Origin of the sequence: Rhizobium bangladeshense (assembly GCF_001662075.1) — a bacterium.
Lineage (GTDB): Bacteria > Pseudomonadota > Alphaproteobacteria > Rhizobiales > Rhizobiaceae > Rhizobium > Rhizobium bangladeshense_B.
Genome location: NZ_LYPL01000012.1, coordinates 1 through 115,343 on the forward strand (window position 1 = coordinate 1; position 115,343 = coordinate 115,343).

At 60.6% G+C, this 115,343-nt stretch carries 97 protein-coding genes and 5 pseudogenes (1 of these 102 running past the window's edge); 56 read left to right on the forward strand and 46 right to left on the reverse strand.

Annotated elements, in window-relative coordinates:
• The 6 genes from A7X77_RS21925 to A7X77_RS21950 form a co-directional block, all read right to left on the reverse strand.
• The coding region (locus tag A7X77_RS21925; protein WP_280950346.1) for an acetyl-coenzyme A synthetase N-terminal domain-containing protein at positions 1 to 247 on the reverse strand (247 nt) is incomplete at its 3' end.
• A 151-nt stretch (positions 248 to 398) separates the two neighbouring features.
• Positions 399 to 1,733, reverse strand: coding sequence for an NAD(P)/FAD-dependent oxidoreductase (locus A7X77_RS21930; protein ID WP_064684953.1), 1,335 nt, complete (start codon positions 1,731 to 1,733; stop codon positions 399 to 401).
• 188 nt (positions 1,734 to 1,921) lie between these two features.
• Positions 1,922 to 2,800, reverse strand: a complete 879-nt coding sequence (locus A7X77_RS21935; protein ID WP_064685144.1) for an ABC transporter permease — start codon at positions 2,798 to 2,800, stop codon at positions 1,922 to 1,924.
• Positions 2,801 to 2,832: 32 nt separating this feature from the next.
• Complete coding sequence (locus A7X77_RS21940) at positions 2,833 to 3,783, reverse strand: ABC transporter permease (RefSeq protein WP_064684954.1); 951 nt, start codon at positions 3,781 to 3,783, stop codon at positions 2,833 to 2,835.
• Between the two features lie 68 nt (positions 3,784 to 3,851).
• Positions 3,852 to 5,522 carry a peptide ABC transporter substrate-binding protein gene (locus A7X77_RS21945; RefSeq protein WP_064684955.1) on the reverse strand — a complete coding sequence of 557 codons (1,671 nt, stop codon included), beginning with the start codon at positions 5,520 to 5,522 and terminating at the stop codon, positions 3,852 to 3,854.
• A 58-nt stretch (positions 5,523 to 5,580) separates the two neighbouring features.
• Complete coding sequence (locus tag A7X77_RS21950; protein ID WP_064684956.1) at positions 5,581 to 7,224, reverse strand: ABC transporter ATP-binding protein; 1,644 nt, start codon at positions 7,222 to 7,224, stop codon at positions 5,581 to 5,583.
• Between the two features lie 214 nt (positions 7,225 to 7,438).
• On the opposite strand from A7X77_RS21950, the gene A7X77_RS21955 reads away from it, so the two are divergent.
• Complete coding sequence (locus A7X77_RS21955; RefSeq protein ID WP_064684957.1) at positions 7,439 to 8,107, forward strand: FadR/GntR family transcriptional regulator; 669 nt, start codon at positions 7,439 to 7,441, stop codon at positions 8,105 to 8,107.
• A gap of 103 nt (positions 8,108 to 8,210) precedes the next feature.
• Here the strand turns inward: A7X77_RS21955 and A7X77_RS21960 are convergent, their stop codons facing one another.
• Complete coding sequence (locus A7X77_RS21960; protein ID WP_064684958.1) at positions 8,211 to 9,080, reverse strand: LysR substrate-binding domain-containing protein; 870 nt, start codon at positions 9,078 to 9,080, stop codon at positions 8,211 to 8,213.
• A 109-nt stretch (positions 9,081 to 9,189) separates the two neighbouring features.
• Here A7X77_RS21960 and A7X77_RS21965 point away from each other — a divergent pair, with 109 nt between their 5' ends.
• The 7 genes from A7X77_RS21965 to A7X77_RS21995 all read left to right on the forward strand — a co-directional run bounded on the left by A7X77_RS21965 (position 9,190) and on the right by A7X77_RS21995 (position 16,310).
• A complete protein-coding gene (locus tag A7X77_RS21965) occupies positions 9,190 to 10,401 on the forward strand; it encodes a four-carbon acid sugar kinase family protein (protein WP_064684959.1) in 1,212 nt (403 codons plus the stop codon).
• On the forward strand, positions 10,398 to 11,372 hold the full coding sequence (gene pdxA / locus A7X77_RS21970) for a 4-hydroxythreonine-4-phosphate dehydrogenase PdxA (protein ID WP_064684960.1): 975 nt from the start codon (positions 10,398 to 10,400) through the stop codon (positions 11,370 to 11,372). Before A7X77_RS21965 ends, pdxA begins: the two co-directional genes overlap by 4 nt.
• A gap of 11 nt (positions 11,373 to 11,383) precedes the next feature.
• Positions 11,384 to 12,112, forward strand: a complete 729-nt coding sequence (locus tag A7X77_RS21975) for a hypothetical protein (RefSeq protein ID WP_064684961.1) — start codon at positions 11,384 to 11,386, stop codon at positions 12,110 to 12,112.
• Between the two features lie 75 nt (positions 12,113 to 12,187).
• Complete coding sequence (locus A7X77_RS21980; protein WP_064684962.1) at positions 12,188 to 13,366, forward strand: alanine racemase; 1,179 nt, start codon at positions 12,188 to 12,190, stop codon at positions 13,364 to 13,366.
• Positions 13,366 to 13,818: a RidA family protein gene (locus tag A7X77_RS21985; RefSeq protein WP_064684963.1), complete on the forward strand. Its 453-nt coding sequence runs from the start codon at positions 13,366 to 13,368 to the stop codon at positions 13,816 to 13,818. Before A7X77_RS21980 ends, A7X77_RS21985 begins: the two co-directional genes overlap by 1 nt.
• Positions 13,815 to 14,861: a threonine aldolase family protein gene (locus A7X77_RS21990; RefSeq protein ID WP_064684964.1), complete on the forward strand. Its 1,047-nt coding sequence runs from the start codon at positions 13,815 to 13,817 to the stop codon at positions 14,859 to 14,861. Before A7X77_RS21985 ends, A7X77_RS21990 begins: the two co-directional genes overlap by 4 nt.
• A gap of 126 nt (positions 14,862 to 14,987) precedes the next feature.
• Positions 14,988 to 16,310: an NAD(P)/FAD-dependent oxidoreductase gene (locus A7X77_RS21995; RefSeq protein WP_064684965.1), complete on the forward strand. Its 1,323-nt coding sequence runs from the start codon at positions 14,988 to 14,990 to the stop codon at positions 16,308 to 16,310.
• Between the two features lie 83 nt (positions 16,311 to 16,393).
• Here the strand turns inward: A7X77_RS21995 and A7X77_RS22000 are convergent, their stop codons facing one another.
• The 4 genes from A7X77_RS22000 to A7X77_RS22015 all read right to left on the reverse strand — a co-directional run bounded on the left by A7X77_RS22000 (position 16,394) and on the right by A7X77_RS22015 (position 20,434).
• Complete coding sequence (locus A7X77_RS22000; protein WP_064684966.1) at positions 16,394 to 16,876, reverse strand: Lrp/AsnC family transcriptional regulator; 483 nt, start codon at positions 16,874 to 16,876, stop codon at positions 16,394 to 16,396.
• A 65-nt stretch (positions 16,877 to 16,941) separates the two neighbouring features.
• Positions 16,942 to 18,270, reverse strand: coding sequence for an aspartate aminotransferase family protein (locus A7X77_RS22005; protein ID WP_064684967.1), 1,329 nt, complete (start codon positions 18,268 to 18,270; stop codon positions 16,942 to 16,944).
• 102 nt (positions 18,271 to 18,372) lie between these two features.
• Positions 18,373 to 19,470: a phosphotransferase enzyme family protein gene (locus tag A7X77_RS22010; protein ID WP_064685145.1), complete on the reverse strand. Its 1,098-nt coding sequence runs from the start codon at positions 19,468 to 19,470 to the stop codon at positions 18,373 to 18,375.
• A gap of 295 nt (positions 19,471 to 19,765) precedes the next feature.
• Positions 19,766 to 20,434, reverse strand: coding sequence for a haloacid dehalogenase type II (locus tag A7X77_RS22015; RefSeq protein WP_064684968.1), 669 nt, complete (start codon positions 20,432 to 20,434; stop codon positions 19,766 to 19,768).
• Positions 20,435 to 20,849: 415 nt separating this feature from the next.
• Between A7X77_RS22015 and A7X77_RS22020 the strand changes: the two genes are divergently transcribed.
• From A7X77_RS22020 to A7X77_RS22030, 3 genes are all read left to right on the forward strand, one after another.
• On the forward strand, positions 20,850 to 21,839 hold the full coding sequence (locus tag A7X77_RS22020) for an ornithine cyclodeaminase family protein (protein ID WP_064684969.1): 990 nt from the start codon (positions 20,850 to 20,852) through the stop codon (positions 21,837 to 21,839).
• Positions 21,840 to 21,848: 9 nt separating this feature from the next.
• Positions 21,849 to 22,820 carry a threonine/serine dehydratase gene (locus A7X77_RS22025; protein ID WP_064684970.1) on the forward strand — a complete coding sequence of 324 codons (972 nt, stop codon included), beginning with the start codon at positions 21,849 to 21,851 and terminating at the stop codon, positions 22,818 to 22,820.
• A 152-nt stretch (positions 22,821 to 22,972) separates the two neighbouring features.
• Complete coding sequence (locus A7X77_RS22030) at positions 22,973 to 24,415, forward strand: aldehyde dehydrogenase family protein (protein WP_064684971.1); 1,443 nt, start codon at positions 22,973 to 22,975, stop codon at positions 24,413 to 24,415.
• Between the two features lie 517 nt (positions 24,416 to 24,932).
• On the opposite strand, the gene A7X77_RS22035 is transcribed toward A7X77_RS22030, so the two are convergent.
• A complete protein-coding gene (locus A7X77_RS22035; protein WP_064684972.1) occupies positions 24,933 to 25,622 on the reverse strand; it encodes a haloacid dehalogenase type II in 690 nt (229 codons plus the stop codon).
• 463 nt (positions 25,623 to 26,085) lie between these two features.
• Between A7X77_RS22035 and A7X77_RS22040 the strand changes: the two genes are divergently transcribed.
• From A7X77_RS22040 to A7X77_RS22060, 5 genes and pseudogenes are all read left to right on the forward strand, one after another.
• On the forward strand, positions 26,086 to 27,162 hold the full coding sequence (locus tag A7X77_RS22040) for a phosphotransferase (RefSeq protein WP_064684973.1): 1,077 nt from the start codon (positions 26,086 to 26,088) through the stop codon (positions 27,160 to 27,162).
• An 8-nt stretch (positions 27,163 to 27,170) separates the two neighbouring features.
• Positions 27,171 to 28,541, forward strand: coding sequence for an aspartate aminotransferase family protein (locus A7X77_RS22045; protein ID WP_064684974.1), 1,371 nt, complete (start codon positions 27,171 to 27,173; stop codon positions 28,539 to 28,541).
• Positions 28,542 to 28,692: 151 nt separating this feature from the next.
• Positions 28,693 to 29,334 carry a GntR family transcriptional regulator gene (locus A7X77_RS22050; RefSeq protein ID WP_245293782.1) on the forward strand — a complete coding sequence of 214 codons (642 nt, stop codon included), beginning with the start codon at positions 28,693 to 28,695 and terminating at the stop codon, positions 29,332 to 29,334.
• Between the two features lie 148 nt (positions 29,335 to 29,482).
• Positions 29,483 to 30,555: pseudogene (locus tag A7X77_RS22055) on the forward strand (tartrate dehydrogenase).
• Positions 30,556 to 30,640: 85 nt separating this feature from the next.
• Positions 30,641 to 31,153, forward strand: coding sequence for an Lrp/AsnC family transcriptional regulator (locus A7X77_RS22060; RefSeq protein ID WP_064684976.1), 513 nt, complete (start codon positions 30,641 to 30,643; stop codon positions 31,151 to 31,153).
• A 423-nt stretch (positions 31,154 to 31,576) separates the two neighbouring features.
• On the opposite strand, the gene A7X77_RS22070 is transcribed toward A7X77_RS22060, so the two are convergent.
• The 3 genes from A7X77_RS22070 to A7X77_RS22080 all read right to left on the reverse strand — a co-directional run bounded on the left by A7X77_RS22070 (position 31,577) and on the right by A7X77_RS22080 (position 34,627).
• Positions 31,577 to 32,425 carry a GNAT family N-acetyltransferase gene (locus A7X77_RS22070; protein WP_156668142.1) on the reverse strand — a complete coding sequence of 283 codons (849 nt, stop codon included), beginning with the start codon at positions 32,423 to 32,425 and terminating at the stop codon, positions 31,577 to 31,579.
• A gap of 231 nt (positions 32,426 to 32,656) precedes the next feature.
• Positions 32,657 to 33,010, reverse strand: coding sequence for a cupin domain-containing protein (locus A7X77_RS22075; RefSeq protein WP_064684978.1), 354 nt, complete (start codon positions 33,008 to 33,010; stop codon positions 32,657 to 32,659).
• A gap of 108 nt (positions 33,011 to 33,118) precedes the next feature.
• Positions 33,119 to 34,627 carry an NAD-dependent succinate-semialdehyde dehydrogenase gene (locus tag A7X77_RS22080; protein WP_064684979.1) on the reverse strand — a complete coding sequence of 503 codons (1,509 nt, stop codon included), beginning with the start codon at positions 34,625 to 34,627 and terminating at the stop codon, positions 33,119 to 33,121.
• Positions 34,628 to 34,977: 350 nt separating this feature from the next.
• Between A7X77_RS22080 and A7X77_RS22085 the strand changes: the two genes are divergently transcribed.
• The 6 genes from A7X77_RS22085 to A7X77_RS22110 are packed head-to-tail and all read left to right on the forward strand — an operon-like array spanning position 34,978 to position 41,065.
• Positions 34,978 to 36,039: a homoserine dehydrogenase gene (locus tag A7X77_RS22085; protein ID WP_064685147.1), complete on the forward strand. Its 1,062-nt coding sequence runs from the start codon at positions 34,978 to 34,980 to the stop codon at positions 36,037 to 36,039.
• A complete protein-coding gene (locus A7X77_RS22090) occupies positions 36,039 to 37,451 on the forward strand; it encodes an aldehyde dehydrogenase family protein (RefSeq protein WP_082928849.1) in 1,413 nt (470 codons plus the stop codon). The genes A7X77_RS22085 and A7X77_RS22090 overlap by 1 nt, the downstream gene beginning before the upstream one ends.
• A 50-nt stretch (positions 37,452 to 37,501) precedes the next feature.
• Positions 37,502 to 38,380: a 4-hydroxy-tetrahydrodipicolinate synthase gene (gene dapA, locus A7X77_RS22095; protein ID WP_064684981.1), complete on the forward strand. Its 879-nt coding sequence runs from the start codon at positions 37,502 to 37,504 to the stop codon at positions 38,378 to 38,380.
• 9 nt (positions 38,381 to 38,389) lie between these two features.
• Complete coding sequence (locus A7X77_RS22100) at positions 38,390 to 39,787, forward strand: aspartate ammonia-lyase (protein WP_064684982.1); 1,398 nt, start codon at positions 38,390 to 38,392, stop codon at positions 39,785 to 39,787.
• A 30-nt stretch (positions 39,788 to 39,817) separates the two neighbouring features.
• The gene (locus A7X77_RS22105; RefSeq protein ID WP_064684983.1) at positions 39,818 to 40,603 is read left to right on the forward strand and encodes a phosphotransferase; all 786 of its coding nucleotides are present in this window, start codon (positions 39,818 to 39,820) and stop codon (positions 40,601 to 40,603) included.
• A gap of 18 nt (positions 40,604 to 40,621) precedes the next feature.
• Complete coding sequence (locus A7X77_RS22110) at positions 40,622 to 41,065, forward strand: Lrp/AsnC family transcriptional regulator (RefSeq protein WP_064684984.1); 444 nt, start codon at positions 40,622 to 40,624, stop codon at positions 41,063 to 41,065.
• Between the two features lie 392 nt (positions 41,066 to 41,457).
• Here A7X77_RS22110 and A7X77_RS22115 read toward each other — a convergent pair whose 3' ends face one another.
• Complete coding sequence (locus A7X77_RS22115; protein ID WP_064684985.1) at positions 41,458 to 41,811, reverse strand: cupin domain-containing protein; 354 nt, start codon at positions 41,809 to 41,811, stop codon at positions 41,458 to 41,460.
• A 29-nt stretch (positions 41,812 to 41,840) separates the two neighbouring features.
• Positions 41,841 to 42,523, reverse strand: a pseudogene (locus A7X77_RS32550) (2-hydroxyacid dehydrogenase); the annotation flags it as partial.
• Positions 42,524 to 42,702: 179 nt separating this feature from the next.
• On the opposite strand from A7X77_RS32550, the gene A7X77_RS22125 reads away from it, so the two are divergent.
• Complete coding sequence (locus A7X77_RS22125; RefSeq protein ID WP_064684987.1) at positions 42,703 to 43,617, forward strand: LysR family transcriptional regulator; 915 nt, start codon at positions 42,703 to 42,705, stop codon at positions 43,615 to 43,617.
• A gap of 8 nt (positions 43,618 to 43,625) precedes the next feature.
• Here A7X77_RS22125 and A7X77_RS22130 read toward each other — a convergent pair whose 3' ends face one another.
• Positions 43,626 to 45,053 carry an aldehyde dehydrogenase family protein gene (locus tag A7X77_RS22130; RefSeq protein ID WP_064685148.1) on the reverse strand — a complete coding sequence of 476 codons (1,428 nt, stop codon included), beginning with the start codon at positions 45,051 to 45,053 and terminating at the stop codon, positions 43,626 to 43,628.
• Between the two features lie 228 nt (positions 45,054 to 45,281).
• Between A7X77_RS22130 and A7X77_RS22135 the strand changes: the two are divergent.
• From A7X77_RS22135 to A7X77_RS33160, 3 genes and pseudogenes are all read left to right on the forward strand, one after another.
• A pseudogene (locus A7X77_RS22135) lies at positions 45,282 to 46,443 on the forward strand (IS3 family transposase).
• Positions 46,444 to 46,791: 348 nt separating this feature from the next.
• Complete coding sequence (locus A7X77_RS32555) at positions 46,792 to 47,034, forward strand: hypothetical protein (protein ID WP_082928850.1); 243 nt, start codon at positions 46,792 to 46,794, stop codon at positions 47,032 to 47,034.
• Between the two features lie 461 nt (positions 47,035 to 47,495).
• Positions 47,496 to 47,771, forward strand: a complete 276-nt coding sequence (locus A7X77_RS33160) for a hypothetical protein (protein WP_156668145.1) — start codon at positions 47,496 to 47,498, stop codon at positions 47,769 to 47,771.
• 209 nt (positions 47,772 to 47,980) lie between these two features.
• Here the strand turns inward: A7X77_RS33160 and A7X77_RS22145 are convergent, their stop codons facing one another.
• The gene (locus A7X77_RS22145; protein ID WP_064684989.1) at positions 47,981 to 49,207 is read right to left on the reverse strand and encodes an ATP-binding protein; all 1,227 of its coding nucleotides are present in this window, start codon (positions 49,205 to 49,207) and stop codon (positions 47,981 to 47,983) included.
• Positions 49,208 to 49,530: 323 nt separating this feature from the next.
• On the opposite strand from A7X77_RS22145, the gene A7X77_RS22150 reads away from it, so the two are divergent.
• The 3 genes from A7X77_RS22150 to A7X77_RS34075 are packed head-to-tail and all read left to right on the forward strand — an operon-like array spanning position 49,531 to position 50,280.
• On the forward strand, positions 49,531 to 49,731 hold the full coding sequence (locus A7X77_RS22150) for a type II toxin-antitoxin system VapB family antitoxin (RefSeq protein WP_064684990.1): 201 nt from the start codon (positions 49,531 to 49,533) through the stop codon (positions 49,729 to 49,731).
• The gene (locus A7X77_RS22155; protein ID WP_064684991.1) at positions 49,728 to 50,111 is read left to right on the forward strand and encodes a type II toxin-antitoxin system VapC family toxin; all 384 of its coding nucleotides are present in this window, start codon (positions 49,728 to 49,730) and stop codon (positions 50,109 to 50,111) included. Before A7X77_RS22150 ends, A7X77_RS22155 begins: the two co-directional genes overlap by 4 nt.
• The gene (locus A7X77_RS34075) at positions 50,092 to 50,280 is read left to right on the forward strand and encodes a zinc-binding dehydrogenase (RefSeq protein WP_280950349.1); all 189 of its coding nucleotides are present in this window, start codon (positions 50,092 to 50,094) and stop codon (positions 50,278 to 50,280) included. Before A7X77_RS22155 ends, A7X77_RS34075 begins: the two co-directional genes overlap by 20 nt.
• Positions 50,281 to 50,781: 501 nt before the next feature.
• On the opposite strand, the gene lpdA is transcribed toward A7X77_RS34075, so the two are convergent.
• Genes lpdA through A7X77_RS22190 form a run of 7 tightly spaced genes read right to left on the reverse strand, consistent with a single transcriptional unit; the run spans position 50,782 to position 58,893 of the window.
• Positions 50,782 to 52,179 (reverse strand): dihydrolipoyl dehydrogenase, encoded by a 1,398-nt coding sequence (gene lpdA, locus A7X77_RS22160; RefSeq protein WP_064684992.1) that lies wholly within the window; start codon positions 52,177 to 52,179, stop codon positions 50,782 to 50,784.
• Between the two features lie 3 nt (positions 52,180 to 52,182).
• Positions 52,183 to 53,463, reverse strand: a complete 1,281-nt coding sequence (locus A7X77_RS22165) for a dihydrolipoamide acetyltransferase family protein (RefSeq protein WP_064684993.1) — start codon at positions 53,461 to 53,463, stop codon at positions 52,183 to 52,185.
• A gap of 3 nt (positions 53,464 to 53,466) precedes the next feature.
• A complete protein-coding gene (locus A7X77_RS22170; RefSeq protein ID WP_064684994.1) occupies positions 53,467 to 54,480 on the reverse strand; it encodes an alpha-ketoacid dehydrogenase subunit beta in 1,014 nt (337 codons plus the stop codon).
• Position 54,481: 1 nt separating this feature from the next.
• Entirely contained in the window at positions 54,482 to 55,714 is a 1,233-nt protein-coding gene (locus tag A7X77_RS22175; protein WP_064684995.1) for a 3-methyl-2-oxobutanoate dehydrogenase (2-methylpropanoyl-transferring) subunit alpha, read from the reverse strand.
• Between the two features lie 59 nt (positions 55,715 to 55,773).
• Positions 55,774 to 56,901 carry an acyl-CoA dehydrogenase family protein gene (locus A7X77_RS22180; RefSeq protein ID WP_064684996.1) on the reverse strand — a complete coding sequence of 376 codons (1,128 nt, stop codon included), beginning with the start codon at positions 56,899 to 56,901 and terminating at the stop codon, positions 55,774 to 55,776.
• 16 nt (positions 56,902 to 56,917) lie between these two features.
• Entirely contained in the window at positions 56,918 to 58,105 is a 1,188-nt protein-coding gene (locus A7X77_RS22185) for an acetyl-CoA C-acyltransferase (protein ID WP_064684997.1), read from the reverse strand.
• Positions 58,106 to 58,125: 20 nt separating this feature from the next.
• Positions 58,126 to 58,893 carry an SDR family NAD(P)-dependent oxidoreductase gene (locus A7X77_RS22190; RefSeq protein ID WP_064684998.1) on the reverse strand — a complete coding sequence of 256 codons (768 nt, stop codon included), beginning with the start codon at positions 58,891 to 58,893 and terminating at the stop codon, positions 58,126 to 58,128.
• 84 nt (positions 58,894 to 58,977) lie between these two features.
• On the opposite strand from A7X77_RS22190, the gene A7X77_RS22195 reads away from it, so the two are divergent.
• From A7X77_RS22195 to A7X77_RS22220, 6 genes are all read left to right on the forward strand, one after another.
• On the forward strand, positions 58,978 to 60,081 hold the full coding sequence (locus A7X77_RS22195; protein WP_064684999.1) for an AraC family transcriptional regulator: 1,104 nt from the start codon (positions 58,978 to 58,980) through the stop codon (positions 60,079 to 60,081).
• 351 nt (positions 60,082 to 60,432) lie between these two features.
• A complete protein-coding gene (locus A7X77_RS22200) occupies positions 60,433 to 61,578 on the forward strand; it encodes an isovaleryl-CoA dehydrogenase (protein WP_064685000.1) in 1,146 nt (381 codons plus the stop codon).
• Positions 61,575 to 63,185: a carboxyl transferase domain-containing protein gene (locus A7X77_RS22205; RefSeq protein WP_064685001.1), complete on the forward strand. Its 1,611-nt coding sequence runs from the start codon at positions 61,575 to 61,577 to the stop codon at positions 63,183 to 63,185. Before A7X77_RS22200 ends, A7X77_RS22205 begins: the two co-directional genes overlap by 4 nt.
• Positions 63,186 to 63,193: 8 nt before the next feature.
• The gene (locus A7X77_RS22210; protein ID WP_064685002.1) at positions 63,194 to 65,059 is read left to right on the forward strand and encodes an acetyl/propionyl/methylcrotonyl-CoA carboxylase subunit alpha; all 1,866 of its coding nucleotides are present in this window, start codon (positions 63,194 to 63,196) and stop codon (positions 65,057 to 65,059) included.
• On the forward strand, positions 65,059 to 65,511 hold the full coding sequence (locus A7X77_RS22215) for a MaoC family dehydratase (protein ID WP_064685003.1): 453 nt from the start codon (positions 65,059 to 65,061) through the stop codon (positions 65,509 to 65,511). The genes A7X77_RS22210 and A7X77_RS22215 overlap by 1 nt, the downstream gene beginning before the upstream one ends.
• Positions 65,508 to 66,344, forward strand: a complete 837-nt coding sequence (locus tag A7X77_RS22220) for an HpcH/HpaI aldolase/citrate lyase family protein (RefSeq protein ID WP_064685004.1) — start codon at positions 65,508 to 65,510, stop codon at positions 66,342 to 66,344. Before A7X77_RS22215 ends, A7X77_RS22220 begins: the two co-directional genes overlap by 4 nt.
• 8 nt (positions 66,345 to 66,352) lie before the next feature.
• Here the strand turns inward: A7X77_RS22220 and A7X77_RS22225 are convergent, their stop codons facing one another.
• The 3 genes from A7X77_RS22225 to A7X77_RS22235 form a co-directional block, all read right to left on the reverse strand.
• Positions 66,353 to 67,804 carry an efflux transporter outer membrane subunit gene (locus A7X77_RS22225; protein ID WP_064685005.1) on the reverse strand — a complete coding sequence of 484 codons (1,452 nt, stop codon included), beginning with the start codon at positions 67,802 to 67,804 and terminating at the stop codon, positions 66,353 to 66,355.
• A 117-nt stretch (positions 67,805 to 67,921) separates the two neighbouring features.
• Positions 67,922 to 69,211, reverse strand: coding sequence for a HAMP domain-containing sensor histidine kinase (locus A7X77_RS22230; RefSeq protein ID WP_064685006.1), 1,290 nt, complete (start codon positions 69,209 to 69,211; stop codon positions 67,922 to 67,924).
• 2 nt (positions 69,212 to 69,213) lie between these two features.
• On the reverse strand, positions 69,214 to 69,900 hold the full coding sequence (locus A7X77_RS22235; protein ID WP_064685007.1) for a response regulator: 687 nt from the start codon (positions 69,898 to 69,900) through the stop codon (positions 69,214 to 69,216).
• Positions 69,901 to 70,106: 206 nt separating this feature from the next.
• Between A7X77_RS22235 and A7X77_RS22240 the strand changes: the two genes are divergently transcribed.
• A complete protein-coding gene (locus A7X77_RS22240) occupies positions 70,107 to 71,207 on the forward strand; it encodes an efflux RND transporter periplasmic adaptor subunit (protein WP_197486876.1) in 1,101 nt (366 codons plus the stop codon).
• A complete protein-coding gene (locus A7X77_RS22245; RefSeq protein ID WP_064685008.1) occupies positions 71,207 to 74,359 on the forward strand; it encodes an efflux RND transporter permease subunit in 3,153 nt (1,050 codons plus the stop codon). The genes A7X77_RS22240 and A7X77_RS22245 overlap by 1 nt, the downstream gene beginning before the upstream one ends.
• A gap of 265 nt (positions 74,360 to 74,624) precedes the next feature.
• Here A7X77_RS22245 and A7X77_RS22250 read toward each other — a convergent pair whose 3' ends face one another.
• The 10 genes from A7X77_RS22250 to A7X77_RS22295 form a co-directional block, all read right to left on the reverse strand.
• On the reverse strand, positions 74,625 to 76,046 hold the full coding sequence (locus A7X77_RS22250; RefSeq protein WP_064685009.1) for a hypothetical protein: 1,422 nt from the start codon (positions 76,044 to 76,046) through the stop codon (positions 74,625 to 74,627).
• On the reverse strand, positions 76,043 to 77,059 hold the full coding sequence (locus A7X77_RS22255) for a hydroxyacid dehydrogenase (RefSeq protein ID WP_064685010.1): 1,017 nt from the start codon (positions 77,057 to 77,059) through the stop codon (positions 76,043 to 76,045). Before A7X77_RS22255 ends, A7X77_RS22250 begins: the two co-directional genes overlap by 4 nt.
• Positions 77,060 to 77,062: 3 nt before the next feature.
• Positions 77,063 to 77,881, reverse strand: coding sequence for a sugar phosphate isomerase/epimerase family protein (locus tag A7X77_RS22260; protein ID WP_064685011.1), 819 nt, complete (start codon positions 77,879 to 77,881; stop codon positions 77,063 to 77,065).
• Positions 77,882 to 77,892: 11 nt separating this feature from the next.
• Positions 77,893 to 79,758 carry a GH39 family glycosyl hydrolase gene (locus A7X77_RS22265; protein WP_064685012.1) on the reverse strand — a complete coding sequence of 622 codons (1,866 nt, stop codon included), beginning with the start codon at positions 79,756 to 79,758 and terminating at the stop codon, positions 77,893 to 77,895.
• Positions 79,759 to 79,825: 67 nt separating this feature from the next.
• Positions 79,826 to 80,659, reverse strand: coding sequence for a 5-deoxy-glucuronate isomerase (locus tag A7X77_RS22270; RefSeq protein WP_064685013.1), 834 nt, complete (start codon positions 80,657 to 80,659; stop codon positions 79,826 to 79,828).
• Positions 80,659 to 81,717 carry an ABC transporter ATP-binding protein gene (locus tag A7X77_RS22275; protein WP_197486877.1) on the reverse strand — a complete coding sequence of 353 codons (1,059 nt, stop codon included), beginning with the start codon at positions 81,715 to 81,717 and terminating at the stop codon, positions 80,659 to 80,661. Before A7X77_RS22275 ends, A7X77_RS22270 begins: the two co-directional genes overlap by 1 nt.
• Positions 81,717 to 82,781: an ABC transporter ATP-binding protein gene (locus tag A7X77_RS22280; protein WP_197486878.1), complete on the reverse strand. Its 1,065-nt coding sequence runs from the start codon at positions 82,779 to 82,781 to the stop codon at positions 81,717 to 81,719. Before A7X77_RS22280 ends, A7X77_RS22275 begins: the two co-directional genes overlap by 1 nt.
• On the reverse strand, positions 82,756 to 83,889 hold the full coding sequence (locus A7X77_RS22285; protein ID WP_064685016.1) for an ABC transporter permease: 1,134 nt from the start codon (positions 83,887 to 83,889) through the stop codon (positions 82,756 to 82,758). The genes A7X77_RS22280 and A7X77_RS22285 overlap by 26 nt, the downstream gene beginning before the upstream one ends.
• A gap of 12 nt (positions 83,890 to 83,901) precedes the next feature.
• Positions 83,902 to 84,888 carry an ABC transporter permease gene (locus A7X77_RS22290; RefSeq protein ID WP_064685017.1) on the reverse strand — a complete coding sequence of 329 codons (987 nt, stop codon included), beginning with the start codon at positions 84,886 to 84,888 and terminating at the stop codon, positions 83,902 to 83,904.
• 104 nt (positions 84,889 to 84,992) lie between these two features.
• Complete coding sequence (locus A7X77_RS22295) at positions 84,993 to 86,918, reverse strand: ABC transporter substrate-binding protein (protein WP_064685018.1); 1,926 nt, start codon at positions 86,916 to 86,918, stop codon at positions 84,993 to 84,995.
• Positions 86,919 to 87,110: 192 nt separating this feature from the next.
• Here A7X77_RS22295 and A7X77_RS22300 point away from each other — a divergent pair, with 192 nt between their 5' ends.
• Together A7X77_RS22300 and A7X77_RS22305 are read left to right on the forward strand one after the other, a co-directional pair.
• Positions 87,111 to 88,118 carry a LacI family DNA-binding transcriptional regulator gene (locus tag A7X77_RS22300; protein ID WP_082928851.1) on the forward strand — a complete coding sequence of 336 codons (1,008 nt, stop codon included), beginning with the start codon at positions 87,111 to 87,113 and terminating at the stop codon, positions 88,116 to 88,118.
• A gap of 27 nt (positions 88,119 to 88,145) precedes the next feature.
• Positions 88,146 to 89,501: an alpha-L-fucosidase gene (locus tag A7X77_RS22305; protein ID WP_064685019.1), complete on the forward strand. Its 1,356-nt coding sequence runs from the start codon at positions 88,146 to 88,148 to the stop codon at positions 89,499 to 89,501.
• 264 nt (positions 89,502 to 89,765) lie between these two features.
• Here the strand turns inward: A7X77_RS22305 and A7X77_RS22310 are convergent, their stop codons facing one another.
• Positions 89,766 to 90,659: a class I SAM-dependent methyltransferase gene (locus tag A7X77_RS22310; protein WP_064685151.1), complete on the reverse strand. Its 894-nt coding sequence runs from the start codon at positions 90,657 to 90,659 to the stop codon at positions 89,766 to 89,768.
• Between the two features lie 208 nt (positions 90,660 to 90,867).
• A complete protein-coding gene (locus A7X77_RS22315; RefSeq protein ID WP_064685020.1) occupies positions 90,868 to 91,572 on the reverse strand; it encodes a GntR family transcriptional regulator in 705 nt (234 codons plus the stop codon).
• Between the two features lie 127 nt (positions 91,573 to 91,699).
• Here A7X77_RS22315 and A7X77_RS22320 point away from each other — a divergent pair, with 127 nt between their 5' ends.
• A complete protein-coding gene (locus A7X77_RS22320; protein ID WP_064685021.1) occupies positions 91,700 to 92,611 on the forward strand; it encodes a dihydrodipicolinate synthase family protein in 912 nt (303 codons plus the stop codon).
• 40 nt (positions 92,612 to 92,651) lie between these two features.
• On the opposite strand, the gene A7X77_RS22325 is transcribed toward A7X77_RS22320, so the two are convergent.
• Positions 92,652 to 93,710: a LacI family DNA-binding transcriptional regulator gene (locus tag A7X77_RS22325; protein ID WP_064685152.1), complete on the reverse strand. Its 1,059-nt coding sequence runs from the start codon at positions 93,708 to 93,710 to the stop codon at positions 92,652 to 92,654.
• Positions 93,711 to 93,854: 144 nt separating this feature from the next.
• Here A7X77_RS22325 and A7X77_RS22330 point away from each other — a divergent pair, with 144 nt between their 5' ends.
• The 5 genes from A7X77_RS22330 to A7X77_RS22350 all read left to right on the forward strand — a co-directional run bounded on the left by A7X77_RS22330 (position 93,855) and on the right by A7X77_RS22350 (position 100,248).
• On the forward strand, positions 93,855 to 96,176 hold the full coding sequence (locus A7X77_RS22330; protein ID WP_064685022.1) for an alpha-L-rhamnosidase: 2,322 nt from the start codon (positions 93,855 to 93,857) through the stop codon (positions 96,174 to 96,176).
• Positions 96,177 to 96,213: 37 nt separating this feature from the next.
• Complete coding sequence (locus A7X77_RS22335) at positions 96,214 to 97,497, forward strand: ABC transporter substrate-binding protein (RefSeq protein ID WP_064685023.1); 1,284 nt, start codon at positions 96,214 to 96,216, stop codon at positions 97,495 to 97,497.
• A 66-nt stretch (positions 97,498 to 97,563) separates the two neighbouring features.
• Positions 97,564 to 98,436, forward strand: coding sequence for a carbohydrate ABC transporter permease (locus A7X77_RS22340; RefSeq protein ID WP_064685024.1), 873 nt, complete (start codon positions 97,564 to 97,566; stop codon positions 98,434 to 98,436).
• A 2-nt stretch (positions 98,437 to 98,438) separates the two neighbouring features.
• Positions 98,439 to 99,266 (forward strand): carbohydrate ABC transporter permease, encoded by an 828-nt coding sequence (locus A7X77_RS22345; protein ID WP_064685025.1) that lies wholly within the window; start codon positions 98,439 to 98,441, stop codon positions 99,264 to 99,266.
• A gap of 4 nt (positions 99,267 to 99,270) precedes the next feature.
• Positions 99,271 to 100,248, forward strand: a complete 978-nt coding sequence (locus A7X77_RS22350; RefSeq protein ID WP_064685026.1) for an ABC transporter ATP-binding protein — start codon at positions 99,271 to 99,273, stop codon at positions 100,246 to 100,248.
• A gap of 28 nt (positions 100,249 to 100,276) precedes the next feature.
• Here the strand turns inward: A7X77_RS22350 and A7X77_RS34295 are convergent.
• The 4 genes and pseudogenes from A7X77_RS34295 to A7X77_RS22365 form a co-directional block, all read right to left on the reverse strand.
• Positions 100,277 to 100,623, reverse strand: a pseudogene (locus A7X77_RS34295) (type II toxin-antitoxin system RelE/ParE family toxin); the annotation flags it as partial.
• Between the two features lie 2 nt (positions 100,624 to 100,625).
• Positions 100,626 to 100,876 (reverse strand): annotated as a pseudogene (locus tag A7X77_RS22355) (ribbon-helix-helix domain-containing protein).
• Positions 100,877 to 100,973: 97 nt separating this feature from the next.
• A complete protein-coding gene (locus A7X77_RS22360; protein ID WP_064685027.1) occupies positions 100,974 to 102,269 on the reverse strand; it encodes an NAD(P)/FAD-dependent oxidoreductase in 1,296 nt (431 codons plus the stop codon).
• Position 102,270: 1 nt separating this feature from the next.
• Positions 102,271 to 103,668, reverse strand: coding sequence for an aminotransferase class I/II-fold pyridoxal phosphate-dependent enzyme (locus A7X77_RS22365; protein WP_064685028.1), 1,398 nt, complete (start codon positions 103,666 to 103,668; stop codon positions 102,271 to 102,273).
• A 228-nt stretch (positions 103,669 to 103,896) separates the two neighbouring features.
• On the opposite strand from A7X77_RS22365, the gene A7X77_RS22370 reads away from it, so the two are divergent.
• The 11 genes from A7X77_RS22370 to A7X77_RS22420 form a co-directional block, all read left to right on the forward strand.
• Positions 103,897 to 104,979, forward strand: a complete 1,083-nt coding sequence (locus A7X77_RS22370; protein WP_064685029.1) for an ABC transporter ATP-binding protein — start codon at positions 103,897 to 103,899, stop codon at positions 104,977 to 104,979.
• Positions 104,980 to 105,027: 48 nt separating this feature from the next.
• Complete coding sequence (locus tag A7X77_RS22375; protein WP_064685030.1) at positions 105,028 to 106,077, forward strand: ABC transporter substrate-binding protein; 1,050 nt, start codon at positions 105,028 to 105,030, stop codon at positions 106,075 to 106,077.
• A gap of 68 nt (positions 106,078 to 106,145) precedes the next feature.
• The gene (locus tag A7X77_RS22380; protein WP_064685031.1) at positions 106,146 to 107,402 is read left to right on the forward strand and encodes an ABC transporter permease; all 1,257 of its coding nucleotides are present in this window, start codon (positions 106,146 to 106,148) and stop codon (positions 107,400 to 107,402) included.
• Positions 107,402 to 108,223 carry an ABC transporter permease gene (locus A7X77_RS22385; RefSeq protein WP_064685032.1) on the forward strand — a complete coding sequence of 274 codons (822 nt, stop codon included), beginning with the start codon at positions 107,402 to 107,404 and terminating at the stop codon, positions 108,221 to 108,223. Before A7X77_RS22380 ends, A7X77_RS22385 begins: the two co-directional genes overlap by 1 nt.
• A 14-nt stretch (positions 108,224 to 108,237) precedes the next feature.
• Positions 108,238 to 108,594 carry a RidA family protein gene (locus A7X77_RS22390; RefSeq protein WP_064685153.1) on the forward strand — a complete coding sequence of 119 codons (357 nt, stop codon included), beginning with the start codon at positions 108,238 to 108,240 and terminating at the stop codon, positions 108,592 to 108,594.
• A 247-nt stretch (positions 108,595 to 108,841) separates the two neighbouring features.
• Positions 108,842 to 109,468 (forward strand): SIS domain-containing protein, encoded by a 627-nt coding sequence (locus tag A7X77_RS22395; RefSeq protein ID WP_010034483.1) that lies wholly within the window; start codon positions 108,842 to 108,844, stop codon positions 109,466 to 109,468.
• Between the two features lie 16 nt (positions 109,469 to 109,484).
• Positions 109,485 to 110,723, forward strand: a complete 1,239-nt coding sequence (locus A7X77_RS22400) for a glycosyltransferase family 2 protein (protein WP_064685033.1) — start codon at positions 109,485 to 109,487, stop codon at positions 110,721 to 110,723.
• A gap of 20 nt (positions 110,724 to 110,743) precedes the next feature.
• A complete protein-coding gene (locus A7X77_RS22405) occupies positions 110,744 to 112,714 on the forward strand; it encodes a hypothetical protein (protein WP_064685034.1) in 1,971 nt (656 codons plus the stop codon).
• Positions 112,711 to 113,670: a lysylphosphatidylglycerol synthase transmembrane domain-containing protein gene (locus A7X77_RS22410; protein ID WP_064685035.1), complete on the forward strand. Its 960-nt coding sequence runs from the start codon at positions 112,711 to 112,713 to the stop codon at positions 113,668 to 113,670. The genes A7X77_RS22405 and A7X77_RS22410 overlap by 4 nt, the downstream gene beginning before the upstream one ends.
• A 34-nt stretch (positions 113,671 to 113,704) precedes the next feature.
• Positions 113,705 to 114,646 carry an NAD-dependent epimerase/dehydratase family protein gene (locus A7X77_RS22415; RefSeq protein ID WP_064685036.1) on the forward strand — a complete coding sequence of 314 codons (942 nt, stop codon included), beginning with the start codon at positions 113,705 to 113,707 and terminating at the stop codon, positions 114,644 to 114,646.
• Positions 114,636 to 115,343, forward strand: partial view of an HAD-IIIA family hydrolase gene (locus A7X77_RS22420; RefSeq protein WP_064685037.1) — the 5' end (the start) only. 1,242 nt of this gene lie beyond the right edge of the window; only the first 708 of its 1,950 coding nucleotides appear in the window; the start codon lies at positions 114,636 to 114,638; its stop codon lies off the right edge, out of view. Before A7X77_RS22415 ends, A7X77_RS22420 begins: the two co-directional genes overlap by 11 nt.

Below are 115,343 nucleotides of genomic sequence, written 5' to 3' on the forward strand. Positions count from 1 at the left end.
GGCGGTCGATGCAATTGTAGGAGACGTTGGTCTGGCCGTCCTCGAACCACTTGATCGAGACCTTGCCGGTAAAGGAGGTGTTCTTGACCTTGGTATAGGGCTTGAACCAGTCGATCCGCTTGCCGTGTTTGCCCCAGAACTTATCCGGGTTCTCGACGCTCTCCTCGTACCATTTTTCATATCTTTCGCGGTCGATGAAGGCGCCCGCCCGAATGGCGCGAGGAACGGCATAAGCTTCGATAGCCACGGTTTAAGCTCCTTGATATTGGCTCGGGCAAGTTGATTCCGTGCGGTCGACGCGAATCCTCAAGCCCGTTCTGTCTGAATTCCATTGTCCGCTTGGGCCCGTCTGCGGGCACACTGACAGCAGGACCTTGGACTGCAACCAACTTTGACTGCTACATCATTTCCGGTCGCCTGATTGCGGAACCATCAAGGAACCGGCTCAGCCTGTAGGGCGAGATGTCCGTGATCGGGGTCTCGTTCATCACGATTTCGCTGACCAGACGACCTGCCCCGGGCCCGATAGCAAAGCCGTGTCCGCTGAACCCCGCGGCAATCACGTAGCCGGGCAATCGTTCCACTCTTGAAATCACGGGAACGAGATCCGGCGATGTATCGATGAGCCCTCCCCAGGCGCGCTCGACCCCGATTCCCTTGAGCGCTGGGTATTCGCTTTCAAGGTTCCTCAATGCGAGCTTCACGAGCTCCCGGTCGGGCGCAGGATCCAGAATGCGGTTTTTTTCGAATGGCGAGATTTCATCGTTCTCCCAGCTGCTGAGAGCATCAGGCCCATTCCAGAAGCTGCTGTTCAGACGGTACTTCAGCTTTTTGCCGATCTTGCTGCGGTACATCTGATAGAATTTGAACGCGTATCGCATCCCTCGCGGCGTGATGTCGAGCGTACCACGTCCCGGGACGGCAATCGTGTAGGCGCCGTCTGTCCGACGTCGCAACACGAAGTTTGAAGCCGAAAGACATCCTGCTTGAATGATTTCGGGCGCCCGGGTCGTCTTAATTGCGGTCCCGGCGATGTTTGCGACGGGTAGCTCTATGCCATATCGATGAGAAAAGCGGGAAGCCCATGCTCCGCCAGCGCAAACAACAGTACTGGCTTTCACGAGCCCTCGCTCTGTCCACACGCCTGCCACCCGGCCGTTGACAATGTCGAGGCCCCGAACGGCGCAGTTTTGATGGAGCGACACGCCCTTTTCCTTCGCGGCCTCGGCGATGGCAGGGACAGCAAGACTGGGCTCGGCTCGCCCATCCGTCGGAGACCACACGCCTCCAACCCAGGAGGACGTGCCGCCCGAAGCCCGCTCATTTGCTTCGGAAGCACTGAGGATCTGGCTATGAAATCCTTGACCGCGTGCAGCCTGGCCCCACTTTTCCCAACGAGCGACATCGGCTTCGTTTTTGGTGCAGTAAAGTATCCCGGTTCGACGAAAGCCAAGATCACGGCCTATTTCCGCGCCCAATTCCTCCCAGCGCCGCAGACTGTACATGGCTAGCGCAAGTTCATACAGGTCGCGGTTCTGCTGGCGAACCCATCCCCAGTTGCGGCTCGACTGCTCGCCACCGACGATGCCTTTTTCGAGCAGGGCGACTGATACACCTTTCCGGGTGAGCTCATAGGCCGTGCAGGTACCCACGATCCCTGCCCCGATAACGACGACGTCGACCTCGGTTGGAAAAGAGGCACTATCACTTACTTTTTGAACCTGGACCGGCATAGTCACTATTCCTTTGGCATCGTGTTCCAGTCATCGCCGACAGGAACGATAAAGCTCAACAATCAGTCGTCACGAAATACGGAACATTCCAGATGCCTGGGGCGGCGATGGCCCCTCCTCTGATCCGCCGACATCACGTGCGCGTCAGTGGCGGATGTCTCTTTTGGTGGCAGCCGACATGCTGCTTCTCAACTGTGATCACCGCGAACATCAAGCGCATCGCGCAACCCGTCGCCGATGAAGTTGAAGCTTGTTACAGCGATCGTTATGGCCGCGCCGGGAATGATCGCCAGCCATGGCGCCGTCCCAAGATATTGCTGTGCGCCGTTCAGCATATTGCCCCAACTGGGCAGCGGCGGCTGAATTCCATAGCCGAGGAAGCTGATATAGGCTTCCATCAGGATCGCCCGGGCGACAGTCAGGGTGGCCGCCACGATGATCGGACCCATGGCATTGGGAAGGATCTCGCGGAACATGATATGCGTTGCGCTCAGTCCCAGCATGCGGCCGGCAAGCACGAATTCACGCTCGCGTAGCGAGCGGACCTCCGCCTCGACAATGCGGGCAACTTCCATCCAGCTCGTCGCAGCAATGACGACGGTTATCATGATCGGGCTTGGCTTCAGTGCAGCGGCAAGAGCAAGCACTAGGAAGATGGACGGGAAGGAAAGGAAGCCATCCACGGCACGCATCAGCACCGTGCCGACGAGGCCACCCCGATATCCCGCCACCACGCCGACAAGGGTTCCGATCAGTGTCGACAACAGCATCGCCGAGAAACCGACCAGGAGCGAAATACGGCCCGCCATGAACAACCGCGCCGCCAGGTCTCGTCCCAGCGGGTCGGTGCCCAGATAATGTCGGCCGGTCAGCGGCGGCGCGAAGCGGGCGCGCAGATCAATATAGAGTGAATCGTACGGCAACAAATGGGGTCCCAAGACGCAAGCCAGCGTCAGGAGAGCGATCATCACTATGCCGATGAGGGCCAGATGGTGGTTCATGAAACGGTGCGCAGTTCGGCTGTTCCACCAGCGCTCCCGGGTCGAATTTGCAGCAATGGCAGTCATGATGGCTGACTCCTGATGAGCGTTCATGGCGCTTAACTCAGACGGATGCGGGGATCTATGATGGCGACAACGATGTCGGCGGCGAGGTTGCTCACCACGACAAGGATCGCCGAGAACATAAGCAATCCCATCACTACCGGGTAGTCACTGTAGCCGAGGCTGTCGAGAAACAGGCGCCCCATGCCCGGCCAGGTAAATACCGTCTCGGTGACCAAAGCACCCGTTAGGATACTGGGAAGCTGCATCCCAAGGAGCGTGATCATCGGTAGGAGTGCATTGCCGATCACATGTTTCATCAGGATGCGGCGCTCACTTAGTCCTTTGGCGCGGGCTGTCTTGATGAATTCCTGATTGATAACGTCGAGAGTAGCCGTTCGCATGTAGCGGCTCCAGATGGCGACATGCACGAGCGCGAGCACGATGCTGGGCAGAATAAGATGGTGGAGATAGTTCAGAACGGACTCGTCGCCGATCGTGTACATGTTGCCTGCTGGCAGCCAGCCGAGTTTGAGCGAGAATACGTAAATGCCGATGAGGCCGAACCAGAAAGTCGGGATCGAAAGGGCCACCATCGCACCGACCGTCGCCATGTAGTCGAAAATCGAATAACGCTTTGTGGCGCCGCGGACACCGATCCACGTGCCGATAGCGATCGCGATAACCGTGGACGATCCCATCAGCAACAGCGTTGCCATGAGGTGCCGTCCAATCACCTCGAGAACTGGCGCCCCGTCGCGGAAGGAGTGGCCCCAGTCTCCTCTTAGAAGGCGCCAGGCCCAATCCAGATACTGGATCCACAGAGGGCGGTTCAGGCCCAACTGCTCCGTAAGCCGGTTCAAGTCATCCTGCGTCATACTCGCATCGAGCCCAAATTGTGCCAGAGGCCCGCCGGGAATGAGGTTGAGCACCGCGAAGCCAATGACGGAAACGATCAGAAGCAGTACTAGGCTCTGAGCGAAGCGGTTAAGTAGGAAGCTACGCATTCAGCTCTCCCTGTGATAGCGCCAATAGAGGTCGCCGCCGCGGCGCGCGGCGGCGACGTGAGGTTTACTCAGCTCTTCCAGTGCCAGCCGGCGGCATGCCACGATGCCGTGCGCGTGTTTGTATTCGGTTCCCAGCCTTCAAGGCCTTCCTTTGTGCCAACCACATAGGTGGCGGCAAACAGGGGAAGAAAAGGAAGGTCCTGACGCACGATTTCCTGAATACGGAAATAGATTTCGCGACGCGCTTCCCGATCGAACGTTTGAGCACCCTTCTTGAGCAGCGCATCCACCTCTGGATTGGAATACTGGCCGACGTTCGATCCCTTTCCACCCTTCGCGGCAATCGCGCTGCTCGCAAGACGGTTGGTGGCGTCGGGGTCCGCGGCAATCAGATGCGTGACGCCCGAGATTGCCGTGTCGAACTGTGACTTTAGCCAGAATTCGCCAAACATGACGGCAGCCGGCAAATTCGAGATGGTCATCTGGACGCCAATTTCCGCGAATGTCTGCTGCAGGAACTGCTGCACCTGCTCGCGGAGATTGTTGCCTGATGTCGTCGAGTTGTTGAACGCCAGCCTTACCCCATTCTTCTCACGTATTCCGTCCGACCCCGGTACCCAGCCGGCGTCGTCGAGGAGCTTACGTGCGGCGTCGAGATTGAACTCCTGCGCCGGAAGGTTCGGATTGAAGTAGTACGACTTCTTTGGCATGAAGGTTTCGGTCGTTGTGACCACGCCAAAATAGAGCGCGTCGATGATCGCCTTTCTGTCCATTGCGGCATAGAGTGCCTGGCGCACGGCCAGTTCCTTGAACTGCGGCCGCTCGAGATTGAGATAGAACGACTCGACGGAGGAGCCGGGCACCAGGCTCACCACGCGGCCCGGCAGTTTGCTGGCTTCCTCGTAGTGGTCGGCCGTGAGGTAGGCTTGATCTGTGAGGTCGATGTCACCGCTCTTGAACTGGGTGTAGAGCACCGTCTGGTCAGGAATGTACTTGAAGACGACCTGTTCGACATATGGGCCATCTCCAAAATAATCCGGGTTGGCCGCCAGTTCGAGATGGTCGCCGGCGACACGCTGGCTCCACTTGAAGGCGCCGGTGCCAACGGGCGCCTGATTGAAGGCTGCTGCATTTGGATCAGCTTCCTTCTCGAGAAGATGTTTTGGCACGATGAAGGTTTCGGTGAGAAACGACAGGTAAGGAGCGAAAACCTGCTCCATGCGCCAGGTGATTTCCGTTGGGGAGACCACCTTGATATCACGCACAAGCGAATGGCCGCCTGTGCGCCAGGCGCGGAACTTCGGATTTGTGATCAGTTCAAGGGTGAACTTCACATCCTCGGCCGTAAAGGGCTTGCCATCATGCCAGCGAACATCGTCACGCAGACGGACGCGCCAATTCAGGCCATCCTCGGAGATGCCGCCGTTCTTCTGCGTGGGCACTTCTGCCGCAAGATTGGGCTGGACCTCGCCGTCGGGATCCATGCGGAAAAGGGCGTCGAAGAGCGAGAAGTGTACCGCATCGTCCACTTCGATATGTGCCATCAGCGGATTGAAAACGGTGGGTTCCTGCGACAGCCCGACCACGACGCGACCCGCGGGTTTCTTGTCGGCGGCCCGGGCAATGTCTGGCTTGCCGATCAGGTTGGGAGCGGCAAAGCACGCAATGCCGCCTGCCGCCATCAGGCGCAGTGTGTCGCGCCGAGAATAGTTCGTTTTGGTCGTCGGATCTTTTGTCATTTTTATTCCCTCTCTTTTGCTCATTAGGAAGCTACTGCCAGGAGCTAATTGAACTTTCTCAAGCGTCTCTCCGTCGTTCTCCCGGGATTGCAGCCACAAGTTCACGCGTGTAGTCGGATTGCGGTTTCAGGAAGATCTGTGACGGGGGGCCGCGCTCGACGACCCGGCCCTTTTGCATCACTGCAATTTCATCGCAGATCTGGCTGGCGACACGAAGATCATGGGTAATGAAGACCATTGATACGCCCGTCTCGCGCTGGATCTGGTCAAGCAGCTTGAGGATCTGGGCCTGGATCGACACGTCAAGTGCGGAGACAGCTTCGTCGGCAATCAGCAGCTTAGGCTTGAACATCAGCGCCCGGGCGATGCCGATGCGCTGGCGCTGACCACCCGAGAATTCGTGCGGGTAGCGGCCGAAGGCGCCAGCATCGAGACCGACGTGGGAAAGCAAAGCGCGGGCCTCTTCGCGCGCCTGTGCGTAGGGCATACCATGTGCGACAGGCCCGACGGTCAGTATCTGACCGATAGTGGAGCGCGGATTGAGCGAGGCAAAGGGGTCTTGAAAGATCATCTGAATTCGAGGGCGCAGCGGCCGGAACTCGGATTCCGTGAGCTTGACGATGTCCCTGCCCTCAAACAGGATCTGACCGCTGTCGCTGTCCTGAAGCTTGATCAGGAGCCGTCCCAACGACGATTTTCCGGAGCCGCTCTCACCGACAATGCCAAGGGTGCGGCCTGCAGCCAAGGTGAATGAGGCCTCCTGCACCGCAGGCACGATACGCTGGCTGCCGAACAGCGCGCTGCCGCTGCGATAGGTCTTGCACAAACCGTTGACCGCCAGAATCGTCTCGTCGCTGGTGCGCGACTCAAGCTTTCTGTCTTCGCCCGTGAGGTGCGGAACGGCGGCGATCAGCCGCTGGGTGTAGGGGTGGCTGGGGGAATTGAGAACCTGATCGGCGGTGCCCTGTTCGACGATCCGCCCCTTCTCCATAACCACGACGCTGTCGGCAATTTCAGCCACGACGCCGAAGTCGTGGGTGATGAACATGACGCTCATGTCCTTGCGGCGCTGAATGTCACGAATGAGCTTAAGGATCTGCGCCTGCGTGGTTACGTCAAGGGCTGTCGTCGGTTCGTCTGCGATCAGAACGGTCGGCTCAAGGGCGAGCGCCATCGCGATCATGACGCGCTGGCGCTGACCACCGGAAAGCCTGAAAGGATACTGGTGGTACATCAGTTCCGGATCGGGCAGACCGACTTCGGTCAGCAATTCGAGCGCGCGGTCTCGGCGCGAGGCCTTGGTGCCCACTCCATGGGCTGCCATCACTTCAGTAACCTGCTCCCCCACCGTCATCAGCGGGTTGAGCGCCGAAAGCGGATCCTGAAAGATCATGGACACGACGCGGCCGCGCAGCTGGCGCAGTTTTTTTGCCGGCGCGCCGACTATGGCGGCTCCATCGAGATTGATCGCGCCGGAAGAGACTGGAATGATCTTCGGCAAGAGTCCCATGATCGTGTTCGCCGTTACCGACTTGCCCGATCCAGACTCCCCAATGATACAAAGGATCTGACCACGCTTCAGGTCGAACGAGACGTTTTCGACGGCATGAGCCCTTTCCATGCCCTTCGGCAGGTCGACTGTCAGAGCACGAACCGAAAGCGCTGCGTCGTCTGCTGTAACAGCTTCAGTCGTAACGGCCATCGATATATCTCCTTGTTACGCAGCTTCTTGATGAGGTTCTTGTCGCGGCCCACGCGTGCCGCTCATACCTCTCGAGCGGTGCACAACTGGTTCCCTGGGCTTCAGCGTCTTTCGCTACCAATCTACGTTGGTTCTGCGATTAATATAAGATTGGTCTTGCCATTGGTGTCAATATAGATCAAATTGGTTTCGCGAAATATTTATCGGAGGGCACATGAGCGTGGTGCTGAAGGATTTCATTGAAGCGGAAGGTTTGGAGCCAGGGGATCGACTGCCTCCTGAGCGTGACTTGGCGCTGAAACTCGGGCTGCCGCGTACCGCCCTCAGAAGGATGCTCAGTTCGCTAGAGAAGGAAGGCCGCCTCATCAGGCATGTTGGCAGAGGGACCTTTATCGCCGGCAGCGGCGTAAGTTCCAGCGCCCTCCGCCGCCCGGCAATCAGTGAGGGAGACACATTGCGCACCTATCCGGCGGAAGTCTTTGAGGCGAGGCTGATCATCGAGCCGAAAATCGCAGCGTTGGCAGCCTTGCGCGCCACCAGACAGGAAGTCGAAGAAATGCAGAAATCAATCGCCCGAGGCAGCGCGTCGGAATCTCTGGGCGAATTCGAGAAATGGGATGCCGTCTTTCATCGCATCATCGTCCAAGCTGCGCGAAACGGCCTTCTTGCCTCCCTTTATGAAGGCATTCACGCAGTGCGGGCGGGAAACCTCTGGGGAAAAATGAAGGAACAATCGCTGACCTCTGAGCGCATGACGGCCTATATCGTCAGCCATCAGGCGATTCTCGACGCGATCAAGGATCGCGACAGCAGAGAGGCTGAGCGAAACATGTACGACCACATCATTGATGCCAGAACAAACATACTCGGCCCCAGCATCTGAGAACGCGATTTGAGCGATTGGTATCGATTGCTTGCCATCTTGGTCTAACCCCGACACCCTCGACTATCTGACGAAGCGGGGGGTGCCGGTCGAACCGCTCGCTTCAGGAGCCAAACTGCGCGCGAAGCCACTTTAGGAAATCTCGCTTTCTGGCATCGCCATCAAAAGCAAGGCGGCTCAAGAGGATGTAACTATAGCCGTTGCTGGAGAATCCGTGGGGTGCCACGAGTTGCCCGCTTCTAACAGCGTCGGCTACCAAGGGCTCCGGGCCGATCGCTGCGCCAAACCCAGCGATGGCAGCCTCGATGCTCAGATAGAAATGTTCGAACATGTGGCTACCGGGTGGATTTGTATCTCCGATCCGGTTATCCGCCAGGTACCTTGCCCATGCATCTCGACGCGTTGCCGAATGAATTCGAGGCAAGGAGAGAATGTCATCTGCGCCGGCTGCCAGCAGGCGCGGCGCACATACTGGACCGACACGTTCTTCGACAACTGTTTCCACAAAGAGTTCCGGCGACCAGCCAAAGTCGCTCCTGCGTAGCGCCAAATCGATGTGACTTCTGTCGAAGCTCACCGGGCCGCCAGCGGCATATACGTGAACCTCAATGTCCGGATGGAGTGCATTGAATTGCGGGAGGCGCGGGATCAGCCAGCGCTGCGTGAACGTCGGTTCACATGAGATAACCAGCGGTGCCGAACCGCCACGTTTTATTTCGTCGCAGCAATCGCTGATCTGGCGGAACACTTCGCTCATCGTGGCAAGCAGGCGCCGGCCCGCGTCGGTGAGGAAAACAGCCCTGTTTCTTCGTTCAAAAAGGGCCACGCCCAAGTCTTCCTCAAGCAAGCGTATTTGCTTGCTGACGGCGCTATGCGTAACGAACAATTCATCGCCGGCACGCCCGAAATTCAAATGACGTGCGGCGGATTCAAAGGCTCTGAGCGCGGATAAAGAAGGAAATCGTGCGGCCATATCTGTGAGCTAAAGTGACTGAATTCCGTCAGAATTGATCGTTTTTCCGCCAAAAGCAATAGCGCTAATATCCTCGTCATTACATGGAAAGCCGACAGGACCGCGACCTTTGAAGGTAGGAATCCTAGCAGATGATCTGACGAGTGCGACGGATGGTGCTGGACCATTCGTGAGCATGGGGCACAGGTGCCTGGTTTTAACCGACTACCGGCAGCCGTCGGCGGAAAATGTGTCGATCATATCGGTGAACAAGGCAAGCCGCACCGCATCGGTTGAAGACGCTGCCGATCGGGCGAGGAAGGCGGCGAGAAGCCTCGCGTCCGCGGATATCCTTTACAATACCGTCGATTCCACCATTCGCGGCCACGTTGGAGCGGAGATAACAGCCGCGCTCGCAGCTTCCGGTCGGGAAATTGCAATCGTCGCTCCGGCTTTCCCCGCCGGTGGACGAACCACCGAACGCGGGCGGCAGCTTCTTCGCGGAGTGCCGTTGGAGGAAACCGAATTTGCCAAGGACCCGCTACATCCCATAACGGACTCTCATCTTCGCGCTCTGTTTCGGGGCATCCCGGAGGCGGAAGTGCGTTTTCTCACGCTTGCGGAAGTGCGGGCGTTGAAGTGCGGCGAACTTGTCGCTGATGGCAGAAAGTTGCTGATCGCCGATGCGACTGTGCAACAAGACCTGGCCCTGCTGGTGAAGTCGGCGGCCGATCCAAAGTCCATCCTTTGGTGTGGATCTCCGGGCCTGGCGATTGCACTGGCGAATTATGTGGGCCGGGCTGATGAAATCGCGCGGCCCACGGCCACAGGGTCTCTCAATCTCTTTGTCATCGGTAGTGTCAATCCACAGAGCCGCGAGCAATGCTCAAGACTGATGAGGACCGGTAACGTACGACAGATCATTGTCGACGCCGAGATGGCGTCTCGCTCCCCTGTTCTCGCCGCCGAAAGCACCGTTGCGGAGTACCGCCGATTTGGATCCGGCGGCGATATTATTCTCACCACCTCCGAAGGGAGCGTGTGCGCCGATCCTCGGTCCATCGCAATCGCTCTTGGCCGGGTTGTGCGGGCAGTCATGGGGAGTCATCCCGTGACTGGGCTTTTCCTGACGGGCGGAGACACTGCTGAATCCGTGTTGAGCGAACTTGAGATTGGTTCACTCGAACTCCTCAGCGAAGTCGAGCCCGGAATTCCGGTCGGCCGCACCACGGGACCGGATCCCATTCACATTATCACAAAGGCAGGCGGCTTCGGTTCGCCGAATATCCTGCTGAAATCAGCTGAGTTGCTTCGGGGCCTCTGGCTTGGAGATAGGAAATGAAGAAGCCAATTGGAATAACGATGGGCGATCCCTGCGGAATCGGGCCGGAAATTATCGCCCGTGTTTTCGCGGACGGGCTGCCGGAACAAGCGGTGGTGATCGGTGATGCCAAGGTGATGGAGCGTGCCGTCCGTGCTCTTAATCTTCCTCTTCAGGTACAGGCCGTCGCATCAGTCGATGACGCTCTCCCAAACGGCAGACTGATGGCCGTTCTCAACGTCTCGGACCTGCCGGACGATTTGCCGATCGGTCACGTGGACGCTCGTGCCGGGCGCGCCAGCTACGACTATGTCGTACGGGCGATCGACGAAGCTCTGGCAGGAAACATCGGAGCGATCGTCACCGCGCCGATCAACAAGGAAGCGATGAAGAAGGGCGGGCTCAATTACCCCGGCCATACGGAAATCCTTGCTGAGCGGACGGGGACCGACAAGTTCGCGATGATGCTGGCCAACGACGAGCTGCGCGTCATTCTGGTCACGATCCACGTATCATTACGCGATGCCATCGACCTCGTGACAGAGGATTCGGTTTTCCGAACGATCGAATTGGCGCACCGGGCAGGCAAGGCTTATGGGATTCCGTCGCCGCGCGTTGCGGTGGCTGGCCTCAATCCCCATGCCGGTGAAAACGGTATGTTCGGACGCGAAGATCTCGACATCATTGCACCGGCAATCAGCCGGGCTCGGGAAGTCGGAATAAACGCGTCCGGTCCTTGGCCCGGAGACACGATTTTCATGCGGGCCCGCAGGGGCGAGTTCGATATCGTCGTCGCGCAATATCACGATCAGGGCCTCATCCCGGTCAAGTATCTCGGTATCGACAACGGCGTCAACGTCACCATCGGTTTGCCTTTCATCCGCACCAGCGTCGATCACGGTACGGCATTCGACATCGCCGGCCAGGGTACGGCCGATCATTCCTCTCTTCGCTACGCCTTCGATCAGGCGCTGCTTCTCAACGCTATCTAGGAGCGCTTTCGATGCCCCAGACTTCTCCCGACTTCATTTTCATGCTCACCAATCAGGATCGCACCGTTGCCGACGCGGCCGAGCGCCTCAACGATGTGCTTGCTGCCGGCATCACGCATGTGGGCTTCAAGGATATCGGGTTGCCGTTCGACCACCTTTTGGTCCTTGCTTCAGAGATCAAGGCAGCGGGTGCGACGCTCTATCTGGAGGTTGTAAGCCTTGACGAGGAGAGCGAGCAGCGATCCGCGCTGGCCGCGGTAGACCTTGGCGTCGACGTCTTGATGGGCGGAACCAGACCAGATGTCGTTCTGCCGATTATTGCAGGAAGGAACATCCAGTACTATCCGTTCCCCGGCCAGATCGTGGGCCATCCGAGCAAGCTCGAAGGGACGATCGAGACGATTGTGGAAAGCGCCCGTCAGCTGACGGCCATCGATGGTGTCAACGGTCTCGATCTGCTCGCTTATCGCTTCAACGGCGATGTCGAGGCGCTGATGACCCGGGTATGTGAGGCGATCGACAAGCCCGTGGTGGTTGCCGGGTCGATCGACAGCCTTCAAAGGATGGCGGCCGTCGTGCGATCTGGCGCTGCAGGGTTTACCATCGGAACCGCGGCTTTCAACGGCGCATTTTCCGGCAGTTCCAATCTGCGACTGGAGATCGAGACTGAGATCGACGTGCTCAAGCGGATTCAAGCTGACGCTGATGATATCGCACGGTCCGCATTAACATCGAACTAAATCGAACCTTCACCAGCCATTAATTGCCATCTTTACTGTTTGGCGACAAGGTAATTTCGAATTTGGAGACCAGATATGGATCTAGCGAAGTTCGACCCCGCCGCCCGGTTGACGGCCACGACTACTCTCGAGGCGTTGGAAACGCCCTGTCTGGTTCTGGATACGGACCGGATGGACCGAAATATCACGCGGCTTAGAAACCAGCTCGATGGTCTGGGCGTCTCGCTACGGCCCCATCTGAAGACGGCAAAGTCGATTGACGTGGCGCGGCGAGTCATGATCGCCCCTGAGGGCCCTGCGACCGTCTCCACGCTGAAGGAAGCTGAGCAATTCGCGGCCGATGGCCTTCGCGACATGATCTATGCTGTCGGGATCGCCCCGGCAAAGCTCATGCGTATCGTCGAATTGCGCGCCAAGGGCGTCGATCTCGTGGTGGTCCTTGATACCGTCGAGCAGGCGCGGGCGGTTGTCGAGGCGTCCCGAAAGACCGGAACGCGGATCCCAGCCATGATCGAGATCGATTGCGACGGCCACCGCTCGGGTGTCGTTCCCGCCAATCACGTCCAGTTGCTGGAGATCGGGCAGGCGCTGGCGGCAGGTGCCGAGCTGCGCGGCGTTCTGACCCATGCCGGCGACAGCTACAAGGGTGGGGGCCACGACGCACAGCAGCGCTATGCGGAAGCGGAGCGAGCGGCCGTTGTGGGAGCTGCGCAACTTCTGCGCGGTGCCGGCCTGCCCTGCCCCGTCGTCAGCGTCGGTTCGACGCCGACGGCCCATCACGCCAAGGATCTTACTGGAGTGACCGAGGTGCGTGCAGGCGTATTCGTGTTCTTTGACCTGGTGATGGCGGGAATCGGAGTCTGCCAGGTCGACGACATTGCGCTCAGCGTTCTTGCAACGGTGATCGGGCACCAGCGCGAAAAGGGCTGGATCATAACCGATGCGGGATGGATGTCGCTGTCGCGGGACCGTGGCACCAGCAAGCAAGCCGTTGACCAGGGATATGGCCTCGTCTGTGACATACAAGGCGAGACCTATCGTGACATCATCGTTGCCGATGCGAACCAGGAGCATGGAATTATCGCCGTGCGGCCCGGGTCGCACGCTCGCCTGCCCGATCTGAGGGTCGGAGACCGCGTGCGGATCCTGCCGAACCATGCCTGCGCGACGGCGGCGCAGCACGAAGCCTATCATGTTGTCCGAGGTCCATCGCACGCCGTTGAGGCCCGGTGGCCACGCTTCGGAGGTTGGTGATGTCACCCGTCATAACTGTAAATACCGATCGTGCGCCCAGGCCTGCAGGTCATTATGTCCAGGCGAAGCTGACAGGTCAGCAGCTATATATTTCAGGGCAGCTCCCGATCCGACCGGATGGAGCCTCCCTTCCCGACGACAGTTTCGCGACGCAGGCCGGGCAGGCCATCGACAACATGCTGGCCATTCTGCAAGCCGCAGGCGGAACCCCGAGCGATCTCGTCAGGGTGACGGCCTATATCGTCGACGTCACCAATTGGCCCGACTTCAACCAGGTCTTTGCCGCACGGTTGGGAGAGGCGCGCCCCGCGCGCACCGTGGTTCCTGTGCCCGAGCTCCACTACGGCTATCTTGTCGAAGTCGACGCGATCGCCACCATCGAAAAACACCCCAGTGCCGTGCAAGAAGCAAATCCCGTCAACGTGACAGTGAAAGAAAGTGAAAGGCGATGATTTTTTCGTCTGACAACTGGTCCGGCGCGCATGCCGCGATTGGCGCAAGCCTGATGGCGCATGCGGGCGGCTATGCATCGAACTACGGTACCGGCGATCTAGACCGAAAGGTGGAAAAAAAATTCGCGGAGATTTTCGAAAGGGATGTCGCCGTCTTTTTCGTCGGCACCGGAACGGCCGCCAATTCGCTCGCGCTTGCGACAGCCCACCGTGCAGGCGGCGTCGCCTTCTGCCATAGCCAGGCTCACGTCATCGCCGACGAATGCGGTGCGCCGGAGTTCTTTTCACACGGCGCCCGCCTCAAGCCGGTTGACGGAACGAGAGGCAAGATTGGCCCCGATCGCCTCGAAGCCGAGATTCGTCGCTTCCCACTCGACAATGTTCAGGGTGGGCAGCCGACAGCAGTATCGCTGACACAGGCAACGGAAAGGGGCACGGTCTATTCGCTCGCCGAAATAGATGCGCTCGCTGCCGTTTGCCGGCCCCACAAGCTGCCGCTGCATATGGATGGTGCTCGCTTTGCCAACGCGCTTGTCAGCTTGGATGTCACGCCTGCCGAAATGACCTGGAAGCGAGGCGTTGACCTCGTCTCCTTTGGCGGCACCAAGAACGGCTGCTGGTGCGCCGAAGCGCTGCTGCTCTTCGATCTCTCGAAGGCGCAAGAGTTGCACTTCATGCGAAAGCGCTCCGCCCAGCTCTTCTCGAAATCGCGCTTCGTTTCGGCGCAATTCGACGCCTACTTTGCTGGCGATCTCTGGCTGGACCTCGCCCGCCACGCCAATGCCATGGCTGCGCTCCTTGCCGAGGGCATCACCGCCTCCAAGACAAGCCGCTTGGCTTGGCAGGCCGACGCCAACCAAGTCTTCGCTATCCTGAAGAAGGACGTCGCTGCGAAACTCCGCCAACAAGGTGCAATCTTCTATGACTGGCCCGTACCCCAGGACCTCGATGGAAGCCTGGCCCCGGATGAAGGTCTCCATCGGCTGGTGACCAGTTTTGCAACGAGCGCCGACGATGTCGGCCGTTTCGTATCGACCTGCTGATACAACGATTCGGAGGGGCGGGTTCCATACTCCGAGCCAATGATCCGCATTTTCAACCTGTCCTTGCGGCGTCCTCACTTTGAAGAGGCCTCGGCGGGAAGGGCAGTAGTCCAATGAGGTCTGCCAATGTCACCACTCCTCAAACGCATACAGAGCGATCAAGAGCTTCCCGCCAAGACGGACGTCGTCGTCATCGGCGGCGGCATCGTTGGTGCCTCGGCGGCATTTTTCCTTGCTGAGCGGGGGCTCTCCGTTGCTTTGGTGGAAAAGGGATATGTCGGCGGTGAACAGTCCAGCCGAAACTGGGGCTGGTGCCGCCGGCAGAACCGCGATGAGCGCGAATTGCCACTGTCGGGGATTTCCATGCAGGCGTGGGACCAGTTCGCCGCCAAAATCGACGAGGACGTCGGCTTCCGCCGATGCGGTCTGTTCTACGCGACGGACAACCCTCAGCAGCTGGCGGAATGGGAACAATGGCTTGATCTCGCCCGGCAATTTGGCGTCAACACGAAGATGCTGACTGCCCTTGAAGCGCATGACAGAATTCCGGCGCAAGACCGTCGTTGGCTCGGCGGCGTCCATTCAGTCGACGACGGTAAAGGCGAACCGGCCATTGCCGCGCCGACGATCGCGAATGGCGCCCGCAAATTTGGCGCGACCATCCATCAGCAGTGCGCTGCAAGGGGCCTCGATATCGTCAATGGTGCAGTTGCTGGGGTGATCACCGAAAAAGGGATTATCAGAACGCAGGCCGTTCTGAACGCCGGCGGTGCGTGGACGTCCATGTTCTGCCGCCAGTACGGCGTGCAGTTCCCGCAGGCAAGCGTGCGCCAAACGGCAATTCGGACGCGCCCCACAGCCAATCTTGGCGAGGCAATCTATACACCAGAGTGCTCGCTGACCCGCAGGTTGGATGGCAGTTACACGCTTGCTGTCAGCGGTAGGGCGACCTTGGATATCACGCCCCAGGGCATCCGCTATGCGCGCTGGTTCATGCCGATGTTTTTGAAGCGGCTGAAAGCAGTCCAAATCGGCGTCAGCAGATCCATGTTCCGTGGGCCGGAGGCGCTGGCGAGCTGGACCAAGGATACCATTTCGCCTTTCGAGCGGATCCGGGTTCTCGACCCGACGCCGAGTCGCCGGACAATCGCGTCTATTCTGAAAGGTGTCACCGAGCAGTTCCCGGCGCTTAAAGGTATCGAAATCGCCGACAGTTGGGGCGCCTATGTGGATTGCACACCGGACGCGGTGCCGGTTATCTCGGCGTCCGGTCACGTGAAGGGCCTTTATTTGGCGGCCGGCGGCTCCGGCCATGGCTTCGGCATTGGCCCTGGCATTGGTCGCTTGGCCGCTGACCTTGTTGCTAACGATAAACCCTGCGTCGATCCGACGCCTTTCCGCCTGTCGCGCTTCTTTGACGGCTCCAGAGTCGAGGTGGGCGGTCTCTGATTGTGCCGGAAGGCCCGCAGGGTCGGAAGGAACTTCCCAGGACCTGTCCGGTATCTTGTAACCGGAGACCGGCGAGGAGCTCATCAGAGCCTGTGGCTGAATAGCTTCGTCAGCGGCATGTGCGCCTTGCGGATCGGCGATTTCAGCACGACGTAGGTGAAATACTTGTCAATGCCGACGTCCAGCTCGATCAGCTGCTCCATGATCTCCTGATATTCGCCTACCCCGGTGGTCACGAACTTCAAGAGATAATCGTAACCGCCCGAGATCACATAGCACTCGATGAGCTGCTCGATCTTCTCGATAGCGGCGAGGAAGCGAGCAAAGTCGGTCTGCCGGTGATTCTTCAGCGTCACCTCGGTGAAGACCGTTACTGTCTGCCCCAATTTGGCGACATTGATCTGAGCCGTATAGCCCTCGATGTACCCCTCTGACTGCAGCTTCTTCATGCGCATCAGGCACGGGCTTGGCGATAGATTCACGACCTCGGAAAGCTCCACATTTGTCATTCGCCCATTCTGCTGCAACACGTTCAGTATATTGACGTCGATCCGATCGAGTTTCATGGACTTAGCTCCGCTGATGAAAGCGGCGCGAGCCGGTTTCGGCGACCCACGCCCCTATGTTACACCTATGCAACGGTCTTCTTGAGGGCGCATTCCATGCTTTCGAGGAAGCGATCCACATGCTCCGGCTGGCAGATCAATGGGGGTCGCACTTTCAGCGTATCCTCGTTGGCGCCGGTCGTACTGATAAGCACGCCATCGTCCCGCATCAAGTTTACGATCTCCAATGCCATAGCGCGCCGGCTGGCCTCGGCCATTCCATCCAGCCCGATGTCGATGCCGAAGAACAGCCCGGCATTTCGAATGCCGCGGATACCTTCGTGCAGTTTGGCAAGATGCTCCAGCCCCGCTTTGAGGCGATCGCCCATGGCATTCGCATGCTCGACTATTCGATCCCTATGCAGAATGGTCAGGACCGCGTCAGCTGCCGCGATCCCGACGGTGTTGCCGCCGAAGGTGTTTGAGTACCGCGCAGTAGCGCCAAAGCGATCCATTGGCGCCTTGCGGCCAACGACCGCGCCTATGGGAAAGCCATTGCCCATTGGTTTGCCAAGGGTGACGAGATCCGGGACAATCTGGTGCCGTTGGAAACCCCACATGTGGGTGCCTGTCCGTCCGAATCCTGGCTGAACTTCATCGGCAATTATGAGGCCACCCGCCTCGCGCACCGCCTTCACTCCGTCGGCGATAAACCCAGGCGGGTCCACCCAAACGCCGTCGCTCGAGAAAATGCTGTCGAAGAGCAGGGCCGCAATGCCAATGCCTCGCCGGTTCAGATCGGCGATAGCGGAGCGAACCTGTCGTTCAAAGAACGCCGCGGCTTGCTCCTCAGGTATGCCCGCGGGGCCGTGCAGCGACACCATGCGAACAGCGGGACTGAGCTTGACGGCGTCGCCCAGATTGGGTGATACCATCGCCGTCGCTGCGCTCGTGCCATGATAGGCATGGGAAGAGACGATCACGCCTTCCCGACCACTGGTCAGCCGGGCAATCCGTAGCGCCAGATCATTGGATTCACTACCCGTGCAGGTAAAGACAACGCGGTTCAGTTGTTCGGGGAAAGTTGCCACGAGCCGTTCGGCATAGTCGACAAGCCTGGGTTCGAGATAGCGGGTATTTGCGCTGAGTCGGCTGGCTTGTTCCGCCATGGCAGCATTGATCTCTGGATTGCAATGCCCGAGAGAGGGCACATTGTTATAGAAATCCAGATAGCGACGTCCGTCCGGATCGTAGAGCCACATGCCTTCGCCGCGCACGAAATGCACCGGCCGGCGGTATTGGAGCCTGTAGGAAGCTCCCAATACGCTGTCGCGGCGGGCGATCAGTTCAGATTCTCGGGGGGGAACCGTGGCTTCCCCGGGGGTGAAGCGGTTGGGCATGAGATCTGTGGACATGTCTTTGATCCTGCTTGTTTTCCATCCGCGAGAAGATCGCGCGGTACCGTGCTGATTATCAATGTGAGGGCAATACGCGTGAAGGGACACGGGCACGCCGGGTTACGACAACGCGCGCCTCACAGCCCTCTCTGCCTTCCCGGTGCTCAATGCCGACAGGATGGACAGCCCGTGTTCGGCTCGGCCCACGTTTTTCTTGATATATGCTGCTTCGGCCGGAAAGAGCTGGGCCCTCCAGTAGTTGATGAGGATAAGGGCGCTTTGGCGCGCCTTTATCAGTCCGACGAGCAGTTCTGCTTCAAGCGGGGGGAGCTCGATCACCGACGCATAGCCAGCGATCAGATTTTCTGCGCCGCCCAGAGGAAGGGAGGGGTCCGTTACCAGGTGGCTTGCCGCAATCGCCAGATCCTGAATCCGTGGCCCCCAGCAGCCGTCGCCAAAATCAATGAAGGCTATACCACCATCGGTTAGGAGTGTGTTGAACGGGCTGGGGTCATTGTGCGTGACCTGCCAGGTTACTTCGCGCAGTCGCGGCTCGATCAGCTCAACATAATTGTTCATGGCAAGACGCACGGATGCCGCAACGGGCCCTGACGGCAGATGCTCCTCCAGGTCCATCAGCCTTGACCAGCATCCTACATGCCAAAGAACTGGGCGGTGCATGGCGGGTAGCCTTAGAGGCTCGAGAGCCAAACTGAGTCGGCCGAGCGCCCGGCCGACCCGGTAAAGGACGTCCGAAGTCGCGTCCGCCCGATGCAGCGGCCCCCCTGAAAGGCGGGTCTGAAGGTAGCCGCAAATCTCATCCTCTTCGAACATCAGCATCGCATCTCCGGTACGCACAATACGAGGTGCTGCGAAACCGAAAGCGCCTTCCAGCCCGGCGAGGGCCGCAACCTGGAAGCGGAAGCTGTCTCGTCCTTCGGGCCGTGCCGAAGTTTTGAGGATCAACTGATCGCCGTTCAACAGGGTGACCTCCGTGGTACACTCGACCTCAGAGGAAAGAACTTTCATCGCTCCCGTCAGACCGTAATGGCGCAGTAGCAACTCACCGGACAACTGGGCTTCTGCAGGGTTCGGCTTTGTCGCCAGAATAGCGGCAGCGGCCTTGAAATATGCTTTGGTGAACGGCTCGCGGACTGACTGTTTGCCGCCTGAGTGACGGGCGTCGTCGTCTGAAACCGGATCGTTACAATCACTCACGAGTGAGACCCTCGCACTGTTTGGAGTCGGCGGCATGCTCATCCGACAAGCGCCTTTGGGGATTGGCATCGAGGCCGCCCGCGCCCGACCCTGAAAGGCGCCGGGCGTTTATGGCTGAACGCAATACCCGGTTCCCGCCTTCGGACGGTCGCTCGGGCCTGGCTTTGATAGTCTCCTCGCCGGCGCCGCCATCCATGCTTGCGCCGCCGGACACTGCGGTACTGTAACGTTTCCCGGCTCGCGACACTCAGGTAGACCGAAGTGAAGAGAGGTATTCAGACGTATTCAGGTTTCCTCAGAGCCCGACAACGCCCGGCAAACCCGAGATCCCGGAGATTTCTGTATAGCCGTAATAGGGATTGGCCGGCTCGTGACCGCGATTGACCCAAACCTTGTTCTTGATCCCGAGGTCATGTGCGGACATCAGATCGTAACGGAACGAGGAAGAGCAATGCAGTATGTCCTCCGGACCGCAACCAAGCATATCGAGCATATATTCGAAGGCCCGGAAGTGCGGCTTATAGGCGCCGGCATCTTCGGCGGTGTAAACGGCGTGGAAAGGCGCGCCGAGCTTCTCAACGTTGGACATGATCTGCGAGTTCATCGCATTTGACAGGATGACCAGCGGAATTTCCTTGGCGACCTTGGCAAGACCCGCCGGAACGTCGGGGTGCGGCCCCCAGGTGGGAACCCGTTGGTAAACCATCTGCGCGTCTTCGTCCTGGAACTCGATGCCGTTGCGTTTGCAGGTCCTTGCCAATGCGTTATGGACGACCTCTGCATAGGGTTTCCAGTCGGCCATGACTTCATCGAGCCGGTATGCAGAGAAGTCGGCGATAAATTGCAGCATTTTCTGCTCGCTCATGCGCTCGGCGTAGAGATCGCGTGCCGCCTCCGCCATCTGGAAGTTGATGAGCGTGCCGTGGCAGTCGAAGGTGATGTATTTTGGGCGGAAAGTAGACATGCGCTTCGTCCTTACTTGCGGGGAGTTGTTCAAGTTATGACTAACCATAGCCCGGCTGGCGCTTTTGAATTACCCGGACATACTGGATCATCAGCACAAAATGCTGGAGGGAAACGTCATTTGCCCTTGTGATTGCGGATCGAGAGTGATCCGCGGTCGTTTCTTTAGTCATTGGACAGCAGTTATCAGTCAATCAGCCTCTCTGGAAACAAACCGCATTCATGGAGTCGGTTTGTTCCGCAGCGTCTCCCGAGCGCCTGTCGAAACACTCTGCCAAACCCCTCCCGCGAAACAAAACAATCTGCTCAAGGCGCGAGGGAATACGGCTGATAGACCACCCCTCACCTTTTATAATGATCGCAGTTCAGCTCGTGATGCACCGATGGACCCGATCAAATGAAGTGGAGGGATCAGCATGAGAACGCTGCTGCTCAATAAGGACGAAGTCGGACGGCTCATCAGCAAGACGGACGTCATCGGCGCGGTCGAAGAGGCTTACAAGGGATTCAGCGGTGGGCAGGTGGAGCAACCCGGCTATGTCGGAATAGATCTCCCCTCTCACCGTGGCGAAATCGACTTCAAGCTCGGTTACTATAAAGTCAACGAAATCATTTCCATGAAGGCGCACTCTGGCGGGTTCGCCAACAACCCTGCAGAACACGGCGTGCCCAACAGCATGGGTACGATACTGCTGTTTGATGCCAGGAGCTGCGCATTGATTTGCATCATGGATGGTAGTTTGATCACCGGCTTCAGAACAGGGGCGGCGGGAGCCGTCTCCGTCAAGGCACTGGCGAGAAAGAACGCCAGGACAATCACCTCGATCGGCACTGGTAATCAGGCAAGGATGCAAATCCGGGCGATCAACGAGATCATGAAGATCGAAAAGATCCACGCCTGGGACAGCACGCGGGAAACCTGTTCCAAGTACAAGGCGGACATCGAGCGCGAATTGGGTATTCCCGTCGTCGTTGCAAGTTCTAAGAGGGAGGCGGTCGAGCAGGCCGACATCCTGGTCACGACAACCCGAGGAAAAGGGTCGCTTGTGGAAAAGGATTGGGTGAAGCCAGGTACACACATTGTCGCAATAGGCACAGATCAACGCGGCAAACAGGAACTGGATCCGGAGCTATTCAGGAACGCGAAAATTGTCGTCGACTCGCTCTCGCAATGTACGGAGAAGGGCGAGACTTGGCACCCGCTGAACAAAAACATCATCGCAAAAGCCGACATCCATGGCGAAATCGGCGAGGTACTGCTGGGTAGGAAGCCGGGACGACAAAGTGATGATGAAATGACGATCTTCGATTCCACAGGCATGGCCATACAGGACAACACGACCGCCAGCAAAATTTATCAGAACGCAATAGCCAATAACGTCGGCACTTTCTTCCAGTTTTTTTGAGGAATGACCATGCGCAACTATCCCACCATTCAGGACATCCGTGAAGCTCAGCAACGACTAAAGCCGCATGTCAGGCACACGCCGCTATTGCGTGCCGACAAGATCGAGAAGGCGGCTGGTTGTCAGCTCTACCTCAAGCCGGAAACCCTGCAGATCACTGGCGCATTCAAGATCCGCGGCGCCCTGAACAAGGCTCTCTCGCTCCCCCGAGAAGAGATCGCAAACGGGATCATTGCGACCTCGTCGGGCAACCACGCCCAGGCGCTTGCTTACGCAGCCAAGATGCTCGGCGTAAAGGTGATTTTGGTGCTGCCGGTCAGCACACCCAAAATCAAGATCGCCAATACGGAAGTCCTTGGCGCCGAAGTCATTCTTTTTGATGGTGATAATGCCGCTAGATGGAGAAGAGTCTACGAGATAGCCGAAGGAAACAATTATGCGGTCATTCACGGCTTCGAGGACCCCGTCGTAATGGCTGGTCAGGGAACGATCGGGTGTGAGATCCTCGAAGACTTGGAAGATGTGGACACGGTTATCGTACCCCTGGGCGGCGGAGGGCTGATCTCGGGCATCGCCACTGCGATAAAAGAAACCAAGCCATCGGTGCGCGTTATCGGGGCAGAGCCTGCCTTGACGCCGAAGTATTTTCACAGCCGGATAAACAAGGAGCGCACATCGCTTCCGTTAAAGAACACGATTGCGGATGGTTTGCGGTTAAGTGTTCCGGGTCAAAATCCGTACCCGATTATCGAAAAGTATGTCGACGAGATTGTGCTTGTTGAAGACGAGCAAATCATCGCCGGAATGCGTGCACTTGCCAAGGATGCGAAATTGATCGCTGAACCCGCCGCCTCCATAGGAATAGGAGCACTGTTGGCGGGCAGCTTGGACGTAAAGCCTGATGAGAAAGTATGTGCGGTTTTGTCTGGCGGAAATTGGGATCTATCCGACCTTGCCGAGATTTACAATGTAGCGCCGTGATCCGTTTCACCTTCTGTCAGTGCACCAACCCGATCGCCGTTGAACATCTGCGATCCGCATATCCTCTGCTCAAATACACAGTCTGACCCCGGGGCCAAACGCAGGCTTCATTCGGCAGGGACGACAGACCAAGCCAGATATGGGAGCGACCAATGAAACATGCCCACAGCTTTTATATCGACGGCGAGTGGGTCGAGCCGTCGGTATCGAAAACACGTGAGGTCATCGATCCCTCGACGGAGCAGCCGATCGGTACGATCGCACTCGGAAGTGCCGCCGACGCGGAAAAGGCGGTCGCAGCTGCGCGGCGGGCCTTTGCCTCCTTCTCGCAGACGTCCAATGAAGAGCGCATCGAACTGCTGAAGCGCATTGTGACGATCCTGAAGCGCCGCAACGACGAGCTCGGCGACGTTATCTCACGGGAAATGGGCGCGCCGCTCGCCATGGCCCGTGCCGAGCAGGCAGGCATCGGCGCTGTCCATTTCGAGCAGGCGATCAAGGCTTGCGAGGCCTTTGCCTTCGAGTACGTGCAGGGGACCACGCGCATCCTGCACGAGCCGGTGGGTGTGGTTGCGATGATCACGCCGTGGAACTGGCCGATCAATCAGATCGCCTGCAAGGTCGCTCCGGCGCTCGCCACGGGATGCACCATGGTCCTGAAGCCTTCGGAGATCGCTCCCTTTAACGCCATGATCTTCGCCGAGATTATGGATGAGGCCGGCGTGCCGAAGGGGGTCTTCAACCTCGTCCAAGGCGACGGGCCTACCGTAGGTGCGGTACTGGCCGGCCACCCGGATGTGGACATGGTGTCCTTCACCGGGTCGACCCGCGCCGGCATTGCCGTGGCGCAGGCGGCGGCACCAACCGTGAAGCGGGTGCATCAGGAGCTCGGCGGCAAATCACCGAACATCGTCCTGCGCAGCGCCGACTTTTCAGCCGCGGTAGCCGCCGGCGTGCGCCGGTGCTTCGGCAATTCCGGCCAGACCTGTACTGCGCCAACCCGGATGCTGGTGCCGGCGGAGCGAATGGACGAAGCAAGCGCAATCGCTGCGAGGGAAGCGGCTGCGCTCATTGTCGATTCCCCTTCGGATCCGCGCACCGACCTCGGACCAGTCGCAAGCGTCGCCCAGTTCAACAAGATCCAGGCGTTGATCGAACGCGGCATCGCGGAAGGAGCGGAGCTGGTCGCGGGTGGCCCTGGCCGCCCGTCGCATCTCAACGCAGGTTACTACGTGCGCCCGACCGTGTTTGCCCGCGTCACCAATCAGATGACGATCGCGCGGGAGGAGATCTTCGGCCCGGTACTGTCGATCATCGGCTATGACAGCGAAGAGGAAGCGGTCGCGATCGCCAACGACACGCCCTACGGCCTGGCAGCCTACATTCAGGGAGATCCGAAGGAGGCGCGCGCGCTCGCAGACAGGCTGCGCGCCGGAACCGTTCGCCTCAACGGCTCCGCCTGGGACGCAGCTGCACCTTTCGGCGGCTACAAGCAATCAGGCAATGGTCGGGAGTACGGGAAATTTGGACTGCACGAGTTTACCGAAATCAAGGGCATCGTCGGCTTCTTAGACGAGTGCGACACGCAAACATAGCGGAGTCGTCGAAAGCGGGTGTCGAGCATCGCGCTTTCCCAAACGTACGGCACACACTCGATGAAAGGGATAAAGGTCGCCTCACATCTACAAGAAGACGGAAACCTGGCCGCCGCTTTTGATCGGCCACCACAGGCTGGAGAGCACCGGCGCAATACCTCGAGATCGACGTCGACCACACCTTAACGATTCCAGAGCAAGTTGAATTGCGGTGCTTGTGGCTGCGCTTCTAATTGAAGCGCCCTGAGGATTCTTAGCCCAGCTATCCCCCACGCTTTGCTGACGAGCGCTGTGCGCCCCAATCAATCGTCGAGGAACAGCCTGGGTTAATCGAAAGCGGACATCGATAGCGGCAGCACACCAAACGCGCCGCGAGCCCGACGTCCGGATCGCACCATAGCCTAACGCCGGCAAGTCACGCGTACGCAAGGGAGGGCATGCTTGCCCCTCCGAACGATAAAGAGAGGGGGCGAAAGTCCGCCCCGGTCTCATAAGCAAAATGGCCTGAGCCCCGTTTTCAGGCACGCTTGAGAGCCGGCTCCAGGCCAACGGCAGCAGCCAACCCGCCGATATCCTTGATCTCAGTGTATTCGTAATAGGGATTGGCCGGCTCATGGCCGCGGTTGACCCAGACCTTGCTCTTGATGCCCAGGTCATAGGCGGTCATCAGGTCGTAGCGAAAGGATGAGGACACATGAGTAATGTCTTCCGGTCCGCAGCCGAGCTTGTCGAGCATGTATTCGAAGCCCTTCATCAGAGGTTTGTATGCCCCGACTTCTTCTGCCGTGATTACCATATGGATGGGCGCGCCCAGCTTTTCCACATTCGACATGATCAGGCTGTTCATGGAGTTCGACAGGATGACCAGCGGAATTTCCTTGGCCACTTTGGACAGGCCAGCCGGGACGTCCGGGTGCGGTCCCCAGGTTGGCACCTCATCATAGATGCGTTGCGCGTCTTCGGGTTTGAACAGGATACCGATACGCTTGCAACTGCGTTCGATTGAATTGTGCACCACTTCGACGAACGGTTTCCATGGGCCCAGCACCTCGTCAAGGCGATAGCCCCTGAAAGCCTCGACGAAGGCTGCCATCGTTTCAGGGGAGAGGCGCTCACCGTAGACGCGCCGTGCTGCGCCGGCCATGTCGAAATTGGTGAGCGTGCCGTAGCAGTCGAAGGTCACGTACTTCGGTCGAAATTGAGTCATCGCGTGTATTCCTTCCAATTTTCATGGCACGGTGTGCCTATCCAAGGTCATTTGGCGGGCATGCCGCCTGTCTAAAGAGGTCGCGGTCCCAACAGACCCCAGCGGACGCAGCAGGTACCCTTGAGAATCTGCTCATTTCCCCTGCCTTTAAAGCGGATCACTCCGACGTGTTCGCTGCATTCCGACCAGTGGGAGCACACTGGCATAAGTTGGAGGCGATAGCAACCGATTGTCCAACAATTTTTTCGTCTTCCGAACGGTAGCGCACAGTCGACCTGCGTGAGTCGCTTCCGAAAACAAGTTACCACTAACCGAATACATCATTGTGTTTGTGGGCTTTTTTGCCTTCCTAAGCCTGCAATCATCAAAAACAGTTAGTTTGATCAGATCCAGCATCGAAATAAATTGTTGTACAAAATTTGAAGTATGGGATACTGAGGGTCATCAAGCCTGCATGATATGAATGAGTTTGAAGATGGGTCACAAGCATCAGTACGGGCCAGCCCGCGTCCCTGAGCTTTCCGAGGCGTGCCATACCGTGGGCGCTGCGGAAGCCGAACGAATCGCCGAGCGGCTATATGGCAAACGCGGCTCGGCGGCGCGCTTTGAAACAGAAAAGGACGACACCTTCCTCCTCGACTGCGCCGCCCAGGGGAAGTTTGTCTTGAAGATCGCTCATCCTTCTGAGCGGATCGAGGAACTCGACTTCCAGGTGTCGCTGATGCGTCATTTGGAGCAACGAGCCCCTGATCTACCAATCCCGCGCACATTTCGCGATGTCGACGGGACGGATTTGCCCATCGTCACGACGAGTGGCGGCGAGCGGCGAGTCGTACGCCTTATTACATTCCTTTCCGGCACCCCGCTCGACCGGACGTCTTGCACAGCGCCACAGCGTGAAGGGATCGGCGAAATCCTGGCAAAGCTGCGTCATGCCATGGCCGATTTCTCGCACCCCGCAGACGGCCGGACGGTGGCATGGGACGTCACCCATCTGCTAGACCTCACCGATCTGTTGAGCTTCATCCCTGAGGGCGGCAAGCGGGCCTGGACCGTCCGTGCGCTCGAACGGTTTGCCGAAATCAAGCCGAAGCTCGACCTGTGCCGGCGGCAAGTGCTCCACAACGACTTCAATACGTCGAACCTGGTCGCCGATCACACTAGTCCGCAGTTCCTGACCGGCGTCATCGACTTCGGCGATGCGGTCCGCACCGCCATCGCCGTCGATGTCTCCACGGCGTTGATGAACCAGATGCCAAAAACGTTCGACCATGGGACCCGGCGTGACCTGTTCGACGAAGCGCGCGACGTTCTGCGCGGTTATCTCCGCCATGCCGAACTGACGGACGAGGAGCTCCGGCTCATTCCCTTCCTGTCGATGGGCCGGCTTGCGGTTCGTGCGCTGCTGACATGCTGGCGCGCAGAGATCTTCCCCGAGAATAGCCGCTACATCCTGCGCAATACAGAAGCCGGCTGGGCCCACCTCGAGTGGTTTCACTCAATTTCGACCGCACAGATTTCCGATCTTTTGACACGATAGGAACAGCAATGTCCAAGCAAGCGACTACCCTGCCTAAGGGCTTCCGTGGCGACATGCCAAACGGCTTCAACCCTCAGGACACGTCTCATCTCACAAGTGAAGATCTGGCGCATGTCGCCAGGCGGCAAAGGCTGCTCGGACCGGCTTATCGGCTCTTCTACAAGTCCCCGGTTGAGATCTCCCGTGCGAAGGGCGTGTTCCTCTACGACAAGCACGGCAACGAATATCTTGATGCCTATAACAACGTGGTGTCGCTGGGTCACTCTCATCCGCGTGTCGTTGAGGCGATCCAGAAGCAGCTCGAGGTACTCTGTACCCACACGCGCTACATGCAGGAGCCGCTGCTGGACTACGCCGAAGCCCTGATCAATACTTTCGGTGGCGAACTCGGCCGGACCGGATGCGCGATGTTCACATGCACGGGCTCGGAAGCCAACGATCTCGCCTTGCGGATCGCGCGTTACCACACACGCAGGACCGGCGTCATCGTCACGGCGGAAGCCTATCACGGTAACAGCGGCGCGGTGGCGGCAATCTCGCCGTCGCTCGGCAGGAAGTCGGCTTTGGATCCCTATCTTCGCACGGTCGCCGCGCCGGATTCCTATCGCCTGCCCGTCGAGGAAATCGGCCGGCGGATGGCCGAGGATGTCGCGCGACAGATCACCGACATGGAGCGGCATGGCGGGGGCCTAGCGGCCTTCATCGCCGATTCCGTCTTCTCCTCCGATGGTCTCTACGTCGATCCGACGGACGTATTGGCGCCAGTGGCGGAAGTTGTGCGCAAAGCTGGCGGCCTGTTCATTGCCGACGAGGTGCAATCCGGATTCGGGCGGACCGGCACCCATCTTTGGGGCCACAGCCGTCACAAGGTCGATCCGGATATCGTCACAATGGGCAAACCCATGGGCAACGGCTATCCCGTTGCCGGCGTGGTGCTGCGGCCCGAACTCGTTGCCGAATTCGGATCCAGCATGCGCTACTTCAACACGTTTGGCGGCAACTCCGTTGCTATCGCCGCTGCAAGAGCCGTTCTCGACACGATTCTCGAGGAAGGCCTGTTGGACAATGCCGTCAAGGTCGGCGGCGAAATCCTTGACGGCCTCCAGAGCCTGCAGAAAAAATACGAATTTGTCGGCGATGTTCGCGGGGCCGGCCTTTATTTCGCCGTCGAACTCGTTACGGACAGAGACAGGAAAACGCCGGACATGGACCGTGCGCTTGCGGCGGTCAACGCCCTGCGCGACCGGCGCATCCTCATTTCCGCGACGGGAGCGGACGCACATATCCTGAAGATCAGGCCGCCGCTCATCTTCACATCGGCCAACGCGGCGCGTTTGCTCGAGGGCGTCGACGAGGCGCTTCGGTCCGTGCGGATCTAGGACCCGCCAGCATGCGGCGAGGAGGTACCATATCATCTCCCTTGCCCTGCGCCGCAGCATGTGGCGTAGGTATACGACATAAACAACGAGCAAAGCCAAAGCCAAAGCCATGCCGTCGCTGCCCGCCAAGAACCGAGCCGAAGATCCAGAGATGAACGTCGAGCCCTTGCCCGCTAGCGCGGTGGAGATCCTGACTCAGGCCTTGCGACGGCGCATCTTGTCGGGGGATTTCCAGCCGGGCGAGTTCCTACGCGACGTGAAGATGTGCGAAGAGCATTCGACCTCGCGGCACACGTTCCGTACAGCAGCCCAGGTGCTCGTCACGCAAGGTCTGTTGCGTCAGATACCGAACCGGGGCTTCGTAGTGCCGGAATTCGGGCCTGACGATATTGTCGATATCACGCGGGTGCGCGGCGCCATTGAGGGCGAGGCCATACGTCTGATCGTGCTGACCGGCGTTATCCCATCTCAGGCGCTGGAGGCGATCGATGTTATGCACAGGTCGACCCTGTCCTCCGACAGATCCCTGTTGGTTGCTGCGGACCGCGACTTCCACCGCGCGATCATCGCCTCCAGCGGGAGCGCTCGGCTCAAGCGGACCTATTCGGACCTTGAGGGCGAGATCGAGCTTCTTCTCGCACAGCGGCAGGATTTCTACTCGACCGCCGAAGAAATGGCGGAAGAACATGAGCGGCTCATCAACAGCTTGAGGAGCCGTCACTATGATACTGCGCGGGATGCATTCCAGGAGCATTGGGAAGATCTCCAGATCAAATTGCTCGATCAACGCTGACCAACGCTCGCCAAGAATGTGACGTTTCGGAGAAAGACCACCTCTCAGGCGGTGCTGAGGATGCCGGCGCCGCGGGTTCGACGCCAATCGCATGTCCGATAACCGTCCCCGACAGTCAACTTGAGCCATAACGCTGCGGAGAAGTTTTATGCGTGAATACTCCATCGCAACCATACCCGCCGACGGCATCGGACCTGAGGTGATCGCTGCTGGCCAGACTGTTCTTTCAACCCTGGAGACGCGGCTCGGCGACGTAAAATTCACCTTCGAAAATTTCAACTGGGGATCTGACTACTACAAGAAGCATGGCGTGATGATGCCCTCGGACGGGCTGGAGCAGCTCAAGAAATTCGACGCTATCTATTTCGGCGCGGTCGGCGCACCGGATGTTCCCGACCATGTCACGCTGTGGGGGCTCAGATTGCCGATCTGCCAGGGCTTCGACCAGTACGCCAATGTCCGGCCAACCAAGATCCTGCCTGGCATAACTTCGCCGCTGCGCAATTGCGGGATCGGCGATCTCGACTGGGTGATTGTGCGGGAGAACTCCGAAGGTGAATATTCGGGCCATGGCGGCCGCGCTCACCGCGGCCTACCCGAAGAGGTCGGCACCGAGGTCGCCATCTTCACCCGCGTCGGCGTCAAGCGCATCATGCGATACGCTTTCAGGCTGGCCCAGTCCCGACCGCGCAAGTTGCTTACGGTTGTTACGAAGTCCAATGCCCAGCGGCATGGTTGGTCATGTGGGACGAGATCGCCTCCGAGGTGGCGACGGAATTCCCCGGCGTGACGTGGGACAAGATGCTGGTCGATGCCATGACGGTCCGGATGACGCTCAAGCCGCAGAGCCTCGACACGATAGTGGCAACGAACCTGCACGCCGACATTCTTTCCGATCTCGCTGGTGCGCTTGCGGGTAGTCTGGGGGTTGCACCGACGGCGAACATCGATCCGGAGCGTCGCTTTCCCTCGATGTTCGAGCCGATCCACGGCTCCGCCTTCGACATTGCCGGAAAGGGCATCGCTAACCCGGTTGCCGCCTTCTGGACTGCTGCCCAGATGCTTGACCACCTCGGCGAGCGGGAAGGCTCGGCCCGCCTCATGCGCGCTGTCGAGCGGGTGACCGGCGCCGGAATCCTAACCCCCGACGTGGGCGGCTCAGCTACTACCCAGGAGGTTACCGAGGCCGTCTGCGACGCGATCCACTTTTCGAATTTGTAGAGGCACGTGGTCGACGATGACCTGGAGCGATCACAAAGCAAGGAAGCCATTTCGCCGGCACCATCTCATCAGTGGGAATTAGCCAATGAAACTTGATCGGATTGACGTCAAGATACTGAACGCACTGCAGACGAATGGCCGGATGACGAATGTCGAGCTTTCGGAAATGGTCAACCTCTCGCCAAGTCCCTGTTTGTTGCGGGTAAGAAAGCTGGAGGCGAAGGGCTATATTCAGGGCTACTCTGCGCAGATCAATATCGCAAAACTCGGCCAGACGCTGACGGTGTTCACCGAAATCACGCTGAAGAACCACCGTCAACTTGACTTCGCGAGATTTATCAGTGCGATCGAGAAGTTTGATCAAGTTATCGAGTGCCATTTGGTTTCGGGAGGCTACGATTATCTCGTCAAATTTGTCACCACCGGAATCGACGAGTACCAGACGATCATGGAGCAGCTTCTCGATTTGGAGATCGGCATTGACAAGTATTTCACCTTCGTCGTCTTGAAGTCGCCCCTGATCAAAGTGCATTTGCCGCTTGCAAGCCTGTTCCAGCCGGCATCTCGTGCCGCTGGTATGATGAGAGACGACAACTGAAGAACAGGCTATGGGTGCTTACCATTTCAAAGCGGCGGAGCCGTGGATGTTGCAAGAGCGGGAGCGCCATGCTCAAGGGTACTCCGTGGTCGGCAGCAGAGCAGAGGGGAAAGCGCCAACGCGGAATCAGATCGGAGCCGACCCTCCGAGCGCGGGGGCGATGCAGCGGGGCACAGCCAGCACTGGATCTAAGGAGCTACCCGTCAGATGGGCGTCCATTTTGACAGGCAGCATACACGTAAGGGCCGATGAATAAGAGTTTGCGGCCTTGTCTTGGGGGGAACTGGGATAATTGGCCTTGCCGGAATTTCCAGTGAATCCTTCGTGATCGCCACTCGCGGGGGCGCCTTTGGGGCGAGACGCTTTTTCCCAGCGGTAGCCAGATCTGACCAATGTCGCCGGGTCGCACTTCGGATTTTCACGTTAGCCGATAGCTTGGCTCGCAAGGCAGAAAGTTTGAACGGCCGGTGTTTCAGATCGACCCGCCGCGCCGCGAACCATCGCAACGACGCTGCCCTCCTTAGGTAGCCCCCAGTCCGCGAGTGGTGACGAAAGGCCGGTCTGTTCCGGGACATCGACTCTTACAATGCGACCTTCCTTGCCCGAGAGGATGAAGGCAAGCAAGTCCCTCGCCTGTTCCGGGTTTTCCGCAACGACGGGCCCGACGACCTCACCCTTTCCGAACAACCGCGTAGCCGCAAATGCGACGATACGATTACCTTCCCGGATCGCGGCGAAACTCCCCTCATTCGCCAGGGCGTTGTATATCGCGTCACGGTCGGCCCCGAATGCCGTACGATCGAGCGCTTTGATTGCCGGCAGCGCGTCAGGCCCGATCCACTCAACATTCTCAGGAGCACCTGCCTGACCGGCAATGCCTTGATGACGGACGATTTGGTGCGTCGCGACGAATCCGAGTTTTTCATATAGAGGCAAGCCGTCATTCGTCGCCGACAATCGGCATTCACGCTCACCAGCGAGTTCCAACACGGCGGTGGTCAATTTTCTTCCCACCCCCCGTCCACGCTGGCTTTCATCGACAATAATCATGTTAATGGCAGAGCAAGTGTCGCCGAAGGGAGTCATGAGGGCGGTACCCACAACCCGGTCGCCGGCGAGCGCAACGCGCCCTTCGCTCAGAGACCGTATCATTTCCCAGTCTTCCCGCCTGTGCGCCCAACCCGCTGCACGCGACAGCGCGAGGGCTCCGCCCACATGATGAGCCTCGAAAGGCGCAAGAACGATCGATTCTGTTTGCATGAGTTCATCCATTCGTGGGTCTCCTGCTCACCAGTGATAAGAGCGAAGGGTCTATGAAGCCGCGGCGGAGAAGCGAGACTCCTGGCCGTACCGGACACGGATCTACAAGCCGAGTAACGAGCGACGGATAAACCGCCCATCGATTTCAAGTCTCGCCGGCCGAAACGGCTTGCCTGCCGCCTCGCCCCGTCCCGCCTGCAAATGCGAAGATGCACGTTAAAACGGCATCGTTTGCTCGAATGATCAGGTGACGGTGACGAAAATCTTCCGCACCGTCTCGATTGTCTTCCAGACCCCGACGTAGCCCGGCTTCATCACGAAGCTGTCGCCCGCGGAATAAATGACCGGATCTTTGCCCTTTTCCGTCAGCTCGATCACACCATGCACAAGATGACAAAATTCAAATGTTTCGCCCTTGATGGAGTGCGTTTCACCGGGCGTCGCCTCGAAAACACCGGTATTGACCTTGCCGTCCTTGGCGGTGTCCTGCAACCACGTCTTGAAGGCGGGGCTGCCCGCAATCAGGCGCTCCGGCTCGGCAGTTCTATGCTTCGGCTCGAAGGATGGATTCGGGTCGATGGTTTTCAGTAGGGACATTTATCTCTCCTATTCTTGCTGCAGTCACCCGCGGCATCGTTCCGTGTTTGGAGCCTGCCTGACGTCGCACATGATTGCTAACCGGCAAGCGGCCTTGCTCGCGACGACCTACCAGGTGACGGCGATGTACTTCGTTTCGAGGTATTCGAGCATTCCGTGGTGGCTGCCTTCGCGCCCGAGGCCACTCTGTTTCATGCCGCCGAAGGGCGCGGCAGCGTCGGAGACGACGCCGCGGTTAATTCCGACCATGCCGCTTTCCAGCCTGCCCGCGACTGCGAGCGTACGCTTGAGGTCCCGGCTAAAGACATAGGATACCAGCCCGTATTCGGTATCGTTGGCCAACTCGACGACCTCGTCCTCGGTATCGAATATAATAACTGGCGCGACCGGACCGAAAATTTCCTCGCTAAGGATCTCAGCGTCTGGAGAAACACCGGCCAGAACAGTTGGCAGATAATAGAAGCCCTGGCCGTTCAATCTGCTACCACCGGTAACCAGCCGGGCCCCCTTGGCGATCGCGTCGTCTACCAAGCGCTCCACCTTGGTCACCGCGGCATCGGTGATCAGCGGGCCAAGCTGCGTATCCGGCGCTAGTCCTGGTCCGACATTGAGCGCTGCCATCTCTTCCGCGAAGCGCCGTGTGAAATCAGCCGCAATCCCCTTTTGGACGTAGAAGCGGTTTGCGGCCGTGCAGGCCTCGCCGCCGTTGCGCATCTTGGCGACCATTGCGCCGGCGACGGCCGTCTCCAGATCGGCATCGTCGAAGACGATGAAAGGCGCATTGCCGCCCAGCTCCATGGAACAACTGACGACCTGGTCCGCAGCCTCGCGCAGCAGTATTCTGCCAACACCTGTCGAGCCAGTGAACGACAGCTTCCGCACCCGCTTGTCATGCAGCATTGCGCTGACGACTGGGCCGGCTTTCTTCGTGGGAACGATGTTGACCGCTCCGGCGGGAACACCTGCCTGTCGCATCAGTTCTCCGATCGCGAGCGCCGTCAGAGGTGTCTCGGCTGCCGGCTTCAGGATGCAGGTGCAGCCTGCGGCCAATGCCGGAGCAATTTTCCGAGTCGCCATCGCTGCCGGGAAATTCCAGGGTGTCACCAATACCGCGATACCAATCGGCTCATGGCTCACAATGATCTGGTTGGCGCCCGAAGGCGCTGATCCAAATTCACCGGGAGCCCTTACGGCTTCCTCCGCATACCAGCGGAAGAACTCTGCCGCGTAGGCGACTTCCGATCTCGCATCCGGAAGCGCCTTGCCATTTTCCACCGTAATCAGCTGCGCCAGCCACTCTGACTGTTCGAGAAGAAGATGAAAACACCTCATCAGAATATCCGAGCGCTGCCGCGGCGAAGTCGCCTTCCAGGCCGCAGCCGCCCTTTCTGCCGCGTCGACGGCCGCCATTGCATCCTGGATGTCACCGTCGCAAACCGCGGCGACTGCGTTCGCCGTCGAAGGATCGATCACATCAAAGGTGCGGCCACTCTTTGCCGAGACCCATTCGCCGCCTATGAACAGTTGGTTAGGAGCATCGCACGCTACAGCCGCCGCCCGCGAAGGGGCGACATGGCTTGTTTCAAGTGTCGGAGTTGTTTTCACGTTCAGCACCATTTTCGCTACCAATCCGGATTTTCGTGCGATCAATATAGCATTGGTTTCGCGATTGGTGTCAACATAGATCAAATTGGTCTCGCAGATTATTTTCGATCGTGTAGAGCTACGGTGCCTCTGCGATGAGCCGACAGCTCTCGATTGGCATTTCGACGGGCTTGCACCTGTAGCAAATTGGCTTTCCTCAGCCGGTCCGTTTGTCCGGTCGATTGCTTGAGCCGGATGGGCGGGCTCTCGGCAACAGTCAGCATCATGAGCAAAATGCGCAGCAGATTGGTCTGATTGTGCCGTTCCGACTGAGCGATCCGTATCTGATGATGCCGCACAATCGCTTCACCGGAGGAACCCGCATGAAAATCTACAATATCGCGCTGATCGGATTTGGTGGCGTCAACCGTGCTTTGGCCGAGCTCATCGCGACGAAGAACCCGCTGTGGGAACGGGATCTTGGTTTTAGCCTGAACATCGTGGCCGTCAGCGATCTCTATCTCGGTTCGGTCATTTCACCGAACGGCCTGGACGCCAAGACTCTCGTCGAGGCGAACTTCGAAAAAGGCGGGTTCGGCGGGCTCTCGGGCGGCAGCGCGGAAGCCGACAACGAGACAATCATCAAGACGGCGCCTGCCGACATCATCGTAGAAGCGACATATACGAACCCCGCAGACGGCCAACCTGCGGTTTCGCACTGCCGCTGGGCCCTCAATTCCGGTAAGCACGTGGTCACCACAAACAAGGGGCCAGTCGCAATCGCCGCTCAGGAACTGAAGGCCCTTGCCGAAGCGAACGGCGTCCATTTCGAGTACGAGGGCTCGGTCATGAGCGGCACCCCCGTCATACGCATGGCAGAGAAGACCCTTGCCGGCGCAGAGGTGAAAGGGTTCGAAGGGATCCTCAACGGTACGTCGAACTTCGTCCTCGGCCGCATGGAAAACGGTCTCGACTTCGCCAGCGCTGTCGCGGAAGCACAGGCTCTCGGCTATGCCGAAGCCGATCCGACAGCCGACGTCGAAGGTTTGGACGTTCGCCTGAAGGTCGTGATCCTGGCGAACGAGTTGCTGGGAGCAAACCTCAAGCCCGAGGATGTCTCCTGCCACGGCATTTCAAAGCTTTCTCCGTCCGATATTCAAGCAGCGGCCAAGGCCAACGGCCGTTGGAAACTGATCGGATCGGCAGTTCGCAATGCAGACGGGACGATAAGCTGCAGCGTCGCGCCTAAACAGCTTCCGCTTGGGCATCCGCTCGCCGGCGTCAATGGCGCGACCAATGCAGTATCACTGAACACAGAGCTGCTCGGCTCTGTCACAGTCACCGGCCCAGGCGCCGGGCGGATCGAAACCGCCTACGCTCTGCTGTCTGACATCGTGGCTATACACAATGCCCCCTCGCCCAACTTCGCGAAGGAGGCTGCGTGATGCCCAGTCTAGCCTTGAAAACCCGCTGTTCCGACAAGATCATCGTCAATAATCCATTTGATGGCAGCTTTGTCGGAGCGGTCCCCGAGACCAGCGCCGACCATGTCGGCCTGTTGCTGGAACGGGCCAGACGCGGCGCGCAGATCGCCCGGTCGCTCCCTCGCCACCAGCGCTCTGCAATTCTGGAAAAGGCCGCAGCGACCATCGAAGACCGCAAGGAGGAATTCGCGCTCCTGATCGTGCGGGAAGCGGGGAAGACAATCGCCCAAGCCCGCAAGGAGGCGACACGTTGTGTCAATACGCTGAAACTCTCCGCGGAAGAGGCCAAGCGTAATGCCGGCGAGGTCATCCCCTTCGATGCCTATGCCGGATCGGAATCTCGTCAAGGCTGGTATACCCGAGAACCACTCGGCATCATCGCGGCGATCACGCCTTACAATGATCCGCTCAATCTCGTGGCGCACAAGCTGGGCCCCGCCATCGCCGGCGCCAATGCGGTACTCCTGAAGCCGTCGGAACTTACACCTCTCTCCGCCATCAAGCTGGTGGAGGTGTTGATAAAAAGCGGTTTGCCGGACGAGGTCATCACGGTCGCTGTCGGCGGCGCCGAGCTCGGCAAGGCGCTCGTTTCAGCAAAAGACGTTCGTATGATCTCCTTCACGGGCGGTTTTGTCACTGGCGAGGCCATCGCAAAATCCGCCGGCATCAAGAAGCTGGCCATGGATCTCGGTGGCAATGCGCCGGTTATCGTGATGGAAAACAGCGATGTTGACGCCGCCGTGGAGGATTGCGTGTCAGGTGCCTTCTGGGCGGCCGGCCAGAATTGCATCGGAACGCAGCGGATTCTGGTACAGCGCTCGATCTATGAGCGGTTCAAGACCGGGTTCGTGGCTCAGACCGCCAAGATGAAGACCGGCGATCCGATGAACTCTGACACTGATATGGGCCCGATGATCTCCGAAAGGGCCGTGAACCGTGCCACCGCGATGGTGGAGAGAGCAATTGCTGCCGGCGCAACACTGCTTTGCGGTCACCAGCCAGCGGGCACCCTCTATCCGCCGACCGTCCTGGAAAATGTGCCGGCGACTTGCGACGTATTGAACGACGAAGTCTTCGCCCCCGTCGTGATCTTGCAGCCGTTCGATGAGTTTGATGAGGCGATACGGCTAGCGAACGAACCGGAATACAGCCTCCATGCCGGGATATTTACGAATGATCTTGCTAACGCCCTTGAAGCGGCCAAGCGGATCGATGCCGGGGGAATCATGATCAACCAATCGTCCGACTACCGCTTCGACGCAATGCCGTTTGGCGGATTCAAATACGGCAGCATGGGACGCGAAGGCGTTCGGTTTGCTTATGAGGACATGACCCAGCCGAAGGTCGTCTGCATCAGGTCACTGCAACACTGATCGGCGGCGCCGACGCCAGTCTGAACGTATCGTCGCTTTTGGAAGTCAAGATGTTCAAAGGATCCATCACTGCGCTTGTCACCCCATTTGCCCATGGAAAAGTCGATGAGGCTGCACTTGGCGGGCTCATCGAATGGCAGATCGCCGAGGGCACGTCAGGGCTTGTTCCCTGCGGTACAACGGGGGAAAGCCCTACCCTCAGTCATGCCGAACACAAACGAGTCGTGGAAATCGCGATCGAGGTCACGAATGGCCGCGTGCCGGTTATTGCCGGTGCCGGCTCCAACAGCACCGAGGAAGCGATCAGTTTCGTGCGGCACGCCCAGGAGGCCGGCGCGGAGGGTTTGCTGATTGTAGCACCCTACTACAATAAACCCACCCAGGAGGGGATCTATCAGCACTTTAAGGCGATCGATGCTGAAGCGACGGTTCCGATAATCGTGTACAATGTTCCGGGCCGGAGCGTGGTCGATATTCAAGTCGAAACGCTTGCGCGCATTTTCAAAGATTGTCCGAACGTCCAGGGCGTCAAGGACGCGACAGGCAATCTCCTGCGCCCGTCGCTGGAGCGACTGGCCTGCGGCAACGCGTTCAATCTTCTCACCGGCGAAGATGGAACGGCGCTGGGTTACATGGCCCATGGTGGCCACGGTTGCATCTCGGTGACCGCGAATGTTGCCCCCCGGCTGTGTGCAGACTTCCAGCGGGCATGCCTGGTAGGCGACTTCGCGACGGCACTCGCCCTTCAAGATCGCCTGATGCCTCTTCACCACGCGCTGTTTCTCGAGACCAGTCCGGCTGGCGTGAAATTCGCGCTGTCGCAACTTTCCAAGATTCGCGGAGACCTGCGCCTTCCTCTCGTAGAGGTGAGCCCGCCCGTTAAAGAGGCCATCGCTCATGCGATGCGCCACGCAGGAATTCTGGACTAGGAGCGGAGCATGGCGATTGCACGCATAGAGGCCGATTTGATCGGCGCCCTTCCTATCCCTGGTGACGTTCTGTACGGCATCCATACGCGTCGGGCTGAGCTTAATTTCGCAGTTTCGGGCTTTCGCCTGAAAGACTTCCCCGAACTCGTTCAATCTATGGCTATGGTCAAGAAGGCGGCAGCATGCGCAAACGCCGACCTTGGGCTTCTTCCGGCGGAAAAGGCATCTGCGATCTGCGAGGCTTGCGATGATCTCATCGAGTTGAAGTGCGTTGATGAGAACTTCCCTGTCGATATGATGCAGGGCGGCGCGGGCACCTCCACCAACATGAACCTGAATGAGGTTGTCGCCAACCTGGCGCTAGTAAAGCTTGGGGCGAATGTCGGTGACTACGACAAGATTCATCCAAATGACGATGTGAACCTTTCGCAATCAACGAACGATGTCTATCCGACCGCACTGCGCCTCACCATTCTTCGCGCTTGCGAAGGGCTTATTGGGGCCCAGGTGGGCCTACGCGATTCGTTCCGTGCGAAGGCGCGTGAGTATGCGACTGCGCTGAAGGTTGGCCGAACCCAATTGCAGGATGCGGTCCCAATGACAGCAGGACAGGAATTTGATGCTTTCGCCGAACTGATCGACGAAGATATCAACCAGCTGCAGTCCGTTTCCAGGCTCTTGCACGAGGTTAATCTCGGTGGATCTGCGATTGGAACCTCCATCAACGTCCCGCGCGGCTTTCCCGGCGCGGCTTGCACCCATCTCACTCAGATTTCCGGTATTCGGCTGGTCCCCGCGCGAAATTATATCGAAGCGACATCCGACACCGGCGGCTTCGTTTCGTTCTCCAGCGTTCTCAAGCGAATTGCCGTGAAGCTGACAAAAGTCTGCAATGATCTGCGACTCTTGAGCAGTGGACCTAGGGGCGGCCTGGGTGAAATCCGACTTCCGCCCGTGCAGGCCGGGTCTTCAATCATGCCCGGGAAAGTCAATGCCGTCATTCCGGAAATGATGAACCAGATCGGGTTTCAGGTCATCGGGAATGATCTCACTGTTACACTGGCCGCAAGCGCCGGGCAGTTGCAGCTCAATGCGATGGAGCCGGTGATCATCCTCAACATCCTTCAATCCATGCGGATGTTGACGCGGGGAATGGAAATTTTTAAGCAGCGATGCGTCGACGGGATTGAAGTTGATATCGACCGGTGCAAGGACCTCCTCGATCGGTCTCTCGTCCTTGCGACGCCGTTGGCGATGCTTATCGGGTACAGCGAGGCAGCGCATCTTTCCAAGAAGGCCCTGGCCGAGAAGCGAGGGCTGCGGCAGGTCGTGGAAGAGGAAGGCCTCTTGGCGCCCAGCCAAATTGAAGAGCTGTTTGAAGGCAGCGCGCAGTTCGCAAACTTCTGATGAGTTATTGGCCGGATAAGGGGTGGGAAAATGGCTGTCTTTACCGAGCTTTCTGACGAAGACCGCCAACTCATTAGCGCAGCCTACGGCTTTACGTCGCTTCTGTCAGTGATAGGGATTGCGGACGGCGACTCCGAGACGACCTACCTGTTTCGAACCAGGCAAGGCGAATACATCATTACGCTTTTTGAGAACGGGGCCCAGCCTTTAGATCTTGAAAGGGCTTTCGAGACGATGGAGGCGCTTTATCAAAATGGCGTCCCCTGCCCGAAACCGCTGCGCACTGTCGACGGCGACGCCACGTCGCTGGCCGCAGGTCGACTGGTTGCCGCTGTCAGCTTCGTACCAGGCGCCTCCCCCGCGTTTGCAGGCCCGGCAAAATGCCTGAGCCTGGGTCGTGTGATGGCTCGAATCCACGCCATCTTGGAACGAAAGACGAAGTGCACATCAACGGATCTTCGCACTGGGGCAATTCACGGCGCATTGATCCGGGAGAACGTCTTTTTCCTCGGAGATGAAGTCAGCGGCGTCATCAACTTCAGGCTGCGGCACGAGGATGCATTTGTGTCGGAGCTTGCTGATGTGCTTGTCGGTTGGGCGGGGGAAACCAACGGGGAACTGAACGATGAGCGGGCGCGAGCGCTACTGCAGGGTTACCAGCAAGTCCGATGCCTGACGAATGCTGAAAAGCAAGCGCTACCAGGTTTCATAATGGCTTCGACATCGAAGCGATTTGCGAGCCGGAAGGAAAGAGCCTTACTACCGGAGATCGCCGTGTTAGCTTATCGGTCGGTAACGCCCGAGATTCTAGCTTAGCGAGCCGGACCAAGTGCCATGAAATATCTCCTCGATCGGACAGACGAACAGATACTTGCCGAATTGAAGACGAATGCCCGAATGTCGCATGCGGAATTGTCGGCGAAGGTGAACCTTTCTCGCAATGCCGTGCGGGTGCGGATCGAGCGACTCGAGCGAGAAGGTTTTATCAAGGGATATACGATCGTCACCGGCGATGGAGGGAATAGCCAGCACGTCACAACCGCACTGATTTTCGTTTATCGTCACGATCGCATGAGGGGCGGCGACGTCATTCAGGCGCTACGGAAGATTCCGGAAGTCGTGGCTTGCGACGTTATGACCGGTGATTTCGATCTTCTCGTGAGGGTCGAGTCACAGGAGGCCGACCGCATCCGGCAGATTTGGCAGCTGATTGCCGAGATGCCCGGCGTGCGCGATACACTGACGGCATTCGCTCTCTCATCAGTCATCCGGAAGTAAGTCCGGTGTGATCGGTTCGGGCGGTCAAGTCAGCGCAATGATCCCGGCGCGTAAAATTGATTGCTGAGGCAAGCGCCTCCTGCACGAGTGCCCGCGACATCGTCGCCATAGCTTCGCGCTGCCACGATCCCAGGAAGTTGGTCATTCGGGAGGGCAGCTGGCCGAGCTGCGTTCACAAGCTCGTGCAGCAAGTGACGGCGCTCTGAAATCGTTCCCCGTCGGTCGTCAAGCTGACCTGTTCTTGCCGATCCTATGTCCGAGGCCACAAGCTTGGCGCTGGAGTTTGCGTCGTCCCGCTGTCTACGGCGGAGAACAGACGTTTCCCCGCCGCTTTATGGCTCATGTTTGTCCAGGCCGATCCGTTATGCGCACGCAGCCGAAGCGGCGGCTGGTTACGTGACGGTAACGTAGATTTTCCGGACGGTTTCCACGGTCCGCCACGTGCCGATGAATCCGGGTTTCATCACGAAACTATCGCCTGCTTTGTAGCTAACCGGTTCGCCGCCGTCCGGGGTGATTTCCACGACGCCTTCAAGGATGTGGCAGAATTCGAATGTCTCGCCCTTGACGGAGCGGGTCAGGCCAGGCGTCGCTTCCCAGACGCCGGTGTGTATCATCTCGTCTCGCGCCACGTCCTGGGGCCAGGTCTTGAACGAGGGGTCGCCGGAGATCAGGCGTTCCGGGCCGGGCTTGGATTCACGCGGTGTTTCGGTGCTGTGGGGTACGATGGTCTTGAGGAGGGACATGTTTTCTCCTTGCTCTCCTGGTTGCAGCTTCAATAACCGCGGTCGCGATCGACGAGGCCGATCGGCTCGAAACCGTCGCGATGGCGTTTGATGTTGTCGATGACGGCGGGGGGGCCGCTGTCTCTGGTTGCGTGACGCTTGCAATTTGCGGCGTCAAAATGATCTTCGGGTGTCCCCAGAACCCATGCCCGGCGGGCAAGGGCTCAGGTTCGGTGACGTCGATGACCGCGCCCGACAGGTGCCCCTCATCGAGAGCCGCAATGAGCGCGTCGTGATCCAGTTGCGCGCCGCGCCCCACATGGACGAGCGCCGCCCCTGCTGGAAGGCTCGCGAAGAGGCTGGCATCGAGTAGTCCATGCGTCTCTTGCGTAAGCGGCAGGAGACAGATCAAGATGTCGGTGCGCGCCAGAAACGGCGTGAGCCCGTCCGGGCCATGATAGCAGTCAACACCATCCACCTGTCGTTCCGAGCGGCTCCAGGCAGCAAGCGGAAAGCCGAAGGGTTTCAGCCGCTCGATGACGGCCCGGGCGAGCATTCCGAGGCCGAGGATACCGATCCGCTGCTGGGCTGCTTGGCGCACGGGAAGTGGAAGCCAGGCGGCATCGGCCTGTTGGCCAATATAGGTCTTCAACTTCCGGTGCAGGACGACAAGCGTCACATATTCCTGCATCATCCGAACGATGCCTTCCTCGACCATGCGGACGAGCATGACGTCCATCACTGAGGTACGTTCTGCCGGTCTCTGGGCGCCAACCGCGCAGGCGCGCCCCCGGCCCCTCAAGTTCACCAGAACGTCCATCTCCGAATCCATCCCACAGTCGAATTACATTGCCGCCGGGCCATAAAGATGGCAATTAATGCGCAGTGAATATCCGCTTCAGGTGTGGATTAATGCTGACCTCCGATGATCTCGCCTTCTTTTCGGTTCTCACAAGCTCGAACTCTCTCGCGGAAAGCGCGAGAAAGCTGAACGTGACGCCTCCGGCGGTCACCCAGCGCCTGCGCGCGCTTGAAGAGAAAGCCGGCGTAAGATTGATTGACCGGTCCGGACGTCGCTTGCGCCTCACCGAAGAGGGCTCGTTGGTCGCTTCCCATAGCGTTATCGTCAGCGATGCCATAGATTCGCTCGCGGAAGCATTGGCGGATCGAAGGGGCGTGGTTCGCGGGCACCTCAGGGTCGCAGCACCTCATGGATTTGGAAGGATCCACGTAGCGCCGGTCGTGGAGGCGTTTGCTCGGGAGCACGGCAATGCCACCGCTACCCTGCAACTATCCGACCATCCCTCCGCTCTACTCGTTGAAAGCTATGAAGTCGTTGTTCACATCGGGGCATCCGCGCATCTGGACCAGGTCGTGACGACACTTGCGCCGAACAACCGAATTCTGTGCGCGAGTCCAAAATACCTCGCGTCGGCTCCGCCCATTTCTACCCCCGCCGAACTTGCGCGGCATCGGTGTCTTGTCGTTCGCGAGAACGAGGAGGATGTAACGCTCTGGCGCTTCAGTGGATCACGGCAGGAAAGTGCGACAGTGCGCGTTAACCCCATCATGTCGAGCAACGATGGTGCCGTCATTCGTGATTGGGCGTTGGCTGGTCAGGGCATCATGATGCGGTCCGAATGGGCCGTCGCTGAAGACCTCGCCGATGGTCGGCTGAGGCAGGTACTTCCCAACTGGAAGCTGCCGCCGGCCGATATCGTCGCGATCCTCGGATCGCGGCACGGACGAAGCGCGAGGACTGCGGCTTTCCTGACGATGCTTCGTCAGTCGCTGAAACCACTTCCCTGGAGAGCCGACCATCGATAGGCGTGCGGTCAATAACCCAGGATGGACTTCGTTTCGAGATACTCTTCGAGCCCGTATACACCATACTCGCGGCCGTTACCCGAGCGTTTGTAGCCACCGAAGGCGGCCGCTCCGTCCCAAGCCGGATAGTTGATATGAACCTGGCCGGCACGAATGCGGGCGGCGACCCGCCGTGCCCGCTCCGGATCTGAAGACTGAACATGGGCGCCCAATCCATAAACGGTGTCGTTAGCAATCGCGATTGCCTCTTCCTCGTCCTTGTAGGGCATGATCGAAATCACCGGACCAAAGATTTCCTCACGAGCTATGCGCATATCCGACGTCACCTTGGAAAAGATCGTCGGCTGTGTGAAAAAGCCGCTGTCAAGGCCGGCCGGCCGGCCCAAGCCGCCGCACAGCAGCTTGGCGCCGTCATCGATGCCGGCCTGGATCATGACCTGCACCCTCTCGAACTGTGCACGATTGGCGATCGGCCCCATGTCCGTCGACGGATCGAGCGGGGCACCAACTCGGATGGCACGGGCAGTGGCGCTTGCCAGTTCCTCGACCTCGTCGAGCCGATATACAGGCACCAGCATGCGCGTCGGCGCGCTGCACGACTGGCCGACATTGCGCATGCCGGCGAGCACGCCCTTCGCGACTGCGTCGCTGAAATTAGCATCGTCGAGCAAGATGTTCGGCGACTTGCCGCCGAGTTCTTGAACCACGCGCTTCACCGTCGGCGCGGCCGCCTGCGCCACGAGCACCCCTGCGCGGGTGGAACCGGTGATCGAAATCATGTCAACATCCGGATGGCTAGCGAGCGCTGCGCCGACGCTCTCGCCGGTGCCGTTGACCAGATTGAATACGCCCGGCGGAGTGCCGGCATCATGCATCAGCTGGGCAAAGAGCAGAGCGCTACAAGGCGACAACTCACTGGGCTTGAGGATGATGGAGCAACCTGCTGCGATCGCGGGAGCGACCTTAGCCGTGATCTGGTAAAGTGGCCAGTTCCAGGGTGTGATCAGCGCGCAAACCCCGATCGCTTCCTTGGCGGTTGCGGTGCGCCCATCAACCGTCGTGAATTGGTACTTCTCGAGAATTTCCATCTGGACACGGATGTGCTCGGCAGCAAAAGGAACCTGGGAAGCCCGCGCGAAGGTGATCGCAGCCCCCATTTCCATGACGAGCGCTTCCGCAAACGCATCCGCTCTTTCTTTCAGGAGAGAATGCATCCTGCCGAGCAGATCAAGCCTCTCCGAAACAGATGCTTGAGAAAAAGTCGGGAATGCGTTGCGCGCAGCTGCAGCCGCGAGATCGACATGTTTAGCACCGCCCGCAGCAATATGCCCAACAATCTGCTCGGAGGCCGGATTGACGATAGGCAAGCGGGTTACATCCACAGCTTCGTGCCACTTTCCACCAATATAGAACTGGCTCTCGCGTCCGGTCAGCATCATTTCACCTCGCTTCACGACATTGCGGCCATTGGACCTGCCCTGCATAAGGATGCCCGGAAAGACTGGAAGATGACATTTAGGACGTCTGAATGTTTCCTTAATACGGGTGTTAACCACGAAGTCACTCACACCGGCTGAACAGAACGGGTAGCAGGCTCGAATGACCTTGCCACGTTGAACTAATCCATTTTGAAGTACGCTCTGGCCCATCGAGAGGACCAGGGAATGAAGCGCAACCGTTTTATGGACGAACAGATTATCGGCATTCTGAAGACCACGAGGCGCGCACGCCGGTCTCGGAGCTTTGCCGCAAGCACGGCGTCAGCGATGCGAGCATCTACAAGTGGAAGGTCAAGTTCGGCGGCATGGACGTGTCCGAAGCCAAGCGGCTGAAGACGCTGGAAGACGAGAATACGAACTGAAACGGCTCCTGGCAGACGCCAATGCTCGACAATGCCGCTTTGAAAGACCTTTTGGGAAAGAAGTGGTGACGCCCGCAGCAAAGCGGAACGCTGTCAAGCATCTGATGGACCACCATCAGATGAGCGAACGGACCTTGTGAACCACAAGCGGCTCTTCCGGCTTTATCGGGAGGAGAAGCTGACAGTGCGCAAGCGCGGCGGCCGCAAGCGAGCGATCGGCACACGAGCGCCGATGCTGGTCCCGATGAAAGCCAATGATCGTTGGTCACTGGACTTCGTGACGGTTCAACTCACCGATGGACGCAGGTCGCGAATTCTGACGGTCGTCGATGATTGCACGAGGGAATGCCTGGCACTCGTCGCCGATACATCGCTTTCCGGTCTGCGCGTTGCCCGCGAGCTTGACCGGATCATCGAGGGACGAGGCAAGCCGAAGATGATCGTCAGCGACAATGGCAGCGAGTTCACCAGCAACGCGATCCTGCAATGGACGGACAAGACTAAGGTGGATTGGCACTACATTGCGCCTCGCAAACCCATTCAGAACGCTTTCATCGAAAGCTTCAATGGACGGCTGCGAGACGAATTCTTGAATGAAACTCTCTTCTCGTCACTCACCCACGCTCGCTCAGAGCTTTCAAACTGGCGGCGATTACAACGATCACCGACCGCACTCCGGCCTCGGCTGCTGACGCCTGCCGAGTTCGCTCAGATCATCAATCCGTGACGATGCGGTGCTGCGCAGCCGGAACGGCTCCGCACCGCAACCCGCCGCTACCGCCCCGAATACAGCAACTCAAAACCGCTGGAGTGAACTCAAGGTCAGGCCCCACCAACGTGGTGGGATTTTCTACCAAAAGCGCCACCAGGCCCGCTTTGAAGGTGTCGACGTTGATATCGTTTCCGAAATGGTGCTGCCATCCCGGCCGTACAAGTCACGTCGATTATTAACCAGAATTGACTAACGGAATCCCCTAATACAGTAATTGATTGGATATAGCGCTTACTATATTGTGCCCCATCTTGTCGAAAACCAAGCGTTCTAACCGACTGTGCACTGCAGTCGGAATGGCTGATCTTTACCATTGGAGGAAATTCTCCAACGGGAGATAGCTGACAATATCGGGTGTTGAGGCCGATAGCCGACCTCCGTGAGAGAGATTCCAAACACCGGTTTAGCCTCCCCCCGCGAGGCGGGGCCGAGGATTGTCGTCCGCTTGGCGACCAACGCCAGAGGGAAGCCAGCATATCGTCCAAAAGTGCACTCTGGCGCATCCTGAAGTGAGTGAAACACCAATCAAGGAGCATGTACCATGTCGAAACTTGCACTTCCGGTTCTTGCCGCCCTGGCACTCTTACTCAACGGGCTTCAGCCGACGTTTGCTGCCAGCAGCAATTCACGAGACGAAACCACAACGATGGGTGAAAGCGGTAAGACGCCCCCCAACGACAACGCGGGAACCAGCAACGGCACCAAGGAGACTTCAACAAACAAGGGTAATCCGGACAATACCAACTGCAACGACTGCGGTTCGAGTGGGCCGGGCAACAATTGAGGGAAATCTGGAACAGGCGTGCGGCTCGCGCTTGCAATAGCATTGTCTGATTGACGAGCCGCCGCCACTCGCAACGGTCGCTCCTGTTCCGCCAAGATGGCGTTCTTCCGTCAAGCTATGCTTCTGCGAATCCAGCCGGAGTCGATTTTCGCTGTCGATCCTTCGCCATTATCCCAACTCATGAGAAAGCCCACTCCATAAAGGCATTCTGAGCGTGCAGACGAGGTGCAGGGAGAAGTATTTTTGCGTTTGGGGGCTTGAGCATGGTAATTCATCGCCAAATGCTTGATGGAATACCAACGGCATGCGGCAGGCGCGTTGCATTTTGTTTATTATTGGCCGTTGTAAATATTATTCTGCCTCTCACTACGGAGTCGCGAGCTGGTCCTTCTGTCCTAACCGCTAGGTTGCAGATGGTGTGTGGTCGGTCCGATGTGGTCTGGGGCTATATCGTGAGGGTAATGGGTGAAAAGAACGCAATAGTGAACGTTGGCAGCCCAGGCAAGCAGGGGGAAACGATTCGCCACTTTTTGCTATATGGCGACAAAAGCTGGGTCCTGATTTACGACTTTTTTCATCGGGGGCGTCCCCGTGAGGAAGATCAAGCCTGTATCGTCGCCAGTGGCACCGAAAAAACCGCCTACGAAGCGACCGACCTCTTGATCGACAACCTTCCTCAAGGCTGGATCGGAGACAGGCTAAACGACGTACCTCAGCTTGAGCGAATACCGCGCTAGGAAATCATATAGGCCGTGTTTCATTGCAAGTTTGCTCATACACGGAAAGGCGATCACAGATTGGCGCGGCGCGGCCAACGTGGGAGCGGAACACCGGTTACGACTCTACGCTATCCCCTGCCTTGACCGGGATCGAACCTGAGGCCCATTCGTCGCCGTTGAATTTCCAAGAATGCTCGGCTCTGGGGCCTGCAGCGAATTCCCAGGCGCTAACGCCACAACGCCGAGATTGGCACGGCGGATAGGCGTTCTCCGAACGGGATCACCTTGTCATGGTCGTACAAGACCATGCCCGAAACAAACCGTTCTTTGGATGCTTCGGCCAAGATTCGCAATCCAGAAAAATCGGAATTCGTGACGGATGCTGCCGCTTTGATCTCGATACCGACAATCCGCCCTCGCCTGTCTTCAATGACGATATCGACTTCATTCTGCTGCTTGTCACGAAAATGCGAAAACTCAAATCTGGTATGTGCGGCGCTGGCGAGTTTAAGGATTTCCCCAAAAACAAAAGTCTCCAGCAACGCCCCAAACTGCCCCCTATCATCCCGGAGTCGGTCGAGAGAAAGGTCACGAAGAGATGCGAGAAGACCAGAATCGAGAAAGTGTATTTTCGGGGTCTTGGTCAGGCGTTTCAGTTTGTTGGAAAACCAGGGTTGAACGGTTCGGGCGAGGAACAGGCTCTCGAAAATGCCAACGTATTTCTGCGTTGTGATGTGGTTCATCCCGATGGCGGCGCCAATTCCGGAGTAGTTCACGAGTTGTCCCGAATGCTCCGCCAGGATGCGCAGCAAGCGCGGCATTTGCGCAATCTGCTCGATTTGCGCGACATCGCGAACGTCGCGTTGAACGATCGCCTGGATATAATCCGCATACCAGTCCTGTCTGCGGCTCAAGGTTTTGCGGCTCAATGCTTCGGGATATCCACCGGCCAGGACCGCAGCCATCAGGTCGTCGCCGACGATGGGTTCGCCGCCCTTAGCTTCATTTTGAAAGGCGTCGCGCAGGAAGCTGCTGCTGCCGGCGGTTCTGATCTCGCTTTGCGCAAGCGGCAGCAATCGAACGACCTCCATGCGCCCTGCGAGCGAGTCCGCCACGCGTGGCAGGGTCATGAGATTGGCTGAACCGGTCAGGAGGAAACGTCCTGGACGTTGGTCGGTATCCACGCTTTCCTTGATGGCCAGCAACAGCTCGGGCGCGCGCTGAATTTCATCGATAATGGCGCGATCCATACGTCTTACAAAGCCAACCGGATCCTGTCGCGCTGCGCCCAAGGTGGTAGCATTGTCCAGTGTGTAATACTCCATCTCCTCGTTGGCCATCTTCTTCGCCAGCGTCGTTTTTCCTGATTGTCGGGGGCCCGCGACCAGCACAACTCGCGTGTCTGACATTGCGTCGGCCACGCGTTGCTCGACGAGCCTTGGATAAAGCGCCACAGTCACATCCTTTGATGACCATTTGAAATTACGGCAATGACTAATTGAAAGTCAAGATGTGACCATTTGAAATCTAAATGGCGGCTGATTGAAATGAGAGACCAGAAGTAGGTGGCATGCAAGCTGGGCTGGAGGGAACTTGACATCGAACTCTGCTATTGGGATGACTCGTTTTCATGGACGCATCGTACCGGAGTTTTCAATACTGGTCGCATTCCAACTGCTGCCCGATCTACGACGGCGGACGTATTGGAGTGGAGATCAGGCTTAGATTTCATCACCAAATGGTGCTATCCATAACGCCATAAATCAGGAAACCAACGATGCGATCGACTATCAATCTCGACGACACCCTCATGGAAAGGGCTAGGTCCCTAACCGGCACGAAAGAAACCGCCACCCTGGTCCGCCAAGCGTTGGAGACGCTTGTCCGTGTGGAGTCGGGAAAACGCCTCATCGCGCTCGGCGGAACTATGCCGGATGCGGAGGCAGCCCCACGCCGCCGGAGCCCAGCTGCCAAGTGATACTTGCCGACACTTCCATCTGGATCGATCATTTCCGGCATGCCGATTCAGAGCTGCGTAGGATTATCGAGGACGATCGTCTCTTATGCCATCCAGTTGTAATCGGAGAGCTCGCACTTGGCAGTCTTCGGGATCGCAGTAGCGTGATAGCTTTCCTGGCGGCCCAGCGCCAAGCGTTCGTCGCGACGCACGACGAAGTCATGATGATGATCGATCGCCACGCTATTTTCAGTATGGGCATTGGCTACACAGATGCCCATTTGATGGCCTCAGTTCTCCTCGATCAGCGAGCGGCCTTATGGACCAGAGACAAGCGTCTGCGGGCAGCGGCCGAAAAGGCGGGGGCTTCGCTGCACACCCCTGCCAAAGCGCGAAACTAAAGCGCGTGCGCTCGGCGCAGACGAGACGATCAACTACAGCATTCCGGATTGGGAGAAGGCTGTTCTCGATCTGACTGACGGCGTTGGGGCCGACGTCGTGCTCGACATGGTCGGCGCCTCGAGCTTTGCTCGATCTCTCGCCGCGGCGCGCCAGGGCGGAGTGGTCTAGCCGTAGATAGTCTTGGCCGACGACCTCCGCCTGCGCGAGACGGAGGCGGCTTCCGAACTGCGAGCGTAGGAGTTACGGAAGTAACGGATTGCGACGTCGTTCCAAGACATTTACTCCCTGCCAAACAGCGCCATAACCGGCGCCTTCCAGCGCCTGATTGGGAAGTTCTCTTTGCTATGCATTCAACTCCTGAAGGCAGACAACATCCGGCGCAGCCCTTCAGGCGCCACCAGAGCTCAACAGACTCGGAAAAGGCGGTCACTTTGCCGCCTGGGAGCAGTCAGACGTCTTCCCGCAGGAACTCAGAGCCGCATTCAAGTCGCTGCGTTAGTCAGTTCGAGAGTTCGAGAGAAGCAAGCCGCGGGCTCAGCGCGCGCCGCCCTTTCCCAACCCAAGGGGGAAAACATGGCAACTGAAACCAGCATCGAGAGAGCGCCAACGGCGTCGAGGAAGAGCCACGCTCCGTTGAGCGCCGCCCCGCGTGGTCTTGGCCAGATCCGCTCAGATATGCAAAGCGCTCCCCAAAGCCCTCAGTGCCGCCTCCATCACCGCTTCGCTGCGGGTCGGATGGGCGTGGATGGTCCCGGCGACATCTTCCAGGCGCGCGCCCATCTCGATCGCCAGGGCAAACGACGCCGACAGTTCGGAAACGCCTGCTCCGACCGCCTGCAAGCCGAGAACGAGGTTGGTGTCGGCACGGGCGACGACGCGCACGAAACCCTCCTCCGAGACCATCGTCATCGCCCGCCCATTGGCGCTGAATGGAAACTGCCCAGTGCGGATTTTGTAGCCTTGCGCCTGCGCCTCCGCCGGCGAGAGGCCGGCGCTGACGATCTCGGGATCGGTGAAGCAGATGGCGGGAATACAGCGCTTGTCCCAGGCGCGCTTCTTGCCGGCGATGATCTCAGCCACCATCTCGCCTTGGGCCATGGCCCGATGCGCCAGCATCGGCTCGCCGGTGACATCACCGATGGCATAGATGCCGCGCATTGAGGTGCGGCAGCGATCATCGATCCTGAGATAGGGACCGGCGCGATCGAGATCGAGCTCCTCGAGACCGGAGCCCGCCGTTCGCGGCCGGCGGCCGACGGTGACGAGGATGCGGTCGGCCGGCAGGCTCTCTCGCCGGCCATCAGAGGTTTCGACCATCAATGCCTCACCATTGTCGGCAAGACCCGTCGCCTTCGCGCCTGTGAGCACACGGATGCCGCTTTCGGTGAGCTTGCGCATGACGGGACGCACGAGTTCGGCATCGTAGAGCGGCAGCACCTGCGGCGTCGCCTCGACCACCGTCACATCAGATCCCATCTTGGAGAAAGCCATTCCGAGCTCCAGCCCAATATAACCGCCGCCGACCACGACCAGCTTTTTGGGCAGCTCGGTCAGCGACAGCGCCTCGGTCGACGAAATGACGTGGCCGCCGAATGGCAGGTTGGAAAGCTCAACCGGATCGGAGCCGGTGGCAATCACCACGGTTTCGGCGCGGATGATCTGCTGGCCGGTTTCGGTCTCCACCTCCACCGTCTTGCCGTCACGGAAGTGAGCCCGGCCGTGGACGATCTTCACCCGCGCCTTCTGCAACAGCCCCGAGACGCCACCTGTCAGCCGGCCGACGATGCCGTCCTTCCAGGCGATCGTCCTGCCAAGATCGATCGAGGCGCCTTCGACACGAATGCCCATCGAATTTTTGCCGGCGAGCATCTTCTGCGTGGCGTCGAACTCCTCGGCCGCATGGATCAAAGCCTTGGAAGGAATGCAGCCGACCGTCAGGCAGGTGCCGCCCGGCTTGCCGGCTTCGACGATGACCGTATCGACACCGAGCTGTCCGGCGCGGATGGCGCAGACATAACCGCCCGGACCGGCGCCGATGACGAGGAGCTTGCAGACAATCTCTTTCATGGATCAACCTTCGATGAAAATGAGCGCCGGCGTTTCGAGGAGCGTACGGACGCGCTGCACGAAGATCGCCGCATCCCAGCCGTCGATAATGCGATGATCGAAGCTGGAGGAGAGGTTCATCATCTTGCGCGGCACGAACTGGGTGCCATCCCAGACTGGCCGTGTGGCGATCTTGTTGACGCCGATGATCGCCACTTCGGGATGGTTGATAACGGGCGTCGAGACGATGCCGCCGAGAGCGCCCAGCGAGCTGATGGTGATGGTGGAGCCGGAAAGTTCGTCGCGCGTCGCGGTCCCCGACCGCGCAGCCTCTGCCAGGCGGTTCATTTCGGCGGCGCAATCCCAGATGCCGCGCGCTTCCGCATGCCGCACCACCGGCACGGTCAGCCCGGCCGGTGTCTGCGTGGCAATGCCGATATGCACGGCGCCATGGCGGGTGATGATGCCGGTATCGTCGTCAAAGGTGGCGTTGACCTCGGGCTGCTCGGAAATCGCCTTGACCAGCGCCCGCATCAGGAAGGGCAGCACCGTCAGCTTCGGATGATCCGGCCTGCGGTCGCCATTCATCGTGGCGCGCAGTTCCTCTAGCGCCGTCATATCGACTTCCTCCACATAGGTGATGTGGGGAATGCGCGAGGTGGAGAGCACCATCTTCTCGGCGATACGGCGGCGCAGGCCCGTCAGCTTGATTTCTTCGGTCGCCGTCTTCCTGACATGACCGCCCTTCATGGGCGCGGGCGTCGTTCCCTGCGACAGGAACTGCTCGACATCTTCACGCAGGATGCGACCGGCCGGTCCGCTTCCCTGTACCTGCCTGAGATCGACGCCGCTTTCCCTGGCGAACAGCCGAACGGAGGGCGCAGCAAGCGGCTTTTCCGCCGGCGCCGCCGCCGGCACTGGCACTGGAGCAGGAGCAGGAGCAGGAGCAGGAGCAGGAGCAGGCGCTGCCGGGACGGGCTTGGCAATCTCGGCCTTGGGCGTTTCGGCGACCGGCGCCTGCGAGATCCGTATGGGCTGAGCCTCGTCAGATTCGCCGACATCTCCGGCCGTCTCGATCCGCACCAGCGGCGCCTTGACGGCGATACGGTCTCCAATCTCGCCGGCGAGCCAGATGACGGTGCCGTTGACGGGAGAGGGAATTTCGACTGTTGCCTTGTCGGTCATGACGGCGGCGATCACCATGTCCTCGCGAACCGGATCTCCTGCCTTCACGTGCCATTCCACGAGCTCGGCCTCGGCGACCCCTTCCCCGACATCCGGCATCTTGATGATGAATTCGCCCATGGCTCAGGCCTCCATGACTTCGGCAAGCGCCCGCCCGACACGGCCGGGACCGGGAAAATAATCCCACTCCTGCGCGTGCGGATAGGGCGTGTCCCAACCGGCGACGCGCACCACCGGCGCTTCGAGATGATAGAAGCAATGTTCCTGCACCAGCGACACGACCTCGGCGCCGAAGCCCGAGGTCAGGGTCGCCTCATGCACGACGACGCAGCGCCCTGTTTTGGCGACCGATTTGACGATCGTATCAAGATCGAGCGGCAACAGGCTTCTCAGGTCGATCACTTCGGCGTCGATGCCGGCATCTTCGGCCGCGGCAAGCGCCACATGCACCATTGTGCCATAGGCAATCACAGTTACCGCCGACCCGGCGCGCCGCACTTCGGCCTTGCCGATCGGGATGGTGTAATGGCCGTCGGGAACCTCGCCGAGGTCGTGTTTCGACCAGGGTGTGACCGGCCGCTCGTGATGACCATCAAAGGGGCCGTTGTAGAGCCGCTTCGGCTCCAGGAACATGACCGGATCAGGATCCTCGATCGCCGCGATCAGCAGGCCCTTGGCGTCGTAGGGATTGGAGGGAACGATCACCTTCAGCCCACAGACGTGGGTGAAGAGAGCTTCCGGGCTCTGGCTGTGCGTCTGGCCGCCGAAGATGCCGCCGCCGGTCGGCATGCGCACGACGATCGGGCAGGTGAAATCGCCGTTGGAACGGTAGCGGATACGCGCCGCCTCCTGCGTCAGCTGGTCATAGGCGGGATACATATAGTCGGCGAACTGGATCTCGACGCAGGGCTTCAGCCCGTAGGCGGCCATGCCGATCGCCGTGCCGACAATGCCGGATTCGCTGATCGGCGTATCGAAGCAGCGCGTCCTGCCATATTTTGCCTGCAGACCCTGCGTGCAGCGGAAGACGCCGCCGAAATATCCGACGTCCTCGCCGAAGACCACGACATTGTCGTCCTTGGCCATCGACACGTCCATGGCGCTGCGCACCGCCTCGATCATCGTCATCCGGGCCATGTCAGTATCCTGCCTTCTGCCGCTGGCGGCGGATATGCGCCGGCATCTCGGCATAGACACCCTCGAAAATGTCGCGCACCGAAGGTCTGCCGCCGGCATGCAGCGTGCCATGTGCCTCGGCTTGACGCTGCGCCTCGATCACCTCGTCCATGATTTCGGCTTCCGCCTGCACGTGGCGCTCCTCCGACCATGCGCCCTTGACGATCAGGTGCTTCTTCAGCCGCAGCACGGGATCGCCGAGCGGCCAGGCCTCCGATTCCGTCTTCGGCCGATAGGCGCTCGGATCGTCGGAGGTCGAATGCGCGCCGACGCGATAGGTCACATATTCGATCAGCGTCGGGCCGAGATTGCGCCGCGCCCGCTCGGCCGCCCAGCGGGCGACGGCGTGGACGGCGAGATAGTCGTTTCCGTCGACCCGCAGCGCCGGAATGCCGAAGCCGAGGCCACGGGCGGCGAAGGTGCCGGAGCCGCCGCGGGCAATGCCCTGGAAGGTCGAAATCGCCCACTGATTGTTGACGATGTTGAGGATCACGGGCGCCTTGTAGGTCGAGGCGAAAACGAGCGCCGAGTGGAAATCCGATTCCGCCGTCGATCCGTCGCCGATCCAGGCCGCGGCAATCCGGCTGTCGTTCTTGATTGCCGAGGCCATCGCCCACCCGACGGCCTGTACATATTGGGTCGCGAGATTGCCGGAGATGGTGAAGAAACCGTGCTCTTTGGAAGAATACATGATCGGCAGCTGCCGGCCGCGCAGCGGATCGCTCTCGTTCGAGTAGATCTGGTTCATCATCTCGACCATCGGATAGTCGTCGGCAATCAATAGGCCGGCCTGGCGATAGGTCGGGAAATTCATGTCGCCCTTCGCAAGCGCCTTGCGGAAGGCGCAACTGACGGCTTCCTCGCCGAGATGCTGCATGTAGAAGGAAGTCTTGCCCTGGCGCTGCGCCATCAGCATGCGGGCGTCGAAGGCGCGCAGCTTCATCATATTGCGCAGCCCGGTCAGCAGTTCCTCATCGGAAAGCGACCCGGCCCAAGGGCCGACCGCCTCGCCGTCGCGGTTCAGCACGCGGATGATCGAATAGGCAAGCTCGCGAATTTCTTCCGAGGCGACATCCACCTCCGGCCGCGGCACCGAACCGGCCTTGGCGATCTTGACGTTGGAAAAGTCGGGCTGGCCGCCGGGGCGGACGGCGGGTTCGGGGACGTGCAGGCTCAAACGAGCGGAATCCACCATGTCTTTTCCTCCCTTTGCCGGCCAAGCTCCCCTCGCCGGGAGCGGGCCGGATATGGTTCTTATAGATTGCGGGCGATCACCATGCGCTGCACGTCACTCGTTCCCTCATAGATCTGGCAGATGCGCACATCGCGATAGATGCGCTCGACCGGATAATCGGCCATATAGCCGTAGCCGCCATGAATCTGGATTGCGTCGGAGCAGACGCGCTCGGCCATCTCCGAGGCAAAGAGCTTCGCCATCGAGGCTTCAGAAAGGCAGGGCAGCTCCGCCTCCCTCAAAGCGGCGGCATGGAAGACGAGCTGGCGCGCCGCTTCGATCCGCACCGCCATATCTGCCAGGCGGAAGGCGACGGCCTGATGCTCGAAAATCGGCTTGCCGAAGGCCGTGCGCTCCTTGGCGTAATCGCGCGCCGCTTCGAAAGCCGCCCGCGCCATGCCGACCGCCTGCGCGGCAATACCGATCCGCCCGCCCTCGAGATTGGCAAGCGCGATGCGATAGCCTTCGCCTTCTGCACCGAGCCTCAAATCGACAGGAATGCGCATGGCGTTGAAGGCGATCTGACAGGTATCGGTGGAATGCAATCCGAGCTTTTCCTCGACGCGGATCACCTCGTAGCCCGGCGTCTCCGTCGGCACGATAAAGGCGGTGATGCCCTTCTTGCCGGCGTCCGGATCGGTGACGGCAAAGACGATGATGACATTGCCGTTCTTTCCCGACGTGATGAACTGCTTGGCGCCATCGATCACGTAGTGGTCGCCGTCACGCCGCGCCCGGGTCTTCAGATTCGAGGCGTCGGAACCTGCCTGCGGCTCGGTCAGCGCAAAACCGCCGATCCATTCGCCGCTTGCCAGTTTCGGCAGGAAGCGCTGGCGCTGCTCCTCGGTGCCGAATTTCAGGATGGGCACGCAGCCGACGGAGGAGTGCACGCTCATGATCGTCGAGCAAGGTCCGTCGCCTGCGGCGATCTCCTCGAGTGCCGCGGCATAGGCGACCACGCCGGTATCCGAGCCGCCATAGGCCTCCGGCACCAGCATGCCGAGCAGTCCGAGTTCGCCCATCTCCTTCAATTCGTCGCGCGGGAAAAGATGCTCCTGGTCACGCTTGGCCGCTCCCGGCGCCAGCCGGTCGCGGGCAAAGTCGCGGGCGAGATCTGATATCTGCTGCTGAAGGTCAGAAAGGATCATGTGACTGCCCTTCCCGCTAGTGCCGCTCGATGGCGACGGCGGTCGCCTCTCCGCCGCCGATGCAGAGCGCGGCCATGCCACGCTTCAGATCGTAGCGCTCCAGCGCCGAAAGCAGAGTCACCAGAATCCGGGCACCTGACGCGCCGATCGGATGGCCGAGCGCACAGGCGCCGCCATGCACGTTCACCCTCTCATGCGGCAGATCGAGATCGCGCATCGCCGCCATCGCGACGACGGCGAAAGCCTCGTTGATCTCGAAGAGATCGACGTCGGAAAGCGCCAGGCCGGTCCGGTCGGAAAGTTTATGCAACGCGCCGATCGGGGCGGTGGCGAAAAGATTGGGCGCTTGTGAATGCGTGGCGTGGCCGAGGATTGTGGCGAGCGGCGTCAGGCCGCGCCGCTCGGCCTCGGAGCGGCGCATCAGCACCAGGGCTGCCGCGCCGTCGGAGATCGAGCTGGAATTGGCGGCCGTCACCGTGCCGCCCTCGCGGAAGGCGGGCTTCAGCGTCGGGATCTTGTCCAGCTTGGCCTTGCCCGGCTGTTCGTCGCGGCTCGCCACCTGCTCGGCTTTGCCCGATTTCACCGTGACCGGCACGATCTCGCTTTCGAAACAACCTTCGGCAATCGCCTTCTGTGCCCGCGCCAGGGAGGCGATGGCGTAGTTATCCTGCGCCTCACGCGTGAACTGATAGGCCTCGGCGCAATCCTCCGCGAAGCTGCCCATCAAGCGCCCCTTGTCATAAGCATCCTCCAGCCCGTCGAGGAACATATGATCCACGACACGCCCATGGCCGAGTCTGTAGCCGCCACGGGCCCTGTCAAGGAGATAGGGCGCGTTGGTCATGCTTTCCATGCCGCCGGCGACGGCCACCGAGGCACTGCCGGCGGCGATCAGGTCATGCGCCATCATCACCGCCTTCATGCCGGAGCCGCACATCTTGTTGACGGTGCTGGCGCCGGTCGAATAGGGCAGGCCGGCATGGATGGCCGCCTGACGCGCCGGCGCCTGCCCCTGCCCCGCCGGCAGCACGCAGCCGAAGACGACCTCCTCGATCGCCTCGGCCTCGACGCCGCTGCGCTCAAGTGCCGCGCGGATCGCCGTTGCGCCAAGCTCGGGCGCTGCCGCCTCCTTCAGCTCTCCCTGAAAGCTGCCGATCGGGGTGCGTGCCGCACCAACGATGACGATAGGGTCTTGCGATGTCATCTTTCCTCCTCGGGCGACGCTCAACGCGCGCCCATCCGCAATGCGCCGTCGAGGCGGATCACCTCGCCGTTCAGCATGCTGTTTTCAAAGATATGGCGCACCAGCCCGGCAAATTCCGCCGGCCGGCCGAGCCGCGGCGGAAAGGGCACGCTTTTGCCGAGCGCTTCCTGCACCTCCGCCGGCATATCAGCCATCATCGGCGTCTCGAAAATGCCGGGCGCAATCGACACGACCCGAATGCCATGCCGGGCGAGTTCACGGGCGATCGGCAAGGTCATCGCCGCCACCCCGCCCTTGGAGGCGGCATAGGCTGCCTGACCGATCTGGCCGTCAAAGGCTGCGACCGAGGCCGTGTTGATGATGACGCCGCGTTCGCCTTCCACATCCGGCTCCATGTTCCGGATTGCGGCTGCGGCAAGCCGGATCATGTTGAAGGTGCCGACGAGATTGATGCCGAGCGTGCGCGCAAAACTCTCCAGCCGGTGCGGCCCGTCGCGGCCGATCACCTTTTCGGCCGGTGCGACGCCGGCGCAATTCACCAAGCCGCGCAAGCCCCCGAAGGCTTCCACCGCAGCGGCGACTACCGCCGCTCCTTCCTCGCCATCGCTGACATCGGCCTTGACGAAGCGAACCTCGCTGCCGAATTCCCGGGCAATCGCTTCACCCGCTCCCCCATTCAGATCAGCGATCGTCACCCGCCCGCCGGCATTGACGATCGCGCGCACCGTGGCCGCGCCCAGGCCGGAGCCGCCGCCGGTGACGATGAAACTTGCTCCTGGGATCAGCATGAATCCGGTCCTCCCTGCCGGCACGCGCCCTCCTCCAGGCGCAACCGGCAGCCGCGATTCTATTCGCTCCACCTATTGCAAGCGATGACAGAACTGCTCCATAATTTCAGCCAGTTTTGCCATAGCGGGGATTGGATGGCCGAGATCGAGCGACGCATGATCGCGCCGGGTTTCGTGGAGGAGGCGCTCGACAGCCTGCGGCGGCTTGGCAAGCCGACGGCACCGATCCTGGCGCGCGTCGGCATAACATCGGCCGTCGACCAGCCGGTTTCGGCGGAGACTTACGGCGCGCTGTGGCTGGCAATCGCTGCCGAACTCGACGACGAATTCTTCGGCATGGGCGCACGCCCGATGCGCAGCGGCAGCTTCACGCTGCTTTGCCATTGCGTGCTGCATGCGCCGACGCTCGGTCACGCGCTGCGCCGGGCGCTGCGCTTCCTCGATGTCGTTCTCGACGATCCCCGAGGGCGGCTCGTCATCCGCGATGGTCTCGCCGAAGTCGAACTCCGGGATGCCGGCGGCCCGCGTTCGGCCTTCGCCTATCGAACCTACTGGATCATCCTGCACGGCATCATCTGCTGGCTGGTCGGACGGCGCATTCCGATTCGCCTCGTCGATTTCCGCTGCGCCGAACCCAAGCAAGGAGCCGACTATCGGCTGTTCTTCGGCGCGCCGGTGCGTTTCTCCCAGGCCATCAGCCGCCTCGGCTTCGACAGCGCCATGCTCGACCTGCCGATCTCTCGCAGCGAGCAGGCGCTGAAACAGTTCCTGCGCGGCGCACCCGCCAATATTCTGGTGCGCTATCGTTACGACGCCGGCATCGCCGCCGCCGTCCGCCGGCGCTTGAACCAGGCCACACCCAATGCCTGGACGAGTTTTGCAGCACTTGCCGCCGACATGCGCATGCCCTCCTCTACACTCCGCCACCGCCTGCACGACGAGGGACAAAGCTATGCCGCCATCAAGGACGATATCCGCCGTGACCTTGCCGTCGAACTGCTGCTGAACACCTCGAAGACCATCGGCGAGATCGCTGTACAAATCGGCTATTCCGAACCCAGCGCCTTCTTCCGCGCCTTCCGTAAATGGATGGGCAAGAGCCCAGAGGCTTTCCGGCGGGAGGAAGCCGGGGAACGAGGCCCGGAGCAAGGGGACAGACCCGCAGATAGAACTCACGCGGCTATTTGACACTGTCGTCCCATATATTCCCTCATGCCTGTGTGACAGCACAGGCATGAGGGAGGCGTAGTAAGTGCAGGCCTCACCGGCGGGGAGTTTGGCAAGCACGCCAACCACACTCTCCGTCATCCCAGGCTTGAGCCTGGGATCCATGCCACAGCTGCTGATGGATGCGGTGGATGCTCGGCTCAAGGCCGAGCATGACGGAGGGTGGGGTGGGCGGGAGACACATTCACTGCGTAGACGCGCGTGTCAGCGACGCCGGCTGCATAGCTTCGATCGGGAAAGGCTTCGCATCAAAATCAAGGGCACTTTGAACCTTTCGCAACCCGCGCTACATATTTTAGCGGGAGGAGTGCCATGTTTGATTTTTCGCTCGGCGAAACCGCGGATGCGATCCGCGACACGACGGCGCGGTTTGCCGCCGATCATATTGCTCCGCTGGCAGCGGAAATCGACGAAAGCAACACGTTTCCACGCCAGCTCTGGCCGCAGATGGGCGCGCTCGGCCTACATGGGATCACCGTCGAGGAGGAATTCGGCGGCGCCGGTCTAGGCTATCTCGAGCATGTCGTCGCGATGGAGGAGGTGTCGCGCGCCTCGGCCTCCGTCGGCCTGAGCTATGGCGCCCATTCCAATCTTTGCGTCAACCAGATCCGCCGCTGGGCCTCACCGGAACAGAAGCGTCGCCATCTGCCGAAGCTGATCTCCGGCGAGCATGTCGGCTCACTTGCGATGTCCGAAGCCGGCGCCGGTTCCGACGTCGTGTCCATGCGGTTGCGGGCCGAGAAAAAGGGCGACCGCTACATCCTGAACGGCACGAAATTCTGGATCACCAATGCGCCGCATGCCGAGGTGCTGGTCGTCTATGCCAAGACCGATCCCGCCGCCGGCCCGAAAGGCATTTCCGCCCTCATCATCGAGAAGGACATGCCCGGCTTCAGCGTCTCCAAGAAGCTCTCCAAGCTCGGCATGCGCGGCAGCGATACGGCCGAGCTGGTCTTTGAGGATTGCGAGGTACCGGCCGAGGCGCTGATGGGCCGGGAAGGTGAAGGTGTGAAGATCCTAATGTCCGGCCTCGACTATGAGCGCGCCGTGCTTGCCGGCGGCCCGCTCGGCATCATGCAGGCCTGCCTTGATGTCGTGCTGCCCTATGTGCGCGATCGCAAGCAGTTCGGCAAACCGATCGGCGATTTCCAGCTGATACAGGCCAAGATTGCCGACATGTATGTCGCGCTGAATTCGGCGCGCGCCTATGTCTATTCCGTCGCCCGCGCCTGCGACGCCGGCCGCACGACCCGCACCGACGCGGCCGCCGCGATCCTCTTTGCCAGCGAGAACGCCGTGAAGGTGTCGCTGGAGGCGATCCAGGCGCTCGGCGGCGCCGGTTATACCAAGGAATGGCCGGTCGAGCGCTTCCTGCGCGACGCCAAGCTCTACGATATCGGCGCCGGCACCAACGAGATCCGCCGCTACCTGATCGGCCGGGAGCTCATCGCATCATGACGGTGATTTCGACCGCGATCGATCGCGACAGCGAGAACTTCAAAGCCAATGCCATCAAGAACAAGGCGCTGATCGACGAGCTCAGCGAGCGTTCGGCGAAGGCGCGCGAGGGCGGGTCGCAATCGGCCCGTGAACGTCACACGAGCAAGGGCAAGCTCCTGCCCCGCGACCGTATCCAGCTGCTCATCGATGCCGGCAGTCCCTTCCTGGAGATCGGCACGCTGGCGGCCAACGGCATGTATGGCGGCGAGGCGCCGGGTGCCGGCATCATCGCGGGCATCGGCCGCGTTTGCGGCCGCGAGGTGATGATCGTTGCCAATGACGCGACGGTAAAGGGCGGCGCCTACTTCCCGATGACCGTGAAGAAACATCTGCGGGCGCAGGAAATCGCCCTGCAGAACCGGCTGCCTTGCCTCTATCTGGTCGACAGCGGCGGCGCCAATCTGCCGCATCAGGCCGAGGTCTTTCCCGACCGCGATCATTTCGGCGCGATCTTCTATAACCAGGCGCAGATGTCGGCCGAAGGCATTGCCCAGATCGCCTGCGTCATGGGAAGCTGCACCGCCGGCGGCGCCTATGTTCCCGCCATGTCCGACGAAACGGTGATCGTGCGCAATCAGGGCACGATCTTCCTCGCCGGGCCGCCGCTGGTCAAAGCCGCGACCGGCGAAATCATCTCGGCCGAAGAGCTCGGCGGCGCCGAGACCCATGGCCGCCGCTCCGGCGTCGTCGACCATGTCGCCGAGAATGACGAGCATGCGCTGCTTCTGGTGCGCGATGTCGTCGCCAGCCTCAACAGCGTCAAAACGGTCGATATAGACATTCAATCCCCCCGGCCGCCGAAGCTCGACGTCGAGGACCTTCACGGCATCATTCCCGAGGATGTGCGCTCGCCCTATGACGTACGCGAGGTGATCGGCCGAATAGTCGACGGCTCGCAACTGCATGAGTTCAAGCCGCTCTACGGCACCACGCTCGTCTGCGGCTTCGCCCGCATCTGGGGCATGCCTGTCGCCGTCATCGCCAATAACGGCGTGCTCTTTTCCGAAAGTGCGCTGAAGGGCGCGCATTTCATCGAACTCGCCTGCCAGCGCCGCGTGCCGCTGCTCTTCCTGCAGAACATTTCCGGCTTCATGGTCGGCGGCCGTTATGAAGCAGGCGGCATCGCCAAGGATGGGGCGAAGCTGGTGACGGCGGTGGCGACCGCCACCGTGCCGAAGGTCACCGTCATCATCGGCGGCAGCTTCGGGGCCGGCAATTACGGCATGTGCGGCCGCGCCTATCGCCCGCGTTTCCTCTTCACCTGGCCGAACAGCCGCATCAGCGTCATGGGCGGCGAACAGGCCGCCTCGGTGCTCGCCACCATCCGCCGCGACGCGATGGAGGCGCGCGGAGAGGCGTGGCCGGCCGATGAGGAAGAGGCCTTCAAGGCGCCGATCCGCGCCGGCTACGAGGCCGAAGGCAATCCCTATTATGCCACTGCCCGGCTGTGGGACGACGGTATCATCGATCCGCGCCAGACACGCGATGTGCTGGGTCTCGCCTTTTCCGCCTGCCTGAATGCGCCGATCCCGAAGGGGCCGCGCTTCGGCCTGTTTAGGATGTGAGGCGCGGGATGATGGAAAGCCTTCTCATAGCCAACAGAGGCGAGATCGCCCGCCGTATCATTCGCACGGCGAAGATACTCGGCATCCGCACGATCGCCATCTATTCAGAGGCCGATGCCAGCCTGCCCTTCGTGCGGGAAGCCGACGAGGCGATCGCCATCGGCCAGCCGCCCGCCCGAGAAAGTTATCTCTCTCAAGAGCGCATTTTGGAGGCCGCCCGAAAGTCAGGCGCTGCCGCCATCCATCCCGGTTACGGGTTCCTGTCGGAAAACGCTGATTTTGCCGAAGCGGTTGAAAAGGCTGGCATGATCTGGGTCGGCGCGCCGCCGGCCGCCATCCGCGCCATGGGGCTGAAGGACGCCGCCAAACAATTGATGCACGCGGCAGGCGTCCCGGTGACGCCCGGCTATCTCGGACCGGACCAGAGCGAAAAGCGGCTTGCCGCCGAGGCCGATGCCATCGGTTATCCCGTGCTCATCAAGGCCGTTGCCGGCGGCGGCGGCAAGGGCATGCGCCGTGTCGACCGGCCTGAGGATTTCGCCGAAGGTCTCGCCTCCTGCCGGCGCGAAGCGGCTGCCGCCTTCGGCGACGACCGTGTTCTGATCGAGCGCTATATCGCCAATCCGCGCCATATCGAAGTTCAGGTCTTCGCCGATAAGCTCGGAAATTGCGTCCATCTCTTCGAACGCGATTGCTCGCTGCAGCGCCGGCACCAGAAGGTCATCGAGGAGGCGCCGGCCCCCGGCCTTGATGCCTCCACCCGCGCGGCGATCTGCGATGCGGCGGTCAAGGCTGCAAAAGCGGTAAACTATATCGGCGCCGGTACGATCGAATTCATCGCCGACGCCTCCTCGGGCCTCGATCCCGACCGCATCTGGTTCATGGAGATGAACACGCGCCTGCAGGTGGAGCATCCCGTCACCGAGGCCATATCAGGCGAGGATCTGGTGCTTTGGCAGCTGAAGGTCGCCAGTGGCGAGCCGCTGCCGAAAAGCCAGGACGAAATTGGCATGAACGGCTGGGCCTTCGAAGCCCGGCTCTATGCGGAAAATCCCGCCGCCGGCTACCTGCCCTCGACCGGCCGACTCGACCATCTCAAACTGCCGCAGGCGGTTCGTGTCGACAGCGGGGTCGAACAAGGTGACGAGATCACCGCCTTCTACGATCCGATGATCGCCAAAATCATCGCGCATGGGCCGAACCGCGAGGCTGCACTTTCGAAGCTCGCCGCCGCCTGCGCCGGCATCGAGGTCTGGCCGGTCAAATCCAATGCCGGCCTTCTCGCCCGCATCGCCAATGATCCGGATTTTCGCGCCGCAAGGATAGATACCGGCTTTCTCGACCGCCACGGGCAAAGCCTCGTGACCAGCGAGCCTGATGAAACCGTCGTTGACAGGGCGGCTACGGCACTTTCGAAGGACATGGATGGCGGTCCCTGGTCTGCGCTGACCGGCTTCCGCATCGCTGGGCCAAGCGACAGCCGCGTCCGGGTGCGCATCGACGGTCATCTCCATTGGGGACGCGCACGCACCGGCCTCGAAGCGAAGACGATCGAGATGGACGAGACGACGGTGCTTTTCGATGCGGGCAATGCCTGGTCGATCGGCCTGCCTCACGCAGGCGAGGTCGAGGCGAATCACGGTGTGGGCGATGGCGCCATCCTGTCGCCCATGCCGGGGCTCGTCATTTCGGTGGAGGTCACTGAGGGCGATCGTGTCGCCAAGGGAGACCGCCTGCTGACGGTCGAAGCCATGAAGATGGAACATTCGCTGCGGGCGCCCTTCGACGGCATCGTCGGCAAACTGCAGGTTTCCCCCGGCGTCCGTGTTTCGGAAAACCAGCTGGTCGTCACCGTCATGAAGGGAGAGGACTGATGGCCGGCCGCTATTTCGACGAATGGGCGGTCGGGGACCAGATCGCCCATGACATCCGCCGCACCGTCACCGAGACTGACAACCTGCTTTTTACGACGCTTTCCCACAATCCGCAGCCGCTACATCTCGATGCCGAATATGCGGCCGGCACCGAGTTTGGCCGGATCGTCGTCAACGGCACCTTCACCTTTGCGCTCACCATCGGCCTCTCGGTCGGCGACACCACGCTCGGCACGCTCGTCGCCAATCTCGGTTATGACAAGGTGACGATGCCGAAACCGGTCTTCATCGGCGATACGCTTCGGGTGGAAACGGAGGTGACGGAGCTGCGCCGGTCGAACTCCCGCCCCGATGCCGGCATCGTCACTTTCCGTCATATAACGCTGAACCAGCGCGACGAGATCGTCTGCCAGTGCCTGCGTACCGCCATGCTGAAGGGGAAGCCATCATGAAGCTGCGCTCGCTGCTCTTCGTGCCCGGCGACCGGCCGGAACGTTTCGAAAAAGCCCTCGCATCGGGCGCCGATGCCGTCATTCTCGATCTGGAAGATTCCGTCGCTCCGGCCAGCAAGCCAAAGGCCCGCGACAGCGTGCACGAATTCGTGCAGCGCTATGCCGGCGAGGCCAAGCTCCTCATCCGCATCAATCCCCTCGCCTCGCCGGAATGCGAGGTCGACCTCGCCGCCCTGAGCGATCTTCAGCCTTTCGCGCTCATGCTGCCGAAGGCCGAAGGCGCCGCTTCGGTGCGCAAGCTTGCAAGCTCGCTCGCGGCGGCTCCTCCCATCCTGCCGATCGCGACCGAAACGCCGGCGGCGATCTTCGAGATCGGCAGCTATCGCGAGGTCTCGGACAAGCTCTGCGGCCTGACCTGGGGTGCCGAGGATCTGCCGGCTGCGATCGGGGCTGCGACCGCGCGCAGAACGGACGGCCGCTATACGCCGCCTTACGAGCTTGCCCGCTCGCTCACGCTCTTTGCAGCCCATGCCGCAGCCATTCCGGCAATCGATACTGTCTATCCCGATTTCCGCGATCTCAACGGTCTGCGGGCCTATGTCGGCCGCGCCCGACGCGACGGTTTCTCCGGCATGATGGCCATCCATCCGAGCCAGGTCGAAACGATCAACCACGCCTTCACGCCGGATGCCTCCGAGATCGCCTGGGCGGAAAAGGTCGCGGCCGCCTTTGCCGCCCAGCCCGATGCGGGTGTCATCCAGGTGGACGGGCGCATGCTTGATATGCCGCATCTGAAGCTCGCGATCCGCATTCTGGAGAGTGCCAGACGATAAAGTGCAGATCAGCCCGACTTCGCGGTTGGCTTGGCGGCGACATGCTCCGGCTCGAGGTAGCCGGCACCGATAGCGACGTAGAGATCCACATAGTCCTTGGCTACCTGCTGGACGGTGGCGGCAAGGCTTGCCTCAGCGTCGGAGACCGAACGCTGCGCGTCGAGGACATCGAGAAGCGAGGAGGCGCCATCCTTATAGCTCGTGGTCGAAAGCGCGAGCGATTCCTGCGCCGTCTGCACCTGCCGGCGCAGCGGCTCCAGCGTCTGCGTGTCGCGACGAACGGCCGTCAGTGCATTTTCGACTTCTTCGACGCCGTTCAGCACCGCCGCTTTCCAGGCGAGATACTGGGTCCTGGCGTCGGATTTTTCGATCTCGACATTCGCCCGCAACGTGCCGCCGTCGAAGATCGGCAGGTTGAGCGATGGCCCGAACGACCAGCTGGTCAGACTTCCGCCGCGGGCGCCCGACGATTTGACCCAGCTCGGCGAAATCGAACCGGAGAGCGAGATCGACGGATAGAGCTGGGCTTCGGCCGCGCCGATATCGGCAACAGCCGCCGCCAGCTCGCGTTCGGCCTTGCGAATATCGGGACGGTTGCGAATGAGGTCGGCCGGAATACCGGCGCGGATGTCGCCGCGGAAGACCGGCTGGCCCGCACTCTTCTGCAGCTCCCCCATCAACGAAGACGCCGGCATCCCGATGAGCGTGGCGATATGATGGGCCGATTCCGTAAAGCTCTGCTGGAGGCCGGGAATTTCCGACTTCGTCGACTGTACCAGGCCCTCGGCCTGAACGACATCGAGGCGGGAGGCCGCACCAGCTTTCAACTGCAGCTGCGTGAGCTCGTAAGTCTGCTGACGGGATTTCAAACTCGCCTGTGAAAGCGCGATGCGCTCCTGGTAGTAGCGGGCGTCGATATAGCTCTCGACAAGGTCCTTCAGGAAGGTGAGCTTCGCATTGTCGGCCATCGCATAGGCTGCGCCGAGCGAAGCGATGGCGCTCTCTTTGGAACGCCGGTACTGGCCGAAGATGTCGAACAGCCACGACAGGCTGGCATCGCCGCCGGTCGTGTTGGTCGTGCCGACACTCGTGCGCAGCCGCCCCTTCTCGCCGGACACCGTATGCGATGCGCCGACAGTTAGGCTCGCCAGACCGCCGGCGCCGGCGACGGTGACATTGGCCGAAGCCGAATTGATGCTTTCGAGCGCCTGCAGCACATCGAGGTTCTCGCTGAGGCCATGGGCCACCAGACCGTCGAGCCGCTTGTCGCGATAGGCCGTCCACCACTCGGCCGTCACGACATCGCCGTTGCTTTTGCTGCCCCCCTCTTCGAATTTGGCGGGCAGCGGCATTTGCGGGGAACCGTGATCCGGGCCGCTGACGCAGCCTGCCAGCAGAAGTGTCAGTGCGGATGCGGCATAGCGGAGGGATGATAGTCTTGTGCGAAGCGACGTACTCACGGGCGAGGCTCTTGAACCGGGATCGTGGGTTCAGGCTTAGCGGCGCCAGCGTTAATGGCGGTTAAGAAACTGTAAAGTTAGGTAAAATCCGGCACCGCACCTGTCGAGGGATGCTGATCAGCTTTCACCCCAGGCCGCACCATAAGGCATCGGCCGCCTCGGAAGCTCGAGCGTGATCGCCAGGCCGCCGGCTTCCGGCAGCGAGGCATGCACGCGCCCGCCGTGACGCTCGATCGCCTGCCTGGCGATAGCAAGGCCGAGACCATATCCGCCGCGCGGCATGGCATCCTTGCCGCGGGAAAACGGCTGAAAGATCCGTTCGAGCTCATCCCGCCCGACGCCTGGCCCCTGATCGGTGACGCAGATCCTGAGGCGGTCGGCCATCGTTTCGCAGGATACGGCCACACGCGAATGCTCGGCGGTATATTTGACGGCGTTGCGGACGACATTTTCGAGCGCCCTGTAGATCAGTTCGCCTTCCACCTCGGCACGGAAGATGCCGTCGACGCTCGCCGTAATCGCGACCTCGCGCGCCTGGGCTTCGAATGCCGCGTCGCCCAAGATTTCGTTGAGGAGCTCGATGATATCGAGGGTCTGCGTCCTCAGCGGCCGGCCGGATCCCGCTGTGAGCCTCGCAAGGGTCAGAACCTCGCCCACCAGCGTATCGAGCCGTTCGACCTCCCGGTCCATACGGTCCAGCATGGCGCCGAGTTTGGCCGGGCTCTGCCGGAGCACGCCCACGGCTGCCTGCAGGCGGGACAAAGGCGAACGCAGCTCATGGGAGACGTCATGGAACAGCCTCTGCTGCGCATCCTGAAGCTCCTGAAGCCGGGCGGCGCTCGCATCGAAATCATAGGCAAGGGCGGTCACTTCATCCTTTCGCCCGGCCATCTTGTCGCCGATGCGAAAGTCGAAACGGCCATGGGCGAGCGCGCTCAGACCGTCGCGCAGATGCACGACAGGACGAATGAGATATCGCGCCAGCGCGCCGGCCGCGATCGTGCTGGCGACCAGGATGGTGAGCCACGGTAGGAATGGGCCAAGGCTGTCGAAGGTGGAACCGGCCGGAGCCGACACGGAAAGCCGATAGCAGACTCCATTCTTCAGCACGGATCGGGTGGTCTCCGTGTTCTTCTCGGCGCAGGCATCGACCTCGGCAGGCTTCGACAGGGTCAGGCCGAGCGGTTGGGTCTTTTCGCTTGTGGTCACGAAACGCGCAGCGGCCGCTTCGCCGTACTCGACCAGAATGTTTGCGGTCAGGTTCAACACGAGCGTCCGCCGCTCATGTTCCAGTTCGCTTGCGAAGGGAACCGCCTGAAGGAGTTTGACGATAAGGATAATGGCAGCAAGGCTTGCCGCCAGAGTCAGCCAGATAATCCTGAAGAATTTCCAGAAAAGCCGGGGCATGGTCAGTCCACGAGAAGTTGATAGCCCTGGCCGCGGACGGACTGGATCCAGGATTGCCCGTCCTCCCGCAGCCCGAGCTTCTGGCGAACGCTGCTGATATGGACGTCGATACGGCGGTCAAACGGCGTGAGCGGCTTGCCGAAGGCCCGCTTCGAAATATCCTGCTTCGACACCAGCTGGCCGGCGCTACGGGCGAGAACCTCGAGCAGGCTGAACTCGGTGCCGGTCAGCTCCAAGGTCTCGCCGCGCCATTCGGCGCTTCTATTACCGGAATGGATCACGAGCTGCCCTGCCCTGATCGTGTCGGTCGACACGCCCGCCGCCGGCTGACCCGCGCGGCGCAGGATGGCGCGCAGTCTTGCCGCCAGTTCGCCCGGAGAGCAGGGTTTCGGCACATAGTCGTCGGCGCCAAGATTGAGGCCCGATATCCTGTCGACGTCATCGCCTCTTGCCGTCAGCATCAGGACGGGAACCTGGCTCAGCTTCCTGATCCGCTGCAGCACCTCGATCCCGTTCATCCGCGGCATCATGATGTCGAGCACGATGATATCGACCGTATTGCCGGCAGCCGCGGCAATGGCGGCGCGGCCATCCGTATCCGTTGCGACATCATACCCTTCTTCGACCAGATATTCCTGCAGAAGCGTCGTCAGCTCGGCATCGTCGTCAATGAGGAGAACCTTGTTCATTCGCGTTATCCGTCTTTAGTCACGGCGAGCCATACAGCACAAACACACTCGCCCGGCCAAGTTTTACCTAACTTAACACTAACTTGACCGCGCTTAACGTTCGCCCCGTTACTTATCCTGCCATGACATGGATGCGCACCAGGACGGGTCGCCTCGACATCAGCGGCAGTCTTTCGGCGCGTTCGCGCGGAACGCAAAGGCCACCCATGCCTTTGATCACGAGGAATGCTTTGTTGAGAAACCCATCCAGAATACTAGCCGCTGCGCTTGTCGCGGCAGCTCTTGTCTCCCCCGTGCGTTCTGCCATGGCAGAACAGGCCGCTGCAACGGCTCTCACCGTCTCTCTGACGGCGCCGATGCAACGGGACTGGCCGGAGACCGTTCCCGCGAGCGGATGGCTGAAGCCGTGGCAGGAAGCGGTCATCGCCTCCGAAACCAGCGGCCTACGGATAACCGATGTCCTGGTCGACGTCGGGTCCGTGGTCACGAAGGGACAGACGCTCGTCCGGCTTTCCCAGGAGAGCGTGCTCGCCGATCTTCGCAAGCAGGAGGCGGCCGTCGAGAACGCTAGGGCAAGTCTTTCGAAGGCCAAGGCCAATGCCGATCGGGCGCGGCAGTTGCGTCCTTCCGGCGCGCTTTCCGACGAGAAGATCGTCGAATACCTGGCCGGCGAGCGGACGGCGACGGCAAGCCTTGCATCCGAAGAGGCCGCACTCGACAGCGAAAGGATCAAGCTTGCGCAAACCACGATCACGGCCGTCGACGACGGTCTCATAACCTCCCGTTCCGCCGATCTCGGCGCCGTCGTCTCAGCCGGCACGGAGCTGTTCCGCATGGTCCGCCAGCAGCGTATCGAATGGCAGGCCGAGATTTCCGCGCGCTATCTCCCGCGCATTTCCGAAGGCTTGAGCGTCAAGATCAACGGGCCGGACGGCCAGGTCATCGACGGCAAGGTAAGGCTTGTCGGGCCTTCGGTCAGCACCGACACCAGCCGGGCGATCGTCTATGTCGCACTTCCCAGGGACGTCAGTCCGCGTACCGGCCTCTATGTCACCGGCAACATCGAATTGCAGACCTCTCCGGCGCTGACCGTACCCGAGACGGCGATCGTGTTCCGGGACGGGATCAGCTACCTCTTCACTTCAGGCGAGGATCAGCGGGTGCAAAGGGTCAGGGTGGAAACGGGCCGCCGCAACAATGGCGAGGTGGAAATCGTCTCCGGCATCGACCGCTCGTCGAAAGTGGTGACCTCGGGCGGCGCCTTCCTGTCGGACAATGACCTCGTGAAGATTGCGGAGAAAAACTGATGAACTTCTCATCCTGGTCGATCCGCAATCCCGTACCGTCGATATTGCTGTTTGTGATGCTGACCGTCGGCGGACTGTTGGCCTTCAAGCAGCTGCCGATCCAGAACTTCCCCGATATGGACCTTCCCACGATCAACGTCACCGCCACGCTCGAAGGCGCCGCACCGACGCAGCTCGAAACCGAGGTCGCCCGCAAGATCGAGGATGGCCTTGCCGCCCTCAGCTATCTCGACCATATCACCACGACGATCACGGACGGCACCGTCTCGATCAAGGTGTCCTTCAAGCTGGAAAAAGACAGCGAAACGGCCCTGAATGAAGTCCGCAATGCCGTCGACAGCGTCAAGGGCGATCTTCCGGCGCAGATGGAAACACCCAGCGTCAGCAAGGTCACGGTGCAGAGCTCCCCTTTGGTCACCTATGCCGTCCGCTCGACCGCTCTCAACGAGACCGAACTTTCCTGGTTCGTCGACAATGATCTGACCAAGGCGCTGCTGTCGGTATCCGGCGTCGGGCAAGTCAACCGAATCGGCGGCATCGATCGCGAGGTTCATGTGGATCTCGATCCCGCGACGATGGCGTCGCTGGGCGTCACCGCGGCCACCGTATCGTCGCAGCTGAAGGCGGTGCAGACGGATACGTCGGGCGGCCTCGGCGAAATCGGTGGCACCCGCCAGACCTTGCGCACGCTCGGCGCCCTGCCGTCGGTCGAGGCACTGAAAGGGCTGAAAATCCCGCTGGCGAACGGCCAGCAGATTCGCCTCGATGACGTGGCATCCGTCACCGACAGCTTCGCCGAGCGCTCCTCGATGGCCTATCTCGACGGCAAGCCGGTGATCGCGGTCGAGATCAAGCGCTCGAACGGATTTTCCGACAGCGGTGTTGCCGCCGACGTCGACAAGGCGATCAAACAGTTCGCCGCCAAGCATTCCAACGTTGAGATCGACGAGGCTTACAGCACGATCGGCCCAATCATCGGCAATTACGACGGTTCGATGCACATGCTCTACGAAGGCGCGATCCTGGCGATCATCGTCGTCTGGCTTTTCCTGCGGGACTGGCGGGCGACGATCCTGTCGGCCGTGGCGCTGCCCTTGTCTGTCATACCGACCTTCCTTGTCATGTATTTCGCCGGCTTCAGCCTGAATATCGTCACGCTGCTTGCCCTGTCGCTGGTGGTCGGCATCCTTGTCGACGATGCAATCGTCGAGATCGAGAATATTGCCCGCCACCTGCAGATGGGCAAACGGCCGATCGATGCCGCCCTGGAAGCGGCCAACGAGATCGGGCTTGCCGTTATCGCAACCACCTTTACGCTGGTCTCGGTCTTTCTGCCGACGGCCTTCATGAGCGGCATACCGGGCCTTATATTCCGCCAGTTCGGCATCACCGCCGCCGTTGCGGTGCTCGCCTCGCTCGTCGTCGCGCGCCTGCTGACGCCGTTGATGGCCGCCTATTTCATGAAGGCCCATCCGACCGAGGAGAAGGATGGCCGGATCATGCGTGCTTATATATCAATCGTGAAGGCCGCCATGAACCGCCGGAAGACGACCGTTGCCGTCACCGCCGTCGTCGTGGCGCTCTCGCTTGCGACCATCCCCTTGCTGAAATCGGGCTTCCTGCCCGCGTCCGACGACGCGCGAACCCAGATCACACTGACCATGCAGCCGGGCGCCACCATCGAGCAGACGGATGCAACGGCAAGGCGGGCCGCGGATATTGTCGGCAAGCTTCCTGACGTCACGCATGTCTTTTCCGCCGTCGGTTCAACCTCCTCGGGCGGCGGCGCCGATGCCAGCACCACGAGCGATGTCGGATCGGCGACGCTCGTTGCCGTGCTGCCGCCCATCGACGAGCGCGACCGCAAGCAATCGGAAATCGAAAACGACATCCGACAGGCACTTTCCGTCCTCCCCGGCGTGCGTGTGGAGGTCGGCGGCGGCGGCAATGGCACGAAGCTCGAGATCACGCTCGCAAGCGACGATGCGAACGTCCTCGACAGCGCCAGCACGGCACTCGAGGAACAGCTCCGCTCGCTGCAGGGCATCGGCGCCGTGACGTCGACCGCGGCCCGGCAGGCGCCCGAGATCCAGATCACACCCGACTTTGCGCGCAGCGCCGCACTCGGGGTCACGTCGAGCGCTATCGCCGAGGCTGCGCGCGTGGCGACGAACGGGGAATATTCCTCCGATCTGCCGAAGCTCAACCTGTCTCAGCGGCAAATCCCCATCGTCGTCCGCTTCTCGCCCGAGACGCGCACCAATCTGGATGACATCAAGAACATGCGGGTGGTGGGGACGAACGGCAACGTCGATCTCGGATCGATTGCCGATGTGAAGATCGGCGGCAGTCCCTCTGAGATCGACCGCATCGATCGGATGCGCAATGTCACCCTTTCCGTCGAACTCAACGGCCGCATTCTCGGCGACGTCAACCGTGAGGCGCAGGCGCTGCCTGCCCTCCAGCATTTGCCGTCGGGCGTCACCCTGGTCGAACAGGGCGAACTTCAGCGCAGTTCGGAATTGTTCCAGAGCTTTGCGCTGGCAATGGCAATCGGCGTGTTCTGCATCTATGCGGTCCTCGTCCTGCTCTTCCACGATTTCCTGCAGCCCGTCACCCTGCTGATGGCTCTGCCGCTCTCGCTCGGCGGCGCGCTGCTGCCGCTGGTGCTGACCGGAACGAGCTTCTCCATGCCTGCGGTCATCGGCCTGCTCATGCTGATGGGCGTGGTGACGAAGAACTCCATCCTGCTCATCGAATATGCGATCATGTCGCGCCAACGGGGCATGACCAGATTCGACGCCTTGGTGGATGCCTGCCACAAGCGCGCACGGCCGATCGTCATGACCACCATCGCCATGGCCTCGGGCATGCTGCCGGCCGCACTCAGCCTGATGGGCGGTGATTCCAGCTTCCGCCAGCCGATGGCGATCGTCGTGATCGGCGGTGTGGTGATGTCGACGCTGCTCAGCCTGATCGTCATCCCCGTCATCTTCACCTTCGTCGACGACTTCGAACAGATCCTCAAACGGGTCTTGCGCCGGCTCGGACTGGCCCAGGATATCGCCGGGGATAGGCCGCAGGCGTCCAACGATCACGCAGCGATCGCCTTCCAGCCCGAGCAGGCAAGAAGAGGGCAAGGTCAGAGATGATGTCCGCTGCCCGACAAGGCAACAGCCAGTGACGGCAACCTCTTCGGTCGCGTTCTCTCCCCCACGGGAACAAGACCGCGGGACGTACTCCCCCGCAGGCGGCCTCAAGCCGCCTGCGCGTCCTGCATCCCAATCAGGAGGTACAGAAATGGTTCGGAAAGAGCGTGATGCCCTGTCGGGAGACATATCAATTGGTGGAACGGGGTGATCCGATCTCCCAGTTCAACAGAGCAGCGCTGCTGCCTATGCTGAATGTTGCCAAGTCTCACGACAATGGCCTCATCGACCCGAAATCTGGTAAAGCGCCGCTCGCGTAGCCGACGGCCCCGAGCGAAGCGATGGCGATCCGGCCGTCGCGGATCGACAGCAGCGGCCCGTCCCGCCCCTGCTCGTAGAGATCGGAATGGGCAGCGGCAAAACGCACCTTCTCCGCCTGCGGCGCGCCCCGCATGCCGGCCACATAATGATGGCCATTGCGCTCGACATGGGAGAGGCCGAGCAGCGAAACCAGCGCCAGATCCTGCTGCACGGCAAGCCCGGCCTGGCAGGTCAGATCCTCGCCGGAGAGAAACAGCCCCGGCACCCCTCCGGTTCTGATGCGGATCGCTTTCAGCAGCGAGCGGTAAATGCCCTTGCAGGTCTTCGAGGAGACGCCGGTATAACCAAGTGTCCGGGCACGCGCGAAGGCGCCGTCGCCATCGTCGCTCTCATCGATCAGGAAGGGCAATCGCGCCGCCAGATCCCCGAGCGGCGTTTCCATGGTGATCTCGCGCGAGAACGGCTGCTCGACGAAGGCAATGGCCGCGCGCAACCTGGCCAGCCGGGGCACGGTCTCGATCCGCGCCAGCAATGCGAGTAGCTGTTCGGCGGCGCCGAATTGTTCGTTGCCGTCGACCGTCACGCGGTAATCGGGCAAGCGGTCCAAGACGGCGGCGATGCGCGCCAGCCGGTCGATATCGGCATCGACCGCGCCCGAAAGCTTGATCTTGAACCAGCGATTGCCATAACGGGCAATCACTGCCTGGAGACTCTCCGGCAGGCCATCGCCGACAGGATCGACGATCTCGTCTTCGGTAATGGGGTCGAGCAGTCCGATCGTATGCCGGGCCGAGATCGAGCTGGCAGGGCGAAGGCCGGCGAGCATCGTCGAGGCGGCATCCGCGTCGATATCGCCGGGCAGCATCGGGCCGCCGATGCCGACGAGATTGCGACGCACTGCATCGAAGAAGGAAATGCCGGCGAGGCGGCAATAGGCGTCGAGCGCCGCGCGGGCGATCAGCGAAGGACCGAAACCGTTGGCCAGTGGATTTCCAGGCAGGCGGCGGTCGGTTTCCATCTCGTTCAGGCGGGCAGCGGCAAACAATGTCGCCGGTGTGGACGGTTCGAGCGATGCGGCAGCAGCGGTACGGATCGAGCCGCGCAACTGATCGACATTCTGCGCCGGCGTCAGCGCCGGGTTTTTGTCGAACCATTTCGGCACCATCATTTCGGCGGCGGCGCCGACGGCGGTTTTCCCTTCCTCATCCTCGACACGCACCCTGAGAAAGGCCTGCGGCGCCTTTTCCAGGGTTGCCGCGCCGAAGCGGAACGGCAGGCGCAGCCTGATATCGCGCTCGAAGGCATCGATCTCGACAATTCTGATGCGCGGCGCCGTCACGGAACCTCCGATGCTTCGGTCCACGGTCATGCCATCCGGTCCAGCATGGCGCGCGACACTTCGTGATGGAGCGGTTCTCCGCGCAGAAACCGGCCGATCTCGTCGACCATGGCCTGCCCTTGGGCGAAATGTGCCTCTTCGGTGTGGCCGGCGGCATGCGGCGAAATAGTAACATTGGCGAGCGCAGGGTCGCGGAACGGACTGTCCTGAGGCAACGGCTCTTGATCGAAGACATCGAGAGCCGCCTCAATGCGGCCGGACCTGATCTCGGCGAGCAATGCCGCTTCGTCGACCAACTCGGCCCGCGCCGTGTTGATGAACAGCGCGCCGGGGCGCAGCAGCGCCAGCTCGCGGGCGCCGATCATTCCACGTGTTTCGGGCAGGACGGGCGCATGCAGGGAAATCACATCGCTCTCGGCAAGCGCCTCGTCGGGGCCGGCTTTGGCGACGCCGAGTGCGGCGGCCTCGCCGTCGTCGAGATAGGGATCGACGACCAGCACGCGGCAGCCGAAGGGAACGAGCAGACGCATGACCGCCCGGCCGACATATCCGGCCCCGACGATGCCGACCGTTCTGGCGCCGAGCAATTTTTGCGGCACGGCGGCCCGGACGTCGAGCCATTCGCCGCCTCTGCGCAATCGATGATGCAGCCGGTGGATGCCGCGCATGGCGAGAAGCGCTTCGGCGACGACGAATTCGGCAACCGAGGCGGCAATTTTCGAGGCGGCATGGCTGACGCGCAGGCCGTCGTCGAACAGACGGGCGGGAACGAGCGTACGGATGCTGCCTGCGGAATGGGCGACGAGTGCAAGTTGCGGATGGCGCTGGCGCGCGGCCGGATCGAAGGGTGGCGTGCCCCATCCGGTGAGGCAAGCCGTTGCGCCCTGCAGCAGCCGGCCGACATCGCCAGCATCGATCGCAGCGCCGGTCGGCCAGCGCACCTCGCCGAGGCCGTTCAGCTGGGCGGTCGCCGCATCGTCCAGCATCATGCGGCGGGTCTTTTCGGTCAGCAGGACGGCGATGATGGGAGCCTGTTTGCTCATGGTTTACTCTTTCGCTGCGGCGACGAGGCGCCTGAGATGGGCAAGATCGGCGCGGGCCTTATCGAGCGCCTGGTCCCGAGGGAGCCGATATTGCGAATGCATCGAGAGCAGGCCGGCAAATCCGGTGGCAATGAGATGCGGGACGATGTGGTTCCACGGCACCATGCCTTCGTCGAGCCCATACCAGTCCGAATGCCATGTGCGCTGGCCCTGCGCCCCATAGACGCCGGGAAACCAGCCGCAATTCTTGACACCCATGCAGCAGAACCAGGGATCGAGAAGGTCCAGCGTCAGACGCCAGTCCTCGCTGCCCTCGCGAATAAGCTGATTGCCCGGGTCGGGATAGGCGCCGATCCGGATCGGATCGCGCCCGGCCAGCAGTTGCGCCGCCAGCGCGCCGGAGGCGTGCAGGGTCCCGCCGTGAAGCTGGATGGTAAGCTTGATGCCGAATTTTGCAGCCAGGCGTTCGAAGCCATCGAGGTCGCGTCTCGCTTCGTCGAGCTGCGCCTGCCAGCGCCGCAACGGATCATACCGCCAGAAGCCGAGCCGAACCTGCCCGATGCCGGCCTCGCCGCAATGATGGAGCAGCCGGGACGCGGCATCGTCCGGCTGCGTCGCGTCGATGGTCGCCATCGGGATGCGCAGGCCGGCCGCAGCAAAAAGCTTGACCGCCTTGGCGATTTCCTCCGGCCGGTCAGGCGAGGCGGCGTGACCATCACGGATGAGAAGATCGGCACAGTCAAAGCCCAGCCCCGCCGTGATCTCCGCCGCCGTCTCCAGCGGCAGGCCTTGCAGGGTCTTGGTGAAATAGGCGATATCCATGATTTCCTTGCTCACCGACGGGAAATGCAGAGCTCGCTGTGGCGGCCGAATGCATCCCGGGCGCGCACCGCGTATTGCGCACCCGCCAGCGAGGACATGTGCAGGAATGCCGTCGAGATCAGCGGCGCGGGGCTGACCTTTTCAAAGGTCTCGCCATCCTTGCTGACGAGGACATCGTAGAAGATGGCGGGGCTGCTATCGCCGGCCGCCCAGAACAGCATGCGCTCCTCCCGGCCGCCAAGACCACGGTAGCGTTCGACGGTAAGGCCGGTGGGTGCGGCCGGCCGCGCGCCGGTGTCGGGGACGACGAGCACCTGCGTCAGCGACGGCAAGGGTACATCAAGATCGACGCTGATCCGCCCCTCGTCGCATTCGACGACACTGATCGGGTGCAGCAAAGCCGGTTCCTGGGCGCGGCGCAGTGCGGCAAACTGCGCTCCATCAGGTTCGGGCGGCGCGCCGACCGGCTCGAAGGGTCCGCGCGGATTGCTTTCGTCCCGTTGGGCCTCCCAGACTTCCATCGGATTGGTGAATTCCTCGTCGATGCGCAGCAGGCACAGCGCGTGTCGGCCTAGAGCAAGCCCGCCGACCTCCAGGCGCACGGCAGTCCGGCCCGAACGGTTGATGGCATCGACGCTATGAATAAGGCTGATCGAGACGCCGCCGCCCGGCAGCTGCGTCGGCAGGATCGCCAATCCATCCTGGTCGGGGGTCAGCGGCGGCTCGGCCGTCACCTTGCAGACGGTGTCGCCGAGCGTCGCCAGCAACTCCATCGACGTGAGACCGGGCTTTTTGATGATGTCGAAGGGTGGCGCCGTGTCGATGTCGGTCACCAGCCGATCCAGATCGGTCTTATGCTCCCATTGCGCCTTGGTGAAATTGCGCGAACCGAAATAGGCAAAGATCGTGCGCTGGCTCCAGCCGCCGATAAAAGCGTGGTCATTGCTGAGGAAGGTGAAATTCGCCGCTTTCGGGGCGATGATGCGCCGGTCATGCTGTTCGATGATGCGGGCAATGATGCCGGCATAATAGGCCTTGCCGTGCCAGCTGTGATGATCGCTCCAGCCGAGCTGCGGGTCGCATTCGTCATTGACGATCGGCAGGCCGGCAAGGCGCGGATGGTGCTCCTTGAGATAATCGACGACGAGCAGCGTGCGGTCGACAATGGCATGGGTTTTCGGGGTCAGGTCGTCCTTGCTGCCGTTGACGCCCTTCTCGTGGATCGAGATGTAATCGAGGCGCGGCGGGCCGCCGCCGGTCAGGCAGCTCGTGCCGCTGTCGCAATGGGCCATCAGGGCGCGAAAGATCGGCGAGAGCGTGCGGGCGGTGCCGGGGCCACCCATCGGCAGGCTGGGATCGACCGCATCGAGCCCAGCGACGCAGGCGTCGTAATAGTTGGTGTAGCCATTGATGCCATAGGTCCACCAGCCGGAATCGGCCTCGTTCGTTGTTTCGAAGTACCATGTGCGCAATTCGTCCATGCCGTAGCGTGCGCCGTAGCGATCCACCGTCGCCGTCACCAGATCTCGCCAGCGCCTGACCTGATCCATGTCCTCATAGTCGGTGAAGAGGCCCGAGGGATTGCCCATCAGCTCGAAGAACGGCTTCAGGCGGTGTTCGATCATCACGTCGAGCGCCCGGTCGAGCAGCGACCATTCATAAGCCGCGCCGCCAGTCGAGCGCAGCAGATTGTAGAGATAATGGACGCGCAGATATCGGATGCCTTCGTTCGGCAGGCCGCCGATATAGGCGAGCATCTGGCGCATCTCGGGTTCGAGCAGCAGCTCTGCAGGTGAAAAACCGGTGCCGCGCCAGAACCGGTTGAACGGGCGAACGGCCTGGCCGGCATCAACGTTTATTCGCGTACGTTCACGCATGGATCGTCTCTCCTTGGCGGAAATCTGGCAGTGCCGACTGAGCCGGCACAGGCGGCCAATGGCCTGATTATTTGAACTTTTCGCGCATCGCATCGATGCCGGGGATGGTTTTGGTCAGATGCTGATGGGCGGGATCGAAGCGCTGGATCAGCCCGCGGCGATGTTTGCCGACCAGGATGGTGAAGATGTAGCCCCGGTGGCCGGGCGAGGTGACGGTCGGGTGATAACCGCGATCGACGAGGACAGTGTCACCATTGCGGGTCATCAGGATCTTAACCGGACCGTCGTCGTCATAGGTGATCTGGCTGCCGAAGCCGGTCTCCGGCTGGAAACGGTAGTGATAAAGTTCCTCGTGCAAGGTCTCGGCGTCGCCATCTTCCGTATCGTGCTTGTGGGGAGGATAGCCCGACCAGCAGCCCTCGCCGGCATAGAGCTCACTCACCAGCAGATTGCCGCAGCGCCCGTTCTGCCGCTGGCCGAGCAGGTGGACGATCCGCCGCTGGCTGTGGGTATCGGGCGAGCCGACATTGACCGCATCGACCTCCTCGGGCGTGACGCGGAACGGGGTGTAGCGCCTGTCGCAGATGCCGCCGGCAATCGCGACTTCGGCTGGGCCGCCACGAGCCGATACCCGGACGTTGGCGTTGACGGGCGCGTAAACCGAGTCCGCATCGCCTTCCCAGATATCGGCTCGCCGGCCCACCGCCCCGAAGCTGACGTCATCCACCTCGATATCCACCTGCCCCGACAGCACGACGTAGAGGCTTTCGTGCAAGGGCAGCCGCCGCGTCTCCCGGCCATCCAACGGAAGCGCGAGGAGATCGAAGTAGATGAGATCGAGCGTCCTGGAGGAGGTATCCACAATGGGACGCTGTTCGGAGCGTGGAATGAATTCGGGCATCAATTGAACTCCGGAACGATACGGTCGGCAAAGGGATTGAGCGACAGGGATTCGGCGTAGTGACAGGCGGCCGCGTGCCCATCGGCCGTCACGGCGCGCAGGGCCGGCACCTCCTGCCTGCAAAGCTCGGTTGCGTAGCGGCAGCGCGGATGAAATGCGCAGCCGGGAGGCGGATGAGCGGGGTCGGCGACCTCGCCCGCCAGCCGGATGCGCTTGCCGTGGCGGCGCAGTCTAGGATCGGCGATCGGCACGGCCGAAAGCAGCGCTTCGGTATAGGGATGGCGCGGGCGCGAAAAGATCTGCTCCGTCGGCGCCTTTTCGACGACGCGGCCGACATACATGACGGCGATATGGTCCGAGATGTGCCGAACGACCGAGAGGTCGTGGGCGACGAAGAGATAGGTCAAGCCGAACTGTTCCTGCAGATCCTGCAACAGGTTAATGGTCTGGGCCTGCACGCTGACATCGAGCGCCGAGACCGCCTCATCGGCGATGACAAGGCGCGGGTTGGACGCCAGCGCCCGGGCGATCCCGATGCGCTGGCGTTCGCCGCCCGAAAAGGCATGCGGGTAGCGGCGCATATATTCGGGCCGCAGACCGACACTCTGCATCAGCTCGGCGACCCGGTGCTCGAGTTCCCGGCCCTCGGCGATGCCGTTGACGCTCAATACCTCGCCGATAATGTCGATGACGGGAAGACGCGGATTGAGCGAGGATTGCGGATCCTGGAACACGATACGCAGGTCACGGTGGATTTCATCGAGGGCAGGTCCGGAGAGGGCCGCGAGATCGACCGTGCCGCCGCTGCGATTGCGATAGCGGATCTCGCCGCTGGTCGGCTGGTAGATGCGCAGCACGGTGCGGGCGAGCGTCGACTTGCCACAGCCGGATTCGCCGACAATGCCGAGCGTCTCGCCGTCATCGACGCGAAGCGAGACGCCATCGACCGCCTTGACGTGGCCGACGACCCGTCGGAACGCGCCCTTGCGGATGGGGAAATGCATCCTGAGCTCGTTCAGTTCGAGCAGCGGGCTTGGCTGCGTCATGGGATCGGCCATCATTGTCTTCCCTCGTAAAGCAGGCAGCTGGCGACGTGCCCGTCACCGATGACGACGGACTCGGGGTCTTTCTGATCGCACAGCCCCGTCCTCGCCTGCCTGCATCGGGGATGAAAGCTGCAGCCTTCGGGCCGGTCGAAACGCGAGGGCACCATGCCCTCTATGGTCGCGAGCCGTTCGGTCGGCTGCCCGTGCATGCGCGGCACCGAGTGCAGCAGGGCCTTGGTGTAGGGATGAACGGGCGCATGGAAGATCGTGTCGACGTCACCCGCTTCCACCACTCGGCCGACATACATGACAACGACCTCGTCGGCGATTTCGGCCACCACGCCGAGATCATGAGTGACGAACAGTACCGAGAGCCCGAATTCGGCCTGCAGCGAGGCGAGGAGATCAAGGATATTGGCCTGGGTGGTCACATCGAGCGCCGTGGTCGGCTCGTCGGCGATCAGCAGTTTCGGACGGCAGGCGAGCGCCAGCGCTATGCAGACGCGCTGGCGCATGCCGCCGGAAAACTGGAACGCATAGCTTTCCATCCGTTCGGCCGGCCGGGGAATGCCGACCAGAGCCAGCGTCTCGATCGCATGCTCGCGCGCTTCTTTCTTTCCCATTTTCAGATGCAGGCGGATCACCTCCATCATCTGGTTGCCGATCGTATGGACGGGTGAAAGAGCGGCCATCGGCTCCTGGCTGATCAGCCCGATCTGGGCACCGCGGATCGCCCGCATATCGCGGCCGCGCGGGTCGAGCGCCGCGAGATCGATCGCGGGGGCTGCCGGATCGGGTCGGTAGCGGATCGCGCCCGAGATGATCCGCCCGCCGCGCGGAACCTGGTTGAGGATCGAGCGGCCGGTGATACTCTTGCCCGACCCGGATTCGCCGACGACGCAGACCGTCCTGCCGCGCGGGATCGAAAAGGAGACGCCGTCGACCGCCCGCACCGTGCCAGCGCCTCCGAAGAAGTGGGTCCTGAGCTCGTCGACCTCGATCAGCGGGTCGCGATCCCCCTGCCGGCTGCCGGCCGTGGCGAAATTGGCGTCAGTATTCATAGGGATCTGCAGCATCGCGTAATCCATCACCAAGGAAATTGAGGGCGAGCACGGTGACGATCACCGCCAGGCCCGGAAGAAACAGCCAGGGTGCGCTCGTGACCGCGAGAATGTTCTGCGCCTCCTGCAGCAGCACGCCCCAGCTGACCACCGGCGGCCGCAGGCCGATGCCGAGGAAGGAAAGTGCGGTTTCGGCAAGGATCATCGTCGGGATGGCGAGTGTGACCGAGGCGATGATGTGGCTCATGAAGGACGGGACCATGTGCCGCCAGATGATGCGCATCCTGGAGCAGCCATCGAGATGGGCGGCGATGACGAAATCCTCCGTTTTGAGCGACAGGAAACGGCCGCGCACCACACGTGCCAGGTCGGTCCAGCCGATCAGCGACAGGATGATCGTGATCCAGAGATAGACCAGGATCGGATCGGCGCTGATGGGAACGGCAGCCGCAAGGCCCATCCACAGCGGGATGGTCGGGATCGAGTTGATGAGTTCGATCGAGCGCTGGATGACATCGTCGACCCAGCTGCCGTAAAGACCGGAAATGCCCCCGAGGATGATGCCGAGGACAAGGCTGATCGCCACGCCGATCAGTCCGACGGACATTGAAACGCGCGTGCCATGCACCGTTCGGCTGAAGACGTCGCGCCCCAACCGGTCGGCGCCGAACAGGTAGAAGGGTTTGCCCGCCTCGATCGGGCCGATCAGGTGACGATCGAAATCGAACAGTCCCCAGAACCGATAGGGCTCGCCTTTGACGAAGAAGCCGATGGGAATGAGGACGGCCGGATCGGGCACATAATTGCGGCTGAGCGCGATCGGATCGACCTTCATCGAATAGCCGTTGACATAGAGCGGATGAAACTGGCCCGCCGCGTCGTAGCCGGCGACTTTGAGCCGCTGGGGCGGCGCATAAGTGTAGCGGGAATCGTAGGTCTGCGATGAAACCGGAGCGATAACCTCGGCAAAGAGGGCGACCAGGTAAATCAGCAGGATGACGACGCCGGCCCCAAGCGCCAGCCGGTGGCGGCGGAAGCGGCGCCAGATGAGTTTCCACTGGCCTGCGACCGCATCCGAATTGCGAACACGTTCAGGTATCAGTGCGATGGCTTGATCGGTCATTGGTATCGCTCCTCAGCCATTGCGAATGCGTGGATCGAGCCAGGCGAGCAGCAGGTCTGAGATCAGCGTACCGATCAGCGTCAGCATGCTCATCAGCAGGATGAAGGTGCCGGCCAGATACATGTCCTGGGCAAACAGGGCGTTGAGAAGTAGCGGTCCGGTGATCGGCAGGCTGAGGACGATGGAGACCACCACCGAACCCGAGACGAGGTGCGGCAGCACCCAGCCGACTGTGGAGACGAAGGGGTTGAGCGCCACCCGCACCGGATATTTCAGCAGCAGCCGGATTTCGCTCAGGCCCCGGGCACGCGCCATGTCGACATAGGGCTTGTTGAGCTCGTCGAGCAGGTTGGCGCGCATGATGCGGATCAGCGCCGCCGTCGCACCGGTGCCGAGCACGACGACCGGGATCCACATATGCGAAATGAGATCGCCGAGCTTGGCCCAGCTCCAGGCAGCATTGATATAGAGGGGCGAAAACAGCCCGCCGACGCTTTGGCCGAAATACTGCGCCGAGACGAACATCAACACCAGCGCCAGCAGGAAATTCGGGATGGCAAGGCCGAGAAAGCCGAAGAAGGTGGCGAAGTAATCGCCGACCGAATATTGCCGCACGGCCGAATAGATGCCGATCGGAAAGGCCACCGCCCAGACGAAGAGCAGCGTGGTGACCGAGACCACCATGGTCAGACCCATGCGTGCCCAGATCAATTCGCTGACCGGCTTGTTCCAATCGAGGGACTGGCCGAAATCGCCATGCAGGAGGATACCGCTGATCCATTTCCAATATTGGACCGTCCAGGGCTGATCGAGGCCATAGCGCTCGCGCAGGCCGGCGATGACGCCGGGATCGACGGTCTCGTTCTGCGAGGCAAGACGCGCGGTCATCGCGGTCAGGAAATCGCCCGGCGGCAGCTGGATGATGATGAAGGTCACGACGGAGATCGCGAACATCATCGGGATCATGTAAAGCAGACGTCTGATGATGAAGCCGGCCATATTCAAGCTCCTTCAACCGGCGATCGCCGCTCGGTCTGGGTGATGGGGCGGGGCTGCTGCCGGAATGGCGCCACGGACGCCATTCCGCCGATCGGATGTCTTTTTTATTGCTGGTAGTAGAAGGTCTCAGGCTTTGCCGGTCCCGGCGTCATGTAGAAGGACGTGCTGGGAATGACCTCCGGAACGTTATGCATATTGGTCTTGACGATGCCGACGCGATCCGGCTCGAGATTGGTGCCGATGACGTAGAACTCGTCCCGGGTGATCACCAGCAGCTCTTTCATCGCTTCAAGCTGCTTTTCGAGCGTCGGCGCTTCTTGCACCTGCCGGTAGAAATCCATCTGTTTCTTGGCGGCTGGGCTCGGTTCCTCAGCGTTCGGATCCTTGGGATTCTGGTAGTAGAGGCCCCAAGCGGTGGCGAAGCTCGATTCATATTCGTGCGGGAAATACCATTTGGGATCGAGCAGGCCGAGGAAGTCATAACCCCCGCCGCCGACCCATCCCAGGCCGTCATTGTCGTTGTTCTGCAGGCGGGAGAAGATCAGCGAGCGTTCTGCCGGGCGCGGTTGCATGTCGATGCCGACAGCCCGCCAGTAGCGCTGGATCAGTTCGAGGGCGTCGACCTGGATCGGGCTTCCGGTCAGCGCATCGATCGCGAAGGTGATGCGCTTGCCGTCCTGACCGAGGCGATAGCCTTCGCCATCTTTCTTGGTCAGGCCGGCCTTGTCGAGATATTGATTGGCGAGGTCGACGTTATATTCCAGATATTGCGTCGCCATCTTCTCGTCGTAGAGCGCCGTGCCTTCGCGGGGTGCTGCCTGATAAGGCTTGGCCTGCCCGGCATAGATGAGCTGATTGAGCTCCTCGCGATTGATGGCGTAGCTGAGGCCGATGCGGAAATCCTTGTTGGAGAAGACAGCGCGCAAGGCCGGGTTCTTATGGGTTTGGTTGAGCGTAATCAGCAGGGCGTTCGACCATGCCGGCCGGGCGATGAATAGGCCGTAGCCGCCCTTCTGCTGGTTCTGCACAATCACCGTGCGGGCGTCCGTCGTCTCGATGAAGCGGTTCTGCATATCGATTTCGCCGCTGATCGCCTTCAGGATGATCGCCTGCGTATCCTGCATCACGTCGATGGTGATGCGGTCGAAGTAGGGCAGCTGGTTTCCTGATGTATCCACCTTGGCATAATAAGGGTTGCGCTCGGCGACGACCTGGGTCGTGCCATTATAGGGCGCAGTCAGCACCCAGGCATCGAGGGTCGGACGGCCGAGATCGCGCCAGCGGCCGGGGAATCCGATCTTGTTGTTGAAGAGCTGGACCCAGTCGGTCGCGCCGGCCGCCTTCACCAGGGCGTCGATGCCATCGGGATTGAAATCCTTGTGGAACTGTTTGAGGTAATGCGCCGGTGCCGCCGCCAGGATATCGGAGCCGCGCACTGTCGCCATATTCATCAGGAACAGGCCGTTCGGTGCTGTAAATTTGAAGACGATCTTGTCGTCGGCGAGCTTTTCGACCTTGACCGGCTCTCCGCCGGCCGTCAGCCAGTCCGGTGCTGCCGGCGTGATCTTGGTGTTGCGCAGCACGTTCTCGTTCCACCAGACCAGATCGTCGGCCGTGAAGGGCTCGCCATCGGACCAGCGTGTTCCTTCGCGCAGGGTGAAGGTATATTCGGTGGCGTTCGCATTGACCTCGACGCTCTTGGCGATGTCGGGGATCACCTCGGTCCATTCCGGATTCCAGCGGACCAGCCTAGTATAGCCGATCGAACGCTCGATCTCGCTGTCGCCGCCGCCGAAGGTGGCCGTGCGCCAGGTGCCGCCATAGGTGCCGACCGATTCAAGCGGCGTCAGCACCAGCGGCTCCTTGGGCAGCCGTTTTTCCACCGGCGGCAGCTTGCCGGCATCGACGAGCGCCTTGAGTTCCGGCGCCTCCTGAAAGCCGAGCGCGGTGCCGGCCCAGCCGGCACCGATGAGGATGGCCGCGGCAACGGTCGAAACGACCTGCCGTCGTAGAATTCTGGCGTGCTGCATTCTCTCCTCCCGATAATGTCGTCCTAGGTTATCGTTAACGTATTCTCCCCATTTCCCAACGTTATCGTTACCGTAATTCTTTGTCAAAGAGATTCTCGGTGACACATGACAGGTCGAGGCAGCCTTGGCTTTTCAGGAAATTATGTTAGTTATCGTTATCGTAAATTTCCCGCCCTTCTCAGAGACAACCCATTGAGCCGTCCCAAAGACCTGGAATCCAAGATAACCATCGCTGATGTTGCCCGTGCCGCCGGCGTGTCGCCGATGACGGTGTCGCGCGTGCTGAACGACCAGGGCGGAGCGAGTGCCGAGACCACGCAGCGCATTCTTTCGGCCGCGAACGAACTCAATTACCGCCCCAATCCTTTTGCGCGCGGATTGCGGTCCGACCGGTCGAAGACCATCGGCCTTCTCGTTCCCGACATCACCAATCCGTTTTTTCCCGAGGTCATCCGGGGCGCCGAGGATGCGGCGAGTGCGGCCGGCTACAATCTGCTTTTGTCCAATGTCGTCGAAAACAGCAAACGGGAAGAGGAACTCATCGAGGCGCTCCTCAGGCATCGGGTCGACGGGATCATCGTCTGCAGCGCGCGTCTTCCCGACGCTGCCCTGCACAAGGCGCTCGCCCACCACCGCGCCGTTGTGCTCATCAACCGCGAGGCTCCCCCCGAAGTCGCCGGAACGATCGTCACGGACTACGAGACTGGAGCCTCGCGGGCCATCGACCACCTGGTCGAACGCGGCCGCCACAAAATCGCGATCATTGCCGGGCCGCGCAGCTCCTTCGGCGGCAAGAGCCGTCTCGTTGGCTTCCGCAAGACGCTGGCAGCCCATGGGCTGAAGGCGCACGGCATCGTCTACTGTGATCCCACGGCTGCCGGCGGGCAGACGGCGGCGGCGCAATTACTAGCGGAGGCACCCGGGATCGATGCCCTCATCTGCTACAACGATCTCAATGCGATCGGCGCCATGAAGGCCTGCCGGGCGGCCGGCATTTCGATCCCCGAGCAGATCGCCCTGGTCGGTTTCGACGACATTCCGGCAGCCGAGCTGTTGTCTCCGGCGCTCACGACGCTGCGCGTGCAGAAGCGGGAAATGGGCGAGGAAGCCGTGCGCCTGCTTCTCAGCCGCATCGCCACCAAAAATCGTCAGCACGGCATCGTCATCGTGCCCGAACTCATCGTCCGCGAAACGACATGATCCGACGATCAACAGGAGGAATATCCCATGGATGCCGGCAATCTGCAGTCACTGGCCTTGGCCGAGGAAAAGAAGGCCTGGTTCGTTCACGACCGGTTCGGCATGTTCGTGCATTGGGGTCTCTATGCCCTGCCGGCGCGCCATGAATGGGTCAAAAGCCGCGAAGAGCTGAACGACGCCGATTATCAGAAATATTTCGATCATTTCGACCCCGATCTCTACGACCCCCGCGAATGGGCCAGACGCGCCAAGGCCGCGGGCATGAAATATGTGGTGCTGACGACCAAGCACCATGAAGGTTTTTGCCTCTGGGATACCAAGGCCACCGACTTCAAGGTGACGAACACGCCATATGGCAAGGATCTGCTGCGCCCCTTCGTCGACGCCTTCCGCGCCGAGGGTCTGAGGATCGGCTTCTACTATTCTCTGATCGACTGGCATCATCCCGATTTCACCGTCGATCCGCGCCACCCGCAGCGCAATCATCCCGATGCGCTTGATATGAACGAAGGCCGGGACATGCAGCGTTATGCCGCCTTCATGCGCGAGCAGGTACGCGAGTTGCTGACCGAGTTCGGCCGGATCGACATCCTATGGTTCGACTTCAGCTACCCGCAGTGGAAGCTCGGAGACTTGGTTGGCAAGGGTCATCGGGATTGGGAAAGCGAGAAACTCGTGCGCCTGGTGCGCGAGCTTGCCCCCGACATCATCATCAACAACCGCCTCGATCTCGCCGGCCTGCAGCCCGACATCGTGACGCCGGAGCAATATATGCCGCGCGCCTGGCCGAAACGCGACGGCAGGCGCGTCGTCTGGGAAGCCTGCCAGACGCTCAGCGGCTCCTGGGGCTATCATCGCGACGAGGACACCTGGAAAAGCACGGAGCAGCTGGTGCAGATGCTGATCGGCACTGTTGCGATCGGCGGCAACCTGCTGATGAATGTCGGCCCGACGGCGCGCGGCACACTCGATCACCGCGCACTATCAGCCCTTGCCGCCTATGAGGAATGGATGGCGCTGCACGAGCGCAGCGTCGTCGGCTGCACCCAGTCCGACTTCACCGCTCCCCCCGACTGCCGCCTCACCCAGAATGGCGACCGCCTCTACATCCACCTGTTCAACTGGCCCTATAAGCACCTGCATTTCGATGCGCTGGCGGGCAAGATCGAATATGCGCAATTCCTGCATGACGCCAGCGAGGTGACCTGGCTGCGCCCGTCGGCCAATACGCTGTGGACGAACACCCAGTTCCCCGTGGGCGAAGACGAACTGACATTCGTGTTGCCAGTGCGCCGCCCCAAGGTCGTCGTGCCCGTCATCGAGGTCAAGCTCAAGGCAGGGGGTGCGGCTGTCTTTCAAGATCAGCCGCTGTTGACAAAATAGGGGCAGCCAAATTTCTGCTGCTACCAACGAGAGAGATGCTTTGAAGAATTCGGGGGTTATCTTGCGGGTAGCAATACGTCGGAACTGTCTGCGCCTGTTAAAAAGCGGCGCGCGAGTGCAGCCCTTACAATACCAGGCCGGATGTCGGTTCATTCGGGGCGGCATGACCCCGTCTGGTTCCGTGCTCGAACACTCTTCACGGAAGACGTCGCCATCTTAGGCTTTAGTCCGATTCCAATTGAAATGGAGCCTCCGTTTATAGGCTCAGGGGCCTTCGTAGAGTCTTCCGTAAATTTCTTCGCCGTAATGAGGACCTGTTTCGCTGGGACTGCGCGTGCGCAAATAGATGGCGCGGTATTCCTTGTCCCAGTCGGTCCGCGATATCATCGCATCTCCAATGCCGCGCGCCACCATCGACGGCACTGCACCTTGCAGAACAAAAGATAAATAATAATTCAAATACTTTTTCCTGCACACGTAGGCTTTAATATCCGTCACCATAAATACAGCCAAATCTGGATTTGCTGTGTAAATATATTTATATATTGCCGGGAGAACCTGAGAGTAATTCAGATTTGTGTAATCATCAAAAACAGCAATGCCACCTGGCGACAATAGTTCATTGCACATTTTGATTTCTTCAAATGTGGTTCTATATGCATGGCTAGAATCGACATGAATAAGCCGGCAATTCTTCCGGAGCTTCTTATAGTCCGGGTAGCGCGAGCGAAACTCCTCCGACCTGCACAGAACAAATTCCATGCCGGGATTTATCGCCCGTATTTTTTCCACTTCCAGGTAATTGGCCACATCAACCAGAACAAACTTTTCTGATGGCCTGACCCGCGGCGCTAAGATCGCAGCGGAGCGCCCCTTATAGGTCCCAAATTCAACAATGTCCCCTGAGATTTCGGGATTTGATGCTTGAAGTGATAGCAAACTATCCATTGCGGCCATCGAAAATGGGGAGAGCATTCCCTCAATCTGATCCGCAACCATCCGCGAGGATAGGAACCGCTCCGCATCGGACTGAACTTTCGTTCCATCCCATGCAACCAGGTTCTTACGGCTAGGTCCTCTACGGCTTTTGATCCCCTCAACCACGGGCTTTGGCAGGACCGCTTTGGCCGCTGATATGATGCGCTGCTTCGTAGACACCCGCATGCTCCAAATCTTCAATAGTACGTGAACGAAAATTCGACTTAACTCAGTTTACCGAGAGAGGCAAAAGGCTTTGCAAACGAGCGACGCTTTTCGCTGTGAGCTCTTCAAAAGTACGCCGCTGGCCGCTTGCGCCATTCCTATGCTGCGCCTCGCATTCGATCCACCAGGTGTTCAAACGGATTGTCGCCGCCCGCCAGCCGCTTCAGGACAAGCCGATCGCCATCGGCCGGTCGAGGTTGCGGGCGAGATAGTCCTGGATCTGGCGGACGATCTGGCCGGCGTGGGCGATGGCCAACTGGTCGGCCCGCTCGGCATCGCCAGCCTCGATCGCGGCGATGATTTCCTCGTGTTCATCGACATATTGGCGCGGCAGGCGGTCGTCGAAGGTCGAATAATAGAGACGAAGGATGCGCCGGCCTTCGTCGAGCAGCTTGGAAAAGAAGGCCGTGTAATAGGCATTGCCGGCAAGCTCGGCGATCGCCACGTGAAATTCGCGATTCGCCTCGATCATCGCATAGGCATCGCGCGCGGCGACGGCATCGGCAAAATCCTTCTGATGCCGGCGGATGCTCTTCATGACCTCGCCGTTCCGCCTCTCGGCCGCCCCGCGCGTCGTGACGCGGTACATCAGCGTCAGCGCTTCGAAATAGGTGGGCAGGCTTGCAAAATCGATCGGCGCGACGATCGTGTTCCTGTTCGGCAAGGTCGTGACGAGGCCGTCGGCGGCAAGCCGCAGCAGCGCCTCGCGAATGGGCGTCCGGGACATCCCGAAACGCTCCGACAGTCGGACCTCATCGAGCGGGCTGCCGGGCTCCAGCGCCATGGAGAGGATTTCCCGGCGCAACGTCACATAGACGCTTTGCGTGCCGGAGCCGCGCACCCGCACATTTTCCGTGTCACTCTGCATATGTCCCGCCTCTGTCCTAAAGCCTTGTATTGCGTTTCGGCCGGTTTCTGCAACGGTCCTGATAAATCCGGTTGAGTCCTGTCGACAGTTTGTATATAAAGCTCCTGACTTCAACGGGGTTCAAGCGATGACGACAGGATGGAAGGGCGTATTTCCCGCCGTAACGACACAGTTCAACGAAGATCTTTCCGTGGATCTGCCGGCGACCCAGCGCGTCCAGGACGCACTCGTCAATGACGGCGTCAACGGACTGATCGTCATGGGCACATGCGGCGAGAACAATTCGCTCGATCCCGATGAAAAGCGCACGATCTTGAAAGCCGCCGTCGAGGTGGTCAATGGTCGTGTTCCGGTCGTGACAGGCGTCTCCGAATTCGACACGCGCCGCGCCGTCGCCTATGCCCGCGACGCCGAAAAGCTCGGCGCCGATGGGCTGATGCTGCTGCCGGCCATGGTCTATGTGCCGAAGCCGGAGGAGCTGATCGCGCATTTCCGCACCGTCGCCGAAGCCACCTCGCTGCCGATCATGCTCTACAACAACCCGCCGGCCTATCGCGTCAATATCGGCGTCGATGTGCTGCAGGTGCTGGCTGACGTGCCGAATATCAAGGCCGTCAAGGAAAGTGCGCCGGATCCGCGCCGCTTCACCGACCTCATCAATGCCTTCGGCGATCGTTTCGATATCTTCGCCGGCCTCGACGACGTCGCCCTCGAGGGTCTGATGCTCGGCGCCAAGGGCTGGGTCTCGGGCCTCACCAGCGCCTTCCCGGAGGAATCCGTGCAGCTCGTTGCCGCCGCCGAACGCGGCGATTGGGAGAAGGCCCGCGAGATCTATCGCTGGTTCATGCCGCTTCTGCATCTCGATGCCGAGCACGACCTCGTGCAGTCGATCAAGCTTGCCGAGCAGATCATGGGCCGCGGCTCTGAACGCGTCCGCATGCCGCGCCTGCCGCTGTCGGGTGCGCGGCGGGCCGAGGTCACCGCCATGGTCGAGAAGGCCGCGGCTACACGTCCCTCGAGGATTTCTCAGGCTGCCTGAACCGATGGGCCGGCAAGCTCGATAGCTGCTGCCGGCCTATTCATCCGTCGTGCTTCGTATCCTTGAACCGGGTCAGGCTGTTGCGGCTGACCAGCGACGGCACTTGGAGAATATGCTCTGAAGCGGTGCGGCCCTCGATCCGGGAGATGAGGGCCCGGGTTGCGATCTGGCCGAGTTCCCTGCCCGATTGGTCGATGCTAGCAAGATTGACGAGGCCGAGCGCTGCGGTCGAGGAGTTGTCATATCCGACGACGGCGAGGTCCTCGGGCACGCGCACGCCCATCTCCATCGCCAGACTCAGAAGCGTGATCGCATCGAGATCGCTCCAGCAGAACACGGCGCGCGGCCTGTCCTTCCTCGCCAGGAATTTTCGCATCGCGTCTTCCCGCCTCGGTGAAGCGATAGGAATCTTTCCGATCGGCGCGGCGCCAAGCCCGCCCCGCTGCATCGCCCGGCGAAAGCCGATCTCTCGCTGGCGGACGACGGAGACCGCGTGCCCTTCGCGCTCGCCGAGACTGAGCATTTCGATGTCGCGATAACCGCAGGCCAGCAGCGCCTCCACCGCAATCTCCGCGCCGCGCTGATCGTCGGCATTGACGGTGTCGAAGGCCGTGGCGCCGGCATCGTGATAACCCACAGTGACGATCGGGATCTGGACGGCGAATTTTGCGATAATGTCGGACGGCAAGCGTGGCGCAACGAGGATGAGCCCGTCCATCTTGTAGTCGATCATCGACTCGATCAACGACGTCTCCAGCTGCACGCGCGCATCGCTGACGCCGATCATTGCCTGATAATGCGAAGGCGCCAGCACGCCGTTTACACCAGCAATCACCTCCGGCAGAAAGGGATTGCGGATGTCGATCAGCAGCACACCGATGGTGAAGCTGCGCCCGCGCAATCCGCGCGCTGCCCGCGAGGGGCGATAGCCGAGCGTCTCGATAGCGTCGGTCACTTTGGCCCGCAACGCTTCGCTGACGCCGTAAGCGTTGCGCATCACCTTGGATACTGCTGCAACCGATACGCCTGCATGGCTTGCCACTGTGCGTATCGTCACGCGATCGTTTCGTTGCGGCTTTTGTTTGTCTTCAACTGACATGAAATCTCTGAGCTGCGGCTGCGGGCCGTCACCAATCACCCGCAAAACCACCATGGCAGACTGGCGATCAAATTTCTATTGCGCTTCCGAAGAAAATGTAGAACGTTATATGGAGAACGTTCTACATTTCATCGGGAGGATTTGATGAACTTTCAACCGCCAGCCATCAGCGGCAATCTCGTTTCGCGCACGTGGTCGGGTGAGATGATCGCGCCGCGGTCGGACGGCGGCCAGGGAGCGGCTGCGAGCTTCGTCTCCAGGACCTTCGAACATGATGGCGCCGGCCTTCCGATCGAACTCTTCATCTCGGCGCTTGGGCTTTATCGCTGCTTCATCAATGGCACCCGCGTCGGCAACGATCTGCTGACGCCCGGCTGGACGAATTACGACGACCGCATTGCCTATCAGCAATACGACATCTCGAAATTGCTGAGACCCGGCCTCAACCGGATCGAAATCTGGCTCGCCGACGGATGGTACCGCTCGCCCATCATGTGGGGCGCCAAGGCTATTCCCAACTGCTGGGGCGACAGGATTGGGGCCATTGCGGATTTGATCGGCCCCAGCGGCACCATTCTTTCCACCGACACGACCTGGCAGAGCGGTCCTCTGCCGATCCTGAAGTCGGGAATCTACTTCGGCGAGATTTATGACGCACGCCTGGAAAAGCTCGCGGAAACGCATGGTACCGAGCGCTTGCCATTCGACAAAGGGCTGCTCGTCGCGCATGAGACGGCAGCGGTGCGGGAACTGCAGCCGATCGCCCCGGCCGAAAGCTGGATCGATGATGAAGGCAGGACGATCTACGATTTCGGCCAGAATGTCGGGGGCTACGTCAGATACACGGTCCGTGGTGTTAGCGGCGCCGAAGTGCGGGTCGAGCATTCGGAAGTCCTTGGACCGGGACGTCACTTCGACAATCGCAATTACCGCACGGCTGCCGCCCACACCCTCTATACGCTGCATGGAGACGGCGATGAGACCTATGCGCCGCATTTCACCTTCCACGGCTTCCGTTATGCCAGGGTCACGATCAAAGGCAGTGCGAAGATCCTTGAAATCGCGTCGATCCCGATCTCGTCCGTCCCGGAACCCGCCGGCGGTTTCACCTCGGGCAACCCTCTGGTCAATCGTCTGGTGCAGAACACCATCTGGTCGCAGCGTGCCAATTTCATCGAAGTGCCCACGGATTGCCCGCAACGTGACGAACGGCTTGGCTGGACGGGGGATGCCCAAGTGTTTGCGGCGACGGCCTGCTGGCTGAGCGACAGCCAGTCCTTCCTCCGGAAATATCTGCGGGACGTGATGGCCGACCAGCGCGAGGACGGCGCCGTCTCGCATTTCTCGCCCGACCCGACGCGTCTGCACCCCGGCAATTTCCCGGGCTACGCCGGCTCGACCGGCTGGGGTGATGCGATTGTCGTGATCCCATGGGTCCTCTACACCCATTATGGCGATCGGACCGTTCTTTCGGAGTGCCTGGACTCCATGGTGCGCTGGGTCGATTTCGTCTGGTCCATCTCGGACGGCCCAATCGTCCGTCCACCATCGCACTGGGGCGTCCGCGGCTTCACCTTCGGCGACTGGCTGCAGCCGGTCGGCGATAACAGAAAGCCTCGCCCGACAATTGCCGACGACTGCGCGGCGACCCTCTATCATTTCATTTCGACGGATCTTCTGGCAAAGATCGCAGGCATTCTCGGCGAGCCTGCGCTTGAAGAGCGGATGAAAGGCCGCGCGGATGAGATCCGGCTGGCCTTTGTCAATGAGTTCATCACGCCGGCAGGGCGGCTCGCCCATAATGACCAGACATCTTATGCACTCGCTTTCCTCTACGATCTGATACCGGCGGGGCATCAGGAAGCCGCCCGGCAGCATTTCCGGAAGGTGATCATCGACGCCGACTACAAGATCGGCACCGGTTTCATCGGCACGCCTGCCCTTTTGCCGGCCCTGACGAAGCTCGGAATGGACGACCTCGCCGAAAAGGTCTTCCTGCAGCAGGACGTCCCGGGCTGGCTCTATCAGGTGTCCAAGGGAGCGACGACGATCTGGGAGCGCTGGGATTCCATGGCGCCCGACGGCAGCATCTACGAACCCGATATGAACAGCTACAATCATTACGCCTATGGCGCCGTCTGCCAGTGGCTGTTCGAATGTGTCGCCGGCATTTCGCCAAGCCCCGACGCGCCCGGATTTGCAGAAGTGATCGTCGATCCCGCGCCGATCCCGTCGCTTTCCCCGGTATCAGCCCATCACGACATCAGCCAGGGGCGCATAGAGGCCGGCTGGCGGTGCACCGGCAGCGAGGTCACCTATGTGCTGACGCTGCCGCAGGGCTGCGTCGGCCGCTTCCGGCCTGGCCGGCGGCACCAGAACCCGAGGCTCAATGGGGGGGCCGTCATCGAGGAGACGGTTCTTCTCCCGGGCACGCACCGGCTGGTCTTTTCCCTACCCGATTCCTGAGGAGCATACAGGTCACACCGTTCAGAGGAGGAACGTCATGACACATCGGATAAGGCTCATTCTCGCGGGCGCATCCACGCTTCTGGCGCTGGCTGCGGCCAACCCGTCGCATGCGGAAGTCACCCTGTCATTCCTGATCGACAACAGTCCCGATACGGTGGCGGCCGCCGAAGCGCTGGTTGCCGCCTATCAGGCCAAGGCGCCTGATGTAACGATCGAAATCGAACAGCGGCCGGGCGGCGGCGAAGGTGACAACATCGTCAAGACGCGTCTGGCGACGGGGGAGATGCCAGACGTGTTCCTCTATAATTCCGGCTCGCTGCTGCAGGCGCTGAAGCCTGCTCAGACGCTTGTCGACCTCAGTGGCCTTCCCTCGCAGGCAAAGGTCGATGACGGTTTCAAATCCGTCGTCCGCGCCGGCGACAAGCTTTACGGCGTTCCCTTCGGCACAGCGATGGCGGGCGGGATTCTCTATAACAGAAAGATCTATCAGGATCTCGGCCTCTCCGTTCCGAAAACATGGGCGGAGTTCATGGCGAACAATGAAAAGATCAAAGCTGCGGGCAAAGTCGCCGTCGCACAGACCTATCGCGATACCTGGACCTCGCAGCTCTTCGTTCTGGCCGATTATTACAATCTGCATGCCGCCGCGCCGAACTTTGCCGCCGACTATACCGCCAACAAGGCGAAATATGCCGAGACGCCGGCGGCCATGAAAGGTTTCGAGCGGTTGAAGGATGTTCACGACGTCGGCCTGATGAACGAGGACTTCGGCGCGGCAAGCTATGACGATGGCCTGAGAATGGTGGCGACCGGCGAGGCGGCGCATTACCCGATGCTGACCTTCGCAGTCGGCGTGCTCAAACAGAACTATCCGGAAAACCTCGGCGATGTCGGTTTCTTTGCGCAGCCAAGCGACGAGGCTTCTGTCAATGGCCTGACAGTGTGGATGCCGCCCGCCCTCTACATTCCGGCCGCGAGCCAGCACATCGAGGAAGCGAAGAAGTTCGTGGATTTCGCCGGAGGCGTCGAGGGCTGCAAGATCATGATCGACACCAACACGGTTCAGGGTCCCTCTCTGGTCGACGGTTGCGGTTTGCCTGCCGATGTGCCCCCTGTCGTCAAGGACATGCTCCCTTACTTCGAGACCGAGGGCAAAACGACGCCGGCGCTGGAATTCGTTTCGCCGGTCAAAGGGCCGTCACTCGAGCAGATCACCGTCGAAGTCGGTTCCGGCATCCGCCAGCCCGCCGACGCGGCGAAGCTTTATGACGACGATGTGCGCAAACAAGCCAAGCAGCTCGGTCTGCCCAACTGGTAGCGGTCTTTCGGGCCATTCGGCCTCGCTCCCGATGGAGCGAGGTTCCACCCGATCGAAGAGGTAGTCATGACCGAGACACGCCCCCGCTCGCGCAAATCGCCCTACCCGCTGTGGTTTTTCATACCGGCTGCCGTCATATACGGCGTGCTGTTTCTGGTGCCCACAGTCTCGTCTCTCTGGTTCAGCCTGACGCGCTGGGATCTTTCGACGGCCGAATTCATCGGGCTCGAAAATTTTCGGCAGTTCTTCTCCGAGCCGTTCCTGATCAAGGGACTGATCAACACGTTGATCTATGCCGTGACGACATCCGGGCTGAAGACGGTCTGCGGGCTGCTGCTGGCCGTGCTCCTGACCGGCAATATCTTCGCCCGCGGCTTCCTAAGAACGCTGGTCTTCTTTCCTGTCCTGGTCTCCACGATCGGTATCGGCATTACCTTCGCAGTGATGATGCATCCGACGAAGGGCATCATCAACGTCACGCTCGAGACGCTCGGCATTCCTGGACCGGGATGGCTGACCAATCCGGCGCTCGCCCTGTTTTCGGTAGCCCTGGTCGACCTGTGGAAGGGTGTCGGCCTTGCTACCCTGATCTTCATCGCCGGTCTAGCCGCAATCAGCCCCGATTACTATGAGGCGGCAAGGATCGATGGAGCGACGCGCCGGCAGCAATTTTTCCGGGTCACCTTGCCGCTTGTACGCCCAGCCACTATCACGGTGGTGACATTGTCGCTGATCGGCGGCCTTCGCTCCTTCGACCTGATTTGGGCGATGACCCGCGGCGGGCCTGGTTTCTCCTCCGACGTGATCGCCTCGGTCATCTACAAGCAATATCAGGCAGGCTTCTACGGCCTGTCGACGGCCGGCAACGTCATCCTGTTCGCGCTGATTGCCGCAATCATCCTGCCGCTCACTTTATGGTTCAACCGGCGCGGGGTCTAAGAATGAGAAGCATCCGTCCCTATATGACCGGCGCGATATCGCTGGCCGTTGCCGCGGTCATCTTCGTCATGCCTTTCGTCTTCGTCGCCCTGCAGGCAGTGAAATCGAAATCCGAAGCCTCCCGTCTCGATTTCGAGTTGCCGGAGCGATGGCTCTTCTGGGACAATCTCGTGGCCGTCTTCAAGGCGCGCGATTATCAGCTCGTGCTCGCCTATTTCAATTCGACGCTGATCACCGTCGCTTCCGTCACGATCCTCATCCTACTGTCGGCGATGGTGGGCTATGTGATGCAGCGCCGCAGGACTACCTGGAACAAGGTCGCATCGGTTGCCCTCTTCATGGGCCTGATGATGCCGCCCGCCGTGGTTCCGACGATCGGCCTGCTGCAGGAGATCGGCCTCTTCAAGACGATGACAGGGATGATCCTGATCCAGGTCGCCTATAACCTCTCCTTTTCGATATTGCTCTACCGCTCGTTCATCTCGACCATCCCGCGCGATCTCGATGAGGCGGCGCTGATCGACGGCGCCAAACCCCGGCAGATCTTCTTCCGGGTGGTCTTGCCGCTTCTGAAGCCGGTGACCGTGACCAATATCGTCGTGCAATCGATCGCGATCTTCAATGATTTCACCAACCCGCTCTACTACTTGCCGGGCAAGGAGAACGTGACGGTGCAGCTGACGCTCTATAATTTCCAGAGCATGTATTCGAGCCAGTACAATCTCCTCTTCATGAACATCCTCCTCGTGACCATCCCGCCGCTGATCGTCTTCATCTTCTTCAACCGGCAGATCGTCGCAGGCATGACATCAGGCGCAGTCAAAGGATAGCAGAATGGCTGAACTCACACTCAAACAGGTTCGCAAGAGCTTCGGCGCCCTTGAAGTCATCAAAGGTATCGATCTGGAGGTGGCCTCCGGCGAATTCGTCGTATTCGTCGGCCCGTCGGGATGCGGAAAATCGACGCTGCTGCGCATCATCGCCGGCCTGGAGGAGACGACCTCCGGGACGCTGACCATCGGCGGCAAGGACGTGACCTATGCCGAACCCTCCGAGCGAGGCATCGCCATGGTGTTCCAGAGTTATGCGCTCTACCCGCATATGACAGTTGCCGAGAATATCGGCTTCGGCCTTTCACTCGCCCGCCGTCCAAAGGCGGAAATTGCCGCCAAGGTCGCGGCGACTGCGGAAACGCTGCAGCTCACCCAGTTGCTGGAGCGAAAGCCGAAAGCGCTCTCCGGCGGCCAGAGGCAGCGCGTCGCCATCGGCCGGGCGATCGTCCGCGATCCCAAGGTCTTCCTGTTCGACGAGCCGCTTTCCAATCTCGACGCGTCGCTCAGAGCCCAGATGCGTCTTGAGATCGCCGATCTCCACGCCAGGCTGAAATCGACGATGATCTATGTCACCCACGACCAGGTCGAGGCCATGACGATGGCCGACAAGATCGTCGTGCTGAACGGCGGTTCGGTCGAGCAGGTCGGCAGTCCGATGGAGCTCTATCGCAATCCGGCGACCCCCTTCGTCGCCGGCTTCATCGGCAGCCCGAAGATGAACCTCTATGGCGGCGAGACGGCGCGGCGATCGAATTGCACCACCTACGGCATAAGGCCGGAACATATCCGGCTTTCGGAAAATGCCGGGCGATGGCAGGGCAGAGTCCGCCACATCGAAAGGCTCGGCGCCGATGCCATCCTCTACCTCGACGTTCCCGACCTCGGCGAGATGGTCGTGCGCGCCGAAGGCGAGACGCCGTTTGCGCCTGGTATGATGGCCTGGGCAAATCCGGTCGAGGGAGCGGAGCATCGGTTTTGAAGGTGGGCCGAAGATAGTCCGCGTCACCGCTGCTTGCGTGAGAGAGAGCCGCCAAGTCTTCTTTCAGCCGGACGGGCAGATTCATCCCTTCGTGAAGAATGCTCATGACACCGGATCACCATTGTCGAGCTCTCGAAAGAACACATAGTGATGCTGGTAGCGACCGAAATAGGCCGAACGTTTGATGTCTGCCGGAACCGCCAGACGTTATGGAAGTTGTGGCCAGATCGGTCGATCCCCGCATAGGCGCTGCAAATAAGCATGCAGCCCGAGAATGTAAGCGTCCGCCGGCTTTTCTCCCCATGCTTCGAAGGTATCGCTCTAAATCTTGTCCTGCGCGGCGTCGGCGCGCCGATAAAAGCGATAAGCCGGTATGGTTATCGGCGCTTGTTGCGGCGTATGACGTCTTTAGCCGAAACGGCGACAAACTCGCTGTCGTCGGCCCGCATCGCGGGCGTAAGCTCGTTCTGCAGCATACACCACGCCTCATCACGCGTCTGCAAATCTCGCCGGATCAGAGCACGGATAGATTCGCTGGCATTTTCATAGAGACCATCGTCGCCGATCTGCTGCTGGATATGATCCTGCAACTGCCCACTGACTTCACCTGAATGCTACCCGACGCCATCGGCACGCCCTTTCGCTCTCTCTTATCATGGGTGGCGTAGCTTATATTATCAATATTCATCACACCCAGTCCTTGGACAACGGGAGCCATCAGAGGCTCAAAACCGATCGGGACGCAGCGGCGTCAGATCGATGACCGGGCGTTGTCCGGCGACAAGTTGGGAAACCAGATAGCCGGTCAATGCGGCCAGCGTCAGGCCGAGATGGCCGTGACCGAAAGCATAGGTGACGCGGGGCGAGCAACGGGAGCTGCCGACGACGGGAAGCGAATCCGGCATGGATGGACGAAAGCCCAGCCATTCGTCGCTGCCTTCGCCGGCCGACGGCAGGAGCTTTCTCACGCCTTCGCGGATCATCGCGGTTCGCTTCGGGTTCAAAGGAGCGGCAAGCCCGCCGAGTTCGACGGTTCCAGCGGCGCGCAATCCATCCGCCATCGGCACCATATAGAAACCGTGCTCGGGATAGCAGACCGGGCGCGACAGAAGATTACCTGCCTGCGGGAACAGGACGTGATAGCCGCGCTCGGTATCGAGCAGCACGCGATCGCCGGTCGCTGCCGCAAGCTTGCGGGAATGGGCGCCGGCGGCCACCACGGCGTGGTCGGCAAGGATCGCCTTATCCGCGATCCTGAGGCCGACGCCGTCGTCGTCGCGCGGCTCGATTGCCGAGACTTCCCCGCTGACGACCTCTCCTCCGCCGCTGACGAGCGCTTGCGCCAGCCCGAAGGCGAGCTGCCTGGGGCTCGAAAACACATAGGCGTCACCGAACAGCACGCCCTTGTGGTAGAGCGGCGCAAGATTGGGCTCCATGCTCTGGATATCGGCGCGGCTGAGGCGATCCATGGCAACGCCATGGCGTTCACGCAGCGCGTTCTCGGCATCGGCTGCCTGGAATTGCGCTTCCGTCTTGTAGAGATAGAGGCAGCCCCCATGCCGCTTCAGCCGTTCGGCGCCGGCCTGCGTCACCAGTGGTTGCCAGGCGGCATCGGCGTGAGAGAGCAGCGTTGCCAATGTTGTGGCGATCCGCTCGACCTCGGCTTTCGTGCTCGATGCCAGGAAGGCGCTGAGCCACGGCGCCAGATGCGGCAGGTACCTCCAGACGATCGCCAGCGGACCGAGCGGGTTGAGCAGCATCCCCGGCACGCGCCAGATGACACCCGGCATGGCCACGGGAACGACGCCGTGCGGCGCGAAGGTGCAGGCATTCCCATAAGAACAGGCCTGCCGGTAGGATGCATCGCCCAATGGCGGTGCCGGATCGATGACCGTGACCCGATGCCCCATTCTCTGCAGCCAGAGGGCCGAGCAGAGGCCGACCAGTCCCGCGCCGACAACCGCCACATGCCGGCGCTCGGCGTCGGGCAAGGGTTGAAGCGCGGGGAGCGGCCTATTCATCCTAGACCAGGCCGGCGAGAGCGCGGGGACGATCGTTCAGCGTGGCGACAATGATGCGCAGCGCCGTTGCCAGTTCGTCTCGCGACGACGCGCAGCCGACATTGACGCGAACGGCATGTTCGACGGGCTGGCGGTCGCAGGCAAACGCGGTGGCCGGCATGACGGCAACGCCGTGAGCACGCAGATTGGCGGCAAAATCCTCGCACCGCCATGGCGCCGGCAGTCTGAGCCAGAGAAACATGCAGCGCGGATCGGCGGAGAAGGAATGGCCGGCAAGCATCGTCGCAACGATCGCATGGCGGGCGCGCAGCTCCGCAAGCTGGGCCCTCAAGATCGCCTCTGCCGTGCCCTCCTCCAGCCAGCGGGTCGCCAGCAGCAGCGGCAGCGGAGAGGGCATCCAGGCGGTCGTGCGGACTGCCTCCGCCGACAGCAGCGCTCGCCCGGGCGGGCAGGTCAGATAGCCGACGCGCAGCCCCGGCGCCAAGGCCTTGGACAATGCGGAAATATGGTAGGTCCTGGCCGGAGCCAGCGTGATCAGGGCGCTTGCACGGGTCCCGAGCATCGGTCCGTAGACATCGTCCTCGATAATGACGAGATCGTGTTTTTCCGCGACCTCGACCAGTTCCCGCCGGCGGGCCTCGCTCATGGTGACGACGGTCGGATTGTGCATGGAGGGGACTGTGAAAACGGCGCGCACCCGCTCTCGGCTGCAGATACCGTCAAGCTCCGCCGCCGACATGCCGTGTTCGTCACTACCGATGCCGATAATGCGAAAGCGGAACATCTGGGCAAGCGCGATCAGGCCGTAATAGGTCAGCCGATCGCAGACGATGGTGTCGCCAGGCTCGATCAAGCTGCTGATGACAGCCAGAAGAGCGTGCTGGGCACCGCTGGTGACGACGATATCGTCTTCGGATGGGTCGAAGCCGTTGAGCGATATCCATTTTCTCGCCGCCAGGCGCGCCCAGGCTGGCCCCTCCGGCGGCTGGTATTCCTGCATCTGACGGAAGCGCGGGTCGGACGAAAGAGCCGGCAGGGATTGGGCGAGGCGCTGCTGAAAATCATCGACGGCCGGCCGGTTGACCGTCAGGTCGATGATGCCGGCCGGGCTCGCCGCCCGGTCGACCCGCGGCATCGCGCCGTCGCCGGTGACGATTGTACCGCGCCGGGTGCTGCCCATCACAAGATTGAGGTTCTGCAATTCACGATAGGCGCGCGTGACGGTCGAGACGTTGAGCGACCGCTCCCGGGCGAGGTCGCGCTGCGGCGGCAGCTGGCTGCCGGGCGGCAGGGCGCCCGAACGGATCCTTGCCTCGAGCTCGTTGGCGAGTTCGAGATAGGCCGGCATGCGCGTTTCACGCTCCTGGTTTGTCTGGTTCATTTCCGATCGTTCAGACATACAATTCCTGAAATACGTGTACAATTCCACGACTGAACACAAGGCCGCCGCCGCGATTCAGTTTGATTTCCTGCGACATAACACGCTTTCCCAACATTTTCGAGGTCCGCAGTCGTTGCCATACAAAATTATTTGTGTGGCTTGACAAACAGAAACAGACCGAGACAATATGACCCGGCATCGAGACAATGAGGCAGGGATCCCGGCCGGTGCCAACTGGAGGAATTCATGACCGAACGCTTCATCGCTTTCGAAGGCGTGCGTAAATCCTATGACGGCGTCAGCTATGTCGTGCGCGGCCTGGATCTCGACGTCGCCAAGGGCGAATTTCTGACCCTGCTGGGCCCTTCCGGATCCGGCAAGACGACAACGCTGATGATGCTGGCCGGCTTCGAGGCTCCGAGCAGCGGGACCATCACCCTTGCCGACAACAGGATCGACAGCGTTCCGCCGCATCGGCGCAATATCGGCGTGGTCTTCCAGAATTACGCCCTCTTCCCGCATATGACGGTCGGAGAGAACATCGCCTTTCCACTGAAGATGCGCCGACTCGGCAAAGCGGAGATTACCGAGCGGGTTCGCCGCGCACTTGACATGGTGCGCATGGCGAGTTTCGAAACGCGACGGCCCAACCAGCTTTCAGGCGGACAGCAGCAGCGCATTGCGCTCGCCCGCGCGCTGGTCTTCGAGCCGCAGCTGGTTCTGATGGACGAGCCGCTGGGCGCGCTTGACAAACAGTTGCGCGAACATATGCAGCTGGAGATCAAGCATCTGCACGCCCGCCTCGGCATCAATGTCGTCTACGTCACCCACGATCAGGGCGAGGCGCTAACCATGTCGGATCGGGTCGGCGTGTTCAATGATGGCATTCTGCAGCAGATCGCGGCCCCGCATGCGCTCTACGAAACGCCGGCCAATCCCTTCGTCGCAACCTTTATCGGTGAGAACAATGCCATATCGGGCGAAGTCGTCGCGATCGACAATAGCCTCTGCCGGATCCGCGCACCTGACGGCTCCATCATCATCGGCCAGGCCGGAGAAGGCTTGAAGGAAGGCACGCGGGCAACCCTCGTCCTGCGGCCGGAGCGGATCCAGCTGGCGCCGGCGGCAGACCTTGCGAACCGTTTCACCGCCATGCTCAAGGAAATCATCTATCACGGCGACCATGTGCGCTTACGTGTCGCCGCCTGCGGCTGCGACGACGTCTTCATCAAGGTCGCCGCCGCGCAGGATATTCCGGTTCGCTCGCTCGGTTCGACCGCCATCATCGGTTGGGCGTCGGAGGACTGCCGGGCACTCGCGCTCTCCTGAACAGGTGCTCATTCTTTCGTAAACGCAGCAACAAAAAGGGGAACCACCATGATGCGTTTAAACTGCATGCTTCTCAGTTCCGTCATCGCTCTTGCGACCGCCGGAGCCGCATTTGCCGAGGACAGGCTGACCGTCACATCCTGGGGCGGCGCCTATACGAAGAGCCAGGAAGAGGCCTTCTTCAAGCCTTTCGCCAAGGAGACCGGCACCAAGATCCTCCAGGATGAATGGGACGGCTCGACCGCCAAACTCAAAGGCATGGTCGAAACCGGCCAGGTCACCTGGGATGTCGTCGACGTCGAACCCAGCCATGCGCTGCAAGGTTGCGACGAAGGCTGGCTTGAGACGATCGACTATTCGAAGCTCGGCGGCAAGGACGCCTTCATCGACGGCGCGGCGATGGATTGTGCGGTCGCGACCATCGTTTTCGGCACCATCTATGCCTATGACGCCGGCAAATTCCCGAACGGTGGGCCGACGACGATGGCCGATCTCTTCGACACAGCCAAATTTCCGGGGCCGCGCGCCTTGCGCAAATCGCCGAAGACCACGCTGGAATTCGCTTTGATCGCCGACGGGGTCAAACCTTCGGAGGTCTACGACGTACTCGCAACGCCGGAAGGTGTCGACCGCGCCTTCAAGAAGCTCGACACGATCAAGAAGGATGTGAAGGTCTGGTGGACCGCCGGCGCACAGCCGCCGCAGCTTCTTGCCGATGGCGAAGTGGTGATGACGACGGCCTGGAACGGCCGCATCTATGACGCCGTCAAGAACAGCGGCAAGAACTTCAAGATCGTCTGGGATGGCCAGGGCATGGACTTCAATCTCTGGGCCGAGCCGAAAGGCTCGAAGAACAAGGAGCTGGCGGACAAGTTCGTCGCCTTCACCGTCAATCCCGACGTGATGGCGCAGCAGTCGAAATACATCTCCTATGGCCCGACCCTGAAGGCGGCCATCGCCAAGGTTCCGCCGGACATTCTCGCCGATCTGCCGACAGCACCGGAGAATACGAAGAACGCGTTCGTCGTCTCCTCCGAGTTCTGGGCCGACCATGACGAGGAGTTGACCGAACGCTTCAACAAGTGGCTCGCACAGTAACCTCGTCGGGCGGGCGAGTGTCCCCCGGCTTCGTCCGCCCCTTTCTCTACCGCAAAAAGGCATGAGCGATGGTGACCGCGACAATGAATGAAGGCGACGAGGCTACGGTTGCCGCCCGCATGCGGGTGAAGAGCCTTGGCAGTGCGAAAAGCAAGGCGCAATTGAAAGCGCTGTTGCTGATCGCTCCCCTGTTGATCTTCCTACTGCTCGTCTTCGTCCTCCCAATCGCCCTGTTGTTGACGCGCGCCGTCGACAACAGGGCGGCCTCCGCCGCCCTGCCCTACACGATGTCGGCTCTGTCAGCCTGGGACGAGCAGTTGCCGCCCGACGAGGCGCTATTTGCCGCCTTTGCCGCCGATCTCAAACAATCGCCCCGCGATCGGATCGCCGAGGTTGCCAAGCGTCTCAATTATTACGAGACGGGCATGCGCTCGATGCTGTTGAAAACCGCCCGCACCATCCGCGACGCACAGCCGCCCTACAAGCCCGCTTTCGTCGCCATCGATCCGAAGTGGGAGACCCCGCATTACTGGACGATCATCAAGAACGCCTCGCCGCCCTTCACCGATTATTACCTGCTCGCCTCGCTTGATCTCGAGCGCGACGCCTCAGGCGCCATCGGCAGGGTCTCTGCGGAGAATGCTGTACATGTCGATGTCCTGATCCGCACCTTCGTCGTCAGCGCGTCGGTGACCGTGATTTGTCTATTTCTCGGTTATCCCCTCGCCGCACTGATCGCCCGGTCGAAAGGGGCGGTTGCCAATACGCTGCTGATCCTGGTGCTTCTGCCGTTCTGGACTTCGCTGCTGGTCCGCACCAGCGCCTGGGTGGTGCTGCTGCAGGGGCGTGGCGTCATCAATTCGGCGCTGATCTGGCTGGGTCTGGTCGACCCGTCGCGGCCTCTCGACCTGATCTACAATCGCATCGGCGTGCTGATCGCCATGACCCATATTCTGCTGCCCTTCATGGTGCTGCCGATCTACAGCGTCATGAAGAGCATACCGACGGTCTATCTCCGAGCCGCCTCGTCGCTCGGCGCGCCGCCGGTCTCAGCCTTCTTCCGCGTCTACCTGCCGATGAGCATGCCCGGCGTCAGCGCCGGCGGCTTGCTCGTCTTCATCCTGGCGCTCGGCTACTACATCACGCCGGCGCTGGTCGGCGGGCCGGGAGACCAAATGGTCAGCTATTTCATCGCCTATTATTCCAACCAGGTCACCAATTGGGGCATGGCGGCGGCCTTGAGCACGATCCTTCTGGTGGCGGTGCTCATCCTCTACGCCGTCTACAATCGCATCGTCGGCATCGACAGGCTGAGGATCGGCTGATGACGAATTTCCTGTCTTTCCCGCGGTTGTTTTCGATCCTCCTGTGGCTGGCGGGCGGCCTGGTGATCCTGTTCCTGATCGCGCCGATCGTGGCGATCGTGCCACTCTCCTTCAACGCCGAGCCGTTCTTCACCTACCCGATGCCCGGCCTGTCGCTCAGGTGGTATCGCGAATTCTTCGATTCCAACGTCTGGCAGCTGGCGCTGAAGAACAGCATCATCGTCGCCGTCTTCGCCACTGTCCTTTCGACCTTTCTCGGCACGCTTGCCGCGATCGGCCTCAGCCGGCCCTCCTGCCCGGCGCGGGCAACGTTAACCGCCATTCTGATTTCCCCAATGATCGTGCCAGTCATCGTGTCGGCGGTCGGCATCTATTATGCCTTCGCCGCCGTCGGACTGCTCAACAGCCTGACTGGGCTGGTGCTGGCGCATACGGCGATCGGAGCGCCCTTCGTGGTGATCACCGTGACGGCGACACTCGCAAGCTTCGATCACAATCTGATGCGGGCGGCATCCAGTCTCGGCGCAACCCCTGTCGAGGCGACCTTGCGCATCATGCTGCCGGTCATTGCCCCGGGAGTGGCCTCCGGCGCCCTCTTCGCCTTCGTGACGTCGTTCGACGAAGTGGTGATTGCGCTCTTCATCGCCGGTTCCGAGGAACGCACGCTGCCGCGGCAGATGTGGAGCGGCGTGCGGGAAACGCTGAGCCCGACGATCGCCGCCGTCGCCTCTCTCCTCATCCTGTTTTCGACGCTGTTCCTCGCCACCATCCAATGGCTGCAGCGACGCGCCGAACGCCAGAAGATTGCGCACAGGGATTGATGAAGGAGGCGAGCATGCAGATCGAACGTTACGAGACCGGAAAACGGATGAGCCAGGCCGTGACCTATGGCAGCTTCGTCTTCCTCGCAGGCCAGGTCGCAGTCGACGCGCCCGGCGCGTCCATCCGCGAGCAGACGACCAATATCCTGACACGGATCACTCGACTCCTGGACGGCGTGGGCAGCAATCCGAAACGAATCCTCAGCGCGACGATCTGGCTTGCGGACATGTCGACGTTCGAAGACATGAATGCCGTCTGGGACGACTGGGTGCCATCCGGCCATGCGCCGGCGCGCGCCACCGTCGAGGCAAGACTTGCCGCGCCGCAATATTCCGTGGAAATCGGCATTATCGCAGCAGTCGGCAATTGAGCGCGGGACCCTGCCGGAAGCGCCTGCCTCGCAGTTCATATCGAATGTCCCGAGGGACGAGCGCGAAAGGCAAGCCGCAACGGCCAACCGTCTTCGGATAATTTCGTCCGCATGCTGACGAAAGACCATGAGTTGCAAAGCCGTGACACTCGTTAACAACCTTCGAAAGGGGCTGCGGGCAACTTGCCTTTGTATGATTTAGTCTTTAATGACGCCCCAATTTCCAAGGCGTAGGGACTGAACCGGCATGTCGCATCACCAGAGCAAAACATCCGAGCTTGGCGTCACGGCCGGCGATCTCGATCGCTATTTCACATTTCTCCGCCATGTTCTCGTGAATGCAGCCGCCTCGCGACCGGCTGACGAAAGCCTGGATTATGCAACTGCGGTGAGCGAGGCCATGCAACTCGCCCGTGCCACCCATGACGCCGGCCGGAAGATCATCTTCATCGGCAACGGCGGCAGTGCGGCCATTGCCAGCCATATGGCGACCGACTACTCCAAAAATGGTGGACTCCGCGCCATGGCGATGAACGACGGCGCAACGCTGACCTGCCTCTCGAACGACCTCGGCTATGAGAACGTCTTCGCAAAGCAGATCGAAATGCATGCGAATGAAGGAGATCTGCTGATTGCGATCAGCAGTTCAGGCCGATCGGAAAGCATTACCAAGGCCGTCCGCACCGCCCGCGAAAAAGGCGGCGCCGTCATCACCTTGAGCGGCTTCGCGCCGGGCAACCCGTTGCGCGCGCTCGGTGATCTGAATTTCTATGTTGCTTCCGATCAATATGGCTATGTGGAGATTGCCCATCTCGCGATCTGCCACGCCATATTGGATTTTTCCTGCGGCCTCGTCCCGCCCAGCCTCTCCTAAGAGCCGTATCACGCGCATGAATTTCTCCCACACCCACGATCCGGAATTGACGCTTCTGACGCCAGACGACGACGTCGCCGACCCGGAAGTAACCATCCTCGTTCCCTCGCTCAACGAGGAATTGACGATCGGAACCTTCGTCGATTGGTGCCGTCAGGGCATTGCGGCAAGCGGTGCGGCGGTGGAAATCCTCATCGTCGACAGTTCGACTGATCGCACGCCGGAAATCGCCCGTGAGAGGGGTGCGCGCGTGTTGCGGACGCCGAAGCGCGGCCTGGGCCGGGCCTACATCGATGCCATTCCCTTCGTCCGCGGCAAGTTCATCATCATGGGCGATGCGGACTGCACCTATGATTTTCGCCAGATCGCGCCGTTTATCGAAGCCTTCCGGAAAGGCTATGACTTCGTAATGGGCTCGCGGTTCAAGGGCTCGATCGAAGCCAATGCAATGCCGCCGCTGCACCGCTATTTCGGAACGCCCCTGACGACATGGATTCTCAATCGCATGTTCGCCAGCCGCTTTTCCGACATCCATTGCGGCATGCGGGGCATCAGCGTCGATGCCTTGCTCCGCATGGATCTTCGTTCGCAGGGTTGGGAATATGCCTCGGAAATGGTGCTGAAGTCCGTGCATATGGAGCTTGCCACCACCGAAGTGCCGATTCATTTCCTCAAGGATCCGGAAGGACGCCTCAGCCACATGAAGCGGCGGGGCTGGATGGAGCCATGGCGGGCAGGCTGGCGCAATCTGCAGGCCATGTTCGTCTATGGGTTCGATTTCTTTCTCGTCTGGCCAGGTCTCCTGCTTCTCGCCCTCGGCCTGATCATGATGCTGCCGTTGCTTGCCGGCCCCATGTCCATCGGCGGTGTGCGGTTCTCGTCCAACGCTATGCTGTTTGCCATGGCTATGGCCGTCCTTGGTCAATCAATGCTGGTTTCGGCGGCGATCGGTCGAGTGATTTTCGACTATTCGGGACATGTGCAGCCCCGTTTCGAGCGGCTTCTGCCTTACAATGCAACGATCTGGGGATCGGTTATCGCCGTTCTGGCAGGCGCATTGTTGGCGGTTCCGCTGTTCGATTCCTATGTCGACAACGGATACGTGCTGCCTGAGATCGGCATCGAGACAAACTGGGCCGTCTTCGGGGTTTGGCTTATCATCACGGCGTTCCAGATCTTTATATCAGGCCTCATGGTACGAGCCCTCGGCGTTATGTTGCCGATCAAGAAAGCTGCGCCGCCTCTCGCGGGATAGGAGCCACGAAAGGGGCGATCATGATCCTAGGCTGGTGCACGGTTCTTTCCATAATCTTATGGGGCCTCGTGATCGACCGAGGCATCGTTACCCGGCTCAACCGACATTGCGATCAACCCCTTCGAGATGGCGCCGACTTCCTATTCAGCGGTATTCTGCCGGCTCTGGCGATATCAGGCGGCGCGGCTACCGTCCTTGGCGCATTTCATGGGCTGCGATGGGAAATCGTTTTTCCTGTCGTGGTGGTCTCGATGATCTGGCGGCGGCGCGATCTCGTCGCCGTTCTCCGCGACCTGGGTTCGCTGCTTCGTAAAATTGCCGCTGAAACGAAAACCGGAAATCCGTTGCCGGCGCTTGCGGCCTTCACATGCATCATACTTTGCTATGTCTCGAGCGTTCTGGCCCTGTTTCCGTCTGGTATCGCCGATGTATGGGTTTTCCACGTTCCGCTGGCGAACAGCATCATCGATCACGCCGGCTTTGTGTCGCCGCAGATCGACCATCCGTTCTACGGCAATATTCCGCTCTTCTTCAATCTGTTGTTTGCGCTCGTCATGATGGTCAGCGGTCACTGGACCGGCGCCTCCGTCATGAATATCGCGATTTTCTTCGCGTTTCTGTTTCTTCTTTCAAGTTGCGCCAGCCGTTGGCGGGCATGCGGTTTTTTCCTGGTGGCCGCTCTGATCCTCAGCATCCCTTTCTTCAGGGGGAGCGTCGGCGAACCGATGACGGATCTGGCCCGGTCGTGTTTCTCGGTCGCAGCCGTGCTTTTCCTGTGGCGTTATCTGGAAACCCGGCGCCCGGCGGAGCTTTTCCATTGTGCGCTCGTGTTGGGGGGAGCGGTCGGCGGAAAATATACCGAACTGCAAATGGTGGGCCTCATAGGGCTGGCATTGCTGCCGACGCTTCTCAAGGGACGGGTATCGCTGCCGCTCTTTCTGTCATGCCTCTGCGCATTCCTCGCAGTGGCGGGCTACTGGTATGCGAGAAACCTGATCGTCCTCGGCAATCCGATCTATCCTTTCATGTTCGGTCATCCGGGCCTCACCGACGCTTGGATGGCAGATTACATGCTCGAATTGGGCCGGGCTTTCGATCCCGCCAACCGGCATTTCGTGACGAACCTCGCAACGCTGCAAGGCTGGCGCGATTTCCTCCATATTCTTTACCAGTGGTTTCTCGCGAGCAAGCCGAATGCTTTCGTCGCTCTCGCTTTGATACTGGCCGGCCTGGCAGTGGCTTTCCGGCGCATCGCATTCCTCGCAGCGATTACCGCTGCCATGTTTGTGATATGGTACACCGTTATGTTCAATCACATCAGGTGGGCGACGCCAGCCTATCTGCTCTTCTTTTCGACCGGGTTTATCGGCGCCTCGTTGGTTCGCGAACGGCTGGATGAATGGCTCGACCGACGGGTGCTGCCGCAGATCGCTCCCCTTGCGAAAATTGCCTCTTCGCCGGCATCTATGGTCGCCAGCCCGGTGGTCATCGGCTTGCTGGCCGGGGGACTCTGGATTTCCCACTGGCATCAGATGGGCGGCAGCGACATCGATCCCGTCAAGGCGAAAGAACTCGACGTCGTGCTTGGGATGATCAGCGTCGACACCTACATGGAGAGCCATCGCGAAGCCTATTTCATGTACCGCTATATCGCTGATCATGACCTCAGAACCGTTTTTCAACCTTTTGATACGGCCAATACATTATTGTCGACGGCTTATAACGACGGCCGCGATGGCGGCTGGCAATTGCCGCGCTACATGCTGCCTGCACCGGGTTCGGATATCGATGCTTTCATCAGGGACAATCATATAGGCTACTTCATCGTTCCGCCCGATGCCGGCAGCGCCTTCCTCGCCGAACGCATCGGAGAAGATAAAATAGCGGTGGCCAATAGCGTCATAGCCCGCATGATGCCCCGGGCCTCGCTGATATTGACGGATCGGTTCGGCTGGAAGCTCTACCGTTTCGACGCGGATCGGGCATCGTGACCACGCCGTCCTCCCGCGCATTGCTTCGCATCGGCATCCCGGTTCTGAAAGTGGCCGTCGCGCTTGGCCTCGTCATATGGATCGCGCTTAAGGTCGATTTCACAGAAGGCTGGGCGGGGGTCCGGACTCTGTCAGCGACGACCATCTGCGTCAGTGTCTTCCTTCTTCTCTTGCAGGCCCTGCTTTCGGCGTGGCGGTGGTGCCTTCTGTCGGAAATGATCGGACAGAGGCTGAAAATATCAGGCGCCATGAAACTCTTCATGCAAAGCCTCTTTTACAATCAGGCTCTTCCCAGCCCCATTCCAGGCGATGCCGCACGCATATTCGGCGCCCTCAAATACGGCCTGACGATCAAGGAAGCCACGCTTGGCGTCGTCATGGACCGTATCCTCACGCTGTTCGGGCTGGCGGTCGTTGCGCTGATCGGACTGATCATCATGCGCGCCTTTTACGGGCACGACTTCCCAATCCCCTATCTCACTGAACTGACGGCACTCGGCGTCGCGGGAACTATCGCATCGGCTCTGGTGTTCAGCTGGCGTCGCCATCTTTTCGTTCGGCTTCTTCCGGAAAAGCTGCACGCGCTGAACGAGGCGCTGGGGGCTTTTCTCGTCCACCGCAGAATGCTCGGAATATTTCTATTGACCCTCGTCATCCACGGCTTGGGTGTCGTCTCGCTTGAGATTCTCGTTCTTGGTCTTGGTCTCCCGCTCGATTGGGGTCAGGCCGCAGCCGCTTTCCCGCCAGTGCTGTTGATCGCCATGGTTCCCATTTCCGTTGGAGGATGGGGCCTGCGCGAAGGCGGCATGATCATTTCACTTGCCGTGTTCGGTATCGGCACGACGGACGCCGCGACGCTGTCGGTGGTTTTCGGCCTGTTGCAGCTTGTGGTCGGCTTGGCCGGTGGTGTATTCGTCCTTTCGCGTCCTCATTCGGGAAAGATCAAAGCGCTCTGACGAGCCTTAACAGATCATATATGGAGCTGCCGACATGCATGCCTTGGTAACAGGAGGGGCCGGATTTATCGGCAGCCATCTCTGCGATCGTCTCTTGGACTCGGGTTATCGGGTAACGGCAATCGACAATCTTCATCTTGGCCGGATGCGCAACATAGATCATCTCCAGGGCCGGGCGGATTTTCGCTTCCAGGAGCTTGATATGCTCGATCGGGAGGGCATGGATCAACTCTTTGCGGCGGATCGTCCTGATGCTGTTTTCCATCTCGCCGCCAATTCCGATATTGCCGCGGGCAATACCAATACGGAACTGGATCTACAGCTGAACCAACTGACGACGACGACGCTGCTTGCCATCATGCGCAAGCATGGTGTCGGCAGGCTTTTCTTTGCCAGCACCTCCGCGGTTTTCGGCGAAGCCGAAGGCAATATTCACGAGAACCACGGCCCCTTGCAGCCGATCTCGTTCTATGGCGCCAGCAAGCTTGCTGCGGAGGCCTATCTGTCCGTCTATGCTCTGTCATTCGGCATCAAGACGCTCGTGCTGCGCTTTCCCAATGTAGTTGGGGAGCGCTCAACGCACGGGGCAATCTACGACTTCATCAACAGGTTGAAGGCTGATCCAACGAGACTTCAGGTGCTCGGTAACGGAAGGCAGACGAAGCCCTATCTCTATGTCGGCGATCTGGTGGATGCGATTCTCCTCGCATGGGACAAGGCGCCAGGCGCCTATGAAGTATTTCATGCCAGCGGCATCGGCGAAACCTCCGTCCGGGATATTGCCGAGATCGTGGTCTCGAAGGTCGCGGCCGGAGCCGCTATCGAATATGGAAGCGAGGACCGCGGCTGGCTGGGCGACGTTCCGCGCTTCAGCTACGACATCAGCAAACTTATAGCGCTGGGTTGGTCGCCGAAGCGAAAGTCGACGGAAGCGGTTGGACTCGCCGTGGAGCGGATTCTGGCGAATGGGTTCTGACACCGCTATCCGCGAGGCAATCATTATTGCCGGAGGCCTTGGAACGCGCGCGCGCAGCATGACGGGCGATGCCATTCCGAAAGCCCTCCTGCCTATTGACGGCGTGCCGATCATTCTGAGGCAGATCCGCGTCCTCGCCCGCGAAGGCGTTCGGCATGTGCGCGTGCTCGGCGGCCACCTCGGCAGCCAGCTCGAGCCTGCTCTCGGCCCGGAAGCGGAAAGACTCGGCATTACAATCGAGGTCTTCGTGGAGACGTCACCGCTCGGCACGGCCGGCTGCCTGACGACTTTGGACACGATCGCCGACGATGTTCTGATCGTCTATGGCGACATGCTTTTCGATCTCGATCTGTCGGCGCTGGCGCGGCATCGTCAGCAATTTCCCGCCGCCCTGACGATCATCGCCCATCCCAACGATCATCCGCGCACATCCGACATCGTCGTTCAGAAGAACGGCTATCTCACGCGCCTCTTGGCTCGCAAGGCGCCACGCGATGCAGATTGGCGCAATCTGGTGCCGGCCGGCTTGTACGTGGCTTCCGGTCCGTTTTTCGACACGCTCCTGCCGGGCCAGCAGGCCGACATGATCCACGATGTCATTCCCGATCTTCTCGAGCGTTCCATTCCGGTCGCGATCTACGACACGCCCGAATATATGAAGGATACCGGATCTCCGAGCCGACATGCCGCCGCGGCC

Coding starts and splice junctions, on each gene's coding strand:
- A7X77_RS21930 (WP_064684953.1), bottom strand. CDS start 1,733: ATGCCGGTCCAGGTTCAAAAAGTAAGTGATAGTGCCTCTTTTCCAACC.
- A7X77_RS21935 (WP_064685144.1), bottom strand. CDS start 2,800: ATGACTGCCATTGCTGCAAATTCGACCCGGGAGCGCTGGTGGAACAGC.
- A7X77_RS21940 (WP_064684954.1), bottom strand. CDS start 3,783: ATGCGTAGCTTCCTACTTAACCGCTTCGCTCAGAGCCTAGTACTGCTT.
- A7X77_RS21945 (WP_064684955.1), bottom strand. CDS start 5,522: ATGACAAAAGATCCGACGACCAAAACGAACTATTCTCGGCGCGACACA.
- A7X77_RS21950 (WP_064684956.1), bottom strand. CDS start 7,224: ATGGCCGTTACGACTGAAGCTGTTACAGCAGACGACGCAGCGCTTTCG.
- A7X77_RS21955 (WP_064684957.1), top strand. CDS start 7,439: ATGAGCGTGGTGCTGAAGGATTTCATTGAAGCGGAAGGTTTGGAGCCA.
- A7X77_RS21960 (WP_064684958.1), bottom strand. CDS start 9,080: ATGGCCGCACGATTTCCTTCTTTATCCGCGCTCAGAGCCTTTGAATCC.
- pdxA (WP_064684960.1), top strand. CDS start 10,398: ATGAAGAAGCCAATTGGAATAACGATGGGCGATCCCTGCGGAATCGGG.
- A7X77_RS21975 (WP_064684961.1), top strand. CDS start 11,384: ATGCCCCAGACTTCTCCCGACTTCATTTTCATGCTCACCAATCAGGAT.
- A7X77_RS21980 (WP_064684962.1), top strand. CDS start 12,188: ATGGATCTAGCGAAGTTCGACCCCGCCGCCCGGTTGACGGCCACGACT.
- A7X77_RS21985 (WP_064684963.1), top strand. CDS start 13,366: ATGTCACCCGTCATAACTGTAAATACCGATCGTGCGCCCAGGCCTGCA.
- A7X77_RS21990 (WP_064684964.1), top strand. CDS start 13,815: ATGATTTTTTCGTCTGACAACTGGTCCGGCGCGCATGCCGCGATTGGC.
- A7X77_RS21995 (WP_064684965.1), top strand. CDS start 14,988: ATGTCACCACTCCTCAAACGCATACAGAGCGATCAAGAGCTTCCCGCC.
- A7X77_RS22000 (WP_064684966.1), bottom strand. CDS start 16,876: ATGAAACTCGATCGGATCGACGTCAATATACTGAACGTGTTGCAGCAG.
- A7X77_RS22005 (WP_064684967.1), bottom strand. CDS start 18,270: ATGTCCACAGATCTCATGCCCAACCGCTTCACCCCCGGGGAAGCCACG.
- A7X77_RS22015 (WP_064684968.1), bottom strand. CDS start 20,434: ATGTCTACTTTCCGCCCAAAATACATCACCTTCGACTGCCACGGCACG.
- A7X77_RS22020 (WP_064684969.1), top strand. CDS start 20,850: ATGAGAACGCTGCTGCTCAATAAGGACGAAGTCGGACGGCTCATCAGC.
- A7X77_RS22025 (WP_064684970.1), top strand. CDS start 21,849: ATGCGCAACTATCCCACCATTCAGGACATCCGTGAAGCTCAGCAACGA.
- A7X77_RS22030 (WP_064684971.1), top strand. CDS start 22,973: ATGAAACATGCCCACAGCTTTTATATCGACGGCGAGTGGGTCGAGCCG.
- A7X77_RS22035 (WP_064684972.1), bottom strand. CDS start 25,622: ATGACTCAATTTCGACCGAAGTACGTGACCTTCGACTGCTACGGCACG.
- A7X77_RS22040 (WP_064684973.1), top strand. CDS start 26,086: ATGAGTTTGAAGATGGGTCACAAGCATCAGTACGGGCCAGCCCGCGTC.
- A7X77_RS22045 (WP_064684974.1), top strand. CDS start 27,171: ATGTCCAAGCAAGCGACTACCCTGCCTAAGGGCTTCCGTGGCGACATG.
- A7X77_RS22050 (WP_245293782.1), top strand. CDS start 28,693: ATGAACGTCGAGCCCTTGCCCGCTAGCGCGGTGGAGATCCTGACTCAG.
- A7X77_RS22060 (WP_064684976.1), top strand. CDS start 30,641: ATGAAACTTGATCGGATTGACGTCAAGATACTGAACGCACTGCAGACG.
- A7X77_RS22070 (WP_156668142.1), bottom strand. CDS start 32,425: ATGGATGAACTCATGCAAACAGAATCGATCGTTCTTGCGCCTTTCGAG.
- A7X77_RS22075 (WP_064684978.1), bottom strand. CDS start 33,010: ATGTCCCTACTGAAAACCATCGACCCGAATCCATCCTTCGAGCCGAAG.
- A7X77_RS22080 (WP_064684979.1), bottom strand. CDS start 34,627: ATGGTGCTGAACGTGAAAACAACTCCGACACTTGAAACAAGCCATGTC.
- A7X77_RS22085 (WP_064685147.1), top strand. CDS start 34,978: ATGAAAATCTACAATATCGCGCTGATCGGATTTGGTGGCGTCAACCGT.
- A7X77_RS22090 (WP_082928849.1), top strand. CDS start 36,039: ATGCCCAGTCTAGCCTTGAAAACCCGCTGTTCCGACAAGATCATCGTC.
- dapA (WP_064684981.1), top strand. CDS start 37,502: ATGTTCAAAGGATCCATCACTGCGCTTGTCACCCCATTTGCCCATGGA.
- A7X77_RS22100 (WP_064684982.1), top strand. CDS start 38,390: ATGGCGATTGCACGCATAGAGGCCGATTTGATCGGCGCCCTTCCTATC.
- A7X77_RS22105 (WP_064684983.1), top strand. CDS start 39,818: ATGGCTGTCTTTACCGAGCTTTCTGACGAAGACCGCCAACTCATTAGC.
- A7X77_RS22110 (WP_064684984.1), top strand. CDS start 40,622: ATGAAATATCTCCTCGATCGGACAGACGAACAGATACTTGCCGAATTG.
- A7X77_RS22115 (WP_064684985.1), bottom strand. CDS start 41,811: ATGTCCCTCCTCAAGACCATCGTACCCCACAGCACCGAAACACCGCGT.
- A7X77_RS22125 (WP_064684987.1), top strand. CDS start 42,703: ATGCTGACCTCCGATGATCTCGCCTTCTTTTCGGTTCTCACAAGCTCG.
- A7X77_RS22130 (WP_064685148.1), bottom strand. CDS start 45,053: ATGCTGACCGGACGCGAGAGCCAGTTCTATATTGGTGGAAAGTGGCAC.
- A7X77_RS32555 (WP_082928850.1), top strand. CDS start 46,792: ATGTCGAAACTTGCACTTCCGGTTCTTGCCGCCCTGGCACTCTTACTC.
- A7X77_RS33160 (WP_156668145.1), top strand. CDS start 47,496: ATGGGTGAAAAGAACGCAATAGTGAACGTTGGCAGCCCAGGCAAGCAG.
- A7X77_RS22150 (WP_064684990.1), top strand. CDS start 49,531: ATGCGATCGACTATCAATCTCGACGACACCCTCATGGAAAGGGCTAGG.
- lpdA (WP_064684992.1), bottom strand. CDS start 52,179: ATGAAAGAGATTGTCTGCAAGCTCCTCGTCATCGGCGCCGGTCCGGGC.
- A7X77_RS22165 (WP_064684993.1), bottom strand. CDS start 53,463: ATGGGCGAATTCATCATCAAGATGCCGGATGTCGGGGAAGGGGTCGCC.
- A7X77_RS22170 (WP_064684994.1), bottom strand. CDS start 54,480: ATGGCCCGGATGACGATGATCGAGGCGGTGCGCAGCGCCATGGACGTG.
- A7X77_RS22175 (WP_064684995.1), bottom strand. CDS start 55,714: ATGGTGGATTCCGCTCGTTTGAGCCTGCACGTCCCCGAACCCGCCGTC.
- A7X77_RS22180 (WP_064684996.1), bottom strand. CDS start 56,901: ATGATCCTTTCTGACCTTCAGCAGCAGATATCAGATCTCGCCCGCGAC.
- A7X77_RS22185 (WP_064684997.1), bottom strand. CDS start 58,105: ATGACATCGCAAGACCCTATCGTCATCGTTGGTGCGGCACGCACCCCG.
- A7X77_RS22190 (WP_064684998.1), bottom strand. CDS start 58,893: ATGCTGATCCCAGGAGCAAGTTTCATCGTCACCGGCGGCGGCTCCGGC.
- A7X77_RS22195 (WP_064684999.1), top strand. CDS start 58,978: ATGACAGAACTGCTCCATAATTTCAGCCAGTTTTGCCATAGCGGGGAT.
- A7X77_RS22200 (WP_064685000.1), top strand. CDS start 60,433: ATGTTTGATTTTTCGCTCGGCGAAACCGCGGATGCGATCCGCGACACG.
- A7X77_RS22205 (WP_064685001.1), top strand. CDS start 61,575: ATGACGGTGATTTCGACCGCGATCGATCGCGACAGCGAGAACTTCAAA.
- A7X77_RS22210 (WP_064685002.1), top strand. CDS start 63,194: ATGATGGAAAGCCTTCTCATAGCCAACAGAGGCGAGATCGCCCGCCGT.
- A7X77_RS22215 (WP_064685003.1), top strand. CDS start 65,059: ATGGCCGGCCGCTATTTCGACGAATGGGCGGTCGGGGACCAGATCGCC.
- A7X77_RS22220 (WP_064685004.1), top strand. CDS start 65,508: ATGAAGCTGCGCTCGCTGCTCTTCGTGCCCGGCGACCGGCCGGAACGT.
- A7X77_RS22230 (WP_064685006.1), bottom strand. CDS start 69,211: ATGCCCCGGCTTTTCTGGAAATTCTTCAGGATTATCTGGCTGACTCTG.
- A7X77_RS22235 (WP_064685007.1), bottom strand. CDS start 69,900: ATGAACAAGGTTCTCCTCATTGACGACGATGCCGAGCTGACGACGCTT.
- A7X77_RS22240 (WP_197486876.1), top strand. CDS start 70,107: ATGCCTTTGATCACGAGGAATGCTTTGTTGAGAAACCCATCCAGAATA.
- A7X77_RS22245 (WP_064685008.1), top strand. CDS start 71,207: ATGAACTTCTCATCCTGGTCGATCCGCAATCCCGTACCGTCGATATTG.
- A7X77_RS22250 (WP_064685009.1), bottom strand. CDS start 76,046: ATGACCGTGGACCGAAGCATCGGAGGTTCCGTGACGGCGCCGCGCATC.
- A7X77_RS22255 (WP_064685010.1), bottom strand. CDS start 77,059: ATGAGCAAACAGGCTCCCATCATCGCCGTCCTGCTGACCGAAAAGACC.
- A7X77_RS22260 (WP_064685011.1), bottom strand. CDS start 77,881: ATGGATATCGCCTATTTCACCAAGACCCTGCAAGGCCTGCCGCTGGAG.
- A7X77_RS22265 (WP_064685012.1), bottom strand. CDS start 79,758: ATGCGTGAACGTACGCGAATAAACGTTGATGCCGGCCAGGCCGTTCGC.
- A7X77_RS22270 (WP_064685013.1), bottom strand. CDS start 80,659: ATGCCCGAATTCATTCCACGCTCCGAACAGCGTCCCATTGTGGATACC.
- A7X77_RS22275 (WP_197486877.1), bottom strand. CDS start 81,717: ATGGCCGATCCCATGACGCAGCCAAGCCCGCTGCTCGAACTGAACGAG.
- A7X77_RS22280 (WP_197486878.1), bottom strand. CDS start 82,781: ATGCTGCAGATCCCTATGAATACTGACGCCAATTTCGCCACGGCCGGC.
- A7X77_RS22285 (WP_064685016.1), bottom strand. CDS start 83,889: ATGACCGATCAAGCCATCGCACTGATACCTGAACGTGTTCGCAATTCG.
- A7X77_RS22290 (WP_064685017.1), bottom strand. CDS start 84,888: ATGGCCGGCTTCATCATCAGACGTCTGCTTTACATGATCCCGATGATG.
- A7X77_RS22295 (WP_064685018.1), bottom strand. CDS start 86,918: ATGCAGCACGCCAGAATTCTACGACGGCAGGTCGTTTCGACCGTTGCC.
- A7X77_RS22305 (WP_064685019.1), top strand. CDS start 88,146: ATGGATGCCGGCAATCTGCAGTCACTGGCCTTGGCCGAGGAAAAGAAG.
- A7X77_RS22315 (WP_064685020.1), bottom strand. CDS start 91,572: ATGCAGAGTGACACGGAAAATGTGCGGGTGCGCGGCTCCGGCACGCAA.
- A7X77_RS22320 (WP_064685021.1), top strand. CDS start 91,700: ATGACGACAGGATGGAAGGGCGTATTTCCCGCCGTAACGACACAGTTC.
- A7X77_RS22325 (WP_064685152.1), bottom strand. CDS start 93,710: ATGTCAGTTGAAGACAAACAAAAGCCGCAACGAAACGATCGCGTGACG.
- A7X77_RS22330 (WP_064685022.1), top strand. CDS start 93,855: ATGAACTTTCAACCGCCAGCCATCAGCGGCAATCTCGTTTCGCGCACG.
- A7X77_RS22335 (WP_064685023.1), top strand. CDS start 96,214: ATGACACATCGGATAAGGCTCATTCTCGCGGGCGCATCCACGCTTCTG.
- A7X77_RS22340 (WP_064685024.1), top strand. CDS start 97,564: ATGACCGAGACACGCCCCCGCTCGCGCAAATCGCCCTACCCGCTGTGG.
- A7X77_RS22345 (WP_064685025.1), top strand. CDS start 98,439: ATGAGAAGCATCCGTCCCTATATGACCGGCGCGATATCGCTGGCCGTT.
- A7X77_RS22350 (WP_064685026.1), top strand. CDS start 99,271: ATGGCTGAACTCACACTCAAACAGGTTCGCAAGAGCTTCGGCGCCCTT.
- A7X77_RS22360 (WP_064685027.1), bottom strand. CDS start 102,269: ATGAATAGGCCGCTCCCCGCGCTTCAACCCTTGCCCGACGCCGAGCGC.
- A7X77_RS22365 (WP_064685028.1), bottom strand. CDS start 103,668: ATGTCTGAACGATCGGAAATGAACCAGACAAACCAGGAGCGTGAAACG.
- A7X77_RS22370 (WP_064685029.1), top strand. CDS start 103,897: ATGACCGAACGCTTCATCGCTTTCGAAGGCGTGCGTAAATCCTATGAC.
- A7X77_RS22375 (WP_064685030.1), top strand. CDS start 105,028: ATGATGCGTTTAAACTGCATGCTTCTCAGTTCCGTCATCGCTCTTGCG.
- A7X77_RS22380 (WP_064685031.1), top strand. CDS start 106,146: ATGGTGACCGCGACAATGAATGAAGGCGACGAGGCTACGGTTGCCGCC.
- A7X77_RS22385 (WP_064685032.1), top strand. CDS start 107,402: ATGACGAATTTCCTGTCTTTCCCGCGGTTGTTTTCGATCCTCCTGTGG.
- A7X77_RS22390 (WP_064685153.1), top strand. CDS start 108,238: ATGCAGATCGAACGTTACGAGACCGGAAAACGGATGAGCCAGGCCGTG.
- A7X77_RS22395 (WP_010034483.1), top strand. CDS start 108,842: ATGTCGCATCACCAGAGCAAAACATCCGAGCTTGGCGTCACGGCCGGC.
- A7X77_RS22400 (WP_064685033.1), top strand. CDS start 109,485: ATGAATTTCTCCCACACCCACGATCCGGAATTGACGCTTCTGACGCCA.
- A7X77_RS22405 (WP_064685034.1), top strand. CDS start 110,744: ATGATCCTAGGCTGGTGCACGGTTCTTTCCATAATCTTATGGGGCCTC.
- A7X77_RS22415 (WP_064685036.1), top strand. CDS start 113,705: ATGCATGCCTTGGTAACAGGAGGGGCCGGATTTATCGGCAGCCATCTC.